Origin of the sequence: Sphingobacterium griseoflavum (assembly GCF_014653155.1) — a bacterium.
Taxonomy (GTDB): Bacteria; Bacteroidota; Bacteroidia; order Sphingobacteriales; family Sphingobacteriaceae; genus Sphingobacterium; species Sphingobacterium griseoflavum.
On the sequence record NZ_BNAF01000008.1, the window covers coordinates 115,344 to 230,686 of the forward strand.

A 115,343-nucleotide genomic window follows, 5' to 3' on the forward strand; every position below is an offset into this window, starting at 1 on the left:
GGTGCCGTTTAGTGTCAAGTAGTTGTCTACCAGGCTCTGCAGCGGCGCATAGGCGTTGAGTCGTGCGCCAGCCGATAAGGGTGCCGCATCATACAGTTTGCCCCACATTTTTAGGGACGGTACATAGGCATAGTCTAAGATCACCTCCTCATTATACTCGTTGGCTGCTTCGAAAAGGCCACTGTAACTTGGGAATAGCGCATAGTTGCCATAGGTTCCCTGTGCATTCATCAGACTGTCGCAGTAGTCGACCGTTTTTTGCCAGTTGCTTTCATAGAGGTAAGCGCGTGCTTGAAAAGCCATGGCCGCACCTTTGGTAATCCGACCACGATCTGCATTAGCCAGTTCGTCGCGACTGGGGAGCATACTGCTGATCGCAGAAAGCTCTGCGTGGATAAATGCCAAAATCGTTGCTTTTGGTGTGCGCGCAATTTGTTCCGATTCTTCCAACGTAATATCTTCGGTAAAGAACGGCACATCGCCGTAGAAGTTGACTAGCCGGAAATAGATCAACGCACGGATAAAGCGCATTTCGGCTATTTTCCTCTGCTTCCAAGCATCGGTCGCATCAGGCACGCGGTCTACATTTTCTAAAAATACGTGAACCGTCTTCAGGCCACCATACGCATCGCTCCACTCGGAGGCAAAACGCCCTAAAGTGGGCATGGGCATACCATTTCGAATGGATCGCTGATCGGTATTGGATCGTCCTTCAAAAATATTATCGCTCAGCGCTTCATCGTTAAACATCTTATCGGCCGAGTACATTTGATTGTAGGCCATGTTGACCATCTGCTCGGCATTTTCCACCGACTGCCAAAACGTAGCATCGGTAAATTCGTCTGTCGGGAGCGGATCCATCGTATTGCAGGAATACAAGCTTAGCAGCAAGAGACCGCCGCTATATAAAAAGTGAATAATTCGTTTCATTGTCATGCTATTAAAACTGTATATCTAAGCCCAGCCCATAGTATTTCAAGGTAGGGTAATTCCGTGCACTGTTGGCGCTACCGCTCATGTTGCCATCAAATTCCGACGACTCGGGGTCTATCCAAGAGTTCATGCTAAGCGTCAGCAAATTTTGCGCATTGGCGAAGATGCGCGCACGCTGTAAGTGCAGGCGATTGGCCCAGCCTTGCGGTAAGGAATAGCCCACCTGCAGATTCTTTAAGCGTGCATAGCGTCCGTTGAATAGGTAGATATCCGATTCCATCTGGTAATTGTTGCTTGTGGATGACGATCCCGCCGCGGTAAGTCTCGGCCATGCAGCATCGGTATTCGTAGGCGTCCAATAGTCGAGCTGATGCTGGTAGATAGCAAAGGAGTAGTTTTCGTGGAAAGGCTCCACCAATTCGCCGCGCACCATCATATCGCGCTTACCGACACCCTGCCAAAACATGCTGAAATCAAAATTCTTGAATTTCACGTCGTAGGTAAAGCCGAAAGTAAGGCGTGGGAAAGCATGCCCCAGTACAAAGCGGTCTTTAGAGTCGATGACCCCGTCGTTGTTGCGGTCGATATAGCGCACGTCGCCGGGCTGCAAATCCGAAGAACTGGTGCCCACCGGCAGGGCTGCCGTTTCGATCTCTTGCATATTCTGGAAGTACCCCTGTACCTTATACCCATAATAAGCGTTGACCGGCAGGCCTTCACGGATAATCTTGCGTATGCGGTCTGCTTCCGAGAACTGTTCTTTTCCTTCAAAATAGGTTACTTCGTTATAGGTATCACCAACATTTGCCGAGAAGCTGTGCTGTGCTTCGCCCGTCTGCATATTATAGGCTAGGACCAATTCCCAACCTTGGTTGTTCATTTTACCGATATTCATTTTATTTAATATCGTTCCGAAAGTCGCAGGGATTCTTGGTGTCAACAAGATTTCTGAAGTGTGTTTATGGAAATAGTCGAAGCTGGCCGTTAAACGGTTTTGGAGAAAAGAAGCATCTACACCGATGTTGAAATTGTTTGTCCGTTCCCATTGTAGATCTTCTGTTCCTAATCGGAAACCTGCACCGCTCACCGCACTGTTATTGAAACCATAACTGTTGTTGAAAGGCTCATAACGCGTTAAAAATTGGTAAGGATCCATATCCTGATTCCCCAATACACCATAAGAAGCCCTTAATTTCAGATCGCCTACACGCTCGCTATAGGCTTGCATAAAAGATTCTTCAGAAAGCCGCCAACCCGCAGATACTGAAGGAAAGAAGCCCCAGCGATATGCTTGGGCAAAGCGCGATGAACCGTCGTAACGAAAAGTAGCTTCCAAAAAGTAACGTTGTGCATAGGCGTAATTTAAGCGGCCAATTAAAGAACTGATATTTATTTCCCGAGTTCCTTCCAATGACGACCGACTGGTCGGATCAAACTCCGTACCGGTGGTTGGTGTGCCTAGGATAGGATCCGTAAATCGGTATTTGATTTCGTTGATGCGACTTGTTTCAGATTCGTTGGTTGCGCCAAAAAGTCCTTTGAATTCATGGTCGCCAAAGGTCTTGTTATAGTCCAATAGCAATTGGTAATTTAGCAGCGTTCTTTTCTCGTTGAAATCCTCCGTATTGCGGGTCGAGTTTACATTAACAGCCGGTCTTTCTGCGTCGGCACTGGCGTATAATGGTACTTGAATACGTCGGATAAAGCGGTGGTCGGCATTTATGTCTGCCCCAAAAACGCCTCGGAGCTTCAGCCCATCCATCAGCCGCACATCAAGGGCTATGTTAGCGTTGAAGAAATCGTTGTCGCTTTTGATGTATCCTCCATCCCGCAATTCCGCCAAGGGATTTTGATCCGTTAACGCATTGTTGATCAGGTAGCGTCCATTATCTGCCTGCATGCGATAATAGTAATAGGGCGGTATGCGCGACGAATTGATGATGGCGTTACTTGCCGTGCTGCTCAAGCCGTTGTTGCGCGCGTAAGATACGATGGTGTTTAGTTTGAAGATCCCATATTCAGTAGACATATTGCTGCGTAGGTTGTAGCGTTTGATGCCGTAATCGCTATTGCCCACGAAATTACTTCCCTGATCCAGGAATCCACCAGAGAATAGGTAGGTTGATTGCTCGCCACCACCCGATACGGTGACATTATGATTTTGCTGCCAGGCCGCCTGCATGATTTGGTCGTAGTTCCACTGTTCTATACCGCGGTTATCATAAAGATCTTGAATCTGGTCAGGCGTAAACTCGGGGTCTTTGCCCACGTTGGTCAAGGCCAAGTTCTTGAGCGTCGCATTTTGATAGCCCTGCACGGGGCTAAACAAGATCTGCGGATCTTGCGCGCCGACGAGCGACGAGAGGCTTACTCGTGGCCGCTGGTTACGTTTTCCACTTTTTGTGGTCACCAAAACAACACCATTGGCCGAGCGCGATCCATAAATTGCCGCTGTACCTGCATCTTTTAACACCGACACATTCTCGATGTCCATCGGATTGAGCTTGTTGAGGGCAGCCACGTCGGTGATGAGCCCATCGATCACGACCAGTGGTCCGTTGCTGTTCAGTGTTGATATACCACGGATATTGATATTCATGGTATTGCTGTTGGGATCCATGCTGCGCTGCTGTATGTTGAGGCTGGGCGATGCGCCCTGCAAGGCTTGCATAGTATTGGCGACTGGGCGGTTTTCAATAGCTTTGGCATTGATTTGATCGACAGCCCCCACCACCGATCGGCGTGTGGTCGTACCGTAGCCCACGACAATGACCTCATCCAAAGACTGGTTGTTGTCGGAAAGTGTTACGGTCATTTCTTCGCCATCTACACGGCGCATAACGTCTTGATAGCCTAGAAATGTTATGCGTACGTTATCGCCTAGTTTGGCGTTTAGCGTGAAGGCTCCCTCACTATCAGTCACCGCCGAGCTGGAGCTGCCGACAACGAGGATTGTGGCCCCTTGTATGGGGCTACCGCGTTCATCAACGACCTTTCCGCGCACCGACAGCTGTACTTCCATGTGGCGCGACAAAAAAGTGCCGACACCCGCCTGTGCCGGGTAGTGCCCAAACAACAAGGCCCCCGCAACAAGAAATAATTTCGACTTTTTGATCATATGAATAATGGTTTATATCGTGACTTGCGCCTGTTAGCAAAACCGGGTTAGCTTAACACCTAAACCGGTTTAACAAAAGTAAAGATAAAATTTGCAATTCCTAGCATTCACGTAAATTTTTTCGAAGACAAGCTGATGAACGAAATTTCTAGGATAGAAAATATCTTTTGTGGTTGCACAAAGAGCCAAGCGGGGCCTCTAAACAAACTGCGGCGCTGAGCGAGGAGGTATCGCTCAGCGCCGCAGTGTGAGGGAAGGTATGCCGCGTTGGTTTCGGTCGCTGCAGCTACTGCAGTGTCTCCTTCATGCTTTCCAAGGCCCTGCCTTTTGTTTCGGGCAAGAGCAAAATAAATACAAAGGAAAGGACGACCATCAGGGCGTAGAAAAGGAATATATAGAAACCGCCCTGTTCGAAACCTTCCACCACCACGGGAAACAGCCAGGAGATAATGGCGGCAAAAACCCAATGTGTGGTACTGCCCAACGAGGAACCTTTTGCGCGTACTTCATTGGGGAAGATCTCGGCCAAAAACACCCATATAACTGCTCCCTGCGACAGCGCAAAACAACCGATAAAGCCTATAATATAGTACAGCAGGAAGGGTGAGTGCTCGCCTTTCAGTCCAAATGCCGTTAGCAATAAAAAGAAGAACATGCCAATAGCGCCTAACAGGAGTAGCTTTTTTCGTCCTACGCGATCGATGATGCTCATGCCCAATAAGGTAAACAACACATTGGTGCCACCAATAAAAATGGGCTGCAAATAGGCGAGCTGGGCCTCAAATCCTGCCATCTCAAAGATACGCGGTGCGTAATACAGGATTGCGTTAATCCCCGTCATTTGGTTGAAGAAGGCTAGCATGACGGCGAAGAAAATAGGTTTGCTGTATTGCTTTTGCCATAGTGCGGTTGCCGGCTGTCGTTTGGTCGGTTCCATCTCTGCTGTGGAGGTCGGCTGTCCCAAACGCGCAAAAACGACGTTGGCGGCCGCAGTGCCCTTGTGTATCGCCAGCCAGCGTGGGCTTTCGGGAAGTATCCGCAGTAATGCGTAGAACAGGACCGCCGGCAAGGCCATGATGCCCAGCATATAGCGCCATGCCTGCTCGCCCAAGCCAGCAAAAAGGAAATTGGTTAGGTAGGCTACAAATATGCCTGTTACAATCATGATTTGGAATAAGCCCGTCAGTTTGCCGCGATCCTTTGCGGGCGCAATTTCCGAAATGTAGACAGGGCCCACGACCGAGCTAACGCCTACCGCCAGCCCGCCCAGAAATCGGAATAATAGAAACAATGACCAGATAGGTGACAGTCCGCAGCCGACTGCTGAAAAGAGGTAGAGGAGCGCGATTGCGCCCAAGACGGATTTACGCCCATATTTTTCGGCATACCCGCCGGCAAACAACGCGCCCAAAATTGTTCCGATCAAGGAGATGGACACCGTTAAACCATGCCAGAACGCATCCAGGTGCCATAATTTTTGAATAATCTGCTCTGCGCCAGAGATCACGGCTGTTTCGAAGCCGAACAAGAAACCGCCCAAAGAGGCGATCAGCGCATATTTCCATACGTTTTTCATTGTTGATAAGAAGTTGCAAGGCCATAAAATAGATTCCACTCCTGAAAAGAAGCAACATAGCAGCGAAGCTGTAACTTTTTCTCCACTGCCGGCAAAAACCAGGGATGTGCTTTCGCAATATTTCCGCCCAGGATAATGCCATCGGGCTGCAGGGGTAGGATATGCTGCTTGAGAAAATCCTGCAGCGCATCGCCAAGGTAGGTAAATGCTTCACCACGTTCGGTCTCCAATTCGTCGGTGTCCAGCAGTGCTTTTACATGGGCTAGGTGCTTTACGCCCCGTTGCTGCAGGAACGTGAGGATGCCGCGCGTCGAAATATAGTCTTCGGCAATGCCTTGCCGGAACGCGGCAGAGCCGTAATTTAGATCCTTTACTGTGCCGTTGTCGTATAACGCAGAGCCCAATCCGGTTCCCAGCGTGAGTCCGACGATACGCTGTCCGTGTAGCCGATAATGGTAGAGTTCGCCCCAGAGGAAGGCCTCGGCATCGTTCACAAAGCGTACGGCATCTGCTGGTACGTCGTAGGTTGCACTTAAATAAGATCGGACGTCCATGTGCAGGAGCGCTTGGTATTTATGCATACCATCCATGAGGCATATACCGCGGACATAGTCGAAGGGTCCGGGCATGGCGACAAGCAGAGCGGCAATTTCGTGTTGCTGCGGATCCCATACTTGGCGGATCACGGCGTCCCATTGGGCGAGAATGCACGTACGGCTTTCCATACTATTGACATCTCCTCGGGCTTCCCGCAAGGCGGTGTATTGTCCGTTACGGATCTGCAAGGAAGCCGTAGCGATGTGCGAGCCCCCGACATCTAGACAGATAACAATCGGCATTTTCATAGGCTGGCGCAGCGGCCGGTACGGCACGCATAATGGTTCAAAAAAGTGTTTGTAAACATGATTTATAAAGGTTATACAAATAGCAAAACCGGTTTTGCTATTTGTAAAGCTAGAAGAATTCGGGAGAATCTCCAAATATTTTTATAAAGAACTTTCGCGGATCTGTATTTTGGATTTGATAATCTTCTCTGTTGCAGGCTTATCTTTATCAAGGAGTTGCTCCATGAGCATTTGCACGGCAGCTTGGGCTATTTTTTCAAGAGGCTGCCGGATGCAGGAAATTTGAGGACGGATTAGTTCCAGCACTTCGAGATCATCGAAGGTAATTACCCCTAGCGCGTGCTCTTGACCTAGCTTACGGATGGCTTTGAGGCCAGCTATGCAGACGTAGTTGGTGCTGAAAAACAAGGCGTCGATGTGCGGGTTCTTTTTTAGCCATTTGGTCATTTCTTTGGCGGGGTCATGGGTTTTGTCGAGAAACGATGTGTAAAGGACCTGTTCCTTGCAATCATGCTCTGCAAGCACGTCGCGGTAAGCACGCAAGCGGTCCTGCATCTGCGGCTGCTGCGAGTCGATCGTTACCATGCCGATCTTTTTGTAGCCCCGCTCCAGTAGATGTTCCACAGCCAGTCTACTGGCTTCATAATTGTTCGTGCCGACATAGTTGGTTTGCAAATTAGGAATTTTACGGTCAAACAATATGAGTGGGATCTTGCTCTTTAGCATCCGTTCCACTTCGTCATGCATGGCATCGGTGGGTGCCAATATGATGCCTTCCACCTGCTTGTCGAGCATAGTCTGCACGATTTCCGCCGCTAGCTTGTTGTCCCCCATTGTGCTACTGTACAACACTTGGTACTCATGCTTGCGTAGATACTCCTCAATATGTAGGGCAATAGGTCCAAAAAAAGAATCTCCGATATTCTCTACAATAAGACCAATGGTGCGCGACTTTCCCGTAGCCAAGCTCTTGGCCAGCGCATTGGGTTTGTAGCCGATCTCTTCAATATAGTCACGGATTCGCTGCGCCGATGCTTTGCTGATGCGGCCTTCCTCGGCTTTTCCATTTATTACCAGCGAGACGGTCGACTTTGATACTTTCAGATGCTTTGCAATTTCACTAATGGACATGCTCATTTTTTCTTGCTAGCAAATTACGATTTTTTTTGATTTTTCGTATAAAGATCATTTGGTCGCGACGTGTTGCGGAATTTTCTTCTCTATAACCCATAAGGTTTCTAAACCAAAACGTTAGAATTTTTTTTATCTTGCATTTACGCTATGCAATACAAAAAAATACTGGTAACAGGAGCCGCAGGTTTTATCGGTTTCCATGTCTGTAAGCTTTTATTGGAACGAGGGTTGTCCGTTGTCGGCCTTGATAATATCAATTCATACTATGCTGTTCAGCTGAAATATGCCAGATTGGAAGAGCTGGGCGTTGCACGAGACGATGCGCAGCAATGGGGCAGACAGAGCATCTCGACGGTAAATAGCAGCTTTAGCTTTGTAAGGATGAACATCGAGGACCGGGAACAGCTGCCCGTTTTTTTTGCATCGGAAAAATTCGATGCCGTGATCCACTTGGCAGCGCAAGCTGGGGTACGGCACAGCATGACGCATCCGGAAGCTTATGTGGATAGCAACGTGGTGGGGTTTCTTAACATATTGGAGGGATGCAGAAAGGAGCGGGTTGCACATTTGCTATATGCGTCGAGTTCTTCTGTATATGGGGAGAACAGCAAGATACCGTTTGCGGAGGATGATTGTGTGGACTATCCGGTGAGTGTCTATGCGGCTACGAAAAAGGCAAACGAGCTGATGGCCCATAGTTACAGCCACCTTTTTCAGCTACCGACCACAGGCTTGCGCTTTTTTACCGTCTATGGCCCTTGGGGACGCCCGGATATGGCGCCCATGTTATTCGCCTCGGCAATTGCAGCGGAACGCGAGATCAAGCTGTTCAACCATGGCGAAATGTCGCGCGATTTTACCTACGTTGACGACATTTGCCAAGGTGTATACGTCGCACTTCAGCATCCGAATCGGGCCGAAAAGCCGTATCAGGTCTTTAATGTGGGGAACGGGAAACCGGTGCAGTTGACGGATTTTGTAGCAGCCTTGGAAAGGGCCACAGGCAAGACTGCCCGACAAAAAATGCTGCCGATGCAGCTGGGCGAGGTGCCACGCACTTGGGCGGATATAAGTAAGCTGCAGGCTTTGGGGTATGAAAGTAAAACAAACTTACAGGAAGGTGTAAAGAAGTTTGTCGCATGGTTCCAGACCTGTCGGTTCGACATTACTTAAAAGGTTAGGTTTATCGTTCAGTTAAACAGCGGGAATTTGCGTGCGTTATTTTTTCAATGTTTAACTATGGTTGATCCCGCGCGCGATGGGTATTGGCATGTTTAACAGGTAGATTTAACGCACTTCCATAAATCGAATGTTCTTGTATACTTGTATTCCTCACGGAAATGAACTAGAACAGGTTATTTTTGTATTAAAAGATTCGACTGCGGTAGCTTTTTTAATAAAGAATATGAAAATTCTGTATATTAGTGGCATAAAAACATCAGCCATTAAAACGAAAAAGAAGGTTGATAAGCGGAGAGATCTTCAGCTCTTATGAAATGCTGCTTTTAACGTTCAAATATTATTTAAATCTTGATTCAGAAAAACATGAAAATCGGAATTACTTTCTCTGCATTTGATCTCCTACATGCGGGACATATAAAAATGCTCGAAGATGCAAAGGAACAGTGTGATTTTTTGATCTGTGGCTTGCAAACAGATCCCACGTTGGATCGGCCGGAGAAAAATAAGCCTACACAGACCGTTGTGGAGCGCTACATCCAACTGAAAGGTTGTAAATACGTGGACCAGATAGTTCCCTACGCGACGGAGGAGGATTTGGAGGATATCTTGCGTTCTTTTAAAATTGATGTTCGTATCTTGGGCGACGAATACAAGGAAAAAACCTTTACCGGTCGCCAATATTGCGAGGAAAAAGGAATAGAGCTGTATTTCAACAGTCGCGACCATCGGTTTTCGAGCTCTGGGTTGCGCCGCACCGTAGCAGAAAAGGAGCGAGAAAAAAATGGAACGGTAGTGGCGATGGGCGAAGATGGAAAGAAAAAGTCACGGGGATAGTGGAAAAGACGACCCTGCGCGCGAGAGACACCTTTTTTAATATAAAATAGAGCATGTATGCAACGGATGGTATCACTTAGGGTACACGGGGTGAGCAAATTGCTCCGCTCGCTATGTTCCATCCACGCCAGGTGCTATTAATAACAAAACGATGAGAATAGGAATTACATTTGGGGTTTTCGACCTGCTCCATGCTGGCCATATCATGATGTTGGAAGAAGCCAAAAGAAACTGCGACTACTTGATCGTTGGCCTAAATACCGATCCGTCGGAAGTGGACCCAACGAAGAACAAACCCACACAGACTGTTGTAGAACGTTATATACAGCTGGAAGGCTGCCACTACGTTGATGAAATTATTCCCTATGAAACCGAGCAAGATTTGGCAGATATGCTGCAGGCTCTGCATGTTCAAGTTCGCTTTATAGGGGAGGAATACCGTGATAAAGATTTTACCGGACGAAAATACTGTGTGGAAGAGGGTATTGAGATCTACTACAACAAGCGCACACATCGGTTTTCTAGCCATGGTTTGCGCAAGGTAGTGGCGGATAAGGAAGCGGAAAAGATTTTGAAGGGATAGGGATTAATGGTAGGGAGGTGAATGTTTAGCGCGTATGTCGCGTACCAAAACATCACCATTATTCATTATACAAATAACACATGAGTGACATTGTACACGTAATATTGTCGGGTGGCGTGGGGAGCCGCCTGTGGCCATTATCCCGGAAAAGTAATCCGAAACAGTACCTAAATCTATTTAAGGAGGGATCCTTGTTTGGTATGACGGTACTTCGCAATCGCAGCCTGTGCAATAAAGTTATGGTTGTCGGGAATTGCGACAATTACCAATTGAGTAAAGAGGTGCTAGACAGCCAAGGCGTAGAATATGTGGATATCGTCGAGGCAACACCTAGAAATACTGCCGCTGCAATTGCCTTTGCTGCTTTTGCCGCTTCGCCGGATGATATCTTGGTCGTAACGCCGTCTGATCACGTAATTGTGGGAGAGGACGATTACAATACGGCTATCAAGATGGGGATTGAGAAGGCTAGGGAAGGTTACATCATTACCTTTGGAATCAAGCCTACCCGGCCAGAAACAGGCTATGGTTATATCGAGTATGAGGGCGACAAGGTGCTTTCCTTTCGCGAGAAGCCGAATCAGGATACAGCGGAAGACTTTATTGAACGGGGCAATTTTCTATGGAACTCCGGGATGTTCTGCTTCCGAGCGGATACTTTTTTGACCGAGCTGCAGCAATTTGAGCCGAAGGTATATGCCACAGCACTGGCTGCTTGGCAACACCAAAAAGCTGGTCGTCTAGATGAAGCCCTTTCGAAGAAGATTCCTTCCATCAGTGTGGATTACGCGGTGATGGAGCGATCAAAAAAAATACGTGTCGTCGCGACGCAATTTCAGTGGTCTGACTTGGGATCTTTTGAGTCGTTGTATGACTACTTACGTTCCACAGGGTACACGGTGGACGAAAATGGAAATATGATCATCGGGTCGGATATATACACGGCCTTTGTAGGGTTAAAGAACACGATCGTTGTCTATACCGATGATGCGCTGCTGTTTGTGCAGAAGGAAAAATCGCAGGACGTCAAAAAGGTATATAATACTTTGGAAAAGCATCAGTCCAAATTGATCGATTAGTTGCGGGCGGGCATGACACGTTCGTCCTGCCACCCGCTCCGCTTACAACGGCTTTTCATTTGCCAAAAGCCTAAGCTTTCGCTACCGCATCATTTATAAAGTATGTACATTTTACAGAACGAGCACTTGCTTATCGAAATTGCGCCGCAAGGAGCGGAACTCCGATCGCTGGTTTCTAAACAGGATGGGCGGAACTATATTTGGCAACGTGATGCGTCTTATTGGCCGAAATCTTCGCCGATATTGTTTCCCATTGTTGGCGAACTGAAGCATGGCAGCTATGTCTATGACGGGCAATCGTATAGCCTTCCGAAACATGGTTTCGCCCGCGATCGTACTTTTGCTTTGCTCGAGGAAAGACCAAACGAGGTAGCGTTTGTGCTTACAGCGGACAACGAGTCAAAAGCAATGTATCCGTTTGACTTTCAGCTGATCCTACGCTATGTACTGCAGGAGCGCTCCCTCTTATGCAGCTATGAATTGCAGAACAAGGGTGATAAAACCATGTATTTTTCGCTCGGGGGGCATCCTGCATTCCAGTTGGATCTTTCGAAAGGAAAGCATATGTCAGACTATTATTTGGTATTTCCGAATGACCACGCGCTTACGCGCTATTTTATCAAGAATGGTTTGTTGGATACACAAGCGGAATGGCAGCCTCTGGAAGGTATTCGTTTGCCACTGTATACGCAGATGTTCGAGAAAGACGCTTGGGTGTTGAAAGATCTTCGTTCCAGCAATGTGCTATTGCAGAATAGACAAGGGGATTACCGTCTTGATATCCATTTTCCCGGCTTTCCCTATTTTGGCTTGTGGGCGCCAGTAGGTGCTCCATTTATTTGTTTGGAGCCTTGGTGCGGTGTGAACGACGTCAGCCAACATCATGGCGAACTGTCGCAAAAAGAGGGCATCGTGGCGTTGGACAGTAGTGATCGTTGGAAGCGTAGCTGGTGTGTGAAGGTAGGCATGTAATTGCTAACTCGGTTTTTCCATACCTTTAAAGCGGCTCTAAAAAGCATGTTTGTGCTTTCTTCCATCCTGGGTAAGATGTTTAAATCGACTGTTTAGGGAAAAACTGCTGCACTGCGAAATGTTCACCTAGGTATGAACCCTCTATTTTGCATGCGTGACGGGGCCATTTTATTACCATATTTACAACGTTTTAGCCGCTATGCTAAAAGGATTTAAATTCCGCTCCGTTTTTTGTTAAACAATTTTTGTTGTAAAAATTATTCCGTTACTTAGCACGGATTTAAAAAGCAACCGATTGCATTCTTCTGTAGAATGGAATTATGCAACCCGTTGCAAAGAAACACGTTAACAGGTATTATTCTAATTTTACAAACACACAGTATGTGGAAAGCTGACAAACTTAAATGGTGTGTGGGCAGGGCTTGGGTGATCCCGATGGCTTTGTTCGCAACAAGTTATGGTCAAGTACACGCCCGTCCTAATTCTTCCGTGGAAGTATTGGATGTGACGGTACATAACCAACAAACTATCCGAGGAACGATTGTTGATGCAACATCAAAACAGCCAATCGTTGGGGTAACGGTAGGCGTAAAGGGTACAAGCGCGGGCACGCAGACAGATGCGGATGGGCGCTTTTCGTTGCAGGCAAGCAAAGGGCAAGTACTCGTCGTAAGCTTCATAGGCTATCAAGGACAGGAAATCACTGTAGGCGACAACACGACGCTGTCGATTTCGCTCGTAAACGCCGACAACCAGCTGGAAGACGTCGTGGTAACAGCATTGGGTATTAAGCGCGAAAAAAAGTCGTTGGGGTATTCCACGACAACCGTACAGGGCGATGAGTTCACACAATCACGGGACGCAAACCTTGGTAATGCGCTATCGGGTAAGGTCGCCGGCGTTAGTGTGGCGGGAAATGCTACTGGAGTAGGCGGCAGTAGCCGCGTTGTTATCCGTGGGGCAGCGTCCATGACAGGGAACAACCAACCGTTATATGTGGTTGATGGGATTCCGCTGAACAACCAAAATCAAGGATCTGCAGGCCAATGGGGCGGTATGGACATGGGCGATGGCATGAATGCCATCAATGCGGATGATATCGAGAGTATCCAAGTCTTAAAAGGCGCTGCCGCATCGGCATTATATGGTTTTCGCGGTGGTAACGGCGTAATCATGATCACCACAAAGTCTGGAAAGGGACAACAAGGCTTGGGAATCGAGGTGAACAACAATTTTACCGTGAACGGCATCTACGACTACCGTGATTTTCAAAGCACTTACGGGCAGGGGCTACAAGGTGTAAAACCGGGCAGCAGCGAAGCTGCTTTCGACACGTACAACCAAAGTTGGGGAGCTCGTTTGGATGGGAGCAACGCCGTAAACCGCTTGGGAGAAAACTATGCTTATTCTCCTGTGGATAATTGGCAAAACTTTTACCGAAACGGATTGACGAACCAAACATCGGTTGCGGTGAGTGGAAGCGATGAAAAATCGACCTTCCGTCTGGGATTGAATAACATTCACGAAACACCTATTCTTCCTAACTCAAGTTCTAACCAACGTGGGGCCAACTTGAACACGACGTATAAAATTACACCTAAGGTAACATTAGGTTTGAACGTAAACTATATGTTTGAGTTCGTGAAAAACAGACCGAACCTCTCTGATGGTAACGGCAATACCAATGCAACCCTTCTGTATTTGGCGAACGGTTATGACGTTCGTTGGTTGGACGCTGCTGTGGATGCTGCGGGTAAAGAACTGCAACCTGGTAACAGCGTGTTTTTCAACAATCCTTATTTCTTGCAGTACAATAAGTCAAATAATTCGACTAGAAAGCGTTTGACAGGCGGTTTTAACCTACGCTATGATATCACCGACTGGTTATATGTACAAGGTGCCGCGACGCGCGATGGCTTCAACTTAGCCTTCAAACAAATCCAACCGAAAGGCGCTGCAGCCGATCCAAATGGTTTCATCAACGAATACAACAAGGAGTTTGAAGAGACCAATTTCAATTATTTGATCGGCGCAAAGAAGAATGTGGGTGATTTCTCTATTTCTGCAACGGTAGGTGGGAATGCGTTGAAATCCAAGGAAGAGACTTGGGGTACGGATGGGGGCATTCGTCCGTTCATTGTTGATGGTGTGTATAATACCGGAAACGTGGCGGCAGGCACACGAACCTTCAAGAAAATATTCGAGGAATATGCGGTAAACTCTGTTTATGGAACGGCTGATTTTGGCTTTCGCGACTTCCTGTTCTTGAACCTGTCTGCGCGTAACGATTGGTATTCGACGCTCGACCCCGCAAACAATGGCTATGTATATCCAGCGGCGAGTTTGAGTTATGTCTTCAGCGATCACTTAAACCTTCCTGAATGGATCAATATGGGTAAATTGCGTTTATCACGCGCGGCAGCTTCCAATGGAACAGATCCTTACCAACGTTTGTTGACTTACCGAACCTTATCTTATGAAATTTTAGAGCGTCCGGTAGGAACGATAAACAACGAAACTATTCCTAATAGAGACCTGAAACCTGTTCGCATTTCTGAGTGGGAAGCTGGTTTGAACATGGAATTCTTCAACAATCGTTTTGGTTTGGATTTGGCTGTTTACAAGAAAAATACAACCGACGATATCGTTCGCGTGACGACGAGCTCGGCTTCTGGTTATTCAACGGCCATAAAAAATATTGGTGAGTTGCAGAATAGAGGTATCGAAGCTTTGGTATATGGCGATATCGTTCGTAAAGAAAACTTCAAATGGAGGGGGTCTATCAATTTCGGATTTAACGATAGTGAGGTGCAAAACTTGGGTGGTCAAACCAATCTCATTGTGGAAGGCGGTCAGTCCAACGGCGGGAATGCATCGATCCAACAGATTGTTGGCCTCAATTATGGTCAGATTGTGGGCTATAAATACAAGACTGATGCAAACGGTAATCGTATATTCGACAGCAATGGTTTGCCTGTTCGTTCCGATAGAGTAGAGATCCTCGGTAACGGTGTATATCGCTTTACTGGTGGTTTCCGCAATGATTTTAGCTACAAGAACTTTTCTCTAGGGGCGTTGTTGGATGTTAAACTCGGTGCGAAGATCTATTCGGGCACGAACTACAATCTTTATGGCACGGGCTTGCACAAAGCAACCTTGGAAGGCCGTGAGGGGGGGATTATCGGGCAAGGTGTGACGGCAAATGGCGAGGTTAATACGAAATCGATCGACGCGCAAACCTACTGGAAGCATGTCGTGAGCCAAAATATCACGGAGGAATTCGTGTATGATGCTGGGTTTGTGAAATTGCGCGAGATATCGTTCGGTTATTCGCTTCCGATATCCATGCTATCGAAGACACCATTTAGAGGCGCATCTTTAGCTTTAGTGGGGCGTAACTTGTGGACTATCCACAAAAACACACCAAACATTGATCCGGAATCGGCTTATAACAATGGCAACGCGCAAGGTTTGGAGTTGAATGGTAACCCCTACACAAGAAATGTAGGTTTTAACCTTAATCTGAAATTTTAGAAAGGATGTTTTGGGTCGCGCATGTGGAAACGCGTCGCTTTCCAAACAAAGTAAAATTGAAAAAAATGAAAAGGAAACTATTATATATCCTCGCTGCCTGTGGCTTAGGCTTTACCGCTTGTAGCGACTTTGGTGATCTAAACGTCGATCCGGAAGTGATCGATGCCGAAAGAATGGATTTTAAACTGATGTTTACCAATGTGCAACAGTACGCTTATGGAACAGAATATGAAGCGTGGCGTAATGGATTAATCTACATCAGTACGATGATCCAGCACACGGCTTCCGTAGAAAGCTATTGGAATGGCGACAAGTATTTATATAACCCAGATTACAATGCCGCTTTTTGGGATAGAATGTATCCCAATGGTATTCGCGATGCCGTCGATCTACTGGAAAACTGGAAGGATGATCCGGCCTATGCTACTGAACTGCAGATGGCGCGTATTTTGAAAGTATTTTTGTTTCATCGCATGACTGATCTGTACGGGGATGTGCCTTATTTCGAAGCAGGGAAAGGATTTCATGAGTTGAACGGCTACCCGAAATATGATACGCAACAAGCGATTTATACGGATATGCTGAAGGAATTGCAAGAGTCGGCCGAAAATTTGAAAGACAAGACCTCGATCATTGGTGATGCGGATATCATCTATCGAGGCGATGTGGTGCTTTGGCAGAAATTTGCGTATTCGTTGATGTTGCGTTTGGGTATGCGCCTGTCGAAGGTCGATCAGACTGAAGCCAGAACTTGGGTAAATGCTGCCGTTACAGGTGGTCTTTTTGCCAGCAACGCCGAAAGCGCACTTATCAAACATACCGGTGGAGTAACGGCAAACAATAGTGCAGAGCCTTTTGGAAAAGTGTATGTACACGAAGATCCAAATGCGTATCGGATGAGCGAGTCATTTATCAACCTGCTAAAAAACACGAAGGATCCGCGGTTGTCGTTTTTGGCTACGGTTGTAGAAGATCCGCGAATTAAGGTAGATGAGGCTGCATTTTCGAGAGGCGACACCACCGCAAGTAAGCAGATTGGTTTGCCGAACGGTTATGACCAACTTGAAGGAGCTACAGATATTGATCGATATCCGCTTTACCCAGGTTCGATGAACAGTTACTCGGTGGCCAATCGATACACGTATGCGAAGTTAAATGCCCCAACGTTCTTGGTGACCTATGCGGAAAACCAGCTCCTGCTCGCAGAAGCTGCACAACGTGGCTGGATCACAGGCTCTGCCAAAAGTTATTACGATGCGGGGGTGACAGCCGCTATGAAGCAGTTTACGCAGTTTGATATTGCGGGCATTAGCGATGCTGCAATCCAAGCCTATTTGGTCGCCAATCCTTTTAACGAGGCAACTGCATTGCAACAGATCAATACCCAGTACTACATCAATACCTTTTCCGATGAGTACGAATCTTTTGCTAACTGGAGACGTTCAGGGTTTCCCGTGCTAACACCGGTCAGTTATATTGGGAACGTGACAAATGGCACAATTCCAAGACGCTTCACCTATCCAGTAGCCGAATCCACGGTCAATACAGCAAACTACCAAGAGGCTGTTGGCCGCTCAAGCAATGGCGACGCTATGACATCCCGCGTATGGTGGGACGTCGCGAACTAAGGTAGAAACGCTAAACACGGAACGTTCATTAAAATCTGTGTTCCGTACAAATAAAAGGGGATTAACCGAGTCGGTAATCCCCTTTTAGCTATTTGTAAGCACGGTTGATTGGAAAAGTGAAAGGCCTAACAGCTTACTTGCTGTTAGGCCTTTGCTCTACCTATCTATTTGCTGCGATGAAGCAGCATGCGGCAGAGTTGTTGCGGTTGTTGTTCGATAACCGTGGTTCGGATTAAAAACTGAAAGCGATGCTGCCTAGGATGTTGCGTGGTGTCTGCGGATTGACGGTCGACCAGCCCCTATAGTATTTCCTGTCTGTCAAGTTATTACCTTTTACTGCAAAGTCGAATTGGCGGTAGCTATAGGATATGCTTGCATGCAACAAGGTGTATGCAGGTACAGTAAATGTTCCGGTCGTACGGGTATTGGTAATGAGATTTTCGCTTGCATGGTTTATACCCATACCAAAACCTAGGCCTTGCAAGATACTGCGCTGTAAGCGATAGTTGACCCACGTATTGAACAAGTGTTTTGGACCAGCCTCTGTAGGACGAAGGTTATTGACATCGGGTGCGGCTTTGATCATCTTGCTGCTATTTCGGCTGTAGCTCATAATCAGGCTCAATCCTTCTAGAGGCGCTGCGGTCAAATCAAATTCCACGCCGCGGCTTAAACGGGAACCGTCCTGCACGGTAATATTGTATACCTGGCCATCGCGTTCAATACTTTCGCCCCGTGTGGTGTTGCTCACTTCGATATGATAGTAGCTTGCCGTTAGCCCCAAACGGTTGTGTAGCATATTCAGCTTCACACCACCTTCCCACTGATTCGCCTGTTGGGGTTTGAAGTCGCCGGAAATATCGGGCAATGGCTGTACAACGGGCGCTACATTTTTAAACCCATTTTGGTAGTTGGCAAAAAGCGAAACTTGGTCTTTCACGGGTTGGTAAACTAAGCCTACTCGCGGTGAGAAGGCCAACTGGTTAAAAGCTCCGGTGGTGGTATCGCGATCAAAATTGTAGGTACCTTTATTATCAAAGTAGTCCATGCGCAGTCCAAGCATCACGTGAAACGTAGGCGTGACGTCTAATACATTGGAGACATAGGCTCCAAGGGCCTGCGTGCGGCTGCGATTGTTGGTCTCTGCAGCAGATGATAACGCAATAGCAGCATCGATGCTATCGGCATTGAATTGATAATAATTTGGATCGTCATATGACGTGTTGATCTGATCGATCTGTACGTAGGGGGAATTGTGCGTTTCTGCTTTTTGGGATAGAAAATCGACACCAAGTAGTAAGCGGTTTCGCATCCGGCCAACACGGAAGTCGCCCACAAAATTTTGTTGCGCATTTACCGTTTGTGCAACATAGTCCTGCTTGCCGGCCAAGCGATTGATCAGCGTGTCGCTGGCACCTAGATACATGACGTATTGGAAATAGCCCTCCGATTTACGGTTGTTGTACACCAAGGTGCTATTCGATGTCCACTGCTCGTTGATGCGGTAGGACGCATTCCCGCGAAGGTTTGTCGTGGGGTTGCGAAAGGTGACGTCATTGGCCGTATAGGACTTGTTAAAGTCAAACTGCAGTTCATCGGGTGTCCGCGCCTGCAATTGACGTCCACGGTTCAAGAATACCATAAGTGGATTGGTGCCCTCACTTTTATAGATTTCCGCATCCAACTGAATATCCAGATTTTCATGTGGTTTATAGCGTAGGGATGGAGCGATAAAAATCGATTGCTTGAACCCGGCATCTTGGAAAGTGCCATTGTGTGTGCGTGCGGCATTAAGACGTCCTAGCAGCTTTTTGTTGGGCAGGAGAGGTCCATAAATATCGGCCGTCAGCCGATGCTCGTCGAAACTGCCGCCGATGTAATTGATGCGTGCACCTAAGGTGTCTACTGGTCTTTTGGTAACATTGTTTATCAACCCGCCGAAGCCAATTGCAGCGCCGCCATATAGCGACCCAGAAGGCCCTTTGATAACTTCAATGGTTTCGATGTTTGCGGGATCGGGACTTGTGCTGGCAATGCTTACCACGCCATTCACCATGGCCGCTTGCGTGGAGAAACCCCGTAACGTATAATACGACACCCCATCACCCGGACGTCCGGTGGAAGACCAAAGCCTATCGATACCGGATACATTGGATAGTGCATCGTCAAAATTGGTATTCACTTGGCTTTGCAGTAACTCTTTTGTAACAACCGCGTAAGATTGTGGATTTTCGAGATTTTTAAGGGGCATTTTCGCTACATAGGGGCTGGTTTTCCGCGTGTATTTATTTGCCACGCCGTTCACGACAATCTCATCGAGTGTGGCGCGATCCTGCGCCAGGTAAATGTTCCCTATTTCCATAGCGGTGCCTGTAACTTCTACTGATCGCGTTTGTGATAGCAAGCCTACGGAGCTGATGCTGAGGGTATATGTTCCGACCGAAACATTTTTGAATGTATAAATCCCTTTGCTGTTGGTCAATGCCGTTAATGGCTGTGGACTCAACGTTACGGTAATTCCTTCCGCTGGCAAACCATCGGAGGTCAATACTTTTCCGACGATTTCGGCCTTTTGCTGCGCCAAAAGTAGGATTGGTGCGATGCAAAAGATGACCAAAGCGATTTTTCTCATAGTAGTGAACAATTGTTTGATTTTATTTGGACTTATTTTAAATAATCGCAAATGTAGAGTTCTTGTTCATGAAAACAAAGCGAAACGGCAAAATTTTTGGTTTTTGGGGATGAAAGGTGGGAGGCAAATGTTCGTGCGGTAATACGTGATTCCATTTGTGTATCATCATCCTACAGCTTTCCAGCAGTGGGTTGCGTATTGGTCATCGCCGCATACAGCCGATGTCGGCGCGGAAGTCTACTGTTGGGTTAGTAAACGCATACGAGTTTTGTGTCGCTGACTTTTAAGATGTTGCTCATATGCTACCGAATAAAAAATAGCCTTTCCAATTTTTTTGGAAAGGCGATAGCGGTTTTAACGGGTATATTTCTGCTTATTTCCCAACAGAAATCCATAGCCTAGGCCAATATATACATTTCTGGCAACCTGGCGTCTGCTGTAGCGCTGCTCTTCGACCTGTACGTTATCGATCTCCTTGATGATACTTGCAGTTGCAGGCTGCAGTGGTTGTTGGTATTTTGTGTGTACGGTAAAGAAGCTTTTGGGCGAAATGAAATAGTTGGCGGATAGACCAGCCGTCGCTATAACGAAGGAAGCATCCTGCTGGTAAGTCACGCGTACCGATTGTCTGTCATCATTAGTGTGGCTACGGCTACTTTGGCGCTTGGCAGCGTAAGTGGCATGACCGATGCCAATGCTGGGATACATGCTCCAACGGCGGCCTTCTATACGATACATTAAGCCTGCATCTACCGAGGGCTTCACCGAGCTTATCGGTCGGAACGTTTCTGCAAATATACCTTCCAGCAGGTCGCTTATGACGCCGGCGTCATAAAGCTGCGTTTGTTTTTCGTCGTAGAAATCCAGCCGCAAACTCGTGTATGCGCCGAGCTTTGAAGAGAAGAGATAGCTCGCTTTGAATTGGAAAGAAGGTGCCGTCTTTGGCCTGCTGCTCAGCAATCCCGCATGTTCTGGTTGCCTTGATGGTGGAAAATCGATGTTCGGGCCGACACTAAGATCAAATTTGAAATAGCTATCTGCTCGGCTCGTCGAGATATCTTCTTGAGCAAATAGCAGATGGGGCAGGACGAAAAGTCCTAGGATGGCCATGTAAATGTGCGACATAGTTATTACTTTTTGTTATATAAGAAATGGTACAATGAATTGTTGGGAACCAGAGAAGATGCCAAATACTGCTATATAGCTTTCAAAGAGGCGGTCATGGCTCTGCTATTGTTTCTTTCGAAAGGTTGGCATAGCAAGGAGGATCAAAATCCGGACACAAACAGCTTAATATGCTCTTAGAGCTATAAGGTAAACACATGTAATACGATTTGGTATACCGATATAACGAAATACGTTCGATTTTTGCGACAATTGATAACAAAAGAATCTATATCACATGCGCAACAACCTTACTAGCGATGGTTCGCTGTCAAAATGACCAATGCGACGTATCCGGGCATGTTGGAAGCCATGCTGCATACGATTGATCCCGATTGGTACAGCTAGATAAGTGAAATACTTGGATTCCGAAAACAAGCAACAGTATGCTGGCATGGTGGAAAGAAGGGTCTAGCTTTTTTTCTTACATCGATATAAATATATCTGACGTTTCGATTGCAGGCCATCTTGATTTGTTTTAATGGACACCACTCGCTCGAGGTCACTGCCTATGTACTTTTTCAACAACTCATACAAACGTCCCGATTCCAATTTTAGGTTATGGTCTCGCTCGAAATCGGCAATCATCTGAGCAATGGTTCTCGGCGTGGAAAAGTATTCGGTCTGTTTAACAATGTAGGCGATATATTCGCGTTCCCTCTTATGCCCTTTGCTTTTTGGTTTGGCAATGAAAGCGTCCTTTTCTTCCTTAAAATATCCCATTTTTTTGGGAAAGAATTCCGCTTTAAATTCGTTCAGCGTCTTTAACTCTTCTTCGGAAAGATGGATGGGCTTTTTAAAGTCGAAGAAAAGTGCCAGTGAAATCGAAAATGGAACACAAAGTTTGTTTACGGTCTCTACCGATATGGGAAGTGTCCTGCTGTGGTAGCTCCTGATGGCTTTCTCGCCAACCGCTGTGAGATTGGCCAAGCCAATAAGCGTCAAGCCCGTAAGATTGAGTATTTCGTCTATACGGCCCGAAATTAATTTTGCCAATTGTTTGTTTACTGCTTTGCCCAATGGTTTTGTGTATGTGTATTTTTTTAAAAACTTTTTTCTTTTCTTACAATTATTTTATATCTTTGAATCAGAGCTAAGGGAAAGGCGTTATAATGTGGGAAAAATGACGATGTTGAATTGCCGTTGACAAAGTCGCCATGTTTATCTGATGATCCGTTCCATTTTTAGCATCAACGATTCGTTCGAAACAGTTGAAGACAGACGAATCCTTATGAAAAGGGCGTAACCAAAGACATACTATTATGACCAGAAAAGCTTGGATTACAAAAGGCAAAAAACGTAGCGTTGCAGATGCAAGCAACAAGATCGTCTTGTTCCCAAAAGATCGTAATTTACCGCCCTAACTGTTCATAACGAAAATAGACAGAAGAGGAAGTGCTTCGCCAAATACGGGTGCACCGTTTTTCGTTGGTTGAGGCGAGTCTCCAGCGATGATTTCGCACCTTGGTCTGTACTACCGATCTGTCTTCCGGTCCCCAAAAATAAAGAACGTTCCCGTGGCAAGTCTGGAATTGGCCAGCTAATACTCAAATTCTACACACCTAAATTAGCAACAATTCTTACTATTCCCAAGAACAATCGATATTTGTTTAGATCTTTTATTTCTAAAGGGGATCGGTTTTTTTTATATATCTTCCTTTTTTTGCGTTCGCCGATAGTTTTCGGTTATCGCACATGTTCTTGAGTGTTTCGTTTCACTGTGTTTCTAAGACTGGCACTTTGTGCATGGCTCGCGTTCGCGCGGGCCCACAGTCGTTTCTATCCCGATCGACGGTTCGCAGCTACTCCAATGCTTTTAAAAGCCAGCAATTTTGAAAAATTATCTCCTATCGGTCATCTTCCTCGCAAAATAATTCTTTAAGCGCCCCCATATCCTACTTCAGCACGCATAATCTTCACATGTATCAAGCATTGCTCCGGGTATGGCGAGATCCATAATCCGGGCTTTTTTAGTTGATATGCAAACGTTTGCGCATTTTACGCAAACGTTTTCTTGCGGCTAGCATAGTGCAAATGCAAAACATATATTTAATATTTGTCATGGTGACACGGAAAAACAGTCCCGTCTTACCAAATAAAATAAGCGTGGATTTCATAATTCACTATTTATTGATCAACTAACTTGTATTTGACCAAATAGAGATTCATTTTTAGATAATTTGTTGTGACGAACGTTCGTCTATAACAATTAATGCTGTGCCTTTTGCAACTAATCAACCGCAGTACTTAAAAATGGACTCCTATCTGATTAAATCGACCTAATTCTAAAAATAATGAAAAAACTTTGGTGTTTTTTGTGTATAATGCCGCTGTTTGGGCAGGTTGTAGCCAGCACGAATATACGTTGGCAAGATACGGTGCAGGACCAAGCGGTGCATGAGATTTTGCTGAAAAGTAGATTCCAAACATTGTACAATAAGCAGGGTGTAAAAGACTCCGTACGGTTGGCGGAGATTGAAAATCTACCTTTCTTGAGCCCCGTACATTACACCAAAGGACAGGTTGCGGGATTATACGTTCAAGAGGCTAACGGAGAGCCGGGTACACCCAAGAATATGACAATACGGGGACTTGGTACGCCGATTTTCAGCCAAAAAGATGCGGTGCAAACACAGCCCACGATCTATGTCAATGGCGTACCCATCGCTCGGGAGAATAACTTTACCTATGCGATACAACAATATCAATTTAACAGATTGGGACCCGCGGCAGATAATTTTGCGGGTATAGACCTCTCCACCGTTGCTTCGATCGAGGTCATCAAAGATCCAGTTCGGTTAGCCAAATTGGGGCCTTTAGCGGCGAATGGAGCGATTTGGATATTGACAAAAGCAGGAAAAGAAGGGCGGCGCGAGATCTCTTTCAACTCTTATTTTGGGATTTCTACTCCGCCAAGCGTCACCCCAGTCAACGCACAATACGAAAACTATTTCCGTCAGCAGTTTTACAGCAAGTATGGATCGCTGAGTGATAGGCTCACCTATCCAGGGTATCTAAACGACTCCACCAACATCAATTACTATGGTCCTGCCAATTGGAACCAATCCTACTACCAAAATCAGCCGCTGTACAATGCCAACCTAGGTATTCGGGGCGGCAGCGAGCGTGCTAATTTTGCTTTTTACGGGGGCTATACAAACAATGGATCCACAGCAGACGAAACCAGGTTCAGGCGCTATCACGCACTATTCAATGTGAACATGGCACCGTTTGAGTGGTTCAATATGGGTGCCGTAGTGAATGCAAATCGTAACACGCGCGATCGCAACCGTAGCCTGCGCGATCGTTTCGGCGAAGCTGCTTATGTACCCGATCTGTCTGTGCCCATGTCGCCGAACAGGAACGTTTATGAGCAGTATCTTGACGTGTACAATCAAGCGATTGATGATAATATCGTGAACTCGGGACAGGCATTGCTGACGTTTGACGTTTATTTTCTGCGTAATTTGAAATACAACACAAGTCTCGGTATTGATTACTCGGAGGGTTATCGGGACGTTTTTTTTCCGTCTTCTCTCATGGAACGGAATAACTATATGTCGAATTATTTCGGATACAGTCAACGCTACCTATATAGTAACAAACTGACTTGGGACTACGATACACCATCAGCATATCAAGTTAACCTCTCTTTGGGTTCTATCTATCAAGAAGATCTTTACCGTTACTCATATGCAAGAGCTTACGATGGTCCAAATGATTTTGTGAAAATCAACGTCGTGGAGGGGAACAGTAATGAATCCGGTTATTTGCAACCTGTTGGCGGTCTTTATGTCAGCCGCTGGAGCAACCGAGAAGACTATCGTATGCACTCGGTTTATCTATCTGGTGCATTCCGGTATAAAAACCGCCTAGAGGTGGACGCGTTGTTACGCTACGATGGATCCTCCACCGTGCAGCCTGACAGCCGTTGGCTATTTACGCCTGCTGTTTCGGCCAAGTACGACATGATCGAAAAAGAGTCGATGACCCATGGACTACTGAGTCAATTTACCATTGGCGCCGGGTGGGCACGGATAGGTAAACCTACGATGACGAGCCGCTATGCTATCGGCCCAAATTATGTGGCCGACCTGGCTTGGGGATCCGAATCAGGGCTGGTGTCCTATAATGGGTTTGCCGTTGCATCACGCCCCTATTCTGAAGGGTGGATAGGATATGGGATGGATTGGCCCTATACGGAGCATGCATCGGTAGATCTCGATGCTGGTTTTCTTGCCAATAGGCTGAATGCACGCCTAAGTGGATATCTGAAAAAAGATCAAAATCAGGTTGTACCTATACCGGTACCTGCAGAATATGGCTATGATAGCCAGCTGTTGAATGGATTGTCCGTGCAAAACAGTGGATTAGAGCTTACGCTCGCAGCACAAATTTTAACCGCCGAGAAAGGTTTGAAGTGGAACTCCTCACTCAACTTTAATTGGAATAGGAACAAGTTGACCGCTCTGCCCAACGGATTGCAGGAGTTGGCGGTAGGACAACGTAAGCTTCAAGTCGGTCATGCAATTGATCAGTTTTGGCTCTTCGAGAATAAGGGAACGTATGTAGATCAGGTAGACATTCCGGTTCAGAACGGTGAAAGGCTGCAGTTTGAAGGCGTGCCTTTCGAAGTGGGAGATCCCGTATGGAAAGATCAAAACGGAGATTTTAAAATTGATCAGGACGATCGGGTTATGCGCGGCCATGCCATGCCTAAATTAGTTGGAGCTTTTCAGCATAATTTCTCCTATCAGAATTTTGACCTGGCTTTTCAGTTCTACTTTGCTTTAGGCCATCAAGCGCTGAATCAGCGTGCCTCATCCAAGTATGATTTTGTCAACAACGAAGCCAGTAATTCATTGGCTGGGATACGGGAGGTTTTCCACTGGCAACAAGATGTGGATATCCGTAAATACCCGATATACAATCCATGGAGCGCTGTTGTTCCTTATCGTGTAGAACAAGATCTATTCTTGGAAGATGCCTCCTTTCTGAAGTTGCGTTCGGTATCGTTGAGCTACGATTTGGCTAAATTAAGTACGGTACAGAACCGATTCAAATCGCTTCGGAAGGCAGCATTGTTTATCACGGGAACCAATTTACTGACCTGGACCAAATTTTCGGGAGGTGACCCTGAATTGATTGATTTTGATGGCTATTACTCCGGGTATGGTCTGCCTATGGCTCCCGTCACAACAATTGGTGTAAAAATAGAACTATAGCATTTATTATGGAAAAGACACTAAAAAAAATGAGAATAAGTAAAGCCATCTTTACATGGATACATGTCATAGCCATGCTATGTTGTACAAGTTCTTGCAACAATAAGTTGGATATCGTATCCTCGAATGCGGGTGCCGAGCAGCTGCAGTGGCAGTCTATATCGGATACGAGGGCAGCTCTAATGGGAATCTACGGATTACTACGCTCGGCCATGGTGGATAATTATGCCCATTGGGTGTATGGGGAGGTTCGATTCGGTGATTTTGTTCCTTACTCGCGTGCCGATCTGGGAGCCGTATCAAAAAATACCTTAAACGCATCGTATCCCATTGTCCAAGATTTATCCAACTGGCGCCGTTTCTATGCAGTAGTTAACGCGGCATCCCTGTTTATCGAGCGTGCCCCTAATGTGCTACGCATAGATAGCCGCTACACCGAGCGGGATCTTAAATACGATGTCGCACAGGCACGTACTTTGCGCGCTTTTGCCTATTTCTACATGGTGCGGATATGGGGCGATGTCCCGTTGTTGACACGTTCGTATGATGACGGTCTTTTTGCCGAGGTGGCCCGCACACCCGAAAATACCGTGCTTGCTTTTGCAGAACAAGAACTTTTGGCAGCAGCGCAGGATTTGCCCTACGTGTACGCATCGGGTTCGCAACAATACTATGGCGAAGGGTATAGCACGTGGGCCGGGGTATTGGTCAATAAAATCTCAGCTTATGCCCTTCTTGCCCATGTTGCAGCTTGGCAGGGTAAGTATCTGAATGCTGAAATATACGCCCGTTTTGCGTTGGAAAATGCGAGTAGCTCCGCTATTGTTGCCTATTCCGTACCTAATCTTTTGAACAGCACAACAGGTCTGTTTGCTCCTAGCGACAAAAATCAGATTTTGGCGCTACGCGCATCGTATGTGCTCGGGGAAGCGACATCCACGGGACATATCGAATCATTGACGCTTGCCTATCCGCTCGTGACACGTGCCAACCCTGATATCTACGTGCCCAAAGATACCATTAATAAAATATTCGTGGAATCTACCGATACACGCTTTGGCATAGACACGGTATCCGGGTTGATCCGTACCAATTATTTCACGGACTTCAACGGCGATATTCCAATCTTTAGCAAGATCCGCGTCATTCGGGACGGTTCGGGAGATGCTGACTTCTCGATCTTCGGATCAAATGTGGTTTTTTCTCGACTGGAAGAGATGCAACTTCTTTATGCAGAGATCAACGCCGTGCTGGGCAATAATGACGAAGCGATCAAATACCTCAACTATGTGAAATTTAACCGCGGAATATCCCCATTCATTGCGGGTTTCGGTGGCGACCTAATAGACGAAATTTTTCTAGAACGCCGCAGGGAATTGATGGGCGAGGGTTGGCGATGGTATGATCAGGTTCGCTATGCGCGTATCAAGAAAAATAATCCGATACTGAATAAGCTGATCGCAGACGACGGTATATTTTGGCCTATAGCAGCAGATGTGCTGAAACGGAACAGCAAGCTTATTCAAAACGATTATTGGCGATAACAAATTGATGACGGAGTGTAGAAAGACCTCATCGCGTTGGCCTTGCTCTCTAAATAACAAATACCAATGAAAAGAACGAAACAATTATTTGCCCTGATGCTTGCCGTCTTCAGCTTCTTTGGTTGCGAAAAAGGTAACAACCATTATGAAGATTACATATTGGGTGAAGTGCAGTATCCCGGAACGACGCTGGCATTTTTGGAAGCGCAAGTGGGCCTGTACGATTCCCTGTTGCTGGTGCTGGATCGTGTACCAGCATTGCGGGTAGAACTCATGCAAACGGAAACGCCGGTAACCCTTTTTGCCATAACCAATAACAGTTTTAGCAATGCCTTGGAGGGATTGAACAGCGTGCGCAGGGTAAATGGTCGACCTCCCTTGTATATCGAAGATCTGCCACAAGCATTATTGGACTCCACCGTCCATCACTATGCTTTCAAAAGAGCGATTGCAACGGATGACCTTAAACCATACGTTGAAGGCATAGAGATGCGTAGCGCCAATAACTACCGCATGCATTTACAGTATCAAGTGACTTCATCTTCCGGGTATGTCGGCGGTGGACAACAGCAAATTAAGCTAAGCGATATGAACAATTCTATTTTTTACCGCTATTGGCAAGAGAGCTTCACTTCCGTGGTCAATGTAAAAACAACCAACGGCTACGTGCATCAATTGACTCCAAGTCACAATTTCGGATTTAGTAAACTAACAGCTCAACTAGCGACCTATCAATGATGAAGAACCATACATGGAAAATACTAGCGACATGTTTGCTCGCGCTATCGGTCATGTGCTCCTGTACAAAAAATCTCCCCGACGACATGGATTCCCTGGGGCAAGACGTGTCCTACAATGTGAAAGAATTTACACCTGTAATTGGAAGAAATACGTTTTATACCAATATCCTATCCATCGGGCAAAATACGTCGCAGCCGCTATCGTTCAAGATCGTCAATATAAAAGATGCGGATGGCCAGCTCGTGCCAACCCTATTTACGGACAAATTTCCGGTGAAGGTATGGGCGGAGATGTACGACGGGACAGAATCTTCTATCGCTGCGATAGAAGGAAAACGCAAAACAGAATATCGGCCAATTTTGGAGATTTTGGAACATTCCGGGAACATCAACTTTTGGGGTGCCGGCAGCTCCGCATTTATACGCGCCCAGCCTGACTCCGGTTATACATTCGACGTTGAACTTACCAATTCAGGAGGAAGGCGCTACTTGCGGGATTTCAAATTAAAGCCTTTCCGAGAAAGACCCTATGAACCCAGTGTTGTGGATCCGGTTACCGGATTGGCATTGCTGCCTTATTCGTTTGCAAATTATGCGATAAATATGGTTGGTGCTCGTACCAGAACAGCAATAGGGTCGTCTGCCATCCGCGTGTATTTCAATAAAGACGAAGAAGCGCCCAAAGATGGGACAAAAACCTTAACAATAAGTTTCTTGGATTCACTTAATAAACCTATTGATCCCAATAGGTTTAATGACACGAAGTGGGATGAACTGGTGCACGGCTTCAACCACAGGATCGAAAATAATAAGGTGATCTATGACGTGTCATATCCAATTCCGCTGACCAATATCGAAACGCCGTATACCATTGTGGGAGGACAATACGCCAAGCTGGATTTCGGATATCGGCGAATGAATGATTTTGGGTTTATAGAGCGTGCTTCCTTCGGACTGAACTTTGCCATTTACGAAGAAGGGCATTGGGAGATTCAATTCCGGTTTTCCGGAGAGACACCGCTATTTAATTAAAAAAGGTACGAACTGACTCTAGCTTAAAAATATGAAATTGAAGATAGTTTTTTGCATCCTGGTATTTCTTGGCCTTTTCGGATATCCGATTGTGCAAGGCCAGACGATGCTGGTCAAAGGTACGGTGAAAGCTGGCGATAATACCCCATTGGCAAACGTTACGGTGTCTCTTGAGTCGCCAAAACGCGATCTTGGAAAAACAGGCGATGACGGTAGGTTCGTCGTGTCCGCACCAACAAACGGAGTTTTGCTGTTTAAATTGCAAGGGTACGGAACCGTTAAGCAAACGGTCGCAGCGGGAAAAGCAACGTATGAGATTCAAATGACATCCACCTTCCAGGAGCTGGAAGAGACCGTAGTAGTGGGTTATCAGCAGCGCAAGCGCGAAACTTTAACCGGTTCTGTCGTAACCATTAGTGGGAAAGATATACAGGATATACCCGCGGGAAATTTTGTAGAACTGTTACAGGGTAAAGTTGCAGGTCTGAATATACAAAATAATACCGGTAGTCCCGGGATGCGTGGCACGATGGCCATTCGCGGGATATCAAACATCAATGTCTCGGGAAGCGGAGACAACTCCTTTCTTACGCCTACTTCCCCGCTGTTTGTCATCGACGGTGTTCCGGTGGACGATAATACGGGATACGAATATGGGTTTCAGACCGCTGGCCCCGGCATATCGCCGATCTCGATGATCCCTCCCGAAGATATTCAGGATATCACGGTGCTAAAAGACGCTCAGGCGACAGCGCTGTATGGATCTAGAGGGGCGTACGGTGTGATTCTGGTCACGACGAAACGTGGTAACTCCAAAGTTCCGATTATACAATACACAGGACAGATGTTCTTCAATGCGGTGCCAAGCTTGAGACAGACCATTGGTGGTAAGCAAGAGCGTTGGATGCGTATTGATCAGATCATGCAATACGACACAACCTTTGCTGCAGCAATCAGACGAATCAACGATAATCCAATCTTAGCCGATAGCTTGAATCCATATTTCAACAATTCCACCGATTGGCAATCGTATTTCTACAGAAACACGATCAACCACTCCCATAATTTAAATGTGTCTGGTGGGGATGTGGCCTTCAATTACAAGGTCAATATGGGCTATTTTGATGAACGTGGAATCATCGAAAATACAGGATTCAAGCGATACACCATTCAGTCCAACATGCAGTACATGCCGAATGATCGGTTTCGTCTCCTCGCCAATGTAAATACCAATATGGCAAAGAATAGTTTAGGAAGTGGTAATGCCATGATGCAGACCGGCGTTGGGGAATCGGTGAACACGAGCTCGCTTTTTCCCGCTCCGTCCATCTATTCGGGGAGTATGGGAGCCCTGTCTGCACTCCGTGTATTGGACGATAATAAGACCGGAAACTTTGTGTCGCAGGTGGAGCTGCAATATGAGCCTTTCCCAGGTTTAAGAGCGACGAGCACGGTCAATTTCAATTATTCATCCGCAACAAAAGATCGCTTTACCCCAGAACTGCTGAATGGAAACAGCTCGGAGGTGTACAGCTATAATGAACGTCGGAATAAGTTGTACAATAGAAATATGTTGTCTTACGTGAAAAGTTGGATGGATGGAAAGCATACCGTGAATGTCTATGGATTTTCTGAAATGGAAATGTCGGACTTCCGCTCCGACTTGAATCGGGTATTCGGCACAGCAAATGATCAGTTTACCACGGGGATAAGTTACAACACGAGGCTATCACTTGGAGGAACACTCAATAACCTGACAAATTTTAGATCCATTGCCTATGCCGGAAGCGTATCGTATAATTATGATTCTAAATATATCGTAGAGGGAACCTACCGGATTGATGGAACGTCGACAACGGGGGGAGCGTCACCTTGGTCGTACAACCCTTCTGTCGGTCTGCGGTGGAATTTCAAGAGAGAAAGCTTTCTGGAAGACGTATCGTGGCTTGATGTCGGGTTCGTTCGCGGGACATACGGACGGAATATCACACCCACCGGCTCGCTGTCCGACCTTTATGGATGGTACCGTATCGATCCACAGACCTACAACAACCGACCCACCACATCCTTGGATTTAACCAATGCGCCGAACATCGATTTGATGCCACAATCATCCACGCAGTGGTCTGGTGGACTTGACCTTGGTTTTTTTGATAGTATGTTTTACTTGACGTACGAGACCTATTACAGGCAGGTGGATCAGATACTACGCTCCAAGGCCATCGCAAATCATAATGCTTTCGCGAATGTCTTGACAAATGAGACCAGTTTGGTAAACTATGGACATGAATTCATTTTAAGTTATCGACCGAAAATTGGAAATCCAGACTGGAAGTTCACGTTCAGTGCCAATGGCGCGATCAACCGAGATGTCACAGCATCCCTTCCTGATGGCGTTCGGCAGCTGCTGCAGGCGGATAATTCGGGATACGATTTGCCGCAGTTCTACCGTTTGGGACGGAATACCATGACCTTTGTACTGTATAATTACGAAGGGGTATTCATGTCTGATGATGAGGTGCCGGTAAATCCATTGACGGGGCTGCGTTACCGGGCAGGCGGGACACTGTCTGAAGGACGTTTTTTCCGTGCCGGCGATCCGAAGTTTACCGACATGAACGGTGACTATATTTTGGATGAAAATGACTTGGTTTACGTTGGTAATTCGCAACCGATGATCACGGGCGGCTTTAATACCTTCGCACAATATAAGAATTGGTCGCTGACCACACAGTTCTCCTTTACTTTGAAGCGCGATATTTTGAATACCGCCTTGGCGGATCGATTCCGAAACTATTCCGATCCGACCGGAGCAAATGCCATTGGAAATGGCAATAACCCCGGAGCCTATGTGCCGCTGGACGCATACAATGTTTGGCGACAACAGGGCGATAACGCGGACTATCCCAATGTGTCTGACTTTACGCGTTTGTCGCTATACAACCCCTACCGATATAATTCCACCATGTTTTTGGAGGATGGATCCTATCTGAAATTTAACTCGGCAACATTAAGCTACAACTTCGATCGGAAATGGTCGCAACGCTTGGGCGTAAGCTCTGCACGGGTGTATGTTACGGCATTCAATATCTATAATTTCAACCGGTACTCGGGTCCCGATCCAGAACTGGTAACCGCGGTGGGGCGAGATGCCTCATCAGGTTATCCGAATAAACGTAGTTACACATTTGGCATGAACATTCAGTTTTAAAGAGATGAAAAGAAAATTGATATATATAGGTTTGAGCTTTTGCAGCTTGCTCCTGTTATCCTGCGGTAAGAACTTCTTGGATATTACACAGATAGATAAACTTACTGGAAATAACTATTGGACTTCGAAAAATGATGTGGAACAGTACTTGGGCGGTATCTACGGGAGCTTCCGCGCCGCCACGATGAGTAATATTTTTTTTCCGGCAAGCGGAGATCTTCGCTGCGCGCCTATTGTTCGTACTAGCGCGACATCAGGCCCGGGAAGGGACTACTTGTCTTTTTTACGGTCCAATAATTTAAACGCTATCTTCGCGCGGTCTAGCGAATTCTCGTATTTCGGTTTTGAACAGATCACCAGATGGAATACGTTTTACAAGATGGTACAGAATGCGAATATCTTGTATTACGAGCTTGAAAATAGGGAAATGCCATTTCTTTCCGATGCCGATGTTAGCCGTTACAAAGCCGAAGCTGTTTTTCTTCGATCGCTGGCTTATTTCTTTATGGTACGCCTCTACGGTGACGTCCCATTTTATACTACAGTCAACACGGATCCGCTTCCGCGAACCAACATGCTGACTGTACTGCAAAATATTTCGACCGACTTGGATGCACATGATCAGGATCTACCCTGGACTTTTGATGATCCGTCTATCGTTGCTGTTCGCGCTATGCGCGGAAGTGCTATTGCGCTTAATATGCACATCAATATGTGGATTGCTGGATTTACTACGGCCGATAAATCTATGAATTATAGAAAAGTCGCGGAATTGGGACGTGAGATTATGGAAGATAACAATGGTGCTTACGAGCTCTTGCCGCTATCCCGAACCCGCGAGATATTCAAGGGTAGGACCAAGGAAGGGCTATTTGAAATTGTGCAGAACTATAATTTTGGAGAGACGTTCCACCTCTCGGCATCCTTTTCCGATTATGTTTTACGTGCACCCAACAAAGTGACGCCAAATTCATATATCTACTATGAATCTCGGTTTTTTGAAAAACTGTATCCCGCTGCCCAACAAGATTTGCGGAAAGTATACTGGTTCGACGAATACATCTACAATACGACAGGACTATTCCAATGCTTGAAATTTTTGAATGTATTTATGGAGGAAGGAGAGGACGCCAATCCCGACGATAATCAGATGGTCTTTCGATACGTGGATGCCATTTTATTGCGTGCCGAGGCTTTGGCCGAACTGAATAACGATGTAGAGGCTCGCGATGTGGTCAACGTGGTGCGTCGACGAGCGCAGGCCTCCACGATCACCGAGGAAGGCGATGATCTCAAGGACGCGATATGGTGGGAGCGTGCAAGAGAGCTATTCGGTGAAGGGAATTTTTACTATGATTTGGTTCGCACGGGTAAGGTTATCAACTCGGAATATACCAGTGCTCCAATGAGTGTAGCTTCTTATAGAAGTGGTGGATGGACTTGGCCGATCGATGCGGCTGCATTGGCCAATAATCCTTTTATGCAATTAAATAATTTTTGGACAAACTAATGCGATCTGTGATGAAATGTTTTGTTAATAGCTGTTGTTTGGTGTTATTTGGGCTGCTGCTCTTCTCGGCTTGCCAAAAGGAATATTACGATGAGTCTGGGACACACGATGCCCATTTTGGAGGTTCCATATGGGAATATCTAGAAACGAGGCCCGAGCTTTTTGATACGTTGCAAGTCGCCCTGCAAGTTGCTGGGCTGGATCAAGTGTTGCACAGTGAGCATGTAACCTTCTTCGCCCCGACCGATCAATGTGTGCTCAAATCGGTATGGGCGTTGAATGCTTACCTCTACGAACGTGGACAGGATACAATTACTTCCCTGAAGCAGGTTGACCCCAGCGTGTGGCGGAAATTTTTCAGCCGGTACATCCTCAAAGGAACATACCTTGCGAAAGACTTTCCACAATTGGATACGTTGAACCTCTCCGCATTTCCGGGGCAGGGATATGTGACCTATGGGAATGAAGATATGAACATCGGCGTGCTCTACAATGATGTAGTGACCAAAAACTCAGATGGTACCGATCAAGTGATAAAATATGCAGGCTATCGCCAGCTGTATCTCAACTACCCCTTTTCAAGTGGAAACAATACAGGGGTAAGCTATATACCATTTGTTACAGCTCCCGTTGCGACTTCCGATATTCAGCCGGCCAATGGTGCTTTGCATGTGCTTCAGTTTTCCAAGCACGCTTTCGGATTTCTCTCGTATCTATTCGTTCAGGAGGCATTGGCCAAAGGAATCACAACAAATTAAACACCCATGATTATGAAATTACTTAATGTAAAGATCGTTTGTTTGCCCATTCTTTTTCTCCTTTTGACGGCCTGCAGTAAAGACCTGGTCGTGGGAGAAGATCCATATGCCGGAGGTAAGGGATCTTTGGGGATAGGTTTTGTCAGCAATTACCCAAGTCCTGAAGTAGCCAAGCCAGGGGAGTTGGTGGAATTCCAGGTAAAGGGACTGCTCCCCTATATTGGTCAGTTGAATTTTTTTGTCAATAATACTCCTGTGGAGGTAATTTCTGCAGAAGATTCGCTCGTGATCGTTCGTGTACCGACGCAGATTTCATCCGGCGACGCAAAAATAGTTGTGGAAAATCAGGTTTTTTATGGCCCACGCTTACAGATCCAGGGCAATGTATCCTTTGATGCCAACTACGGAATTGTCAATGGATTTAACGGCTTTGTGAGTGACTTTATTCCCAATGCCGGCGGATATATTGTTGTTGGGGCTTTCACCAATTTTGAAGACGAGGCGAATAATGAAACGACCTTCATTCGTGGCATACACTTTATTGATGCGAATGGGCGGAGTTCGTCCTCCATGAATTTTGGTAAGGGAGCCTATAATATCAATTCCATCGCGCGGATGAGTAGCGGTGCCTTCGTGGTGGGCGGTGCAATATCCTCGTTCAATGATCGTGAAGTGTATGGCATTGCGAAGCTTTTGCCTTCAGGTCGTCTGGATACGATGGTTGTCGACGTGATCAATACCACAGAGTTTCCGCAAAACAGCCTGGACACCGTTTCTTCGTTTAACGGTGGCGTCACGGGCGGATCGGTACTGAAAGTTTTTGGCGTTGCCGATGATAAGGTTATTGCTGTGGGCAACTTTACTCGGCACTTAAAAATCGACTATACGTATTCCTCCCGCGAGACGCGCCGGCCAATTCTTACCTCCGCAAGAAATATCGTCCGCTTAAAGTCTGACGGAACGCTGGATTCCACATATAGCTATAACCATGAGGGGGCCAATGGTGCCATTGCCGATGCCGTGCAAATGCCGGATGATAAAATCGTGTTGGTAGGTACATTCTCGCGGTTCAATGGGAAGGCGGCGCCTGGAATTGTGCGCTTGCATGCCGATGGGACGGTAGATGAAAGTTTTGCGATTGGAACAGGAGCCGCTCGTATACAATCAATAAGCTATAATCCGCAAGTAAAGAAGTTTGTCGTTACCGGAAGCTTCACAACGTTTAACGGTACGACGGCAAATGGTGTTGCCGTGTTGAACGAAACGGGTTCTAAAGATGGAGGATTTGTGCTTGGCGATATAGGGGCTGGTGTGCCCACTTATGGGTATGTGCTGAACAATGGAAAAGTACTTTTGGATGGCACCTTTGAAACGTATAACGGCGTACCCCGATCCAACCTACTTGTTTTGGAGGCGAATGGCTCCATGCTGCAGCTTTATAATTCTTTTTCTCCTTTTTCGGGAGCACTTTACAAGGTCGTGGAAACCACATCCTCCTTGGGAAATCCTGCTTTGCTGCTCGGAGGGGCAATTTTCGGATTTGATGGCCATAGAGCAGGAAGACTGATCCGGGTAGAAATTAAAAACTAAGCATTAAAACGAATTGACCATGGTAAAATTTAATAGATATTTTAGTGTCATTTTAGTAGGTACGATCCTAATGTTGGCGCTGCATAGCTGTAACAAGGAATTTCCAAACTTACTGGAAGAATATGGAGAAGCACAGGATCCGGCACCGGTGAAAGATAAGGTGCTGCTCCTTGTTGTAGAAAGCCTGAGTGGCCCTGCCGTGCAACGTCTAGAACCCACGAATCTCACATTGATGGCGCGTAATGCCTTGGTAACCTATGGTGGCTTGACCGATGCGTCTACCAATTATGAAGTCACGAGCGAATCGGTATGGGCATCCTTGCTTACCGGTGTTACGGGAGCTAAAAATGGCGTGACGGGTACCGATATCGGTATGTTGAATAAGGCGATGTATCCGACGATTATCTCAAGGCTAGCAAACCTCACTGATGCGCGATCTTCCACCTTTTATACAAGCTCCCAACAATATGCAGCGGTGCTTGGCGAAGATGCAGACCATATCGTGACAGAAGCTGGTGATGAGCAATTGGTATCCAAAGCGGCGGTAGGCTTAACGAGCGACAGTGCGGATCTGCAGGTGTTGCAGTTGTCTGCGCTAGCGCAGCTCAGTCAAAATGCCACGTCGGAAGCGTATGCCGAAGCATTAGGGAAAATAGATCTGCAAATAAAGACCTTAGTGGATGCCGTGAAAGCACGCACAACCTATAGAAATGAAAATTGGTTGATCGTTGTAACCTCTTCCAAGGGCGGTGTATATGAAAAAGATGAGGTCGACTACACGGCCTTTGGGGATCCTGAGCGGGAAACGTACTGCATGTTTTACTCGCCGCGTTTTTCAACCAAAGTCACGCCTAGGCCAAGTGCAAACGACATCCCCTTCGCGGGCAATGCTGTTCGCTATACCTATGGGGGCGGTAACCAAGTAGTTGGTAAACTAAGCGACGTTTCGAAAATCAATATGGGCGCGACGGAAGACTGGACGATCAACCTGTTTTTGCGCTACAACACCGCCGGAGCCAATTATTATTATCCTTCGTTTTTCTCAAAACGTGCACAGGGTTTTTCCGGTCCGGGATGGAACATGTTCTTGGAGGGTAATTATTGGGGATTCAACAGTTCGATAGCCGGACAGGTTTTTGGAAAAGTCATAAACGATGGACAATGGCACGCATTGACCGTAGTAATTCGTCGTAGCGGGACGATGGATTCGGTATTCACTTATACGGATGGTTTGGCCGAGTCCTCTCGGGCTGTCAGCGCAAGCGTGAATGCCAATTCGTTGAACAATGATGCACCACTTACGCTAGGATATATTGCTGGTGATGGGAATACATCCTGCGATTTATCTATTGCCAATGTACAGATCTATAATCGTGCCTTCACGCCTGCCGAGGTGCGACAGTATACCGGGATTGTTGAAGTCGGCGAAAGCCATCCTTTTTGGTCAGACTTAAGAGGTTATTGGCCCTGTTATCCCGATGTGAATACAACGACCTTGACCGATAAAACGGCTAACGCGGGCAACTTCCGTCTGCAAGGGCCAGCAAGTTGGATTAGCTTTAATGAGCTAGTCGCTTTCTTTCAGCCTCCAATTTCCCCCTCCTTCTACCGGATGGTGCCCAATGCCGTGGATATCCCATTTATTATTTACCAATGGTTGGGTGTCAGCGTAGAGCAGTCTTGGGGTATGGATGGTAGGAGCTGGAGCCCCAATTACAGTCAAGTTCGAAATTAACGATTTAACGAAAGGTTATGAAAAGATATCAAATGCTGGTGGGTGGATACGTTGCTGCGGTTTTACTGTGCGCCTCCTGTGGTAAATATAATTTTGATTTTAAAGACGGCTACCAGGAAGGAGATTCGCTTGCATCCGAAATCCTGACCGATACGACCATGTTTGTTGCCGATAAAAGTATGTATACGAAGGCAAGGATCTATCCAGGGTTAGTAGGCGATGCTGTGGTCCGATTGAAGCAGGATACTACCATTACGCTGAACTTACCCGATCTCTATATCCCTGCAGATGACTATAAGGTGCAAAGTACGCCCGTACCTTGTTACAGTACAGGATTGTATGCGCCTGCAGGTGAGGTTATTCGCATCACCGTACCCATGGGGGTGACGGGTCTTACCGTTCAATTGGGAGCGCATACGGACAATATAACCGGTAAAGATGCGCCCCGCCGTGAGGCGATAATCTACACAAGAAAAGAACTTTTTCCGGGTGTAAACTATGTAAAGAACCTTTTTGGCGGAACGATCTGGATATACAACAGTGTCGCAAAGACCGAAGCGGTGTCCCTCGCATTTGCGGGAGCTGTAAGGACCTCTGATTTTGTGCTTGGCAAATCAAATCTTGCTGAATGGCAGCGTGACGTGTTGGCTAATGATGTGCCATGGTTGGAACTACGAGCCCACCGCACGGTGTTTACCGTGCCGCGCTCGCTTATCGTTCGCTTTATTCAGCAGGGACGTGCAAACGGTGTCGAGGAGGCTTTACAGCTTTGGGACAAAACTTACGAGGACGATTACTACAAGTGGATGGGACTCACAGCAACGGCTTCCCAACCTTTTAATGCTTATCCACAGCTTCCCGAGCGCGCGGTTATGGATATACACCCCTCAGCGGGCTACGCCCATTCCGGAAACCCTTGGGTCATGCAGGAGGATGAATATTGGTTGGACGAACTGATCAATCCAGAAACCGTCAGAAGAGGGACCTCTTGGGGTACCTATCATGAAGTGGGACATAACTACCAACAGGTACGCTCGTGGAGTTGGTCAGATCTCGGAGAGACAACGAACAATCTATTCGTATTCAATGCTGCGCGCAACCGAGGAGTGACCCAACGTGCGGCTTTCCATCCGGCATTGGCCGAAATGATTCCTGCAGCACTCGTCTTCGCCAATAGCTCTGGTGCAAAGAATTTTTCAGCTCTTCCAACAGCAGTGGCCGATGGGGCACCATTTTTCCGGCTAACGCCATTTTTACAGATTTTCGACAAAGTGAAAGGGAAAAATGGAGAATCTGGATGGGATTTTATGCCCTACATCTATACACGTTCTAGAAATGAGGGTATTACCTTAGCGCTGGACCAAGCCAAAAAAGATTATTTCTACAGACAGCTATGTCATTTTTCTGGACGTGATTACCAACGGTTTTTTACGGCTTGGGGTATTGCTATATCGGGTTCTGCCAAACGTGAGATACGAAACCTTTACCCCCCGATGGAAACAGCCGTTTGGCAATACAACCCCTTGACATTTTCGGGTGGTGATGGTGCCGTCGCGCCAAAATACGACATTCCTGGAGGTACATTTGAATTTACTGCAAACGCAGCGACAGCTACCGGGGAAAGTATCGGGTCCTTCGCGGCCTTGATCGATGGCAATCCCGCAACCTACTGGCATACGTGCTACAGTGGCTGCTCGCCAACGACAACGCTACCTGTCCACATCATGATGGATATGAAGGATGTGACTGCTTTTAAAGGTTTCTACATACAAAACAGACAAGGAAATACCTATCAGCCTAAGGTCAACGTCTACATCAGTAACGACAAGGCAAATTGGACGAAAATGGGTGAGTACGAGCTGGCAAAGAGCAGCGAGTCCGCTGCACAGCGCAACGCGAGACGGGAATTTGCTTTTCCAAATATAGTTGAATCCCGCTATGTCCGTTTTGAATTTGCACAGACAAATTTAGGTGGGGAAGTACACGTCGCCTTAGCTGAGCTTGGCGTATTTTATGATATTTAATGCGAAAAGATGATGAAAATAAAAATCTTAGGTAGATCCTGCCTGACAGCAGTGTTGCTGGTCGTTTTAGGACAAGTGGCCTGTACAAAATACGAGAACCCTCCCGCGATATTTGAAGATCAGGAGGACGGGCGAGCGTTGGAAACGCGGCGCAAGGTTCTTTTTATCTCTGTAGACGGCGCGGTGGGTGCGGTGGTAAAAGATGTGATGCCAGCCAACATCGCGGCTATGCTTCCCAGCAGTAAATATACGTTTGATGCGTTGGCCGACGAAAATACGGGTGACGCTGCCAGCTGGATGACGATGATGAGTGGTGTTTCTTCCAATGCCCATCATATCGAAGATGATTCCTTCATCCCAAAACCCGATGAGCATGACCATCATGCCAATGCTGCCGGTTATCCCTCCTTGCTGTATCGCATGGCTACTTTGGCTCCTAGCTTGCGATCCTATGTCGTGGCACGGAATGCAGGTATTAGTAACCGGCTACTCGTTAGTGCCAGTGAGAGCTATCATGCAACGTCAGACGAAGAGACAAAAGACGTGGCGGTCGAGCTTCTAAAAAGTAAGATATCGGACGTTCTGCTGTTGCAGTTTACCGATGTGCTGGATGCCGGAAAATCGGGTGGATTTTCTGCTGAAAACAGCGGTTATGTGGATGCTTTGAATCGTGTGGATGGTTATATAGGTGAGGTGATGGCGGCTTTGAAAGCACGTGAAAATTTTGAGTTTGAAGATTGGTTGATCATTATTACGTCAAACCATGGCGGGTTGGGAGATTCGTACGGTGGAGATAGTGCCGAAGAACGTAATATTTTTGCTGTTTTTCAAAATCCTAGGTTTAAAGGTTTGGAGCTCTTTGCTGATAAGATGGAGGCACTACGCTTCTTCGGTTTTTACGATCCTCTTCAAGCTAACTATGCGCACTACGGCCCATCTGCATTTAGAGGTAGAAATAACCCCGTCGATCTGGCAGCAGAAAAGATCTATGATGCAGCCAATACAGGAGAATTGACGGTAGAGGCAAAGATAAAAATGAATGCTGTACAGGGGGGCTATGCTTATGCACTCAATACGCCTTTCTTGGGCAAGAATGCCCAGCGCACTGGTTCGACACCGGGATGGGCATTTTTCAAGAGCGGCGCCAGCCTGACATTTTATGCCGCGGATGGCGCCACGAAGATCGAGAGCGGGATGGGCGCGGTGTCCTCAGCAGGAGAGTGGGCACATATCACCGCTGTTTTGCTCAAGGTAAACAATGTTCCCACCGCGAAGCTATACGTTAATGGTGCCTTGGTCGCTTCGCCTTCGAATAGCAGCTTGAATATGAGCAATGTAGCGTCGTCCACCGGACTGACTTTCGGATATTTTCCCTACATCTTTAGCGGCCTGCCGATCGATGTACAGCTGTGTGATGTCCATATTTGGAATAGCGCGTTGTCGGACAGTGAGGTGGCTGCCCATGCAAACCGAATCGGGTTGCCAGATAATGCGCTACAAGACAGTCGTTTGGTGGGATACTGGCCCATGGACCAGTTAGTCAATAATACATTTGCAAACAAGCTGTCCGGAAAGCCGGCTGTGGCGGCACAAGGATCCACCAGAAAAATCATTTCTGCCAATGACATGCCTTTTGCTGATCCCAATGCGGTGCTGTTCCAATCGACCGATGTCTTTACGCAGATTTTTTATTGGATGCAATTGCAAGCCCAAGACACGTGGAATTTGGAAGGACAGGTGTTCCTTAACAGGTTTGAAGCAGAATTCTTAGTTGAATAATATGAATTGATCATGATAAAATCCAAATTAAAAGAAAGCAATGTGTTGGTGCTATTGATCTTGATGGTTTTTAGCATAACTTCTTGTAAAGAAGAAGCGCTTATTTTTCCACCGATACAACAGGGTGAGGCGATTGTTGCGGAAGCCCGTCCCGCGGCGAGGCCTTCTAATCTGACCGTCATATCAGCGTTTAATAAACAGATTGAAATTTATTGGCCACAGATTAGTGATCGCGTACGTCGTGCTATGGTTACCTATCAGGAAGCGGGCCAGCTCAAATCGGTGCATGTTGATTCGTTTGATAAAGCGACCATTATTCCCGTTCAGGAGATTGCGACCTATTCGTTTGATGTCGTGTATTACACGGAAGACAATACCGCATCGAAGGTAACAAGCTTCCAAGTGCAGAGCCGGCCTTTCGAGACTGATTTCAAAGTTCAGCAGATGATTGTAAGCGAAATTGAAGGAGGTGTCAGGTTTGTGTTTCCCGATACGGATACGGACAAAGAATTTGTCTATACCGTAGGCTACACGATGGATGGCGAAGAGCGAACTGTGGAAAGCCGTAGCCGTGGAGGGGCCACGGTGGAAGTTGCAGGACTGCTTGACGAAACCGTCGCCGTTGATTTTGCTATACAAGTCGCTGATATAGCGATTGATCGCATAGCAATCACCAAGAAAAGTAGCAAACCAGGGGTGCTACAATTTAAGCGATTACTGCCATCTTTCAAGTATTATTTAAGGGGGCAAACGGGTAATGTACAGTGGACAAACGATATAAACGAGCCCGTAACGGTAAAAATCGATTATATCGTGGGCGGCGAAGAAAGATCGATAGTGGTGGAAAATACAGATCGGTCTGAGGTGCTTTCCTTCCATGTTGCTGGCGAAATGACGCCCGTAAAAATGTCCATCACTGGAAAAGAAGGTTACTCCCTCGTCGTGCAGGAGACTATCGCAACCGAGATGCCTAAAAGCGCGTGGACAGCACAGGTATCGTCTGTAGAGACCGCAGAAGGGGCAGCTAACGGCCGAGCGATCTCTTTGATCGATGATAACATCAACACCTTTTGGCATTCAACGTGGTCAAGTGGCAACAATCCTGTTTTTCCGCATTGGTTCAGTATTGACTTTGGAAGCGAGAAAGTGCTGTCACAGATAGGGATGATTCGAAGGCATAACAATACAGGTGGTGGCTTCAGCACCTTTCATATCGAGATATCAAACAATGGATCCGACTGGATTGCGGTTGAGCAGAATTTGACGTTTATATCGAACGACAGTCCCGCAGCATGGCAGGACTATGCTATCGTTCCCGTGAAAACGAGATTCGTGCGTATCATGATCGTCGCTCCTCGGGTAAGTACGGTGACCAATACGCATTTGGCAGAGTTTAGGGCGTTTGGGTATTAAACTCGCCACACAGACAAGTTTGGATACGTCGTGGCGATGTATCCAAACCTATAGAAAGCGTGCTTAAATTGATGGATTGCTTGTCTTTTTTACCTGCGGACGATGCTTAGATGCTACCGTTTGGTCCAATCATCTTTGCGTCGTCTCCCCATGATGCGGGCCATAATCCAAATGACGGCGACACTGATCAAGATCACGGCTATAACGCCAGACCAGGCGCCGGTGTGAAAAACTACTTCTGCTACTTGACAACTGTTCATCATCGCCATCGTGAAAATAACTAGGGCACTTTGGGAAAATCTTCGCATAACTAATTTTTTTATCTTGAACAACGTAATGTGTCAAAGTGTTGGAAAAAAATGAAAATACGGACAGTTCATTCGTGTTTGCAGACATTGGCATATGCAGATTCGCATGCATAGTGCATGAGCAAACAAACGTATATTATACTGCAGTATCAAGGATCCGCACTTACTCGTGTTCGCACATTAGGAGTCTTTGATCAAGATTTTTTCCACAACTTCTTTAAAGCGCTTTTGCGTATTGGCACAATTCAGATCCAAACCTAATAGTTTTGCGCCTTCGACCCGGGAGTTAATCGCAATAAATGTCATTCCGGCTGCCAATAACGCATAGCATACAGGATCCATATTTTCCTCAAGCTTTTTATTTTTTTGAAGAATTTCGATAACCACTGCTAGCGTAGCTGTGTGCTGCTGTACTAGGGGCGATACTTGACTGTTTTTGGCGGACAGCCCCCAGTGAAGCAAGCCCTTCCATTCCGGATCTTGCATGATTTCGTCGAAATGCGTTTCCAACAAAGAAAAGATGTCTTCATCCAGAACCTGTTCCGGTATAGCCGACATGTGCTTGGCAAGGGTTCGTGCGTTCGCCTTCTGTGTTTCTTTTCGTCTAAGAAACGCGTCTATAAGTCCTTCAAAATTCTCAAAATATAAATAGATAAGCTTCGGATTTAGATTCGCTATGTTCCTGACCGTACCCATGTTCAAGTCTGCATATGACATGCGTCCCAATATTTCACCAATGCTATCGATAAGTTTCTCTTGGGAACGTGTTTTGTTACGAATGCCTCCCTTAAAGCTTTTTTTCTTTTCTGTCATCATAATTCATTGTTAAGTAGCCATTTTCTGTTTCGGTATTCTGATTCAAATCTTTTATTATCAGCGTTTTGAGTTTTGAATATGTGCCGTTTTTAATAGAGCATTTTCCTCGAAAATATACTATGGTGTTTATCATGATTGGCCTTTCCATGCTGTTTGTGGACAGTAAAGAAAGGGTTATAATGGTTTCTGTCTATGTTTCTTTTTCAAATATAGAAAATATGTTTTTTATATGCGGATAATGTTTTTAAATATATTCGATTATTTAATTTAAGAAACTTTTTGGAGGGGTGTTATTTTTTGTATTCTATTTATTAGTGTTATTGTGACATTTTTTTAATCTTAATTTTTCATTCATGTTTTTTGTTGTTGGTTTTTCTTTGTTTGAAATATTGTTTTATATAGCTTTGTGCAGCGGCGCCGTTGCGGGCATTGTTGAGAAAGAGAAGTTCTGCCACTGCTGATTGGATGCTTGCTCATTTGCTTGTTTTGAATCAATGCTGGGTGTAAGTTCGACAGTACAGGACGGTTTTTCTTTTTTGGCGCCTTATCTTTAAACCATCATGCAAAATGCTGTTAACCCATGACGATATTTAAAACCTTAGGACAATTTATAATAGAGAAACAGGCGGATTTCCCGTATGCCAAAGGGGAGCTTTCGCGTTTGTTACGTGATATCGGTATCGCTGCGAAGGTGGTGAACCGTGAGGTCAATAAGGCTGGCTTGGTGGATATACTTGGAGATGCCGGGCAAGTAAATGTGCAGGGGGAAGGGCAAAAAAAGCTGGATGTATATGCGGATGAGCAATTTATAAAAGCCCTGCAGAACGGAGGCGAATGTTGCGTGGTAGCTTCTGAGGAGCATGAGTTTCCCATTGATATCGACTCGGAAATTTCCAAAAACGCGAAATATATTGTTTGCATCGATCCGCTCGACGGATCGAGCAATATTGATGTCAACGTTTCGGTGGGCACTATCTTTTCTATATATCGACGAGATTCTATTGGGGGCAGGCCGACTATGGGGGATATTTTGCAAAAGGGCTCTAAGCAGGTGGCGGCTGGATATGTCGTCTACGGCTCTTCCACCATGCTTGTTTATACAACCGGTAAAGGTGTCAACGGTTTTACACTAGACCCGAGCATAGGCGAATTTTGTTTGTCGCACCCTTCCATCAAAGTGCCAGCAAGAGGAACGATTTACTCCATTAATGAAGGCAACTATCGAAAGTTTTCCAGTGGGGTAAAGAAGTATATCAAATACTGCGAAGAAGAGGATGCCGCAACCAACAGGCCTTATACTTCCAGGTACATCGGCTCGCTGGTAGCCGACATTCACCGTAACTTGCTTTTAGGAGGGATCTTTATTTATCCGGCTACACTTACCCATCCAAATGGGAAATTACGCTTGATGTACGAATGTAACCCCATTGCTTTTATTATTGAACAGGCCGGTGGAAAAGCAACTGATGGCAGGCAGCGTATCTTGGATATGGAGCCTACTGCTCTTCACCAGCGTTCAGCATGCTTTATGGGCAGTTCGGAAATGGTCGATAAAGTCGAGCAATTTCTACGGTCAGAAGATGATCGATGAAGCTGCTAGTGGCCAGCACGCATGCTTTCCGCGATCTTCGAAATAAACTCCCGGCCATTCAGCGGTTTTTTCAAGATCCCATCAAATGTATGCCCCCCCCTAGGGCGCTCTTCGCTATCTATCATGTCACCCGTGGATAGGAATACTTTGACGTTCTTTTTTCTTTTTTTGATATGGTGTAAGACGTCCCATCCATCTAGTTCGGGCATCCGAAGGTCGGTCACAACGATATCGACCTTGTTTTCATCAATGAAGGTCAACGCTTTTTCCGGATTTTGGAAAAAAAAGGCCTGTGCAGCGATCTCCTTTGCGAAATTTGATAGATACATCAGATTGATTCTGCTGTCATCGATAAAAACTAGGGTTATACCCGGCGGTATGCGCGGAAAATCGTAGGGTTTGCTGCAGCCATCCGCTAGCCGTAATTTTTCAATGGGAACGGACAACGAAAAGCTGGATCCTGCGGCGGGCTGGCTTTCCAAGCTAATCCTGCCGCCAAGCTGTTTAGCGAGCAGGCTGGAGATATAAAGCCCAAGTCCGAACCCGCCGATTTTAGAAGCATCGCCCATATAATATTTTCGAAAAACGTGTTCCTGTTCTTCTTTGGGAATCCCGATACCCGTGTCGCTTACGGTGACCAGCAACTTATGCTTTTTGGTCTCCGCCGTCAATAATACCCTGCCTTTTGCCGTATATTTGATGGCATTGGAAAGCAAGTTGGATGTGATTTGCTTCAGCCGAACAGCGCTGCTGTAAATCTCTAGCCCCTCGTCAAATGCGATCTGCTTTTTCAACTGCAATCCTTTCTTTTGGGCTTGGTGGCGATGCAGGTTGAGTGTTTCTGTTAAAATCTGCAGTGGTGAGAAATATTCGTATTGAACGTCGAGTTTGCCGACTTCGAGTTTGCTGAGGTTCAGAATGTCGTTGATTTGGCTATTGACCAGCTTGATTTCCTGGATTGCCGAATCTAGATCGTCTTGTTGCAAGACCTGAGCGTTATTGTTCCTCTTCAGCATGTCGATAATGCCTAATAAAGAAGATACAGGTGTACGTACCTCATGGCTGATGTTTGCCAGAATACTTGTTTTTTCCTCGGCAACATGGGCTGCATATGCTTTCTCTTCACGCAGTCTTCTTTCGTACCGTGCTGCGTTAGATTGGTAAAAGAGAATAAGTGCAATCATAAAGAACATGAGCAGAAGAGATGCGGTAATCTGCTTTTCAAACCTATTTGTGCTATTTTGATAGGCAACCATGTCGTTTCTTTGCTGCGTTCTGTTTTTTGTCAACTCTTGCTCTTCAAGGTCGTGTATGCCGTTTCTCAGATTGGTCAAGAGCTGATAGTTGGATTGCACAATTTCTCTTTCCTGCTGTAGCATGGCCTTGAATTTGTTTTTGAGCTGCACCGATTTGCGGACATATAATTGTTGCTGTTGGTCATTGGAATGCTTAATATGGCGATAGATGGCATCGATATGACTGCTGTTAAGGTGCTGGGTCATGGTGTTGGAGATGACCATGTCGGCCTTAGCCTTGAAAATGCGCGTAAACAGATTCTGTTTTTTTGCTAGAATGGTGTCCGTTACTAGCTCCTGCATCGCCGTATCTGTCAGTATACGGCTTACGATCGAGTCGGTGCTGCTGTGCTTGGCAAGCGGGATGTGCCACTGTTCGTCGTTTTGCAGCGCCAAGAGGGAATCCCGGGATAACATTACCAAATCACGTATTGTTTTCCGCAATACGCTAAAAGAATGTTCCATATATTTCTTTTCTCCAATAAGGGGTATTTTGTTTAGCATCCCATGATATACATCAGGAAACTGGGACAAGGAGTCAATATGCTTCCCTATTTCTTCCAGGCTATTGTTGTAGGCGCGGTAAGTATCCTTATCGAAATTGATCGTGTATAACCGAAATAGGTTTTCGGCTTCGGTGTAGCTGGATAGTAATCGGTATACGCTTGTTGATGGGCTATGGACAGCGTTGCTAGATTCGAGCAGGCGTTTGTTGAGCTTTCTGAAAGCGACATACTGTTGCACAAAAAGCATACTGAGGTAAATGAAAGATGTTATTAATGCACCTATAACGGCAATGCGTAATCGGTAGAGTGGTTTTTTGTTGCTTAACACGCTGAATTTTTTTCAAAAGTAGCCAATAAACGCGGTTAATGGCTAGCTGTGCATAGAACGAGCCGGCAATGCACTGCTTTCGCTGTTTTTTTTAAAATTTTGTAGAACTATCGCTACACATGGTCGTTGACGGTTCTATGCGCTGAAATCACTAGGCAAGGTGGGGGTATTCGCGGCATGTGGGTCGCTGATATGTCAAACAGGTATCGGTTGCACGTCGTTTGGCTTTGACTTTTTTATGAAAGCTAGATGGCTTCAGTTTTCATCATTCGGGAGCCCAGCGGTCTTGGTTCTAAAAAGCAGCATATTCCGCTGTTCCATGTTACAAGAGAATTTTTCTTGTCGGCTATATGCTACAGATTTTATTTTTGTTGTCACAAAATTACGCTAGCCTTTTCGACTTTGGCTTGTGCGTATTTCCTTTTCTGTTAAGCAAGTATTCTGTGCAAATGTGCCCTGTTTCTGCACTTCTCCAGTAGCGTTACTTTTTTGGTGATGACGGTATGCAATCGATTGTTTTTCTACTTTTTATCCAAAATAGGCCCTGTTATTTCATTTAATTATGAAGAATATTATTTTGCATGTTTGCTGCGAAATATGTTTTAGGTATACGGTTCTTTTCTAGCCTAATTCTGCTGTATTGCTTTAAGTGTTTGACTGACATTTTATTGCTTTTTGGGATAGCCTTGTATTAGCTTTGCGGCAAACTACGGATTTTTTTAGTAGGTATAAACTATTTTTTATAGAAAAGTTAAGTCGTTAGCAGTTATGTGTGAGAAATTGGAATATATGCCACCGGTAATACAGTTGGAGATCATTGATTTGGAAGAAGGATTCGCTGCTGGCTCTGCGATTGTTAGGCCGGTCGATAACAACGGCCATGTTACGGTCGAATGGGAAACAGATAGCGATGAATCAAAAACAATCAACTGGTAATAGCGTAATCATATCACGTAAAAATGAATAGGAAAGACATCATGAGACATGCGGTGTATGGCTTGGCAGGCTGGCTTGCCGTGCTATCGCTTTACAGCTGTAGCAAAACTGCTGACAGCGGAACAACCATCGGAGAAGCACGTGTAACGGTGCGGGTTGCTGGCGTAGAACTGGGAGATGACGGAGAGTTGGGCCCCGACGGGTCAGGTGCGCAAGCGCAGGCTCGAAAAGCGAACGCTGGTAAGCTGGTGCAACATGCCGACATGTCCTTGGCAGATTATTCGGATGATGGTGAATTGGTAGCCGTTGTGCCGTTTAGCGACGATTTAATGATTTTCGCATCATTGAAAGAGGAGGGGACTGTCAGTAAGCAACGGCAGGCTGTCGCTCGGTCGGGCAACAAGGCAAATGTGGTTTCTACGCCTTTGCAGCCTGGTGTGCGATACCGCATGGTGATATTCGATGCTACAGGAGCGTATGTCGATCAGCGCGAGTACATACATGGGCAAGAAGACTCTGCTCCGGCATTGCTCCTCGATGCGGGAAATACATATACCTTTGTGGCCTATTCTTTCAATAACAGTACAGCTATTGCTCCTTTTCCAACAAACAGGACACTCGCTACCGCGGGCCTAAGTGCGCTCTCGGGTCAATTTCTGTACTATAAACAGGCTGTAGAACTGGTCTACGGAACAAATAACTTAGGGATTGTGCTCAAGCACATGTTTAGTCAGATTAGTACGGTATTGACATTGGGAAATTCCACACAGGGAAATATTGAAGGTATTTCGGGTTCCGTCTTACGTCCCACGCGCGCCAGTGCTTCCATAGCCTTTGGGAACAGTAGCATGGCCTACGGCGCAACGGTCTCCAACGGAGCGCCCGTGACGTTCCCTAGTGTAGGTGGCGGCGTACGAACGGTCAATGGCGAGCCTGTCATGCTGATCGCGCCAACCACGACAAATGGCACCTTCCAATTTGAAATGCTGACGATCGATCGATATACCCGCCGAGACATTACGATCCCGGGTATCAAAATCAATCCCGGAAAGCGGTATACCTTGACTTTAAGAGTAGATATCTGTGTTAATCGGACCGCTGTTGCGCTTAATAGCGACGGGGGTGCCGTACGGACATACTCTGCGAACAATGCCAATCAGGGATTTATAGCCGATTTTACAGAGCTGGATAATTCCTTTCGTTTTCAGGTAAACGGAAATGATGTGATCCGAAACGCTAACGATGGCGAACTCCAATTTTCCAATTCGAGCACACATCCGCGCAACATACAGTTCACGGATGGTACGCAATATGGAGTAGAGCATACGCATATCTGGTATGTGCAGGGTACAGCGACAAATCCAGCCATTCGTCTAGTGATAGACCCCAACGGCCAAGTTGCGCTTTTTGGCAGCAAGGAGAGCGGCGGTGCTTTGTTTCCGCTGGTTCCTATGGCGGGCTTCCGATTCGCGACCCCTGCAGAGCTAGGATTTAATCCGAATGGGAACAATAGCATCCGGATCTCGCAGCAGATTTTGGGTCCAACGATTATGCGTGGAACCGTAGGGTCAAGGAGGCGCTGCACAAGCTAAACCCGAGTAGCGCTTTGGAGAAGGGAGGAAATAGCACGTGATTTTGAAAATAGTGCCAAGAACTCTTTTCTCCTGAAGATAACTTTTCTTTGCTTTTTTTGGAGGTTTTATTATCTTCGTGTACGTTACCGATCCTACTCTGCAGGGTCGGTTAAGCAAAAAGCATACATGGGTTTAACTAAAAAAATTATTGTTAATGGACGCATCATAACGCCTGCTGGGATCGTTGAGGGGCATACCCTGTACATCGAGGGAAAGCGGATAGCCGCATTGGGTACAGCTGACTATGGGGATGATAAGGTCGAAAGAATTGATGCGAAAGGAATGTATGTGAGCCCCGGTTTCATCGATTTACATGTACACGGTGGAGGTGGAGCCGACTTTATGGATGGAACCGTGGAAGCTTTCTTACGCGTGGCGGAAACGCATGTGCGGTTTGGAACTACGGCATTAAGTCCCACGACGTTGACCAGTGAGCTTGTCGATCTCTACCGCATCTTGGATGCCTATCGGGAAGCGGACATCCAAAATACCAAAGGAGCACAGTTTATTGGCGTACATCTGGAGGGCCCCTACTTCGCCTTAGAGCAGCGGGGAGCACAGGATCCCGCCTACATTCGGCATCCCGATCCGGAAGAGTACACGAAAGTATTGGCCTACTCCGATGATATTGCGCGTTGGAGCGCTGCGCCGGAACTGCCGGGAGCATTGGAGTTCGGCCGCTATGTTAAGTCATGCGGGAAGATGCTTGCGCTAGCACATACAGACGCGACCTATGATGAAGTCTTAGCCGGTTTCCAAGTCGGATATAACCTTGCTACACATTTTTATTCAGCAATGTCTACCGTCACCCGGAAAAATGCACTTCGGATTGCCGGTGCTATCGAAGCCTGTTATTTGATCGATGAAATGGATGTCGAGATCATTGCCGATGGGGTGCATGTACCAGCACCGTTGCTTAAACTTATCTATAAAATCAAAGGCCCTGATCGTATTGCGCTGGTAACAGATGCCATGCGGGCAGCAGGTACCGACGTGCGAGAAAGTGTGTTGGGTAATAAAAATCGTGGACTCCGAGTCTTGGTGGAAGATGGTGTTGCCAAGTTGCCAGATCGTACCGCATTTGCAGGCAGTGTAGCGACCGCCGACCGCTTGCTGCGCACCATGATGCAGGAGGGGGAAGTACCCTTGCTTGAAGCGGTGAAAATGATGACAGCCACACCTGCACGCATCGCCGGATTATTGGATAGCAAAGGAACGCTGGAGCCGGGCAAAGATGCCGATATCGTGCTGTTTGACGAGGAAATAAATGTAACACTATCCATCGTTAATGGGGATGTGCGATATATGAGTAAGAATTTCAATTAAAAAACGGGGTAAGATGCAAGAAGAACAGGAAAAGAACGGAACAGGAGTGAAAGAAATCGCACGAAGGGCAGGGGTTTCCATCGCTACCGTAGACCGGGTTTTGCACAATAGAACAGGTGTTTCGCCTGCAACAAAGGCGAAGATTTTAACGATCATTAAAGAGCTGGATTATCAGCCGAATATTTTTGCGCGCCGCCTGTCCTCCAATAAAACCATGTCGATTGCCGTGCTCATCCCGAGCGCCTCGGCCGAGTCGGCCTTTTGGGATCTCCCACGCCAAGGAATAAACAAAGCGGCAGCGGAAATTGCAGCATACGGCGTTGCTATCCACGAATTTTTATTCGATCAGGACGAGGTGAACACTTTCGAAGAACAGGTCTGTAAGGTGCTAGGCGGCGATTATGCTGCTGTTGTTCTAGCGCCGATGTTTGTGGATCGGGCGCAACAGTTTCTCGATGCCTGTGATCGAAAGAAGATACCGTGTGTGCTGATCAATTCGGACTTGCCAGCACATGATAACCGTTGGTATTATGGCCCTGACCTTTTTCAAAGTGGGAAAATGGGTGGACATCTATTACGTTACCTGTTGCCTAAGGGGAATATATTATTGGTCAATATTTCGAAGGAATTGGACACACATCATCATCTCCTGCGGAAAGAAGAAGGGTTGCGGGCCTACCTATCCGCGAATGGATTGAAACAGGAGTTGTATAAAATCGATATTCGCCATACCAACTATTCTGCAATAGCAAAAGCGCTCGATGCAAAGCGAGAAGAAATGCCGCCGGTGGATGCTGTTTTCGTCACAAACTCGCGTGTTGCGTCGGTGGCACGCTATATGGAAGAACAGCAGCTCGCGGAAAAGATATTGATAGGCTACGATTTTATTCCCGAGAATATCAATTACCTCGAGCGTGGAACCATAGACTTTTTGATTTGTCAGAAACCATTTGAACAAGGTTATCGTGCAATAAAAGGACTGTGCAGCAAGCTGATCTATGACGTTGATATGGATCGGGTAAATTTTATGCCGATCGATTTGGTCACCAAAGAAAACTTGAAGTCTTACGGAAAATAGGATCGCTAAAGACTGTGGCTCGGTAGCCCAATTTTTAATTTTTTTTGTATACAAATAGCTTTTTTACTATATTCGTTAACGTTACCGAATCGATGAAGGTGCATAGTTGCCTTCTTTTTTTGCAAGATTAACGGTAACGTTACCGTAAGCTAACTGGATTGACCTGTGACATATCGAGGGGGTATATTACCGGGATCAATAAAAGATAATAAATAATGAAATCGAACAAATTAATGCCATTCGTTTTAATGCTGTGTACGATGACGCTTCTTATGCAGCGAACAGCCCTGTCGAAAGATTTGCCTCCGCAAGATTTTTTGGTAAAAGGCTTTCATTTGGACCTGCGCATTCAAGTGATGCCGATAGAAGGTCTGAAGTCGTTTGCAAAAAAATTGGCCCAAAGCGGCATCAATACATTGATCATGGAGTGGGAAGGAACCTATCCTTTTGAAAAGCATCCCCTAATTGCCAATCGCTTTGCCTATAATAAACAGGAAATAGCGGATTTTGTACGCTACTGCGAGACCTTGAAATTGGACGTCATACCCTTGCAGCAGAGCTTTGGGCATGTCGAATATATTCTTCGCCATATCAGGTACAAGGAGCTGCGTGAAGATCAGAAAGATTATTCACAAATCAACCCCTTGAAAGAAGAGCTTGCCAAAGAACTGTTCACAGATTTGTACAGCGATTTGGTGTCTACCCATCAATCAGACTATATTCATATCGGAGGTGACGAAACCTATCTCCTAGGGCATTCAGAAGCCTCCAAAAAGAAAGTGGAAGCCGTGGGCAAAGGTCGGTTATATGGCGACTACATCAAGCTGCTATGCGATATCGTGGTGAGCTTGGGCAAAAGGCCTGTCCTATGGGCGGATATAGCTATGAAGTACCCCGAGGCTTTGAAAGGGCTGCCCAAGCAAACGGTATTTGTAGATTGGAATTATGGTTGGGACGTTAACATGTTTGGCAAACATGATAACCTGTTGAAGAGCGGATTCGAGATTTGGGGTGCCCCTTCCATTCGGAGCCATCCGGACAACTATTTTCTGACGCAGTGGGAAAAACACTTTGCGAACATTCGGGATTTTTTGCCTTTGGCCCGCCAATTCGGTTATAAGGGAATGGTGATGACCTCGTGGTCCACTTCTGGACTTTACTCGCCGGTGTGGGAAACTACGCGTGATATCGTAGACCTGTATGCCATCCGCCGCGTATATCCCATCGCTGGCTTCAACATGCTTATTGCGGCATACGTAGAGGCTTTGAAAGAAGCCGAGCCGATCGATATCGAGCAGTTTGTGTTCCGCTATGCCGACAACACCTATGGGTTGCCTCGCTCGGAAGCAACTATTTTTTGGAGCGCATTAAAGGCCATTCCTTATGAGATCAATCAAGGTACAATCAGTAGTTCCAATGTTTCGCTCGATGTTCTGCTCGATAGTGCCGAATGGATATCCGCTACCTTGAGCCAGATTAAGCCAAAGAAAAATAAAGAGGAATTTGAGCACTACCGGTTGATGGCTGATATCCGCCTGCAATATCTCCGGCACGCGGCTATAGAACGAGACGTAAATGCGCTGAGCTTTGCCAGTAAGGATATCCCGGCCGTCTTGAAAAAGCTGGAACGCTTGGATACGGCAAGTCTGGACAAACGCTTTGTGCAGTTAAATCGTAAAGTCTTGTATCCGGCCGAATTGCAGCAGGAGAATGAATTAAGGAATAGCAAGATTAGAATTTTACACGCACGTCTATCCAGAAATAAAGAGAGAAAATGAATAAGCCCATGAAAGTGATCTGTTTTTTTATTGCATGGATGTCGCTTGTGCAGTATGGATTTTGTCAGCAGCCCGATACGTTAGCACTTGAAGTCAGCTGGCAACCTTTGGAAAATAATTATCTGGGAAAGGAGCAGGCGTTGTCGATCTTGCAGATCAAGAACAAGAGTGCCCTTACCTTAAAAGGTGATTGGGGGATCTATTTTAATTTCATACGGATAATAACAGGCAAAGAAAAGGAGAAAAACATCAAGGTGACGCATCGCAATGGCGATCTGTTCACGCTGCAGCCCCAAGGAAAGCAGCGGACGCTGAAACCTGGTGATAGTATCCGGTATGAAATGCTTTCTGCGTCTTGGTTGGTCAACGCCAATGATGCGCCGCAAGGCTTTTACATCAAGTTTGCCGATGGACGCACCCAGCCATTGCCGGCGGTTAAAATCTTGCCTCCAGCGGATGACCGTAAGTTTTTTCGTGTGGGCGGCGATGTGGAAATGTCTCCCCAGAGGCTATTTGCCAAAAACAGCAGCATCCCGTTCAACACCGATTCAGTCTTTCCAACGGTCTTTCCATCCCCTAGCCAATATCAGGTAGCAGAAGGAGCATACCAGTTCCAACACACCTCCATTCTCTTCGACCCCATTTTCGCCGCTGAGGCCCAGCTGTTGGATACCTTATTTCAGACTTTGCTGGGGCAGCGGTTTCCTCTTTTCTCGGGTGTCAAAGAGGTTCCGAAGCATGCCGTTGTGTTCTACAAGCAGGACGATTTGGCCGATGAAGCGTATCGACTCGAGGTGAAACCGGATCAGATTAATATTTATGCCGCAGGCAATAGCGGCGCTTTTTATGCTGTGCAGAGCCTAAGATCTATGCTTTATGCCCAGAAAATCAATGGGCTCCCCAAATCCCTTCCTGCCGTATCCATCGCTGATGTACCTCGTTTTGGTAGAAGAGCTTTGATGCTTGATGTGGCGCGGAATTTCCAGTCCAAGCAACAAATTAAGAAAGTCTTGGATGTCATGGCACTCTACAAACTAAATACGCTGCATTTTCATTTAAACGACGATGAAGGTTGGCGGTTAGAGATTCCCGCCTTACCGGAATTGACCGAGGTGGGCGGGAGACGTGGAGACCTCGCCAACGACCAGAGTGCACATTTGCCGCCATCTTACGGATCTGGGCCCATCGTGGATGCACTTCCCGGATCGGGATATTATTCGAAAGACGATTTTATAGAGCTGTTGCGGTATGCTGCGGCACGTCATATTAAGATTATCCCAGAAGTGGAGACCCCGGGACATGCACGCGCAGCTATACAGGCCATGGAAAGGCGCTATCGAAGATTAGCGGAACAAGGAAAACTGGAGGAGGCTGCAAAGTATCTGCTTCGTGATGCGGGTGATCGTTCCGTTTACCGCTCGGTGCAAAAATGGAATGACAATGTGATGGACGTGTCTATGCCCTCGGTTTATTCTTTTATAGCAGTAGTGGTCGATGAACTATTGGCGATGTACGACGAAGCCGGTGTGCCGCTGGAAACAGTGCATCTTGGTGGAGACGAAGTGCCCCAAGGTGTTTGGGAAAAATCACCCGCCTTTGAACGATTGAAGCGCGCGGATGCAAGCATGCACAACGCCGACGACCTTTGGGACTATTATTTTGGCAAAGTGCACGAGATTCTGGCCGCGCGCAACCTTTATATGTCCGGTTGGGAAGAAGTCGGATTGCGGAAAGTCTCGGACGCACAGGGCAAGAAGAAATGGATTCCCAATGATCGTTTTAAAAGCCACAACATACACCTCAATGTTTGGAACAATTTGTTGGGGAATGAAGATTTGGCCTACAGATTGGCCAATGCCGGATATAAAGTAGTCCTTTCTTTCGTCAGCAATTTTTATATGGACATGGCGTATTACAAAAAATTTGATGAACCGGGTTTTTATTGGGGCGGTTTCATCGGTTTGGAAAAACCCTACAGCTTTATTCCGTATAATTACCTCAAGAATCAACAGCTAAATTATTTGGATCGTCCTTTAAGCCAGGCAACGCTTCAAGGGGCAGCGCAATTGACGGAAGAAGGCAAGCGCAATATTGTCGGCCTACAGGCGCTATTGTGGTCCGAAACCGTCAAAAGCCCCGCGCAAATGGAATATCTTCTTTTTCCAAGGTTATTGGCCTTTGCGGAGAAAGCTTGGGCGCAGGAAGCTGTTTGGGAAACGGAGGCAGACACCGGACGGTATAAGCTGCTGTTTGCCAAATCCCTCGGTAATTTCTATCAGGTAGTGGGCAAGCAAGAACTTCCTAAACTTGATTTCGTTGCAGGAGGCTTCCAATACCGCATCCCTTCTGTGGGCGTAAAGGTTATGGACGGATTGGTGCATGCAAATTGTGAACTGCCGGGCTTTGTCATTCGGTATGCAACAAACGGCGCAGCGCCCTCGGCAGATAGTCCGGCATACGAGCGGCCTCTTTCTAATCAAAAAGGGCTGGTGTTCGCTGCGTTTAACAGCTTGGGCAGATCAGGCGCCTTAACTGTGGTCGATCAAATCAAGGAGTAATGGGTATGAAAAAACAAATAGCTGTATCCGCGGCCTCTTTAACCAAAAGGGAGGCGCTCGTTTCCATTGCCCTTATCGGTTTGTTATTCTTTATTTTTGGTTTCGTCACTTGGATCAATGCCATACTTATTCCGTACTTCAAGATCGCCTGCGAGCTCAATCATTTTGAATCCTATCTTGTTGCATTTGCGTTTTACATCGCCTATTTAGTGATGTCGCTTCCGGCAGGCTACCTCCTGAAACGAATTGGATTCAAGCGCGGTATGATGTATGGGTTTTGGATCATGGCGTTCGGAGCCGCACTATTTGTGCCTGCCGGTTTTGGCCGTGTCTACGGGCTGTTTCTTGCTGGGCTTTTTACGCTAGGTATAGGATTGGCTATTCTGCAGACAGCGGCAAACCCCTATATCACCGTATTGGGAGATAAGGAGCGCGCCGCACAACGCTTTAGCATCATGGGTATATGCAATAAATTTGCAGGTATCGTGGCTCCGTTGCTTTTTGCAGCGGTCATACTGAAGCCCACGGACAATGCCTTGTTCGAACAACTAAAGACAATGGAAGGGCTGGCTAAAGAAAATGCGTTGGATGCTCTTATCGCACGGGTTATATTACCGTACAGCATCGTGGCGATAGTTTTGTTGCTACTAGGGATCTTTATTCGGTACTCTCCGCTGCCAGAGATTGATACCGATGTGGAGGACGAAGGACTTTCCTTATCCAACGCACATAAAAAGACGATCATGGACTTTCCCCATCTTGTTTTGGGAAGTATAGCTATCTTCTTCCATGTAGGCTCACAGGTCATCGCTGTGGATAGTATCATCAACTATGTATCCGCTACCGGCATACCGTTTTTGGAAGCAAAGGTTTTTCCTTCGTACACACTTACCGCCACGATTGTCGGTTACCTGTTAGGTATTTGGTGTGTCCCGCGATTTATTAGCCAACTATCAGCGTTGAAACTGTGCACCTTGGCAGGGCTCTGTTTCAGTTTTTTGGTGCTGTTTTCGGATGGAAGCGTCCATATTTTAGGGCACGAGACCTCGCCGTCCGTTTGGTTTGTTGTGCTGCTAGGTTTTGCAAATTCCATGATTTGGGCCGGCGTCTGGCCTTTGGCGCTATCCAATTTAGGCCGCTTCCTGAAAATTGGTGCGGCTTTGCTCATCATGGCGTTATGCGGAAATGCCATCATGCCGCTGCTCTATGGTTATTTGGCGGATATCTACGGACTTAAACAGGCTTACTGGGTTCTTGTGCCTTGCTACATGTACCTCATCTTCTATGCTTTCCGTGGACATAAGATCACGCATTGGAAAAGGGCGAGATAGATCGGAGATAAGGCTGCAACGATCAATGACGTTTCTCCGCAGTCGATTCGCGTACGATAAGTTCGGTTTTCAGGGTAATAACCTGATAATCGATCACATCGATTTCATCTTCTTCAATGTGTTGGATGAGTAGCCTCCCTGTTGCTTCACCCATTTGGAAAGCCCGATCATTGATGGTTGTGATGTGGGGCTCTACGATGGTGGCTATAGGGTAATTACTGAAACCGACGACCGCAACTTCTTCCGGGATGGCTGTGTGCCGTTTGTTCAACGTCTGTATAACAGCAGCTGCGGTGTAGTCGTTCGCGCAGAAAACTCCATCAGGACGGATGGACGAATCAAGTATCTTGCAGGCGCAGTCAACGCCTTCTTGGTAGCTTAAATGTTGCGCCTCCAAAATCAAATCCTCGTAAACCACAAGTCCATTTTTTTCGATGGCCGCCTTAAAACCTTCCAGCCGCTTTTTGAAGATGCCAGTCGTTTGGTTGCCGGCTATGTGTGCCAAACGGGTTTTTCCCTGCTGGATAAGGTGCTCTGTAGCGAGGTATGCCGATTCGAAGTCATTGATCATGACCTTGTTTGTTTCAAAGCTATCGGGTGTACGGTCATAGAAGACCAGCGGCACTTTCGATTTTAGCAATTTTTTGAAATGGTCATAGTTTTTGGTTTCCATGGCCAAACAGACAATAATGCCCTCCACCATTTTGGTCTGTAAAATCTTGACGATCTCTTTCTCCCGCTTGTAAGAGTCCTGTGATTGAAAGATGGTGACGTGGTACCCACTTTTATACGCAAACGCCTCGATGCCACTGATCACCCGCGAGTGGAAGTCGATATCGATGCGTGGTACAATCACGCCGATGGCTTTTGTTTTTCTGCTGCGAAAGCTCGACGCGATAGAATTCGGCGCAAAACCAAGCCTATCGGCGACCCCATTTACCAGTTCTTTCGTCTGATCGCTGATTCCTGGATGATTCGCCAATGCCCTGGAGATGGTCGACGTAGACAAATTTAATTCCTGCGCCAAGTCCTTTATGGTAATGCGTGTCGCCTTTTTATGCTTCATTTTTCCCTCAAAAATAAATTGTTGCTTAGCCGTGCCTGCTCTTGGTAGCCATACGTATACCGTGCAATGCATCGCTAATATAGGGTAAATCTTTGATTTATCTTTTACGATATTCTTGGCATTTAGCGTATCCCCTCATATTGCTTATGGTTGAGGTGTTATAAAGGTATCATCGCTCAACTTTTTAACAAACGTTTGCATAAAAATTGCATTTTTTAAGTTATTTTAATCGTATTGGTAATATCGTTTTTATAGCTTTATATTCTCAAATAGCTCGTATATTGCTAATTATAAATGGATATTACTGATTTATTTTTAAAAATATATTATGCAATCATTTGCATAATATATTGCAATAGATTACATTTGATGTATAAAATACTACGGATTACAAAACCTGAAATCTTTTACATTATGAATGTACCTACTAGCCGAGTTTACCCTATTTCTAGACGAAATCGGTTTTTGGAAAGCCTTTGCGTCTTTCTTGTTTTCAATCTCTTGTTTTTTCACGATGTTTCTGCGCAAACCCGGACGGTTACGGGGCAAATAACGGATGCCGACAATGGGCAGCCCCTGTTGGGGGCGAATGTTTTTGTCCAGGGAACCAATCGCGGGACAAGCACAGGCGAGGGGGGGCGTTTCTCGTTGCCCGGTGTGCAAGCCGGAGACGTGATTCGTGTTGCCATGATTGGTTATGTCGCTCAGACCGTAACGATCAACCAGCAACAATCCGTGACCATGATGTTAAAGCCTTCCACCAATGTGCTGGAGGAAATGGTCGTCGTCGGGTACGGGCAGCAGAAAAAGCGGAACTTGACCGGTTCCGTCGTGTCGGTTGGTTCCGAAGAAATCGAAAAGACGACCCTGCAAGATCCCATTTCTATCCTGCAAGGGCGTGCCGCCGGTGTGCAGGTGACATCCAACTCGGGTGCGCCGGGCGGTGAGATGACGATCCGGGTGCGCGGAAACTCCTCGCTCAACGCTGGGAACAATCCGCTTTTTGTCGTGGATGGTATACCCATAGAGTCCAACTCGATCTCTTCGCTGAACGGTTCCGAAAATTTTGGGTTGAACCCATTGGCGGACCTCAATCCCACGGACATTGCTTCGATAGAGATCTTGAAAGATGCGGCGTCTACAGCGATCTATGGTTCGCGCGCGGCAAACGGCGTGGTCATGATCACCACGAAACGTGGTGCCGAGGGCAAGGCTGAAGTAAATCTGAACGTTACATCTGGAGTGAGCGCGATTACGCGTAAGCTGAGTGTGCTGAATGCAAGTCAGTATCGGCAGCTTATATTGGATTCCTACACCAATTTGGGTACAACCGAGGAGCCCTACTATACGATCATTGATTCCCTCAATCCGATGAATAACGGTGATGTCGATTGGCAGGAAGAGCTCATGCGTCCTGCGGGGCAATATAAGGTGGATCTTTCCGTCCGCGGCGGCAACAAAAGCACGCGGTACGCTTGGAGCTCTTCTTACATGGATCAAGATGGGATCATTTTGAACTCCAATTATAAGCGTATTACGTCCCGCCTAAACGTTGACTTCGATATTTCGGAGAAGCTGACCGTTGGACAAAGTATCTCCTTCACCAATGCGACCAACAACCGGATCAACGCTGGGGGCGTAGGAAACCTAAGCGTTATTCGTGAATTGCTTGTCCGTCCGCCGATTATGTCGATGTATCTACCCGATGGATCATTGAATGGCTACTCGCTTGGACGTCGTAACCCGGTTGGGATTGCGCTGTATGCTACACATCTCAATAAGAGCAATCGCTTGATCGGTAGCCAATACTTGGAATACAAGATTATTCCAGGGCTTAAATTCCGCAGTAACCTTAATTTTGACTATACATCGATGAAGGAAGATGAGTTTATGCCTTCTACGCTAGACTACCGCGAAGGGTACAATACCGGTGCCGTTCGGTCCACCGGAAACTTGACTTGGGGCAACGAAAGCTACTTCAGCTACAACAGGCAGTTGGGTGATGGGCATAATTTCGGCGCGGTGGCGGGAATGAGTTTTCAGCAATGGCGTTACGATCGGACAGGGCTGGACGGCATGTTCTTTCCGAGCGATAACATCCGGACGTTAAATGCTGCCGGTGTAATTTCCAATCAGGGGGTCAACGTGGCGTCGGAGCATGCCATGCTATCTTACTTTGGGCGGGTTTCCTACGATTATATGTCCAAGTATTTAGCCGAGGTGAATTTGCGGGCGGATGGTTCTTCCCGTTTCGGGCGCGACCAGCGATTTGGTTACTTTCCATCGGCTTCGGTAGGCTGGCGCTTTTCCGAAGAAGCGGGAGTCAAGAATCTCACTTTCCTAAATGATGGAAAGCTGCGGTTCAGCGCAGGGATGACCGGAAACGAGGCCATTGGCGATTATACCTCGCAAGGCGAATTCAGTCTTGCAGGAAATTACCTGGATTTTGCCGGTGCTGTTCCGACGGTAATGCCCAATGCCGGACTGACCTGGGAAACTACCACGCAATACAACGCGGGGGTCGATTTGGCCTTCCTCGCAAACCGACTGATCTTCAACGCAGATTTTTACGTGAAAAACACGAAAGACCTGTTGTATAATGTGCCTATACCAAACACGACGGGATTTAGTTACATCACACAAAATATAGGCTCTATTCAGAATAGGGGCGCAGAGTTTGTGCTGAGCAGTAAAAATCTGCAAGGAAACTTTAGATGGGGCACAAACCTGAACATCAGCTTGAATAGAAATAAGGTAACGTCACTTCCTGAAAACCTGCTGACAAATGGCTATATCCAAAATGGTACGTACCACATCTTGAAAGAAGGCCTCCCGATCGGTGTGTTTTACGGCTGGCGTTTCGACGGCGTCTATGCGTCTGATGCGGATAATGTTAACGGCGTTACCCACGGTGCGTCGGGTCCGGCTTTCCAAGGGGGCGATCCTATATGGCATGACTTGAATGGTGATAACATCATCAATCAGGACGATCGGCAAATCATTGGGTATGCAGAGCCGAAGTTTTTCGGCGGTATATCGAACGATTTCAGTTACAAGAATTTTTCCTTGAATGTGTTCTTCCAGTTTGCGACGGGCAACGATATCTATAGCGAAATAAACCATCAACGCAATTCCGTTATTCGCTATAACAACCTTTCTACAGATGCGCTAAACAGATGGCGGCAACAGGGCGATGTGACCAATTTTCCGAAACCCGTTCGGGACGATCCGCGACAGTCGGACAGTCGTGTGCAGAGCCGCTGGGTGGAAGACGGTTCCTATGTCAAGCTAAAGAACGTGAACTTCCGGTATACTTTTTCACCTTCTTTGGTCCAGCGCATTGGGTTACGAAAAGTAGACGCATTTGTGACAGCCACAAACCTGATCACTTGGACACGCTATACGGGATTTGATCCAGATGTAAATTCCTACTCAGGACTCCGCGTTGGTGTAGACGAAGGATCGTACCCCCAGAGCCGCACCTTTATTTTCGGATTAAATATTGGTCTCTAAAAAGCGATTGAACATGAAAACTATCAAGAGTAACAAAAACAAGCGATCAATGGCAGCTATTGGGCTCTTTGCTGCTAGATACTACTTAAAAGACATCAAGATGAAAACATTAGCGATACGTATTATCGGCAGTATAGGGATAGCGATGCTGGGTTCCTGCGCCGATTCGATATTAAATAAAGATCCGATCAGCAGTTTTTCTGCAGACGGTTTTTACAAAACAGCCAGCGATGCGCAGGCCGGCGTTTACGGTATCTATAGCGGCGTGCAATCCGCTTTTAGGCTCAATTTTGCCTATTGGGGTGAAGGAAGGGCCGATGCGGTGCAGACCAACCACGCGGGAGATCCATTTGCCCTCCAGCAAAATCTACTGACGCCTATTATCACATCGGCCAGATGGGACAACTTATACGTTATCATCAGTCGCGCTAATTATGCCATAAAATACATCCCGACGGTATTCGAAAGCGAAGATAGCGCCTTGCGTAATCAATTGCTGGGGCAGTCGCGTGCACTCCGCGCGCTAGCCTATTTCTACCTGGTGCGGGTGTGGGGAGATGTGCCGTTGGTACTGGAGCCGTATGAAAGCATAAACCAAGAGCTTTTCGTGTCAAAAACCAGTAGCGGAGCCGTTTTGGATCAAATCGAGGAGGATCTCCTATTTGCTTCCGCAAACTGTGCGGCAAGCTACGGAGGCGAGCGCAATCGGGTGTTGATTACTAAAGGTGGCGCGGATGCCCTGCTAACCCAAGTATACATGTGGCGAAAGAAGTATGCAGAAGCGGTGGAATCTGCCGACCGGGTATTGGACAACTCCCTGTATGCGCTGGTCGCCATGAGTGCCTGGAACGATATTTTCGCAGGCGGCCTTAGTACGGAGAGTATTTTTGAGGTTGGTTACAACGAGGTGCAGACGAACGCGCTTCGGGTCCTGTATGCATTAGGTTCCGATGCGGATTATTTCCCGAGCGAATCGTTTCGCAACTCGTTTGAAGACGGAGATCTCCGCAGAACGCGAATATGGGACAACACGCAAGCGCAGCCCCGCAAAATCTGGAAGTTTTTTGGCGAAGGCTTCAACGACGAAAGTGCAGACCCTTCGGCCAACAACATTGTAATGCTGCGGTTGGCTGATATTATGCTGTTGAAAGCAGAAGCACACGCCAACCTAAATCAGGCGGATCTGGCACTGCCCCTGCTCAATACCATTCGTCGTCGCGCAGGATTGGAAGCCTTGGATGTAGCAAGTGCCACTAGTTTGTACGGTGATTTGGTATCGGCTATTTTGCATGAGCGGTCAATAGAGCTGTGTTTCGAAGGCCATCGTTGGTTCGATCTTGTCCGTACCGGGCGCGCCATAGAGACCATGCAGCCGATCAATGGGCTTTCCAGTGCGGAGAATATCTTTTGGCCGATACATGAAGATGCGATCAATAGGAATCCGAATATTGAACAAAACGATTTTTACAAATAAGCGAAGCACTGGCTTTGTTTGCTAAATTTTATGATGATGCAACATTTAAAAAATATAATACAATTGATTTCTCCCTGCTTCGTCCTGCTGTTTTTGATGGGAGGGTGCGAGATCCAGGAAGATTTTAGCTACCAACCTTCGGGGGTCGACGGAAAGCTAGGCGTTTCGGCATGGGAATATGTGCAGCGTAATGATTCGCTGAGCATCTTGCGGGAAGCCATAACTTACGCTGGATTGCAGGATTTGTATAGCGGTACGGATGCGCGGACTTTCGTCATGCCCAACAATAGAGCCCTGCGCACATATCTACGGGAAAACGCCTACGCCGGCGTGCAGGATGTGCCGCTCCCTATTTTGCGTAATCTCCTACGCTATCATGTGGTCAACGCACGGGTCATCTTTACCGATCCGGATCTGATGCCGGCGAATCGACCGATCGCCTACCCAACAGCGAATGGCCAGGTGATGTACTTATCCCACACCAGTACATTTATCGGGCTGATTAATGAAGGAACAAGTGTGCAGTGGCAAATAACAACCTCGAATTTAGAACCCACCAATGGCGTTATCCATGTCGTCAATGCGGTGGTGTACTATGCCGTGCCGACAGGCGATACAAATGCGCCCAATCCTGACCTCGTCCAAGATACTATTTATCCGATTGCGGATGCATTTGTGAATGGTGGATTTGAGTCCGATCTTAATTTTGGAAGCAATCCTTTGCTGCGCGTAAAGCATATCACCGGAAGCGGCGATTACGACCGAAAGGCCTTTTTGATGTTCAATTTGGACGACTTCTCCAAAGATGGCGTGGTAACCGATATGAAATTGCAGCTGGCTGTATCGTTTACGCATGCTAAGGGCGTGCCGTTAGATCTGTACGAAACACCGAGTACAACGTGGACAGAAGCCGGCCTTAAATTCAGCAATGCGGTTTTTCCACAAGGAAGTCCTTTGGCGCGTATCATCACCAGCAAAGTGTCGACCTTTAACTTCGATATAACGGATTACTATAAAGCGCGTAATGCCGCTGGTCGGGTGTCTTTTATGCTCGAGGGCGCGGCAGGGGCCGATGAGACTAATGATATAGCATCCAAGGAACACCCTACGCTAAATCCACCTATGTTGATTGCTACGCTTGCTTCGGGACTAAGCAACTTGGAGATCGTGACGCAAAATGATATCACGGTAAGCAGTGGCGGTGTGTTTGTTTTCAGCGAGGAGTTGCTCAAAATCGATGGTGCTGCTGCCAGTGATATTATTTACACCATAGAACAAGTTCCCCAGAGCGGATGGCTTATCCGCGGTGCGAGCACGCTGCGCGCTGGCGCACGCTTTACACAGGCTGATATCGATTTGAACAACCTGTTGTTCATACATGATGGCGAGCAGGCTGGTACAGATCGTTTGGTGCTGTCCGCACGTGATCGTGCCGGTGCGCTATTGGAAGATATTCAAATAAACATTTATGCGCAATAAGACGGTAGGGATGAAGAAAATGCTTTCAAACTGGATCAAAGCAGGCAGCATATTGGCCTTGATTTGTGCTTGTTCTGCCTCGACCGCATTGGATGAGGAAGAGTTGCCGAAGCCTACGGATCGCGTCATCAGCTTTTCTGGATTCGAATGGTTGGTGCGCAAAACGGGAACAACCAAGGAGGGACCCGGACCCAATTTATTTTCTGATTCGGAAGATAACGTTTGGGTGGATGCGCAGGGGCGTTTGCACCTCAAGATTGTGCAGAAAGGCGGGCTGTGGTATTGTTCAGGCGTTGTCTTGCGCCAAAGCCTAAGCTACGGCAAATATATTTTTTATGTCGCAAGTGATGTCAGTAAGCTGGATCAGCATGTGGTAGGAGGCCTTTTTACCTATCGCACCGATGAGGAGGAGATCGATATCGAGTTTTCCAAGTGGTCTGATCCAAACAACATGGATGCCCAATTTGCCGTACAGCCCTCAGAACGTGCCGGCAACAAAGTGCGGTACAATCTGCAGCTGGAAGGGCTCCAGTCGACACATGCGTTTGATTGGCAGCCCAGCTACATCGATTTCTTTAGTGTGCAGGGACACTCGGCGGTAGTCACAACGGATAATCTTATTCAGGCATGGCGTTACACCGGTACGAATATCCCGCCCGATACCGACGAGCGGCTCCGGATAAACCTTTGGCTGTTTCGCGGGCAGACACCTTCCGACAAGAAAGAACAGGAAATGATCATTGAAAAGGTTGAATACATCAAATAGAAAAATAAAATATGTCAGTAATGAATGATAACATCCATGTTTCCGGGACAGCAGAGGAAGCTGGCGTGGCTGCAGGGCGAGCTGTTGAGGAATACCTCGTCTCGTTGCAGGCGCAAAAAGATGAAATACGGATGATCTTTGCGGCTGCACCCTCACAGGATTTTTTGTTGGGCTATCTGGCAAAATCGGAAAAGATCTTGTGGGACAAGGTGGTGGCATTTAATATGGATGAGTATATCGGCCTTCCGTCCGGAAGCCCGCAGCTGTTTGCTACTTACCTCGAGGAGAGGCTTTTTTCCAAGGTGACGCTTCGCTCGAAGCATACGATAAGCACCGTAGGCAGTATCCCCGATGAAATGAAACGCATAACCAAGCTGATCGGTTCGGCGCCTATCGATATCGTGTGTCTAGGCATCGGGGAGAATGGGCACTTGGCGTTCAATGATCCACCGGTGGCTGATTTTGAAGATGAAAAGCTGGTAAAGGTTGTCGAACTCGATTTGGTCTGTCGGCAACAGCAAGTGAATGATGGCTGTTTTAAACAGTTGGATGATGTGCCTGAAACAGCACTGACCTTAACCATTCCCACGCTGCTTCGAGCGGATGCCCTCTTCTGCGTCGTTGTAGGCAAACACAAGCGGGAAGCGGTAAGGCAGGCCATCCATGGCGCGATAAGCGCCGAATGGCCTGCTACCATTTTGCGGACACATGAAAGCTGCCAATACTTCTTCGATAAAGAGGCCTTCATGGAATAAAATTCTCGCCGACGCGTAAGACCGCAATAGCTGGACAATTAAAGCTATTGCGGTTTCTCGCAAACTGCTGTCGATGCAGTCTTATCGTACGGCTGACGGGACGGCTATCTGCTCTCCGATGGTAACATCGTTGAATACGATGTTCGCCGTGTGGCTGAAGCTGAGGGCGGCTTTGCATGAATCGATTTTTATGTCGGAGAATTGTACATTCGTAACTTTTTTTGAAGGAAAGCCTTGGATAACCAGCCCGGCATTGCTTGCGCTTTTGCAGTAGAAGTTTCGTACAAAGATATCGCGGATGTCGGTGGCATGGCCTTCGCCCTCGCCGTGATAGAAGGAGGTAATGAAAAGAGCGTCTTCCACCTGCTGAAAGCGGACATTGTCTACGTATATGTTTCGAATAAACCCACCCCTGTCCGGATTGGACTTCAGGTAGATGCCGCGTTTGCAGTAGCTGGAAGCTTCACAGTTTTCGACATATACATGCTCTACCCCGGCAGACATCTCACTGCCAATTACAATCCCGTGTAAGCCTTTGAAGCGGCAGTTGCGGATAACAATGTTTTCCGACGTGATGCCGAGCTTTCTGCCCTCATGGTCCCGACCCGCCTTGATAGCGACATTGTCGTCGGCATTGTCAAAATCAATGTCCTCAATCAATATATTCTTGGAATATTCGGCATCAAAACCATCGTTGTTTTTGTTGTAGGCATGGAATTTCACCTTCCGGGCAATAATGTTTTCCGATTGCAAAAAGTGCACACACCAAAACGGGGAATTTTCTATCGTGACCCCCTCCACCAGTATATTTTTGCACCCATAGAATTGTATGAGCTGCGGCCGTAGGAAGTGCCCATTGCCGAATATCCTTTGCTCCATCGGTACATCCTTTCTGTTCATTTGTCTGCTTCGTTCCTGAGCGGGCTTTTGTCGATCGTACCAGCCGCTGAATCCATTCCTGCCGTTTCCATCAATGGTGCCTTCTCCCGTGATGGCTACATTTTTTGCTTGATAGGCGTAGATCAATGGGCTGTAGTTGTAAAGCAGTGTGCCTTCCCAACTGGTCGCCACAACAGGGAGATAGTCATCAGCATCTGTTCCAAAGCATATTTTAGCGCCTTTTTGTAGGTCAAGACAGCTGTTGTCAACCAGGTGTATCGGCCCATTTACCAGATAAACCCCGGGCGGAACGATTATTCGTCCACCTCCGTTTTCCAAACAATATTGCATCACCTTGTCGAAGGCAGGCTTGTTGTCCGTGGCAGAGTCGCCAGAACCGCCAAAGTCCGTTAACTTCCGGGCCGTTTCCGCGATGCGTATATGCCCAATCCCTTGGATTATGTCGGCGGTTGATTTTTTTGTAGGCGATGGATCGCTCTCGATCTGATGCTGGCAACCGCACAAAAACAGGAAGGAGGCGACGATGGATAAAATTTTTGTACGCATGATAGGTCGTTTTTTTATCCCAAAAAAATAGCTTTTAATTGATGTATATCCAAATTTTATGAGCAAATTTCTCGGATCTATACCTGTCGATAAACTTTAAATTGTGAGTGTAGGTTGCGATCGCTACCTGCTGTAAAACTAAATAAAAAAGAAATCAAATATTGAATTACGATTCTATCTGTATCTTCAGAAAATCTAGCTAATGCACAGGTAATTTTAATATATATATACTTTTTATTATTATTGCAAGGTAATAATATTTTCCAATTATAAATGTTTTTATAACCCTTAATATTTAATCATGCTCATCAAGAAAAAACAACGCAAGGAAGTTAGCGGCCCCCGGCGTAATAAAGCGCGAACAATAGAGCGACTGCTGACGGGTATCGGAACAATATTAGAAGAAGAAACTTTTACGGGGTTGTCGGTAACAGCCATCTACAAGAAGTTGCGCGTGAACCCCAAACTTGTCTACTTATATTTCGATAGTTTTGACAAGTTGGTGAGCGCTTTCGTTCAGCGCAAGCTCGATGCTTGGGAACTGGAAGTACGTATGCAGCAAAGAAAGTTCGCTGCAGAGGCGCGCAGTGAGGTATTGGATCTGATGATCGTACAGCTAGAAAAATTCCAGCAGGATGGTGCATTGCAAAAGTTGATACATTGGAGTCTAGTGGAAAAGCAGCACAAGTTACTGAAGACTTTGCAGTATAGTTTTGTCCATTATTTTAGAACGCTACTCCGGCTTTTTACGCGGAAATTGTCGACGGTCGAAAGAAAGCGCGTAGCGGCGGCGCTCGATATCATGCTCTCCGGAGTCTTGTTTCTGTCTTTCTACAATAGCGATGGCCGACTGTTCTGCGGTGTTCAAATGGTCACCGATGCAGATCGAAAGCGCATCTACGATACATTTAGGCGGATTATTTTGGGAGAGATTCAGGCAGAGGCTGCCATGAAGTTAAAACCACAGGGCAGGCCTATTCCGAAAACGTGATGGAAAGAAGATTGTTCTTCTTCGAAGAAACGGGGGGAGGCGTTGGGATATCAAGTAGTTTTCGTGTATCTTCACTGCTGCAGTTGGAATGGATTATTTCCGAGTTGTGGCCATAATAACCAGGTTGCTCATGAAAAACTTACATATTTTACTCGCGTTCGTTACATTTTTATTTTCCAGTGGGCTGCGTGCGCAGGTACTGGATACGAATCAGACTGCTTTATCGTCGATGCAGGCGACTCAACAGCACCTAGAGCAAACCAACAAGCAATTGGAGGTATTGAAAGGATCGTATGAACAACTGAAATTACAGTCCGAAAAATTACTTCGAGCGAACGATAGCATTCGGCATTTGATGTCCGAATCGCAAGAACTCTCGTTGCAAGAGCAGAAGCAGCTTTACGAGACCAATTACGGTATACTAACACGGTCTTTCCAAGATATCTCCCTATTGAAGCAGCAGATGAAGGGTTATGGTCGCTTGCTCGACGTAACCTATGCGGGCACGCTCATCAGCCAACTGAATAACCCCACGAATGTGGAGCTGGGGACGAGCTTTTCCAAGGTATTGCTCGATAACGCCGAAGCTATCCTGAGTCGCAATTTAAAAGGGAGCGTCAAGAGTAAGTTTTCGGAAACGATAAAGCGTGTCGTCAGCATTCCTTTAGTCGGCACGATCGTCGAATCGAATCCCATCAGCGCCTTGGTAAAAGGCGTATATGACCAAGCGCTATCGTTCAGCGACAACGCCATTAAAGACCAAGATCTACGGGATTTTCTAAGCAGCATAAAACCTTATACCGACTTTTATTACACGCTCGATCAAACCACGTCCGGATTCAAGCAAGAACTGCTCGGGTACCGGCGCGAGCTTGCAACTTTTGATAGAACCCTTCTGCGGCACGAAGAAAGATTATTGGCAGCAATGCAAGCCAGCCCGAACAACAAGCAGGCGTCCATCGATGGGCTGTTCCGATATGCGGATCGACAACGCCTGACCTTATCGGAGATCAAGCGCATCAATGAGTCCCTGCCGGTCTCCAAAACGATCCGCTTGATCAACGCATCACCGGAGTTGGCGCTCGATCAAACTTCTTTTGAAGAGTCGTTCAATAACTACATAGACCAAGTGATTGCTGTGTTGGAGCGTGCATCAAAAAATGATCGATTACAATTTGATGCCAGCACCATCGATAAATTGATCCGCAACCTGCGCAATACACGTATCCGACCATAAAGATTGTCCTCTTGCACCTGCTCAAACAGCCGGCACAAGCAAGCTTTTCTACAGCAGAGGGCGGCCGCTCTATTCCATGCCTCCCATTAGGGGGTCTGTTCTGCTTGGCTTTCCGTTTTCTACGTGGCCGGCATATTGATAGGCCAAACGCGGATCAGCACTATCGGAGACTTCGATGTCATACCAACCGTGGGATTTTTCCAGGTCCATTTTCCATTTGAAGCTGTGCGCTCGGAATGCCCTGCTCCCTTGTTTGTAGGACAGATCCTTGACCGTGATTTCGTGTTGGTTTTGCGTTGTCTCGACCGTTATGGCACTTGTTGTTGGCCGTTGTGCGATGTGAAACGTAGCACCTTTTGAAAGCTTGCTGCCTTTAAAAGAACGGTAGAAACCATTCGGCCCGTAAATGCGGATGTGGTAGACTTCATCCGCAAATTGGTCAAGAGGCCAGTAATAGGTGAGGGGCTCGTTTTGATGCACGGCAAAATTCCACGTTCTTCCCGGTAGTGCTTCCCCCTCGTAGGGCACCGCCGCCATGGCGAAAAATGGAACACCGATTTCTTTGGTTTTTGGGAGCTCCTTACCGACAGCGAATGTCACCGCAAGGGCATTCCTGCCTTGATCGATGTGAGCGTTCACGCATAGGTCGTACGGAATAGCACAGGCCTGCTTTGTGCCTTTCTCTTGGGGTGAATTCCACCATTCGTTCAAACTCTTTCCTGCGATGACACGGTCTGCATCGAGTAGCGTGAAGCCCGACGGCAGCGCTTTACCTCTAGCGGAGTGGATGCGTTCAACGTGTTCGTCTCTGTCCACTGCGGCTATTTCCACGTTATCGGCCGTTCGTATCGGTTCAAACACCGATGTGAGGTTTCCGCAGACCAATCGACGCCACGCGCTTAAGTTGTCTTCCGTTACGGTCTTGTTATACTTCTTTTGCAGAAAGTATTCCAAAAACTGTAACGGAGAGGTCAGGTCGAAGACCTCCGAATTCACGCGGCCCCCTTTGCTCCAGGGCGACGCCACAACCAGCGGAACGCGAAAACCTAGACCAATTGGGCTATCTATCGTGCTTTCCGAATGGCCGGTACGCTTTCGCTCCTGCTCCAATGTCACGTATTCATTCGCCGTGCACATCCCCGTGGGCACCGCGCCGCTTTCAGGGCGTGCACTATGGGGAGGAACAAAAGGAGGGATGTGGTCAAAGTAGCCATCGTTTTCATCGTAAGTTAGGATAAAGATTGTTTTTTTCCATACTTCTGGGTTAGCGGTCAGGATATCCAACGCTTCGGAAACATACCAAGCGCCATACCAGGGCGATCCCGGATGATCCGAAAATCGGCATGGTGCCACCAGCCAAGAAACAGTAGGTAAGTTTCCCGTTTGGACGTCTTGCCTAAATTGATGGAAGATATCGCCTTTCGGAACCTGTACTTGATGTTCAGTTTTTCCGTCTTTATAGCGGATAGTTTGCAGCTTATGGTAATCTGGATCACCCGTGTTGGTTGTAAAGGCTTTTTTATGGATAGCCTGGTCGAAGGGATCCAGTTTTTGGAAGGCCTCCGCGCTAAAATCGTGGATATCTGTACGGAGTTGCTGCGCCTCCTGCTGCAAAGCTCGGCGTTCAGCCGATGTCTTTTGCTGGGCGCTCTGCAAGGCAGCTTCAATCTGCTGCAATTGGCGTCGCATATGCGCGTGGTGTGCCGGATGAAACCGCACATGATATTGTTTGTGAAATTCCAGGTTGTTGTCGGTGAAGTTTGCGAGCCAATCTTCCTCTTCGCCTTCAAATCCTACAGGTAGGCTCAGCTCGTTTTGGTATACCCGCCAGGAAACCTCCGCTTCTTCCAGCCGCTCCGGATAGGTCTTCCAAGATACGTTCTTATAATTTATTTGACTATTGTCGACGTGCGCGGTGGATGTGGCGTTGTGCGGTTGCTCGCGTATGCTGGCCGACCAAAAATAGGATCGGTTGGCGCTGGTACCGGTCAGGCTAGAACAAAAATGCTGGTCGCAGACCGTAAACGCATCAGCCAACGCATAGTAGAAAGGGATGTCTTCGCGGTTGTGGAAACCCATGGTCAGTGGAAGCTGCTTATAGGCGGGGTTTCCCGCTTTTTTGGCTTCCAGCCAGGTGTTCATTTTCCCCTCATTGCGCGCCTGCACCATATCTTTCCAGCTATGCGGTAGGGAGCCCATCCAACTGGTTTTGCTGTTTTCCAAATCTAAACGGAATGGCGTGGCAACATGTTTATCGGCATCCTGCTGTAGCCATACCGGTAAGCCGTTTGGCTGTATAATGGCTCTAGGGTCATTGAAGCCTCTTACGCCTTTCAACGTCCCGTAGCAATGATCAAAAGAACGGTTTTCCTGCATGAGGAAAACAATATGTTCTGCATCAAGGAAAGTCGATCCTTGTGCTGCGTCAATGGCCAATGCCCGTTGGATGGAGGAGGGGATAAGTTGGCTAGCACCTGTTGCCCCGGCCAAGAGTGCGGCCTTTTTTAAAAATGATCGTCTGTTTTCCATGTTATTTCTATTCAAATCTAGCAAAAAGATGCCGGTATATGTGATGGCAAAACAAGCAATCTTATGTGACCTTATGGTTAGCTCCAAGATAATCTTTAGTCAACAAACGTATGGTTGCGGGCTGTAAGAAAGCATCAGCCACGCTGCTGCTTTCAGGATGTCCGTCGAAGCAAGATCATGTTGCGCGTGTAAACCACCGATCCCAAAAGGTGCCCACAAAATAACACGACATCTTCCCGCAGTATGGCATACAGCAAAATCAATAGCGACCCCATTAGGCTGATTGCCCAAAAGCCAAACGGTAGTAGTGATTCTTTTTTGGACTCCGAATAGAGCCATTGATAAATGAAGCGGCAGGTGAAAAGTATTTGCGAGCTAATACCGAGCAGCAGCAGCGGGCGTGGAATATGCTCGTCGGCCAACAACTTATCAAGGTCGTACATATCATGCCGATAACCATAAACAATCAACATGACCGGGAAAGTAAGAATAAACAGGCGAAAAAACCGGTGGATCTTTCTCCATTCCTGTTGCAGGTGCATGTTTCGGATATATATGTAATAGGTGAACGTTTGCCCCAACATAATAGCAAAATCGTGCCGAAGGTACCCGTAGCAAAACAACAAAAACGATGCAAGCAAACTCAATTCCCAAAAGAGCACGGGCGTCAGGACCTTCCGGTTTTTTTCCGAAGAGATCCATTGCACGATCAGCCGGCTGGAGAATAGTAATTGTGCTATCGCACCGATAGCGATTACTATCCACTTATTTACTTCCATCTTCGGATATCTTATAATTGATATATTTCTTCCGCATCCAAAGATAGGCGAAACAATCCTGCAGCGGGCCTAGGAGTCTATTCCATAGCGTAAATTTCGATTTCCCGGCCATTCGCGGATAGTGCCTCACCGTCACTTGTTGCACGCGCCCCTCTTGCAATAATATCATGGCGGGCAGAAAACGGTGCAAGCCCGAAAACATGGGGATGCGCTTGGCGTATTCCGTACGTATGATCTTCAGCGGGCAGCCCGTATCGTCCATGCCGTCATGGGTAAAAAAACGTCTGATCTTATTGGCCAACTTGGATGATAGTCTTTTCGTAAAGGAATCTTTTCGTTGGCGCCTCGCACCAGTTACGAGATCAAAATCCGCTGCCTGTTCGAACAGGAGGTTGAAATCCCTCGGATCGGTCTGTAGATCAGCATCAATATAGCCTGTCCAAGGCGTATACACATAGTCGAATCCGGCTTTGATCGCGGCGCTAAGACCATAATTTCGGTCAAAGGAAAGGTATTTGAACGCAGGATTGTTTGCACAGTGCTCCCGGATCATGGCTAAGCTTTCATCTTTCGACCCATCGTTCACAAGGAGCACGATGCTGCTTTTGTGTGCGGTATTGATATATTCCTGCATCTTCTGAAAAAGACGAGGCAAGCTTTCGGCTTCGTTGTACACAGGGATAATAATTGTGAAATCAGCTTGCATAAAGTTTTTCTTGTTTTGCGTTTTATTGTGAAAGTAAAATGGCGGCATACTTGCCGACCTCTATTTTTTTAAAGCGGCCCAAGTAGTTGTTCAGTGCGGGCTGTTGTATCAGCTTTTCCCGATCAACAAATAGCACGCCGCCACGATATGCTCCGTTAAGTAGGTTTTCTTGGCTGATTTCCATCACCGGTGCCGAGAGGTATACGTCCATGTTTTCTGGTCGCCGGATTTCCCAACTAAAATAGGCAGGCGCAGCGCTTTCTGCTGCGAGTGTCTTCCCCGCAGCCGCCATATTTCCGTAGCCGATCAGACTGTTGAATTGCGAGATGCTCAATCCTGCTATACATATAGTTGCCAAAAGACCAAATCCCAACGTTCGAATGGTTAGTGTATAGTGTCGCTTACGTGCGAGGAGGTACAGACTGTAGCTCCCTGCGGCCGTTAGGGGCAGGATCGCTCCGATCAGCCACGGCGAACGCAGTTCTAGCGCCGGGATGCTATCTCTTAACATTAACACAGCGGGCAATGCCAACATAAAAATGAGCGCAGGACATGCCAAGGTTATTCGCGTAAAGATATTTTCATTGAGCTTGCTTTGCACCAGAAAGCTATAGTAGACAGCAAATGGAAAGACAGGAAGCAGGTAGATCACGATTTTAGAGCTCACCATCGATAGGAACAACAACGTAGAAAGGCTGCTTAAGCCAAAGAATACGGCCAGATTGCTAGGGCGTTCTTTAGCGCGCAAACGCGCAACGATAACGGATAGCATAAAAAGGGACCAAGGCGCCAAGGCATACCAAATACTGATGCCGTAGTAGTAGAAGGGCGCTTTATGATGGAACGAGTCGACTGCACGATCGACTGTTTGGTGCACCAGCAGACCATAGAGATAGCTTTTGCCTCCTTCCAGCCATACCCCCAAAAACCAAGCGCCGCAAAGAACCAATAAAATCAAGATGGCACGCCAGTGCCAATATTTTCCGATATCACGCAGCTTTCCCGTGGCTAGCAAAAAAGAAATACTGCTGATTAAAGGTACGATGATGCCCATCGGACCTTTCGTGAATACAGCAAGAAAAATGCTGAGACCAAAAAGTACCTGCCCTTTTTTGGGCGCAATATCTTTCGTGTACATCCTGTAAAAGATATACAAGGCATAGGTAATAAACAGGCACATCAACATATCCATGCGGAGTACGATGCTGCTGCCGATAAAAAAGACGGCCGTAAATAATGCTAATCCTGCCGTCGCCCGATCGGCTACTGAAAGCTCGCGTTTGGTCCATTGATCCATTATTTGAATGATCAGGAGGCTTGGTAACACCGAAAAAATGGAAAGCGCTACCAAACTATGCCTTCCGAAAATCGATTTACAAAGCATAACCAACCAAAGGTAAAGCGGAGGTTTATCGGAGTAATACTCCCCATGATGCATAAAAGCAAAGAAACGGCCTAATCCCAAGTTCTCATCGGCAATACTTAAATACCGAAGCTCATTATCAGGCGTGAAATCGCGCAGCAAAAACTGTGGAAGCAAGCTGATGAAGAAAAGAACATAATGGACGGGCTTCATAGCGGAATGATTGTTTTATGAGTTTGCCATGCTTGCGAGGCTTGCTGTTGTATAAAATCTTTCGTTCTATGCATTTGTAGTTTTTTTGAAATTGCGCTTATGGTAAACGTTTGTCTTCCCTGCCTAAATATCTGAATCTTAATTTGATTTGTCAATATCTGCGTGTGAAGTATTTGCCCTGTGTTTCTTTGTCTCAACAGGCATGAACAGCAACTGGACCCTCCAGGCGGCAGCATAATACAATAAAGTAAGAAGCCTGCGGGGTAGAATCTATGGTCACAATATTATAAATGTATTTTTTACATTTATAATATTGTGCTATCTTTATCCTTAGCTTAACCGATGCTTGGTAGGGATGTTTCCACATCGAATAAGAAAAGGAAAGCAAAAGATTTTCCGTGATCGATGGATGCCAAGTCATGTTGACGATGTTATTTTTAAATTTTAACAGGAAATTATGAACACTATGAAACGGGTGCTCTGCAGTCTTTTGGTTTTGTGGTCTTTTTCGGTTGCCTTTGGGCAGGAAGTGGCCAAGATCAGTAGCCCAAATGGTAAGCTGCAGGTTCAACTATTTTTGGAGCTGGGCAAACCGTGTTACACGGTTCGCTTGGGGGACAAGATGATGCTAGAGAAATCGCCCTTGGGTATCCGTGGTAGCGAAAGCGACCTGTCTGCCCTGTTGCAGCTAGTAGCGCATGAGCAGCGGCAGATCGATGAAGTTTATCAGGAAGCGAAAATCAAAGCCAGTCATGTGCACTACCAAGCTAATGAGCTGTCCTGCACATTCATGAATAGCAAGGAGCAGCATTTGGTGATTGTTTTTCGCGTTAGCAACAATGATGTCGCTTTTCGCTACCATATTCCCCAAGTTGGCGAATCTGCCAATCTGATTATTGAAGAAGAGCTGAGCGGATTCAAGTTTCCGACGTTCACGACAACATTTTTGACGCCGCAAGCACCGCCGATGAGTGGCTGGATGAAAACGAAACCGAGCTATGAAGAAGAGTATGTAGCCGATGAAGTATTAGGTACACCGTCCAAATATGGGATTGGATATACTTTTCCAGCCCTGTTCCACGTGGGCGATCGTGGCTGGGTACTGCTGTCGGAAACCGGCGTCAACGCGCTCTATTGCGGATCGAAATTGAGTGAAGGCACGCGCGACGGCCTGTATCGGGTTGCCTTTCCCGAGGCTGGCGAAAACAATGGCATCGGCCGGCCGAACCCGACTATAGCACTGCCCGGGTACACCCCATGGCGCACCATAACGGTAGGCGAATCCTTAAAGCCTATCGTCGAAACAACCGTTCCTTTCGACCTTGTGACGCCGCAATACAAAGCGTCTAAAGATTACCGGTTTGGGCGTGCCACTTGGAGTTGGTTGGAATGGCAAGATGGCAGTATTAATATGGAAGATCAAAAGAAATTTATCGATCTATCCGCTACGATGGGCTATGAATTTACACTAATCGACAACTGGTGGGATGCAAAGATCGGGCACGACAAGATCGAGGATCTCGTGCAATACGGTAAAAATAAAGGTGTCGGTATCTGTTTGTGGTACAACTCCAACGGCTTTTGGAACGACGCGCCGCAAAGTCCCAAAAATAGGATGAGCACGGCTCCAGCACGAAAAAAAGAAATGGAATGGATGCAGCGTATCGGTGTTAAAGGCATTAAGGTCGACTTCTTCGGTGGCGATAAGCAAGAGACAATGAAGCTTTACGAAGATATCCTCGCTGACGCCAACGACCATGGATTGGCTGTTATTTTCCATGGCTGTACGCTACCACGGGGTTGGGAGCGCATGTACCCTAATTTTGCGGGCAGTGAGGCGGTTCTAGCTTCCGAAAACCTTATCTTTACACAACATGCCAACGATACAGAAGCGTACAACGCCACGCTGCATCCCTTCATCCGCAACACCGTCGCCTCTATGGATTTTGGTCCTGTTCTGCTGAATAAGCGACATAACAGGGGTAACAACGCAGGCACGGAACGCAAGACGACAGAAACGTTTCAAGCAGCGACAGCTGTCGTATTCCAAACGCCTTTGCAGAACTTTGGCATTACACCCAATAATTTAACGGATGCTACCCCGCATATCGTCGAATTCATGAAAGAAGTCCCCACCACTTGGGATGAAACGGTGCTGTTGGATGGCTATCCGGGTAAATATGTGGTGCTCGCTCGACGTCACGCCGCCACGTGGTATATCGCTGCGATCAATGCGGAAGCAGCTGCAAAAGAAATCCAAATCACCTTACCGATGTTAAAGGATAAGTCTGTTCGCCTGTATAGCGATAATAAGGCACGCGTAGCTGAAAAGAAGAACGTTTTTTTGCTAAACAATAATCAAGTCAAGCTGACTATACCGTCTGGAGGAGCTGCCGTAATCGTCGGGCAATAAAGAACAGATTGAACCAGTGCCTATGGCTTGAAAGGCTGTCGCAAAAAAAAGCACATAATTATTGTTATATTGAATACACTTAACTTAAACCCTATATGAAGAAAAAAGAACTGCTCTACGTGAGACACCTGCTCCTCGCCTTTTTTGCTACGGTCTTCGTCCATCCCCTTTTTGCGCAAGATTACAAATTTGGCCCAGCAGAAAAGGACTATGTTGGTTATCTATTTGCTTACTTCAAAGGCAATGCGGTGGAAGATGAGGCGATTTGCTATGCCATTAGCACGGACGGCTACCACTACCGCGCACTGAACGGTAACAAGCCTGTACTGGATTCCAAGCAGATCAGTACGACCGGTGGGGTGCGCGATCCGCACATCCTTCGCGGTGAGGACGGAAAGTCTTTCTACATGGTCGTTACCGATATGACCTCTTCCAAGGGCTGGGACTCCAATCGTGCTATGATCCTCCTGAAATCCAATGATTTGATTCACTGGACACATACGGTCATCCATATACAACAGCGCTATACGGGACACGATGACCTAAAACGTGTTTGGGCACCACAGACCATCTTTGATCCCGCGGTCGGCAAGTACATGGTCTATTGGTCCATGCAGCATGGTACCGGCCCCGATATCATCTACTATGCATATGCCAATGATGACTTTACAGACTTGGTAGGCGAACCTCAGGTGTTGTTTTTGCCTAAAAATGGCAAGTCGTGTATCGACGGCGATATCATCAATAAAAATGGTCTGTTTTATCTGTTTTATAAAACCGAAGGAGACGGCAATGGCCTGCGCTTGGCCCTCACAGATTCGCTTACCGCCGGCAAGTGGATCGAGCAGCCGGGCTATAAGCAGCAAACACGTGATGCCGTGGAAGGCTCATCGGTGTTTAAACTTAACCAATCAGACAAGTATATCCTGATGTACGATGTCTACGGAAAAGGCAAATACCAATTTTGCGAGAGTGTGGACCTCGATCGTTTTCGGGTGATCGACGAGGAGGTGAACATGGATTTTCACCCCCGCCACGGCTCTATTATTCCGTTATCGCGCACCGAGCTCAAAGCTTTAACCGATAAGTGGGGCATTCCACAAGGGATGGAGATCTCCTTTAGGAAAAACCCGATTTTGGATGGCTTCTATGCCGATCCGGATGTGCTTTACTCCAACAAGACAAAAAAATACTACATCTATCCCACCAGCGATGGTTTTGACGGTTGGGGTGGTTACTATTTCAAGACCTTTTCGTCCGATGATCTAAAGACTTGGAAAGACGAGGGTGTAATCTTGGATCTTAAAAAAGATGTGCCCTGGGGGCCACGCCACGCTTGGGCGCCAACCATCACCGAAAAGATGGTAAAGGGGGATTATAAATACTACTATTATTTTACCGCTGCGCAAAAGATCGGTGCTGCGGTCTCCGATTCGCCGACCGGGCCGTTCAAGGATTCGGGAAAACCGTTGATCGATTTTAAACCCGAAGGCGTAAAGGGTGGACAGGAGATTGATCCTGCTGTTTTTAACGACCCGAAAAGTGGAAAAAGCTACCTGTACTGGGGCAATGGCTATCTCGCCGTGGCCGAGCTGAACAAGGATATGCTGTCCATCAAAAAGAACACGGTGAAGGTCATGACGCCCGACAACACCTTTCGGGAAGGGGTGTATGTGATCTACCGGAAGGGCACCTACTATTTTTTATGGTCGGAAGACGATACCCGCAGCGAAAACTACCGCGTGCGGTATGGTACATCCAGGTCTCCAATGGGGCCCATCGAAATTCCGGAAAATAACTTGATTTTGCAGAAAGACCCATCGAAAGGCATCTACGGCACTGGTCACAATTCGGTGTTGCAGATCCCGGGGAAAGACGAGTGGTACATTGTCTATCATCGGTTCAATTATCCCGACGGAATCAAAATGGGCGATCCGGCAGGCTTTAACCGGGAGGTCTGTATCGATCCCCTACACTTTGATGAGGAAGGGAATATCCTCCCCGTCGTGGTGAGCCACTAGTTCGGAGGGCCTTCTGGCTCCCAAAAATAAAATCAGTTAAAATTGGAGAAGCTTAGGGTATTATCCTACAGAAAGGAATTGCCATAGCGTTTATCTTTATGGTACCCTAACCTTATTCTTGTATACAGCATAGCTATGAAAAACATGTTAAAATATGCGCTTGTTGGATTGGCGGCAACGTTATTCCAAACAGAGGCGCTGTGGGCGCAGCCCGGCTTCGGCAAAGCCGAAAAAATCAATGCCGACTGGCGTTTCCACTTGGGCGATACCAACGGTCAGATCGGCAGAACCAATAATGACCGCTCCTGGCGATCGGTACAACTGCCGCACGACTGGAGTGTAAAGCAGCCGCTGAGCCCAACGCTGGCTAGTGCCACCGGCTTTCTGCCGGGCGGTATCGGCTGGTATCAGAAAAAAATCACTGTTCCAGCAGAAGATCAGGGAAAGAAGCTGTACATCTATTTCGAAGGGGTGTACAACCGCAGTGAAGTCTTTGTCAACGGGCAATCCGTTGGCAAGCGTCCAAATGGTTATATCTCCTTCGGTTACGACATTAGCCCCTATGTAGCATACGGAAAAGAGAATGTGATATCCGTGAAGGTTGATCACAGCCAAAGTGCAGACTCCCGTTGGTATACCGGGTCGGGTATCTACCGCGATGTCTGGTTGGTGCGTGCTAATCCCGTTCATCTCGATCAATGGGGTGTTTATGCCTACCCGGAAGTGAGCAAAGGCAAAGGAACGCTTCAGGTACAGGTATCGCTGACCAACGCCTCCGAGCGGGATGCAAAGCTGGATGTGGTGCAGGAACTCGTGGATGAAAAGGGATCTATCGTGGCGAAGCAACGTACAAAGGCCAGCCTTGCCGCCGGAAAGCAGCAAGAGCTGAAAACAAGTTTGAGCTTGAACAATCCGAAGTTGTGGAGTTTGAGCCAACCAAATCAATATACCTTGCGTACCACTGTTTTGCAGGAGGGCGAGGAAATCGATAAGTCGGAAGTCAAAACGGGTTTCCGTACTTTCACCTTTGATCCGAACAAAGGTTTCGCCCTCAATGGCGAATGGATGAAGGTGAAGGGGGTTTGTTTGCACCATGATGCCGGTGTCTTGGGTGCAGAAGTGTATCCCGAGGTGTGGAGGCGTCGATTGTTAACCTTAAAAGAGCTGGGTGTAAACGCTATCCGTACGAGTCACAACCCGCAAGCCTCTTCCCTGTATGATCTTTGCGACGAACTGGGCTTATTGGTGATGGATGAGGCGTTTGACGAATGGGAATTTCCGAAACGAAAATGGCTGGAAGGATGGAATGTAGGCACGCCGGGCTTTCAGGGTACGTTCGACTTTTTTGAAGAATGGGGTGAGCGCGATCTCGCCGATATGGTGAAGCGCGACCGTAACCACCTGTCTATCTTCGCGTGGAGCATCGGCAACGAAGTCGACTACCCCAACGATCCGTATTCACATCCTATATTGGGCGGCGAAAAGAAAGAAGGCGGCTTTACACAGGCTTCTTATGGAGGCTATAAGAAAGATGCTCCCGATGCGATGCGCCTCGGCGATATCGCTAAAAAGCTGGCCGCCGTGGTAAAAAAATACGATAGCAGCCGCCCCGTCACGGCTGGGCTTGCCGGGGTCGCGATGTCTAACGAAACGGCTTATCCCGGCGCATTGGATATAGCAGGCTATAACTACACTGAAAGTCGTTATCAGCAAGATCACGAGCGCTTTCCAGATCGCGTGATCTTCGGCAGCGAAAACCGCCATGATTTTGCTGCTTGGAAAGCGGTGCGCGATAACGAACATATCTTCGGACAGTTTCTGTGGACCGGCATCGACTATTTGGGCGAATCCGGGCGTTGGCCCTCGCGAGGCTTTTACTCGGGCTTGGTAGATTTTGCTGGATTTAAAAAGCCTCGTGGCTACTTCCGTCAGTCTTTGTGGGCCGAAAAGCCGATGGCTTACCTCGGCAGTTACCCCTTGCAGGGTGGAAGCTCGGCTACCGATGTTTGGTCTGCGCTGGAAGCCGAGCAAGGGCAGCGCAGCAATGAGGCGCCATCCATGGATGCGTGGCCCATCTGGAACTATCAAAATGGCCAATTGATTCGCGTAGTCTGCTACACCAATACGGCAAAGGCAAGTCTCGAACTCAATGGAAAATCCGTGGGTGAGGAGAAACCATACGATCAGGAGCAGGGGATTATCTACTGGGATATTCCCTATGCCGAAGGTAAACTGGAGGTCATCGGCCTAGACGCCCAGGGAAAGGAAGCCACCCGTTACGCCATCCAGTCGAGCAAACGCCCTGCAGCGATCCGGATATTGCAGGGCGACACTTGGTCTGCCGCTGCAAAAGATGCGGTGCTGCAGATTGAGCTACAGATTGTCGATGCGGACGGTATACCCGTATTGCTCTCGGAGGACGAAATTACCTGTACTATTGCGGGCAATGCGCGGCTCTTGGGACTAGAAGCGGGCAACAATGCCGATATGGGCGACTACCGCGATAATAAACAGCGGGCGTACCATGGAAAGATGATCGCCTATATCCAAACCAATGGCTCGCCAAACGAACAGGTGGCTGTCAGGTTTAGTGCGCCTTGGCTGCAGGCGGCCAAAGTAAATATTTCGTTGAAGTAAGCACGCAGTCTACTACCGTTGCCTTCAACGGTAGTAGACTGTCCTTTTATACAGCATGCCCCGCTGTTGCTGCACAATTCGCGCTGCCAGTGGTCGCTAGACGAATCCCGCTATAGCACGCACGAGAAATCTTTTTTATACAGACTTAGGATATATGTCGACGCGACAACAAAAAAATGGCCGAATCTCTCCGGCCATTCATGCTTATGAAAATATCTCTCGGGGAGAGAGATGCACAAAAGTAAAACAAAATTTTCTGAAAACGCATGTTAAAACCTTCGTTTGCCGTGTCAAAAAATACCATATATGCATTTCTTTTTAAGGTGTCCGAAAACTTAGTGCGGTTTTGCCGGTTTGTTTCTTGAGGAAGCGGCGGAAGTTGCTTTCGTCGGTAAAACCGAGCTCAAATGCAATTTGCGAGATGGATAAGGTGCTGCTTTGAATGAAGTTGACCGCTCGTTTGCCTAGTGTTTCCAAGATGATTTCCTTGGCCGTCTGCTCGTACGTCGCTTGACACGCTCTTGACAACTTCCTTGGGGTGACATGCAAGGCGTTCGCATAGAAGTGCACGGTATGTTCTTTTTTGTAACATCGGTGTAGCATGACAATAAAACTGTTGACGAGATTCCGGTCCGAGAGCTGGTCGGTGGGGTAAGCATCGGGCACTTCGGGCAAGCCAAGTAGCCCCTCCAGCAATAAGGACTCAATATGGTTCTTCATTGCGGCATCATAAAGCGCTTTGCTTTTGCGTGCAAACAAAGGGGCTCGTACATCCAGCACGTGCCGCACCTCCTCGGGTGGTCTGATCGCATTGACGACCTGCATTTTCGTGTTGTAGTCAAAGAAAAGCCGGGAATACAGGATCTCCGCATCTTTGCTAGACCGGTCAAAGAAGCTATCAGGAAAGGTGATGCGATAGCCGGCTTCCGAAGTGGCTTGGATCACTTTGATGGCGATACCGGGTCCGATAAACAACAGTTTATTCGCCGGTATGCTGTAATGTACCGAACCAACCACCAGATCTAGGGGTGCCAAGGTGCGTATAATCGTGAACAGATCAACCGATCCGTCAACAAGTATCTCTTCGCTATCCGACCGTAGTAGCAGGAGCGAAATAATACTTTCGTTGTGGGGTATTACTTCCATGGCATTAGCATCAGGATGATGCATTTAATTTACGAAAAAAAATAATTTTAGCCGCGTCCTCTGCTCATTTTCTTTATGCTAAGCTGATTGGGCTTCTATTTTTGCCTTTACCCGGCAAAGTGTTTCTACCTTCATATTGAGGTAGGATGCCATGTATTTCAGGGTGACACGGCCCAGTAAATTGCCGCGTGTAGCGGCAAAGCGACGATAACGTTTCTCTGCCGATGGCAGGCGGCAAAGAAAGGCGCGCTCATCCGCATCCCGGTAGTAGCGCTCTAAAAGCTTCCGACCGATGATATTGGCTTCGTAAAAAAGTTCGTACATCTCTTGCAGAGCCTGTTGGCTGATGCCGATGAGCTTACTGTCCTCGAGCGCTTGGATATACTCTTGTGTCTCGATGTCCAGTCCTAGATTACGCACAGTGCCGACCATATTGCCTTCCGCATTCAGCCATGTCGTGATTTCTTGCCCCTCTTCTTTGATGAATCCACGTATAAGTCCCTTTACGATAAAGTAAACGGTTTCTGTATGATCGATCGGACTGCGTAAAAACTTTCCTTTTTTTACTTGTACATAACTGCAGTGCGCGATCAAATGTCTGCCTGCTTCGGTGGAGATGGGGTGGATGCCCCCCAAAAATTCGGTGATCTCTTTAAAATCTAATGTCGGTTCAGCCATGCTGTTTAGGTGCGTTGTGTTAATAGATGGTGGCACAAAAATAAATAGTTGTCATGATATACATCCATGTTAGGCCCATTTTATTTTCGTGTTCTTCCAGTACTGTCTAGCCCACGACTTGACCATGCTCCCGCGCAAAAAGCCATTGACATTTGTCAATGGCTCTTTTATTTCCTTGCCAACCTGTTTCTTTTCTGTTATGTTTGTGCAACAGTTTGGAAACAACATGTTTTAGCCAGTGCCTTAATAGATAAAAGCGATGTTGACTCCGTTGCATGAATCACACGAGATGTACGATCTCTCCTAGATGATATTATTATTTTTAACCTAAACCCCGGGGGGGCGGCCTAGCTACGGTTAGGCCATTTTTTCGTAACCAACTTTTTGTCGCTCGCTTGAAATTTAAGGGTATCCGGACCGCCTCAAGCCTAATAAATGTTAAAATAAAATGAAACGTGATTTAATCTATTTTTTTTGATTATTTTTAAGCGCTTATTCGATCTGCTGTTGCTTATGAGAAAGGATACCGTTTATAGATGTTGTTTTCTTTTTTTATATAGGTTGAACACGGCGCGAACAATTTCTTTGTTTTTTTTGTTAATTCTTTACGGATGGATGAAAAATGGTTTCAAACGCAGTATGTAAATAGCGCAATCAAATGCCGAGTAGTGACGGCCCGTTTACGATGGGCATGGCACCTATGCTACGCGGTAGCGCTGTTCCTGCTCGTTGCCTGCCATCATTCCCCGTCTACTGCCGATCAGGCTGCAGCATCCGATAGTGCATTTCAGGACGTTCATCCCGCTGCTGCGACCGATATGCTGAGCCAATATTGGGTTGGTTACGATTTTCAGGATGACAGCAATAGGCAGGATCCAGAAAAAGGGGAGCAGGCTTTGGTAGACTTTATCAGCCTGTTCGGTCAGGCGGATAACCAAACGGTTTCTTCGGCTATTAAACGAATGCTTGCTGCCGCACGGCAAAGCCCCAAGGCATACGACTTTTTTGTCGCACAGTACGAAAAATACTTGTACAACCCCAATTCGCCCATGCGCAATGATGCGTATTATGAGCCGGTACTCGAATTTAAGCTCGATTCGACCCAGTTGGATAGCATGGAACGAATAAAAACGGCAACGCTGCTGCGGCTGTTGCGGCAGAATAAGCCCGGTACCCGGGCCGCAGATTTTTCCTTCCAACTTGCAACAGGCGAATCTGCTCGTTTATCGGAGCTGTCGTTCCCGCTCACGGTCTTGTTTTTCTATGAGCCCGGCTGCTCCCATTGTGAAGAAGCCATTGCCATGCTCCGTGCATATGAACCGCTCAACCGGCGGATACAGCAAAAGACACTGGGTTTTTTAGCCGTTTATCCGTTTGGCGACAAAGCGGCTTGGAAGGCCTATCAACAGCAGATTCCGGACAATTGGCTACAGGCTTTTGACGAGCGGCAGGAGGTTGTCAAAAAAGGTAAATATGATTTGAAAGCAACGCCGACAATCTTTCTGTTGGATGAAAATAAAAATGTTATACGCAAAGATGTGGATGTGCGCGTGCTCATGGATGAACTCCGTTGATGAAGATTTGGTTGGGCAGTGCTTTGCCCCCCGTATTCAGGCTGCCGTCGACCACATCGTGTAACCCAAAAAGAGATGAAGATATTGATCGTTATTGTTCCGTTTATTATAGCTATCGCACTCGGGCGTATGATTATCCCGTATATTCTTTTTGTATCCTACAAGAAGCGTTTGTTTGATCCATTGGATCCACGCAAGTTCCATCAACAGATAATCCCGCGTTTGGGTGGCGTGTCCTTTGCTCCTGTTCAAAGCTGTTTGTTCATTTTATCGGTCGTTATCCTTTACAAGGTCAATTTTGTCCCCTTGGGAATCAACACGGCCGAGATTTTCCCGATGTTTACGCTGCTGCTCTGCGGGATGGTTATCTTATTCTTGATTGGTTTGGCCGACGATCTGGTCAGTGTCAACCATCGATGGAAATTCTATGCACAGATCGCCGTGGCTTCCTTTTTTCCGCTCTCCGGATTGTGGATCAACGACTTGTATGGTATCCTGTTCATCACCTATGTCCCCGCTTGGGCGGGTGTGCCGCTGACCATTTTTGCCGTAGTGCTGATCATCAATGCGGTCAATCTCATCGATGGCATCGACGGTCTGTGTTCTGGACTCATTATGGTGGGCTGTATTTTTCTGGGCGTGCTCTTTACCTACTATGGCGCTTGGCTACATGCTATCTTCGCCTTTATTACCGCCGGTGTGTTGGTGTCCTTCTTCTATTTCAACGTGTTTGGCGCATCGAAACGTAAACGGCGTATCTTCATGGGAGATACGGGAAGCCTTACTTTGGGCTATTCCATAGCTTTTCTGTCGATCAGTTTTGCGATGAACAACGACGATATCAAGCCCTTTTCGGAGGGAGCGATTGTTACGGCTTTTTCTACCTTGATCGTTCCCGTGTTTGATGTAAGCAGAGTATTGCTTGTCCGTTGGCGAGAGAAGCAACCGCTCTTCAAGCCGGATCGCAACCATTTACACCATAAATTCTTGCGATCGGGGATGTCCCACCATCAGGCGATGGTTTCCATATTGCTGTTGGCGCTCTTTTTCTGCGTCTTCAATTTATTGGCCGTGCACTACATCAGCAACAATATTGTCGTGCTGTGCGACATCCTATTCTGGTTGGGCTTTATTGGCGTTTGGAACCTTGTCGAGAGTAAAAAGAGGAAAGTGCGATCCCAAAAGATGCAGTTTATGCAAGATTAGACCCCGTAGCTGTCGCATAATGGCTACAAATGCAATTTCTTTATAAAAAAACATTTTCCCCGAAATAAAAAGATAAAAATCCTAGCATTCCCACTATTAATCGCCTTTTACGCTTGTTTTAGGGACTTTTTTACAGGATTTCCAATGAAAAGCCACGCCCGGCATTCACAGCTGAATATTGACATATATCAATGAAAATCCCCGTTTAATAAGGAATTAAGCTATTTGTAGCGATTGCGCTACAAGCGGGTTTTTCATTGTTTAAACAATGGTATACCTTTGTATCGCAATGAAAAACAGCGGACATGATGCAAGGCAGGCCAGATCTTTGCCTTGCGCTATCGTAAGCGAACAGCAATCGAAAAATAACCCATAGGTTAAATTTATTTTGCAGCTCAAGTTTTGACTGTCTCGACAAAAAGAGGTCAGCGTGTATTCGTTTTGCCCTTTCGATCGAGTTTTATTGATCAGCCTTACACACATGAAAACAGAGAACAATATGATACCCGTTGAGAAGCTGCCTTACCTGGCGCCCATGGTGGACGTTATCCAACTAGAGCTGGAGTGTTCCATTGTTACCGGATCCGCTACGGTGAAGCCGCAGGATTATCACCAGGATGTGTACGAGCAATGGGATGTCGACGTGGACGACAACCGCAGTATTAATTTTTAATGATTCGCAACAGATGAAAGCATATATCCTATTTCGGAACCTACTGATCACAACATGTATAGCCTGTTTTGCGGCATCTTGTTCGAAAGACGAGAGCGTGCAGGCGACTGGCGAAGCCCGGGTAAACGTCGTCCTGGGTGCTGTGCAAGAGCAGCAATCTACGATGAAAATGGCCTCCGCAGCTGGTACGACCTTGAGTCAGGTCCAGCAAACAACCGTGCCGTTCACTGACGCCTACACCTTGGTGGCAACGCTGGCTTCTACATCTTCTGCTACACTGAGCCAGAAGGTCAGCACGGCTGGTGGCAATACCGCTGCGGCCACCACCACCACAACCATATTGGAGCAGGGCGTGCAATACCGGGTCGTGGTTTACGATGCAGCGGGCAACTACCTGTCCAATCAGGTGTTCACGGTGGGAAACACCACCAATGCGGCCATGGCATTTAATGCCGGTCAACGCTACACGTTTATCGCCTATTCTATAAATAGCAAAACATCCGTGCCGGATGTTGATCCCCAGCAAAACCTGGCCGCAGCTACCCTTTCCAGTCTCTCTGGAAGTACTGATCTCCTGTATTTCCGGTCAGATATAACCTTGAACGGTGGCGATAACAACCTGAATGTTGTGCTAAAGCATCTCTTCAGCCAGATTACCACAACGATCAACGCCGCGGCTATCGGTACGATCGAAAGTTGCTCTGCTTCGATAGCCCCACATTACCTGACCGTGGGCGTGAAGCTAGGCAACGCGCAGATCAGCTATACGGGCAATACAGGGTCGGCATCGCTAGCTTTTACCGGCTTCCAAACTAGCCAGATCAGCAGCGCGGCAACCATCCTGAACCACCCGTCAACGGCTGCCGGTGTGTTGACGATCGCTTCTATAAAGGCAGGCGGCATAACCCGTACTGGTCTCAAGCTGGAAAACCTTTCGATCACGCCAGGCGTGAAGTATACCTTGAATTTGGAGCTGAAACCAAACTTTGGTATCAGTTTGGGCGGCTACACTTGGGCGCCCGGAAACCTGGTCTACAACAATGGCAATTATGGTTTTGCGGAAGACCAAGGTAAGTACGGCGACCAGTGGCAGGTTAATGCGTTATTGCCGATTGATAGAGGCGCGGGCAGTGAAGGGCAGCAGGCCTACGATGCTGCAAAAGACCCATGCAGGATGGTTACCTCGCATGGCGGCAACTGGCGTACCCCAACAGTAACGCACTTGCAGGCCGCCACCGGCGCCAACCGCAATGAAAAACCGATCTTCCACGTGCGGTATGATTTGCCTGGCCAGCCTCGCGCAAGTTATCGGGGTGTCGCCGGATTATTTGTCGGAACAACAACACAGCCCGCAGAAGCCGATGTCGATAAATACCTATTCTTGCCCTATGCCGGAGAGCGCAATTGGGGACAGGGATCGATGGGTACCTATTGGACTGTAACGCCATCGAGCGCAAACAACGAGCGTTTCCAGTTTAATACAGGAGATGTCACCTGGCCATACAGCAGCCAGTACTATAATGCCGGTGGCAGTATCCGCTGTGTCAAGGCGCAGTAAACGGGTGCCGTACACCGCAAAAAAAAGCGAGGATCGACAGGCTCAATATGCCTAGATCCTCGCTTTTTTGCTCCAACTGCGCGGCTTAATGCAATCGTTGCGTAAAAAATTTGTGCGAAATGCAATGGGTGATCTGTAGCGCTTTAGCTACACCGAGAAACTACACGTAGCGCGATGTTAAGCAGCTGTAGCGGGAGCGCTACAGAATCAATTAAATGCCCGTAAATACTGGTCTAGATTAATATTTGAGCGTATTTTTGGGACATAATCATCGGCAGGGATGGTATCCGTGCTGATGACGATAATAGATAAAAAATACAACCATGAGAACGTTACTAATAATTGTGCCATTTTTTATAGCTCTTTACTTGGGTCGAATAATTTTACCCTACGTATTCCTGGTTTGTTTCAAAAAAAGGCTTTTCGATCCGGTCGATAAGAGGAAGGTGCATACCCAGCGGATTCCTCGCTTGGGCGGTGTGGCGTTTGCGCCCGTGCAGTGCTTTTTGATGACCTTGGCCGTCGTGGTTTTCTATAAATACAACTTTGTCGATCTAAGCATCAATACCGAAGAAGTGCTGCCGATGTTCTTGTTGTTGATCTGTGGTTTGGTGATGCTTTTCTTGGTGGGTATCGGCGATGACTTGGTCGGGATAAGCTATAAATGGAAATTTGGTGTGCAGCTTTTTGTAGCTACGCTTTTTCCGCTTTCGGGCTTGTGGATCAACGATCTCTATGGCGTTTTCTTCATCACTTGCATCCCCGCTTATGTGGGTATGCCCTTAACGGTTCTGGTTGTGATATTGATCATCAATGCCGTTAACTTAATCGATGGTTTGGATGGTCTTTGCTCGGGATTGATTGCTGTGGGCTGCCTGGTCTTGGGTGTCATGTTCCTTTTGCAGCACGCTTACCTCCATGCGATGTTCGCCTTTATCACGGCCGGCGTATTGATTCCGTTTTTCTATTTCAATGTCTTCGGTATCAATAAGCGGAGGCACCGGATCTTTATGGGAGACACTGGCAGCCTCACCCTCGGCTTGTCCATTGCCTTTCTGGCCATCAGTTTTGCCATGAACAATGCTGCCATCAAGCCATTCTACGAAGGCGCCATTGTTGCCGCATTTTCCGTTTTGATCGTTCCTGTGATGGATGTGCTGCGCGTCATGTTTGTGCGTTACCGTACTGGTAAGCCTCTTTTTATGCCGGATAGAAGCCATATACACCACAAATTGCTGGATCTAGGGCTGTCGCATCATGCCAGCATGTTGTCCATCGTTGGATTTGCTGCTTTCTTCGCCATCTTCAATAGCATCATGGTCAACTACATCAGCAACAACATCGTGCTGCTTTGGGATGTCGCGCTGTGGGGCGGCTTGCACTTGGCCTTGAATAAGGTGGAAAGTATGCGCGCAGCAAAACGTATGCACGAATTGCTGAGAGCCCAAAACAAAATGAAAAATATTGAGAATAAAAAGCTAAATTTACAGGATATGACATTAAAGAATCTCCAGTTGGAGAATGTTCGTTAATCCTATAATTAACTGCTTCTTATGAAAGTGACCATTATTGGCGGATCAGGATTTGTGGGTACGCGTTTGATCGAAAACTTACGGGCTACGCAAGGGCTGGATATCCGCAATGTAGATAAAGTACAGAGTGACACACATCCTGCCCTGACGGAAATCGGAGACGTCACCAATTTAGCGGATATGCGGTTGGCACTGCAAGGCTCTGATGCTGTCGTGTTGCTTGCCGCCGAACACCGGGATGATGTTTATCCCGTTGTGCGCTATTTTGATGTCAATGTGCAGGGGTTGCGCAACATCTTGCAGGCTATGGAGGAAAATAATGTGAAACATATTATTTTTACCAGCTCGGTGGCCGTATACGGTTTGGATAAAGACAATCCCGACGAAACGCTGGCTCCCGATCCTTTCAACCATTACGGTAAAAGCAAATGGCAGGCCGAGCAGACGTTGAAATGGTGGTTTACAGAACATAGCGACTGGACCATTTCCATTGTGCGGCCTACTGTTATTTTTGGCGAAGGCAACCGCGGCAACGTATGGAATCTGCTCAACCAAATCGCGTCCGGCAAATTTATGATGATCGGACCCGGAACGAATCGCAAGTCCATGGCTTACGTCGGCAATGTGGTGGCCTTCCTGCAATTTTTGATACAAAACAAAAGCATCGGTTACGAGGTCTATAACTATGTGGATAAACCCGATTTTACAACCAATGATCTCGTATACCATACCGGTAAGGTGCTGGACAAGAAAATACCTACTCGCCGCATTCCCTACTGGCTAGGCATGCTGGGCGGATATGGTTTTGATGTGCTGGCTTGGGTAACCCGCAAAAAGTTGCCCATCAGTTCGGTGCGCGTGAAGAAGTTTTGCGCCGTTACGCAGTTCGATTCCGCCAAGGCCATGGACTCGGGCTTTAAACCCCCTTTTACCATGGAAGAAGGATTGCGTAGAACATTGAAATCGGAGTTTGGTAAATAAAGCATGTGCTTAACAGCTTAATCCTCTATTATGTCGCTTAAACAGCAGGCTTTTACGGGCGTGGTTTGGACATTTGCTGAACAGTTTGGCTCGCAGATCGTTGGCTTTTTGACCAGTCTCGTCTTGGCGCGTTTACTGCTCCCTGCAGATTTTGGAACTATAGCGCTCTTTGGAGTTGTGATGGCTATCGCCAAAGTGTTTTTGGATAGCGGTCTGGCTGGTAGTCTAATACGCACGGCTGAGGCTGATGAGCGAGATTACTCTACCGTTTTTTGGTTTAACTTGGCTGCAGGGCTTATTTTGTACATTCTTGTATTTTTTATAGCTCCTTTGGTCTCAAAGTTTTATGACCTGCCCTTGCTTTCCCCTCTTATTCGAGTATATGCATTGATATTGCTTATAGACTCCTTCGTAACTGTACAGAGCGTGCAGTTTGTAAAAAGACTGGATTTTAAAACCAATTTTAAAATTCAGTTACCATCCATTATTTTAGGGGGTATTGCTGGTGTATCTTTTGCTTATTTAGGATTTGGAGCTTGGTCTTTAGTTTATGCCTCGCTCGTCCAAAATGGGATCTTTACTTTGCAATATTGGCTTTATAGCGATTGGCGTCCGTCGTTTGTATTTGATAAGGCCAAATTCAAATATCATTTTAACTACGGTTCCGGCCTGATGCTATCTGGCCTGCTGGATGTTACATTTAATAATATTTATACGATCCTAATCGGTAAGAAGTACTCCACTGTCGAACTTGGTTTTTATAACCGCGCCGACTCGCTTAAGCAGCTGCCTGTAAATAATATTTCGAACGCTTTAAACAAAGTGTCCTTTCCGCTTTTTGCGAAAATTAGCCATGACGATGCTTTGTTGAAAGATGCTTACAAAAAGATTTTATCCATCGTTATCTTTGTCATTGCGCCCATAATTGCCTTTATGGTAATATCCGCCGAGCCTCTAATTCGTTTTTTGTTGACTGACAAATGGCTGGCCGCGGTTCCATATTTCCAAATTTTAGCTATCGCTGGAGTTTTGTACCCCATCCACGCCTACAACCTCAATGTGCTGAAGGTGAAAGGACGATCGGATTTGTTTCTTCGACTGGAGATCTTTAAGAAAATTTTGGTCGTTATCGTGGTGCTAGCTTCTCTACCTTTTGGTATTTTTGGCTTGCTGTGGGGGCAGGTCATTACTTCTGTATTGGCACTTTTTATTAATACCCATTATACGGGTAAATTTTTAAAATACAGCGTTTTTTCGCAAATTAGGGATTTGATGCCCAGCTTGCTGCTGGCATCGCTTTGTGCGCTGGCCGTCTATTTTTTAGATAAGTGGTATTTCGCTGGTCTTTCAGACTTATATAGGCTCTGTGTCTTAGTCCTATTGTATGCGAGCCTTTATTTGGGCATTGGCCTATTGACGAAAGGAAAGGAGATAGGCATGTTGAAAGAATTAATTTTTAAGAGATGATACCTGTAACAAAACCTTTTCTCCCGCCACGGGAAGTATATGATAAATTTGTCGATGGCATTTGGCATCGACAATGGTTGACCAATATGGGGCCGTTGGCCAGCCAATTAGAAATGGATCTCAAGGATTTTTTACATGTTAGTCACTTACTTTTTGTGACCAATGGAACGGTTGCGCTGCAAATGGCGTTAAAAGCATTCGCCGTTAGTGGGGAGGTCATCACGACACCATTCTCCTTTGTGGCCACTACATCCAGTATAGTTTGGGAAGGTTGCCAACCCGTGTTTGTTGATATAGATCCACAAAGCCTCAATATTGATCCTGCAAAAATTGAAGCCGCTATTACGGATAAAACATCTGCGATCTTAGCTACCCACGTCTATGGCAATCCTTGTGATGTGGAAGCCATAGAGCGTATAGCCAAAAAATATAAACTAAAGGTTATCTACGATGGTGCGCATGCTTTTGGTGTCAAGGTAAACGGTCGATCCGTCTTTGAATACGGCGATGTCAGCATTTGTTCTTTGCACGCTACTAAGCTGTATCATTCTATCGAGGGCGGATTGATAATCACCAGAGATCCTGACCTGCTAAAGAAGTTGGCGTCGATGCGTAACTTTGGTATTTCGGGCTTTGAAAGCTTTGCCGACTTGGGCATCAACGGAAAAAACTCGGAGTTCCACGCTGCTATGGGCTTGGCCAATCTCGAATTGGTAGCCGGTATTATCGAAAAAAGAGTAGCGCTAATCCATCGCTACGAATCCAAATTAAAAACCTTTAAAGCTTTTCGACCAAAATGGCACGATAAGTCCGCGAATAATGGCGCATACCTTCCATATGTATTGGAATCCGAAGAATTGCTTTTGAAGATAAAGAAAGAGTTAGATGGCCATGAGATATTTACAAGGCGCTATTTTTATCCTAGCCTAGCGAAGGCTTTGCCATATCTCAATCCGGTGGAAATGCCTGTTACAGATAGTATTGCTAAACGGGTATTATGCCTGCCACTCTTTTACGAATTGACCTTCGAAGAGGTCGATATCATTTGTCGGATTATTTTACGTATGCAAAATAATTAATGTGATGCAGATTATTAATGTATTAGTTTTTCCTTGTGGTTCGGAGATAGCATTGGAACTCATGAGATCCGTTAAGTTTTCTCGACATATCAAATTATTTGGTGCGAGTAGTGTGGAAGATCATGGTAGTTTTGAATATGAGAACTATATAGGCGGAATGCCATTCATCGATTCAATTAATTTTATTGAGGACCTCAATAAAATTATTGAAAAATACCAAATAGATGCCATTTATCCCGCAATGGATTCCGTAATAGCTTTGCTGTCAGCAAATAAGCATTTGTTGAGATGCAAACTGATAGGATCCTCTGATTACGTTAATCAAATTTGTTTATCTAAATTGAAAACATACGAAGCATTAAATTCGGTAGTGCATTGCCCCGCAGTTTACAAGCGGAATGAGGTAGATGAGGAATTATTTCCACTCTTTTTGAAGCCAGACGTTGGTTATGGATCACGAGGTGTTTTAAAAGTTGATAACTTCGTTTCCCTAGATAACCACTTAGCTCTCCATCAAGATTGCCTTATTCTGGAATATTTGCCAGGTGAGGAAATTACCGTAGATTGTTTTTCTGATAAGGAGGGAGTACTTAGATTTTATGGACCTAGGAGACGAGGTAGAGTGGCAAACGGTATCAGTGTTGGAACAGAGATTGTTGTTAGAGATTTGGAACAGATCAAAGATATTGCGATAGCTATCAATGAGAAATTGCACTTTAGAGGAGCATGGTTTTTTCAGATGAAATATGACGTGAACTCTGAATTATGCTTGCTTGAGGTTGCGGCTCGATTCGGAGGTTCGTCGTCTTTAAATCGGTGTAGAGGAGTAAATTTTGGATTGCTCTCAATCTTCGATGCATTTAATTTTGATGTGGATATTGTAGTCAACTCTTATAATATTGTATTAGATCGCGCGCTCGATAATAAATATAAAATTGCCCTTAATTATAGATTTGTGTATTGTGATTTTGATGATTGTCTCGTGATCGAGGGAAAAGTCAATACACAGCTATTGCGGTTTTTATATCAATGTCTGAACGACAGGAAAATATTGATTTTAATTACAAAACATGTTCATGATATCGATGTATCACTCAAAAAGTATCGTTTGAATAATCTATTCGACGAAGTTATACATTTAGATCGAGAGGATTCGAAGTCTAATTTTATCAATAATGAAAATTCTATATTTATAGATGATTCATTTATGGAACGGCAACAAGTCTTTGTAAGCAGGGGTATCCCAGTTTTTTCTCCGGATATGATTGAATCATTAATTCATTAAAATATATGGATTCTTTCGAAGTAAGTATAGTCGTCATTACATATGGTCATGAAAAGTTCATAGGTGAAGCTTTAAATGGAATATTGGCTCAAAATTTTAGCGGTCTTGTCGAGGTAGTTATCTCAAATGACCATTCTCCTGATAAAACGGATAAGGTATGTAAAGATTTCATATCTAGAAGTGACATTCCTGCCAATATCATTTTTAAATATACTTGCCATGATAGTAATATAGGTAGTATGCAAAATTTTATGTGGGCATTGAAACAGTGTAACGGAAAGTATATTGCCATTTGTGATGGAGATGATTATTGGACTGACCCAGGGAAATTACAGAGACAAGTCAATTATTTAAATTTAAATCGAAACTGCGCTATCCATAGCAGTAAAGCACAGACGCTTAACCATAATGGCAAAGGAGAGATTATTGGAGATCCATCTTTTAAAGCTAAATATTATTTTTCTGACTTTTTTACTAAAAATAATCTAGTTACTTGTACTGTAATGTTTAGAAACCACTATATAGACAATAGCGTTTTTGAAGGAGTCTCTTTTGGTGATTGGATGCTTTATGCTTATCTGTTATCTAAAGGTTCTAATAGTTACGCATTTGTTTCGGATCACGTTGTTGCCGCCTACCGAGTGCATTCTGATGGGGTGATGGACACCTTGCGGAAAACTAATGGTTTAGCAGAGAAACATGCAATTCACTTATATCATTTATATAGTAACTTTAAGATCAGTTATTCTGAAGATGATATACAGAATTTAAATATGTACTTTATCGAGTCGATTAAATTAGCATTTAAAAATAAGTTTTTTAAAAAAGTTGTGTATTTGAATTTACTTTATTTAAAAATTGAACCGATCCGAGCCTTATGTACAAAGTTGAAAACATCTTTTAAGTTCTAAATTGGATGCCAGCACCGCTAATATCAATTGTAGTCCCTTGTTACAATCAATCTCAATATTTAGATGAATGTTTGAATTCGGTATTAAATCAGACTTATGAAAGTTGGGAGTGTATAATAGTCAATGATGGATCTCCTGACAATACCGAAGATATAGCAAAACTATGGCTGGCAAAAGATGCCAGATTCAGCTATATAGAAAAAGAGAACGGAGGATTGTCTTCGGCAAGAAATGCTGGATTGGAATCAGCGAAAGGAAACTGGATTCAATTTCTCGATTGTGATGATATCTTGGAAACGAATAAGCTGAAGACTAATTCTTCTTATTTAAAAGATGGAGTAGATGTTATTGTATCTGGCTATCGTTATTTTGAATCAGATGAAGGACCAGACAAACAAAGAATTTATGGAAGAGACATGTTTTTACCCGAGGTTTGCATAAATAGCGATGATAACGTAGACCTGAAATTTCTATTTAAAAATAAAAACCCCTTTGTCATTAGCGCTCCGCTTTACAGTAAAGATGTATTTAAACGAGTGGGAAAGTTTAATGAAAATCTAAAATCATTAGAGGATTGGGAATTTAATATTCGTTGTGCTCTCGATAATTGTACGTTTCAACACGTTGGATATGGCTTTAAAGATAAGGTGCTCATCAGATTACATAATAACAGTATGATGAGGTCTAAAAGTAATATGGAGCACAATCATAAGATTTTAGTTAATGCCCTGAACGACAATCCCAATTATTTAAAATTCTTCGGACGAAACAATGATTTTAATCCTTCAGTTTTTTCCGTCAAATGGTTTAGGAACATTTTTGTACTGTTAACGCCTCCAATTTTTTTATTGTTATTTAAGAGAATTTGGCGGAGATAGATATTAATAAATTAAAATGAGTAAACTGAAAACTATAGCATTTTATCTTCCTCAATTTCATCCTATCCCGGAAAATGACAGTTGGTGGGGGAAGGGATTTACCGAATGGACGAACGTTGCGAAGGCGAAGCCCATGTTTCCGGGGCACTATCAACCTCATGTACCTGCAGATTTAGGGTTTTATGATCTCCGACTCCCGGAAGCGAGGAAGGCGCAGGCCGACTTAGCTCGCGAATATGGAATTTCCGCCTTCTGTTATTGGCATTATTGGTTCGGAAATGGTAGGCGTATTTTGGAACGACCCTTTGATGAAGTATTGAAGAGTGGAGAACCTGATTTTCCATTCTGCTTGGCATGGGCAAATGAATCATGGAGCGGGATATGGCATGGCAATCCCAAAACGGTTTTGATGGAACAAGTTTACCCAGGTGTAGACGATTATATAGCGCATTTCGAACTTCTGCTGCCTGCTTTTAAAGATGATCGTTATTTTAAAGTGCAGGGCAAGCCACTTTTTATGGTGTACAAGCCTATGGATATTCCTGATCTAAAAGTTTTCGTGCACACTTTTCGCGATTTGGCTGCTAAGCATAATTTAGAGGGGATACATCTAGTGGCCACCAATGTTATGCCGGATTGGGATGCAGCAAAGCATGGCTTTGATGCCTTAACACCAGCTAGCCATGTAAAAGATGAGTATCTTCGATCTACTAGCAAATGGGTTGACTTTTCAAGACGATTGAAAACAAGCCGACTTTCACCTTATTACAAAAAAGTTTTTAAGCGACCCACCCGTATTTATCGTTATGAGGACGCCATACAAGAGTTCGATGAGTTCGCGGGCGATAACATCTATTACCCGACCGTTATACCTAATTGGGATAATACACCACGCAGCGGAATAAATGGCTTTGTACTCAAAGAATCTACACCGGCACTTTTTGGTAAAGCATTAAAGAACGCAAAGCGATTAGCTGAGAAATATGATGAGGAAAATCAAATTATTTTTATCAAATCTTGGAATGAATGGGCGGAGGGAAACCACTTGGAACCTGACTTAAAATTCGGGCATCAGTATTTAGCCGAATTACGAAAAGTGTTGTATGAAATATAAGGTATGGTGGACAGCAGTACCAAGATGCTAACGGGGCAGGTATGAATGCAAAGATAGAGTCTTTACAGATCATTAGAGCGGTTGCTGCCATCTTAGTTGTTATTTGCCATATTTGGAATGATGGTTGGCTTGGCGCCGAGATTGTAGCGTTGGGGGGCTATGGTGTAGACTTATTTTTTATTCTAAGTGGATTCATTATGTGCCTTACAGTCAAATTGAATTCGAAATCGAAATCGGCCAATGCCTTCTATTTTTTATCAAAGCGCATAGTTAGGATTTTTCCGATATATATCATTTGTGCAGTACCACTTTTACTATTTAATATCAAGGCGGAGGGGCCAAAAGATATGTTTTTTTACGTAGGTAACTTCTTTCTCTTACCTTCGTTCAATGCAAACTTGGATTACAGGCTGGTTTTGGGGCCAGGTTGGACATTGGTATACGAGATGATATTTTATTACATTTTCTCGTTGCTTATGTTGCTTACGCTAAGCAAAAGAAGTTTATTGCAATTTATTATTGGAAGTATGCTCTGTATCGTTTCGATATATCGTCTTTTTAATTTACAAGGCCCTCAAGGTGGATGGGTAAATATAAGTTATATTTTAGGAGATACACTTCTAATCAACTTTGTTTTGGGCATCGTCTGCTTCTATATTTATGAAGCATTAAAAGGGAAAGTAAAAATTAAAATCTCTTATGGACTTATCTTCTTATTAATCATGACCGTATTTGCCGCATATCTATATAGCGAAAAAGGTCTACCACGACTTATCGCTTACGGATTGCCGGCATTTTTTAGTGTAAGCTTTTTGACATTGACAAATCACATCTCGCTTGAAAATAAGGGTCTAAAAAGTTTGGTTGCTATAGGAAACGCTTCGTATAGTATTTATTTGACGCATTATTACTTTGCTTTTTTTAAACCGAAATTTGTGAGCAGATCGCAATATTTTAATATGGATTTCACGATGTTTCTCAATCTGCTGGATATACTATTGGTCCTTAGCGCAGTGGGCGGGGGGATGTTGTTTTATCGTTGGGTCGAACAACCTATTATTAAATATTCTTCAAAAAGATTGTGGTTGAATAAAAAAACGACAGCATAAAAAAAATTGTATGGATTTACAAACATGGAGGAATAGTGATCGGATGGATTATTTTCCTCCGCTATCAAAGGGAGCTATCGTGGATTGGCTTTTACAATCGGAGCAATACTGGTTACGTTGTTTTATGAAGTCACTGCGTGCAGAAGAATACTATAGCTTCTATAGGCCCAACAAGGTCTTAAGATATTTCTATGCTCGGCGTAAAAATCGGTTGGGTCGGAAGTTGGGCTTCTTTATTCCGGCGGGTTGTTTTGCTGAAGGTCTTAAAATTTACCATTACGGTTCGATTCTTGTCAATCCGAAAACGCGTATTGGTAAAAACTGCACGATTCACGGAAATTGCTGTTTAGGAAGTAAGGGTATTTATCCAGATGATTCACCGATCATTGGCAATAACGTGGATATTGGGCAAGGCGCTCAAGTGCTGGGCGGGATTATAATTGCGGATGGTGTAAAGATAGGCGCGGGAGCGATTGTGACGAAGTCTGTCTTAGAACCAAATGTCACGGTTATAGGAATTCCTGCTAGAATCGTCATGAAATAATAGCCGGTTATGTCTATTTACGATTATATAGTCTTGACTTTGCTTTGTCAAAAACAGCATCTAGCCTTGGTTTTAACAAAGGGCTAGGTAGAGATAGATTCTTTTTGTAGAAAAGAAAATAGTATTTATTCAAACGCATAACCATAGGTCTAAAATGAAAGTACTACACATTGTAACAAGAATTGATTCAGGAGGCATAAGCACTTTTTTGTACAATTATTATCAGTTTTTAGACCGCTCGTCGGTACAATTCGATATTGTAGCAATAGATACAGGGACTCGCCAAGCGTACCACGATATCTTTGAATCGTTAGGCGTCCGTGTGTTTTATATGCCTGATCCAATTGTTCAAAGATTGGTTTTTTTGGCAAAGCTGATACGTTCACATCGGTACGATATTGTACATGCCCATATCGAACTGCAATCATCCGTATACTTGGCAGTTGCTGCCCTTTTTGGGGTTAGGGGGCGTGTCGCTCATGCACATTTGTCGATGGCTCGTTCGGGATTGAAAAATAGATTGCTACGAACTTTAATGAACCTAGTAGTATCTGCAAGAGTAGGGGCGAGTGACTTATCTATACATGCTGTTTTCGGCAAGCGCTATGCAAAAAAGGCAATAATCCTCTACAATGCGGTTAATTTGGATAAATTCGGATTTAGAAAACCCATTAGAGATACACAGCGAGAAAAGCTAAAGTTGATGGATAAGTTCGTTTTGGGCTTTGTCGGTCGTCTTTCCATACAAAAGAATGTCTTTTTCCTTTTGGATGTCTTTGCGCTAGTTTTAAAGCAAAAAAGTGATACAATTTTATTGCTGGTAGGGGACGGAGAATTAAGAACGGAAATGGAACTGCGTATAAATCAGATGGATATAAGTGAAAATGTAATTTTTTTGTCTAATCGAGACGATATCCCTGAATTGATGATGGCTATGGACGTGCTGCTACTGCCCTCGTTTTACGAAGGTTTGCCACTCGTATTGGTGGAGGCTCAGGCTGCGGCATTGAAAAGTTTAGTATCCAACAATGTGACAAAACTCGTAGGTATTACGGAATTTATCCAATACGAAGCGATAGATAATGCTCAATTGTGGTGTGATATTATTTTGAGTGAATTCGTAGATTATCCAAGGTATTCTGTGGAAAATATAATAACGGCTAATCGTTTTAATATCCGCGAAGAAGCAAATAGATTAAGTGATTTCTATAATGGATTAATAAATAGGTGATGATAAAACTGTCAGAAGCAGAGAATAATATAATAATCCCTTTGGTTATTGCCTTTACACCGAACTATTTTGTGCCGGTCGCTACATGCATATCCTCGGTCTTACGGAATGCTGCCAAAGATTCACGGTTTCATTTCATCTGTTTGTTGACAGAAGCATTGCCAAACCGTATGCAAGAGCTTCTTTACGAGTTGGTGGGTGACTGCGGTCGATTTACCTTTATGGACTTAACGGGCGCCATAAGCGCTGATATCTACGTAGACCCCAAATACACCATAGCGGCTTCTTATCGTTTATTGCTGCCCGATCTATTGCCGCAATATGATAAAGTTTTATATATCGATTGCGACATGATTTTCCGAAACGATTTGGCGCTACTATATCGTACAATAGATTTGCAAGATCATTATATGGCGGGCGTTTTTGAAGCCACGCTGGATGTGCAGCAGGCGCATATGCAAGCTATTGGATGCGCGCCGGGCACTTATATAAACAGTGGGTTGTTATTGATGAACCTGAAGCAGCTTCGGGCCGATGGAATGGTGGCTAAATTCTTGGAAGCGGCGAAAGAAGAAGGATTGGAGTTTCCGGATCAGGATGTCATTAACCAACTGTGTAAGGGACGCATTATGGGTCTTCCTCCATTTTGGAACAGCATCCGTACATTCTTATTACCACGATATAAAGCTGATTTCTTAAAATTTTACACCGAGCAAGACTGGCAAACCGTGCAACGCATTGGGAATGTGCATTACACAGGGCCAAAACCCTGGAAGACCTTTACGGTTGCTTTTGATCTATGGTGGTCTTACTACAATGTACTTTCCGGAGAGACAAAGCGCTTATTACACGTTGATCCTAAATTAGCGATTTTTGCAAAGATTTATCAACAACCATGGGGAAGATCATTGGTGGATACGTTGCAGAAGCTGTATCGAAAAGGAAAGGGGGGCTGGTGATAAAACATGCTTACCTGATTTTGGCCCATAATGAGTTTGAGGTTTTGCAAACGTTGATTTCGCTAATTGATGATCCAAGAAACGATATTTACGTACATATAGATAGGAAGGTGAAGGACTTACCGGTGCTTTCCGTATTGCAATCGCAATTGTGTATATTAGAGCATAGGGTCGATGTACGTTGGGGATCAGTTTCTCAAATTAAGGCTGAGTATAAGCTGTTTGAAGCTGCCGTTTTGGAAGGTAAGGGATATGATCGCTATCATTTAATTTCAGGGACACATTTGCCACTAAAGTCACAAGATGATATGCACGATTTTTTTAGAAAGAGGACTGGACAGGAAGTGTTGAACTTCTTGTATACGAATGCTTACGAAATTAATATGAAACTCGCCCGCTACCACTTTTTTCTTGATTATTTTCAATACGGTGAAAGATGGCAAAAAGTGATGGCTAATTTTTGCTGGCACGTATTGCTGAAATTGCAATATATTTTGCGTATACAGAAGGATGTGCCTAAGGTCTCCATAAAAGCGAATAATTGGGTAAGTCTGACCGATCGTGCCGTGCAGCATATTTTAAGGCACAAGGAAGATGTTTTGACAAAATTTCGCTGGAGCCTGTGCGGCGACGAATTTTTTGTGCCGTATTTGCTGACCGGGAAAAATAAGCTTTTCGATATCGTTGATGCTCGCAATCTCTTGTATAATGATTTTCAGGGAAGCAACGCTCGCGTGCTGACATCAGACGATGAGGCGTTGCTGTTGCATTCAGATTATTTGTTTGCAAGGAAGTTTAGTAAATCGGCCACGCCTATTGTGGATCGCATTGTTCAACATCTGAGAGACAAACCATGAAGCACGCTTACCTCATATTGGCCCATAATCAGTTTGAAATACTGGAACAATTGCTGGTGTTGATAGATGACCCGCGTAATGATATCTTTATCCACATCGATAAAAAGGTTGTGGATCTTCCGGTATTGCAAACGGAGTTGGCTAACTTATGGATATTGGAGGATCGAATCGATGTGCGCTGGGGTGATGTCAGCGTGGTGGAAGCTGAATTATTACTATTTCAACAGGCCTATCAACACGGACCCTACGGGCATTATCACCTGCTTTCCGGGGTCGATTTGCCCTTGCACGGGCAGGACTATATCCATGCCTTTTGCCAGGTCAACAGCGGAAAGCAGTTTATCGGCTACTCGTCCGGCGATCAGTCGCTTCATATCGAGCGGAAGGTGCAACGTTGGCACTTATTTCCGCGTCATTTCCGGTCGTCTGGATCTTTGGCGGACAATCTTCGGCGAGCTATTCGATTTATAGGTATGCGCGTCCAGCTCGTTTTTGGCATAAGGAGAAACCGGGCAATTCAATTTAAGAAAGGGACCCAATGGGTCAGCTTAACACACGATTTCGTAGCTTTTATGCTGCAGCATACACAACGCCTTTTGGATACCTATCGGTACACGTTCTGCGCCGATGAAATCTTTGTGCAGACTTTGTGCTGGAATTCCAACTTTCGAGATAGCATCTATAACTTAGCCGATGAAGCCGAGGGAAGTCAGCGTCTGATTCGTTGGAAAGATAACCGACTGTACGATTGGGGAGATCAGGATTTTGGGTTGTTGCATGGCTCGGCATTGCTCTTTGCACGAAAATTCAATACACAGCATATGAAAGTTGTGGCGCAAATAGTGTCTACAATCACCACCGCTAATGGAAAAGCAACATGATGGATGCCCCTATCGTATCGGTTATTATACCTGTTTACAATGCAGAGAAAACACTTCCGTTTTGTTTGGCTTCGTTGTCTAAACTGACCTATCCCTACCTACAATTTATATTTGTAGACGACTGCAGTACAGACGGCAGCCTTGCCTGCATAGAAGCCTTTGCAGAAGGGCCACAGCAAGGGGTTCATTGGGATGTTAAAGTCATTCGGCAGGCCGTAAACCGTGGTGTGGCTGCCGCCCGCAATACCGGTTTGGATCATGCCACGGGCACCTATATTTATTATGTGGACGCCGATGATCAGATAGATCCGGAAACCATTGCAGAAGCGGTCGAGAAGGCGCAGCAATTGGATGCGGATATCGTGGGCTTTAATTGGTACCTGGCCTTCGACAAAAATAAGCGCAAAATGAACCAACCTGCTTTCCATACAGCATGGGAAGCTGTAGAGATGATGTTACGCGGAACCATGCGCTGGAATCTTTGGCTATTTTTGGTCAGGCGCTCGCTTTACGAAGAGCATCAGATCCGTTTCCTCCCCGGCATGAATATGGGGGAAGATATGATGGTGATGACCAAACTATTTGCGCATGCCGAGCGTGTGGCGTATATGGACAAGGCTTTTTACCACTACCGGCAATCCAACGAGACATCTTTGACCAAGACCTATAGCGAGCAGCATATGGCACAGGTGGCCGCCAATATACAAGAACTGGAAGGTTTTTTGGCAGCGAGTAAATACGCGTCTCGCATTGGCGACCTGATTGGCTTTTTGAAACTGAACAATAAACTCCCCTTTTTAATCAGCCCAAAAGTGAGCCAATACAAGCGTTGGTTGAGTTGGTTTCCCGAAGCTAATCGTTTGGTGTTAAAAAACACTAGCTTGCCTTGGCGCACCCGACTGCTTCAATATGCGGCGGTCAAAAAACAATTTTGGCTATTAAAAGGATATTATTATTTTGTCATTCGTTTTATCTACGGCATAATTTATCGGTAATCGGATGTTCAAACTGCTACAATACCTATTTTTAACAATTCTGGTCAGTTTTTACTACTTTCCAATAGGTCTGTCTATACTGCCCAGTAGCTTAAACACCAAAAATGTATTGGCATTAGCCGGCATAGTATTGCTGCTGTACAGCAGTATGCGGAGTAAACGTTACGCCATTTCATTGGACCTGATTGGTGCCATCGGCCTTGCCGTGTTTTTTTCCATGGTCTGTCTCTACGCGACCGATGTAAACCATACAGTAGATTATGCCTATGCCAACTATTACATTTCCTTTGCCGTATGGCTTTTTGGTGCCTATGCGGTATGTACGGCTATTCGTCTTGTGCATGGCGAAGCGAATTTTAAATTGATTACCCTGTACTTAACGGCGGTTTGCTTTGGGCAATGTGTTTCGGCGATCCTGATCGATCGGATTCCATCTTTCCAGATCCTCGTCGATACCTACGTTAGCCAAGGCCAGGAGTTCTTTGAGGAGGTAGACCGTTTGTATGGCATCGGGGCGGCGTTGGATACGGCGGGGGTACGTTTCTCCCTCGTGCTGGTGATGCTTTCGGCATTATTGGTTCAGGATGCCGCTATCCGGAAACATGCCGGAAAAGTGACGCTGCTCCTGCTGGCTTTCTTTACCATAACCTTAATCGGCAATATGATGGCGCGCACCACCATTTTAGGCTTTGCGATGGCTTTAGCCTATTTGGGAATAGCCACTGGCGTATGGAGGATGGTTATTCAACAACGTTTTTTTACATTCTTCCTGATCTTCCTATTGATCCTCGTACTGGGTATCAGTATCTCCGTATACCTCTACCAAACGGATGAGGCTTTTCATGATAATATGCGCTTTGCCTTCGAAGGTTTCTTCAATTGGGTAGAAAAAGGCGAATGGCGCACCGATTCGACGGATAAGTTGAATCGGGAGATGTGGGTTTGGCCAACGGACACCAAAACCTGGATTATCGGTTCGGGACTATTTGACAATTTTGTGTATAGCACGGATATAGGCTATTGCCGTTTTATCCTGTATTGCGGGCTAACAGGCTTTTCTGTTTTCGCACTTTTTTTCGTGTACAACTCCTACGTTTTTGCACAAAGAAACCAGCGCTATGCATTGATGTTTTTCTTTTTTCTAGCCATCACCTTCGTCATATGGGTTAAGGTGGCTACCGATATTTTCGTCATCTACGCGCTCTTCTATTGCTTGGACGGTATTGAAACGAACCCTTTTCGTCGTCAGGTGCCCGCCCAAACTCCATTATCACCAGCCACATGAAGATCGTCTACTGCATAGCGGCAACGAGTAACTCCGGCGGAATGGAGCGGGTGCTCGCCAATAAGGCAAACTATTTCGCGCGAATGGGTTTCGAGGTGCATATCGTGACGACCGATCAAGCAGGAAAGCCCAATTTCTTTCCCTTAGATCCCCGGGTGCAGCAACACGATCTGGGTATCAACTACGTGCACAACAACGGACGCAGCTTGCTGTACAAGGTGCTCAGTTATGGGCAGAAGCAAAAGCTGCACCGAAAACGCCTAACAGTGCTCTTGCAAAACCTAAAAGCCGATATCAGCATCTCCATGTTTGACCATGAGGTTTCTTTTTTGCAGCGTATTCCGGATGGCAGTATAAAAATACTGGAAATACATTTTTCCCGCTTTAAACGTTTGCAATATGGTCGTGCGGGTATTTGGGCACTGGTTAACCAATACCGCAGCAAACAAGACCTGAGGTATGCGCAGCAGTATGCGCGCTTCGTGGTGCTAACACATGAAGACCGCGGTTACTGGGGCGATCTGCCCAATATCCGGGTCATTCCCAATGCAAATAGCTTTCGGCCCACTACAGTTTCAGATCGGAAGGAGCATAAGGTGATGGCCGTGGGGCGGTATGATGATCAAAAATGCTTTGCCGACCTGATAGCGGCATGGGCAACAATCAGGCAGGTGCAGCCCGGGTGGGCCTTGCATATCTATGGACAAGGGCCGCTGCAGGGAAAGTTACAGGCGCAAATAGTGCAGTTGGGCCTAACAGGAGTGGTGCGCCTAGAGGCGCCCGTCAAAGATATCGAATCGGCTTATCGACAACATGCGATGTTGGCCATGACCTCGCGCTACGAGGGCCTTCCCATGGCGCTGCTTGAGGCGCAAGCTTGTGGCTTGCCCTTGGTGGCCTACGCATGCAAATGCGGGCCGCGTGATATTATCCGGGACGGTGAGAATGGTTTTTTAGTGCCTGAAGGTGATAAAGCTACATTGACCGAGCGCCTGTTGCGGTTAATGGAGGATGAAGTGCTGCGCCAACAGATGGGGCAGGCTGCCGAGCGTCGATCGTTGGATTTTACGGAAGATGTCGTTATGGAACAATGGTTAAACCTATTTTCGGAATTGCAAACAGCACATGGAAAACAGAGATAGCAGCAGTCCGCGTAAAACTATTGTGGTTTCGGCGGTCAACTTGAACCGGGGTGGTACCCTGCGGATATTGCGGGAATGCCTGGGTTATTTGTCGGTCTTCGCTGCCGAGTCGGGGTGTCGCGTGGTAGCTATTGTCTATAAAAAAGAGCTTGCAGATTTCCCGCATATCGAGTACATCGAAACACAATGGCCCAAAAAGCGTTGGATAAACAGGCTTTGGTATGAATATGTATCGCTGCGCAAAGTAGCCCAGCAGCTGCAACCCATCACCCTTTGGCTTTCGCTGCATGATACCACACCTTCGGTGCAGGCCGAGCGCCGGGCAGTATATTGCCACAATTCCTTTCCGTTTTTGAAATGGGATCACAGGGACTTGTTTTTTGCGCCCCAAATTGTGGCCTTTGCCTTATTCTCCCGTTTTTTCTACCAAAAAAATATCCGGCAGAATGACTACTTGGTGGTGCAGCAGGAGTGGTTTCGCGAGGCTTTTGTCCGGATGTTCCGCTTGCCTTTCGAAAAGATTATTGTCGCGCCACCGCAGCAGGAAGAACCTGCTGTTGCTGATACAACGAGCCGAGCGGATCCGGAGAAATATGTGTTTATTTACCCGGCCATCGGAGATAGCCATAAAAATATCGAATGTGTATGCGCTGCGGCAGAAATCCTTTGGAAAAAGGGCATACAGCATTTTGAGCTGCTGCTAACGATCAGCGGAACCGAAAATAGGTATACGAAATGGCTGCACCAACGTTGGGGCAAAGGCGTGCCCGCGCTTCGCTTCCTAGGGTATCTGGAAAGGGAAACGCTATACCAGTATTACCAACAAGCCGACTGCCTGCTTTTTCCGTCCAAAGTGGAAACTTGGGGCCTGCCGATCTCGGAATTCGCCGCGTTTAAGAAGCCTATGCTGCTGGCCGATTTACCTTACGCGCGCGAAACGGCAAAAGGAAACAGCGAAGTGGCCTTCTTCCCGACAGACAAGCCGCAGATTTTGGCCGAGCAGATGCAGGCAATTATAGCGGGCAACCGCGCTTTTTTGCAGGCCGCGGAGCGGGAGGATTTGAAAGAGCCGGTGGTGCACGCTTGGAAAGCGCTATTTGAAAAATTGTTGGAACAGTAAAAAACAGAGGGATGAAGGTATTGCAACTTGGTAAATTTTACCCCATTCGGGGTGGTGTGGAGAAGGTGATGTATGATCTGATGCTGGGGCTATCGGAGGCCGGTGTTCCGTGTGATATGCTTTGCGCTTCTACCGAAGACCAGCCCGGGGAAACCATTCATATCAACCCCCTAGCGCGCGTTTTCGTGATGCCGACGCAGATCAGTGCGGCTGCGACCAAACTGGCGCCTAGCCTGATCACGACGTTGCGTCGCATCGCAAAAAATTATGATATCATCCACGTGCACCATCCCGATCCGATGGCCTGCTTGGCCTTGTACCTCGCTGGGTACAAGGGTAAAGTACTGCTGCATTGGCATAGCGATATATTAAAGCAAAAGCTATTGTTGAAAGTCTATGCTCCTCTCCAAAGCTGGTTGATCAAGCGTGCCGACCATATCGTGGGCACCACGCCCAAATATGTGGCCGAGTCGCCATTTCTTCGAAAGGTGCAGCATAAAACAAGTTATATCCCGATCGGGGTAGAGCCCTTACACCCTGATCCGGCGCTTGTTGCGCAGCTTCAAGCGCGCTACGCCGGTAAAAAGATCGTCTTGTCCCTCGGACGCCTCGTAGCCTATAAAGGCTATGCCCATCTGATTGAGGCAGCGAGCAACCTACCCGACGATTACCATATCCTTATTGGTGGAAAAGGGCCGTTACGGGAAGAACTGCAGGCGCTTATTGTCGAACGAAATCTACAAAAAAAAGTATCCTTGTTGGGCTATGTTGCAGATGAGGAAATTCCGGCGTATTTTGCGGCATGCCATCTGTTTTGCTTGCCTTCAGTCTTAAAAACGGAAGCATTCGCGATTGTACAGATCGAAGCCATGTCTTGTGGAAAGCCAATCGTGTCTACGGATATACCCGAATCGGGTGTAAGTTGGGTAAACCAAGACGGTGTCTCGGGGCTTGTGGTGCCCATTGCGGATGCGCTGCAATTGGCACGTAAAATTCAAGAGATTGGGGAAAACCCCCGCTTGTACGAGCAGCTATCGGCCGGTGCAAAGGCTAGGTTTGCCTCGCTTTTTACGCGAGGGCATATGGTGGAGGTAGCCCTAACGGTGTACCGCCAATTGCTGGAAAGCAAGATAAAATAGGCAGGTTGTAAATACGCATATTTTAAATTGTTGGCTTTTTGCTAGACAAATTGCGAAACCTTTACGTATTTTAATTGCTTTATTATTCAACAAGGCGAGATGATAGACAGGCCACGAAAAGTAGTGATCAACAATCGGCTGTTCTTTGACGAGATCGAACCCTACTTGGTCGAAGGGCGTGAAGTGGTGTTTTTCGTGAAAGGCGGAAGCATGCGTCCGTTCTTGCGCGAGGGAGACAGAGTCGTCATTAGGAAGCCCACGGCCTACCGTTGGAAACGCGGTGAGGTGCTGCTGGCCAAGTGGAAACAGCAATATGTGCTGCACCGCTTGGTGAAAAGGGACGGCGCATTGTTGGGTTTGGCAGGCGATGCCAATTTCGCGCAGGTCGAATGGGTGAAAAAAGAGGATGTAATGGCCGTTGTGCTTTCTGCCCATCGTGGCGATCGGCAGATTTGGAATGCAGAGGCGCACATATCCCGTCTATTTGGCTTGTGTTGGTATTATTTGCGACCTCTAAGACGAGTGGTTGCTAAAGTGAAAAAGATAAACACTGCACGATGATTTTAAGAGAAGATTTAATGCTCAGACATGTGGGAGACGATTACATCATTGTAGAACCGGGACAGGATCAAATAGATATGTCACGCGTGTATACCTTGAACGAAACAGCGGCTTGGCTATGGGAGCAGTTGCAAGGCAAAGATTTCAATTCGGATGATGTTACGGCACTATTGCTCGAGCGCTACGAGGTCGATAGGCAAACTGCTGCGCAGGATGCCGATGCATTAATCGCATTGTTCCAATCGCAGGGTCTGGTTAAAAAATAATGGATGGGCGAAGAACGGATACAGCATGCTTTTTTTTGTTTATTGCGGTTGGGTCTTTGGGAGGCCAGGCAGGAACATCCTGCAGCCTGTTTTCCCCTAGAAACCTTGCAATGGGAAAGGCTTTACCAGCTGGCCATAAACCATACCGTAGAGGGTGTTTTATTTGATGGGCTGCAGAAACTGCCAACCGAATTTCTCCCGGACAAAACGTTGCGCTTACGCTGGACCGTAAGGGTAGACGCCATTGAACGGCGCAATCTGTGGATGAACAAAATCATTGCTGCGCAAACCCGGGTCTTTAAGCAACAACAGATACAGCCTGTCTTGCTGAAGGGGCAAGGGCTGGCACAATGTTACCCCAATCCAAACCGCCGTATCTGCGGCGATATTGACTGGTATATTGCCGACAAAGCATCTTACACACGTCTTTATGCCTTGTTCCGTTCTCGCAACCTCAATCCGGAGAAGCAAGCAGGATTTAGCTTCAGCGTGCTATGGAACAAGTGCGATACCGAGTTGCACGCGCGTCTCCTCGATATACATAACCCCTTTCTAAACCGCTACTTAAAGCGGTTGGAAAAGCAGGAGCAGCCACATCGGCAAGCCATGGTGCTGGATGGCGAAACGATCGTTCTGCCTTCGGCGGCATTGACACTCGTTCAAGTAAACGCGCATATTCTGAAGCACTTGCTTTCTTTCGGCATTGGCATACGTCAACTTTGCGATTCGGCCAGGGTTTGTTGGCAATATGGGCCAGCGCTGGATGGCCAGCGGCTGAAAAGGCTGTATGAAAAACTGGGTATCCGGAAGTGGATAGACCTCCTGCACCTCGTATTGGTAAAATATATGGGACTGGACGCCAGGTTGTTGCCCTTTCCTTTGCCGGAGGGACTGGAAGCCGATTGGATGATGCAGGAAATCTTGACGGCGGGAAATTTCGGATTCCACGATGAGCGGGTTGATTTGGCGCGAGAAGAAGCGACGAACGGACGCGTGGACAGTTTCAAGAGATGGCGGCGCAATTTTAGGCTGTACGTGCGGTACGCCCCCTACGAGACCTGCTTTTTCCCTTTTGTGCAATATTATTCCCGTTTCTTAAAATAAGCTGATGCGTGCACACTCGTTGACATATCAATTGCGTTGGGCTTGGTCGCTCACGCGTGGTTACCGAAAACCGCTCCTCGGCTATTTCCTCTTGGAACTATGGGCTATCGGCCTCTCTTTACTCTTTGTATTCTTTTCGAAACGGGCCATCGATTTGGCTATCCACGCGGTGTCGGGCAACCTGCGGATGACATTGGCTGCCCTGGTGGCAACCGTACTTTGCGGTTTATTGGTAAAGGCCATTTCTACCAGGTGGAATCAGGCGACTGGATTGCAAATGGAACTAGGGTTGCAGCGCATGCTTTTAGGCGGACAGATGCGGGCTGTGTGGAAATTCGCCAAAGATTGGCATACGGGCGACTTGATGCTCCGCTTGCAGGGAGACAGTGTCGAGGTGTCGCAGATGCTAAGCCAAGGTGCGCTTTCTTTCTTGCTGGTCCTGCTGCGGTTGGGGGCTTCCTTTGGTTTCCTTTGGTTGATGGACCCGATGTTGGCGCTGGTTATTGTAGGTATTTCGCCACTTTTTTTGTTTTCTAAACTCTATTTCCGGAAAATGCGCCGCCTCAATGCAGCAGTCAAACAGGCAGAAAGTAACTTTGGAAATGTGCTGCAGGAAAATCTGCGCTTTCGCTTGCTCATTCGTGCGTTGGGGTTAATCCCTGCGCGAGAAAAAAAGCTTAAAGATGGTCAAGACCACGTGTTCAAGCTTAAAATGGCGCAGCAGAATTTTGCCGTGGGCAGTCAGACGATTATGAAATTTACGATAAACGGAGGGTACTTGTTGACTTTTATCTGGGGTATTTATCGCTTAAATGCGGGCGAGATATCGTTTGGCACCATGGCGGCGTTTCTGCAACTGGTAGGGCGCATACAGACGCCTATCTTACAGGCCATGTCTTTCGTTCCTCAGTTTATTCGCTTTCGTACCGCCACGGATCGCTTGCTGGAACTGCACCATGATGAAAAAGAAGCTGCCGTACAACCCGAGCGCTTAACCGACCCCCAACGTATTATCTTCGAGAAGGTAGGGTTCCGTTACGAAGATAGCCTCGTCATCGCGGATTTCTCCGCGGAAATAAAGCGCGGCCGTCCTGTCGCCCTGGTTGGCGCGAGCGGACGTGGGAAAACTACATTGATCCGCTTATTGCTGGCCCTCATCAAAACGCACCAAGGCGCCATCCGTATCGAACAAAATGGTCAATCTGTTGTTTTATCCAATGTACACCGCGGGAATTTTGCTTATGTTCCGCAAGGAAACTCTTTGTTTAGCGGGCGTATACTAGACAATTTAGTTTATGGGACGAGCATCGATGCTGACCGAATCAAGCAGGCTATCTACTTGGCCAATGCGGAGTTTGTTTATTCCTTGCCGCAAGGACTCGAAACCGTTGTTGGCGAATCGGGCTTTGGGTTGTCGGAA

At 46.4% G+C, this 115,343-nt stretch carries 83 protein-coding genes (2 of these 83 cut by a window edge); 64 read left to right on the top strand and 19 right to left on the bottom strand.

Annotation, left to right across the window (positions count from 1 at the left end):
- From IE165_RS11815 to IE165_RS11835, 5 genes are all read right to left on the bottom strand, one after another.
- Window positions 1-930, bottom strand: partial view of a RagB/SusD family nutrient uptake outer membrane protein gene (locus tag IE165_RS11815; RefSeq protein ID WP_229826523.1) — the 5' portion only. 705 nt of this gene lie to the left of the window's left edge; 930 of the gene's 1,635 nt are visible here — the first part of the coding sequence; it begins with the start codon at window positions 928-930; its stop codon lies beyond the left edge, outside the window.
- A 10-nt stretch (window positions 931-940) separates the two neighbouring features.
- The gene (locus tag IE165_RS11820) at window positions 941-4,051 is read right to left on the bottom strand and encodes a SusC/RagA family TonB-linked outer membrane protein (RefSeq protein WP_189626834.1); all 3,111 of its coding nucleotides are present in this window, start codon (window positions 4,049-4,051) and stop codon (window positions 941-943) included.
- Window positions 4,052-4,337: 286 nt separating this feature from the next.
- Window positions 4,338-5,627 (bottom strand): sugar porter family MFS transporter, encoded by a 1,290-nt coding sequence (locus IE165_RS11825; protein ID WP_189626835.1) that lies wholly within the window; start codon window positions 5,625-5,627, stop codon window positions 4,338-4,340.
- A complete protein-coding gene (locus IE165_RS11830; protein WP_189626836.1) occupies window positions 5,624-6,472 on the bottom strand; it encodes an ROK family protein in 849 nt (282 codons plus the stop codon). Before IE165_RS11830 ends, IE165_RS11825 begins: the two co-directional genes overlap by 4 nt.
- A 141-nt stretch (window positions 6,473-6,613) precedes the next feature.
- Complete coding sequence (locus tag IE165_RS11835; protein WP_189626837.1) at window positions 6,614-7,603, bottom strand: LacI family DNA-binding transcriptional regulator; 990 nt, start codon at window positions 7,601-7,603, stop codon at window positions 6,614-6,616.
- Between the two features lie 150 nt (window positions 7,604-7,753).
- Between IE165_RS11835 and IE165_RS11840 the strand changes: the two genes are divergently transcribed.
- The 7 genes from IE165_RS11840 to IE165_RS11870 all read left to right on the top strand — a co-directional run bounded on the left by IE165_RS11840 (window position 7,754) and on the right by IE165_RS11870 (window position 17,418).
- Window positions 7,754-8,779 carry an NAD-dependent epimerase gene (locus tag IE165_RS11840; RefSeq protein ID WP_189626838.1) on the top strand — a complete coding sequence of 342 codons (1,026 nt, stop codon included), beginning with the start codon at window positions 7,754-7,756 and terminating at the stop codon, window positions 8,777-8,779.
- A 372-nt stretch (window positions 8,780-9,151) separates the two neighbouring features.
- Complete coding sequence (locus IE165_RS11845) at window positions 9,152-9,622, top strand: adenylyltransferase/cytidyltransferase family protein (protein ID WP_189626839.1); 471 nt, start codon at window positions 9,152-9,154, stop codon at window positions 9,620-9,622.
- A gap of 151 nt (window positions 9,623-9,773) precedes the next feature.
- Window positions 9,774-10,205, top strand: a complete 432-nt coding sequence (locus tag IE165_RS11850; RefSeq protein WP_189626840.1) for an adenylyltransferase/cytidyltransferase family protein — start codon at window positions 9,774-9,776, stop codon at window positions 10,203-10,205.
- Window positions 10,206-10,285: 80 nt separating this feature from the next.
- Window positions 10,286-11,284 (top strand): mannose-1-phosphate guanylyltransferase, encoded by a 999-nt coding sequence (locus IE165_RS11855; RefSeq protein ID WP_189626841.1) that lies wholly within the window; start codon window positions 10,286-10,288, stop codon window positions 11,282-11,284.
- A 102-nt stretch (window positions 11,285-11,386) separates the two neighbouring features.
- Window positions 11,387-12,256 (top strand): aldose 1-epimerase family protein, encoded by an 870-nt coding sequence (locus tag IE165_RS11860; RefSeq protein WP_189626842.1) that lies wholly within the window; start codon window positions 11,387-11,389, stop codon window positions 12,254-12,256.
- A 381-nt stretch (window positions 12,257-12,637) separates the two neighbouring features.
- Window positions 12,638-15,790 carry a SusC/RagA family TonB-linked outer membrane protein gene (locus IE165_RS11865; RefSeq protein ID WP_189626843.1) on the top strand — a complete coding sequence of 1,051 codons (3,153 nt, stop codon included), beginning with the start codon at window positions 12,638-12,640 and terminating at the stop codon, window positions 15,788-15,790.
- A gap of 65 nt (window positions 15,791-15,855) precedes the next feature.
- Window positions 15,856-17,418 (top strand): SusD/RagB family nutrient-binding outer membrane lipoprotein, encoded by a 1,563-nt coding sequence (locus IE165_RS11870; protein WP_189626844.1) that lies wholly within the window; start codon window positions 15,856-15,858, stop codon window positions 17,416-17,418.
- Between the two features lie 232 nt (window positions 17,419-17,650).
- Here IE165_RS11870 and IE165_RS11875 read toward each other — a convergent pair whose 3' ends face one another.
- The 3 genes from IE165_RS11875 to IE165_RS11885 all read right to left on the bottom strand — a co-directional run bounded on the left by IE165_RS11875 (window position 17,651) and on the right by IE165_RS11885 (window position 22,210).
- Window positions 17,651-20,050: a TonB-dependent receptor gene (locus IE165_RS11875; protein WP_189626845.1), complete on the bottom strand. Its 2,400-nt coding sequence runs from the start codon at window positions 20,048-20,050 to the stop codon at window positions 17,651-17,653.
- A gap of 354 nt (window positions 20,051-20,404) precedes the next feature.
- Window positions 20,405-21,175: a hypothetical protein gene (locus IE165_RS11880; protein ID WP_189626846.1), complete on the bottom strand. Its 771-nt coding sequence runs from the start codon at window positions 21,173-21,175 to the stop codon at window positions 20,405-20,407.
- Window positions 21,176-21,625: 450 nt separating this feature from the next.
- Window positions 21,626-22,210: a hypothetical protein gene (locus tag IE165_RS11885; protein ID WP_189626847.1), complete on the bottom strand. Its 585-nt coding sequence runs from the start codon at window positions 22,208-22,210 to the stop codon at window positions 21,626-21,628.
- Window positions 22,211-23,508: 1,298 nt separating this feature from the next.
- On the opposite strand from IE165_RS11885, the gene IE165_RS11890 reads away from it, so the two are divergent.
- From IE165_RS11890 to IE165_RS11945, 12 genes are all read left to right on the top strand, one after another.
- Window positions 23,509-26,439 (top strand): SusC/RagA family TonB-linked outer membrane protein, encoded by a 2,931-nt coding sequence (locus tag IE165_RS11890; protein WP_229826524.1) that lies wholly within the window; start codon window positions 23,509-23,511, stop codon window positions 26,437-26,439.
- A gap of 29 nt (window positions 26,440-26,468) precedes the next feature.
- Entirely contained in the window at window positions 26,469-27,983 is a 1,515-nt protein-coding gene (locus IE165_RS11895; RefSeq protein ID WP_229826525.1) for a RagB/SusD family nutrient uptake outer membrane protein, read from the top strand.
- Window positions 27,984-28,049: 66 nt separating this feature from the next.
- Window positions 28,050-28,721, top strand: coding sequence for a hypothetical protein (locus tag IE165_RS11900; RefSeq protein WP_189626849.1), 672 nt, complete (start codon window positions 28,050-28,052; stop codon window positions 28,719-28,721).
- Window positions 28,718-29,755 (top strand): DUF5007 domain-containing protein, encoded by a 1,038-nt coding sequence (locus tag IE165_RS11905; RefSeq protein ID WP_189626850.1) that lies wholly within the window; start codon window positions 28,718-28,720, stop codon window positions 29,753-29,755. Before IE165_RS11900 ends, IE165_RS11905 begins: the two co-directional genes overlap by 4 nt.
- Window positions 29,756-29,786: 31 nt before the next feature.
- Window positions 29,787-32,966, top strand: a complete 3,180-nt coding sequence (locus IE165_RS11910) for a SusC/RagA family TonB-linked outer membrane protein (protein ID WP_189626851.1) — start codon at window positions 29,787-29,789, stop codon at window positions 32,964-32,966.
- Between the two features lie 4 nt (window positions 32,967-32,970).
- Entirely contained in the window at window positions 32,971-34,476 is a 1,506-nt protein-coding gene (locus IE165_RS11915; RefSeq protein WP_189626852.1) for a RagB/SusD family nutrient uptake outer membrane protein, read from the top strand.
- An 11-nt stretch (window positions 34,477-34,487) separates the two neighbouring features.
- Complete coding sequence (locus IE165_RS18525; protein ID WP_229826526.1) at window positions 34,488-35,234, top strand: fasciclin domain-containing protein; 747 nt, start codon at window positions 34,488-34,490, stop codon at window positions 35,232-35,234.
- Window positions 35,235-35,246: 12 nt separating this feature from the next.
- Window positions 35,247-36,824 carry a DUF5008 domain-containing protein gene (locus IE165_RS11925; RefSeq protein WP_189626853.1) on the top strand — a complete coding sequence of 526 codons (1,578 nt, stop codon included), beginning with the start codon at window positions 35,247-35,249 and terminating at the stop codon, window positions 36,822-36,824.
- 19 nt (window positions 36,825-36,843) lie between these two features.
- Window positions 36,844-38,559: a LamG-like jellyroll fold domain-containing protein gene (locus IE165_RS11930; protein ID WP_189626854.1), complete on the top strand. Its 1,716-nt coding sequence runs from the start codon at window positions 36,844-36,846 to the stop codon at window positions 38,557-38,559.
- Between the two features lie 17 nt (window positions 38,560-38,576).
- The gene (locus tag IE165_RS11935; protein WP_189626855.1) at window positions 38,577-40,583 is read left to right on the top strand and encodes a M60 family metallopeptidase; all 2,007 of its coding nucleotides are present in this window, start codon (window positions 38,577-38,579) and stop codon (window positions 40,581-40,583) included.
- 9 nt (window positions 40,584-40,592) lie between these two features.
- The gene (locus IE165_RS11940; protein WP_189626856.1) at window positions 40,593-42,362 is read left to right on the top strand and encodes a LamG-like jellyroll fold domain-containing protein; all 1,770 of its coding nucleotides are present in this window, start codon (window positions 40,593-40,595) and stop codon (window positions 42,360-42,362) included.
- A gap of 12 nt (window positions 42,363-42,374) precedes the next feature.
- Window positions 42,375-43,775: a discoidin domain-containing protein gene (locus IE165_RS11945; RefSeq protein WP_189626857.1), complete on the top strand. Its 1,401-nt coding sequence runs from the start codon at window positions 42,375-42,377 to the stop codon at window positions 43,773-43,775.
- Window positions 43,776-43,888: 113 nt separating this feature from the next.
- On the opposite strand, the gene IE165_RS11950 is transcribed toward IE165_RS11945, so the two are convergent.
- Window positions 43,889-44,083: a hypothetical protein gene (locus tag IE165_RS11950; protein WP_189626858.1), complete on the bottom strand. Its 195-nt coding sequence runs from the start codon at window positions 44,081-44,083 to the stop codon at window positions 43,889-43,891.
- A gap of 180 nt (window positions 44,084-44,263) precedes the next feature.
- Window positions 44,264-44,899 carry a TetR/AcrR family transcriptional regulator gene (locus IE165_RS11955; protein ID WP_189626859.1) on the bottom strand — a complete coding sequence of 212 codons (636 nt, stop codon included), beginning with the start codon at window positions 44,897-44,899 and terminating at the stop codon, window positions 44,264-44,266.
- Window positions 44,900-45,479: 580 nt separating this feature from the next.
- Here IE165_RS11955 and fbp point away from each other — a divergent pair.
- The gene (fbp, locus tag IE165_RS11960; RefSeq protein WP_189626860.1) at window positions 45,480-46,490 is read left to right on the top strand and encodes a class 1 fructose-bisphosphatase; all 1,011 of its coding nucleotides are present in this window, start codon (window positions 45,480-45,482) and stop codon (window positions 46,488-46,490) included.
- Between the two features lie 5 nt (window positions 46,491-46,495).
- Here fbp and IE165_RS11965 read toward each other — a convergent pair whose 3' ends face one another.
- Entirely contained in the window at window positions 46,496-48,619 is a 2,124-nt protein-coding gene (locus IE165_RS11965) for an ATP-binding response regulator (protein WP_189626861.1), read from the bottom strand.
- 768 nt (window positions 48,620-49,387) lie between these two features.
- On the opposite strand from IE165_RS11965, the gene IE165_RS11970 reads away from it, so the two are divergent.
- The 7 genes from IE165_RS11970 (at window position 49,388) to IE165_RS12000 (ending at window position 59,260) form a co-directional block, all read left to right on the top strand.
- Complete coding sequence (locus IE165_RS11970) at window positions 49,388-49,555, top strand: hypothetical protein (RefSeq protein ID WP_189626862.1); 168 nt, start codon at window positions 49,388-49,390, stop codon at window positions 49,553-49,555.
- Between the two features lie 23 nt (window positions 49,556-49,578).
- Window positions 49,579-51,147, top strand: coding sequence for a fimbrillin family protein (locus IE165_RS11975; RefSeq protein ID WP_189626863.1), 1,569 nt, complete (start codon window positions 49,579-49,581; stop codon window positions 51,145-51,147).
- Between the two features lie 168 nt (window positions 51,148-51,315).
- Window positions 51,316-52,515, top strand: coding sequence for an N-acetylglucosamine-6-phosphate deacetylase (gene nagA, locus IE165_RS11980; RefSeq protein ID WP_189626864.1), 1,200 nt, complete (start codon window positions 51,316-51,318; stop codon window positions 52,513-52,515).
- Between the two features lie 13 nt (window positions 52,516-52,528).
- The gene (locus IE165_RS11985; protein WP_189626865.1) at window positions 52,529-53,593 is read left to right on the top strand and encodes a LacI family DNA-binding transcriptional regulator; all 1,065 of its coding nucleotides are present in this window, start codon (window positions 52,529-52,531) and stop codon (window positions 53,591-53,593) included.
- Window positions 53,594-53,808: 215 nt separating this feature from the next.
- Entirely contained in the window at window positions 53,809-55,371 is a 1,563-nt protein-coding gene (locus IE165_RS11990; RefSeq protein WP_229826527.1) for a beta-N-acetylhexosaminidase, read from the top strand.
- A complete protein-coding gene (locus IE165_RS11995) occupies window positions 55,368-57,929 on the top strand; it encodes a family 20 glycosylhydrolase (protein WP_229826528.1) in 2,562 nt (853 codons plus the stop codon). The genes IE165_RS11990 and IE165_RS11995 overlap by 4 nt, the downstream gene beginning before the upstream one ends.
- 5 nt (window positions 57,930-57,934) lie before the next feature.
- Entirely contained in the window at window positions 57,935-59,260 is a 1,326-nt protein-coding gene (locus tag IE165_RS12000) for a sugar MFS transporter (protein WP_189626866.1), read from the top strand.
- Between the two features lie 22 nt (window positions 59,261-59,282).
- Here the strand turns inward: IE165_RS12000 and IE165_RS12005 are convergent, their stop codons facing one another.
- Window positions 59,283-60,326, bottom strand: a complete 1,044-nt coding sequence (locus IE165_RS12005; protein WP_189626867.1) for a LacI family DNA-binding transcriptional regulator — start codon at window positions 60,324-60,326, stop codon at window positions 59,283-59,285.
- Between the two features lie 414 nt (window positions 60,327-60,740).
- On the opposite strand from IE165_RS12005, the gene IE165_RS12010 reads away from it, so the two are divergent.
- The 5 genes from IE165_RS12010 to IE165_RS12030 are packed head-to-tail and all read left to right on the top strand — an operon-like array spanning window position 60,741 to window position 68,313.
- Window positions 60,741-63,839, top strand: a complete 3,099-nt coding sequence (locus tag IE165_RS12010; RefSeq protein ID WP_189626868.1) for a SusC/RagA family TonB-linked outer membrane protein — start codon at window positions 60,741-60,743, stop codon at window positions 63,837-63,839.
- Window positions 63,840-63,852: 13 nt separating this feature from the next.
- Window positions 63,853-65,313, top strand: a complete 1,461-nt coding sequence (locus tag IE165_RS12015; protein ID WP_229826529.1) for a RagB/SusD family nutrient uptake outer membrane protein — start codon at window positions 63,853-63,855, stop codon at window positions 65,311-65,313.
- A 30-nt stretch (window positions 65,314-65,343) separates the two neighbouring features.
- Complete coding sequence (locus IE165_RS12020) at window positions 65,344-66,792, top strand: CBM96 family carbohydrate-binding protein (protein WP_189626869.1); 1,449 nt, start codon at window positions 65,344-65,346, stop codon at window positions 66,790-66,792.
- The gene (locus tag IE165_RS12025; protein ID WP_189626870.1) at window positions 66,782-67,558 is read left to right on the top strand and encodes a glycoside hydrolase family 16 protein; all 777 of its coding nucleotides are present in this window, start codon (window positions 66,782-66,784) and stop codon (window positions 67,556-67,558) included. Before IE165_RS12020 ends, IE165_RS12025 begins: the two co-directional genes overlap by 11 nt.
- A gap of 20 nt (window positions 67,559-67,578) precedes the next feature.
- Window positions 67,579-68,313: a 6-phosphogluconolactonase gene (locus IE165_RS12030; RefSeq protein ID WP_229826530.1), complete on the top strand. Its 735-nt coding sequence runs from the start codon at window positions 67,579-67,581 to the stop codon at window positions 68,311-68,313.
- Between the two features lie 81 nt (window positions 68,314-68,394).
- On the opposite strand, the gene IE165_RS12035 is transcribed toward IE165_RS12030, so the two are convergent.
- Entirely contained in the window at window positions 68,395-69,759 is a 1,365-nt protein-coding gene (locus tag IE165_RS12035) for a glycoside hydrolase family 28 protein (RefSeq protein ID WP_189626872.1), read from the bottom strand.
- 301 nt (window positions 69,760-70,060) lie between these two features.
- Here IE165_RS12035 and IE165_RS12040 point away from each other — a divergent pair, with 301 nt between their 5' ends.
- Entirely contained in the window at window positions 70,061-70,750 is a 690-nt protein-coding gene (locus IE165_RS12040) for a TetR/AcrR family transcriptional regulator (RefSeq protein ID WP_189626873.1), read from the top strand.
- 130 nt (window positions 70,751-70,880) lie between these two features.
- Window positions 70,881-71,987: a hypothetical protein gene (locus tag IE165_RS12045; protein ID WP_189626874.1), complete on the top strand. Its 1,107-nt coding sequence runs from the start codon at window positions 70,881-70,883 to the stop codon at window positions 71,985-71,987.
- A 69-nt stretch (window positions 71,988-72,056) separates the two neighbouring features.
- Here IE165_RS12045 and IE165_RS12050 read toward each other — a convergent pair whose 3' ends face one another.
- From IE165_RS12050 to IE165_RS12065, 4 genes are all read right to left on the bottom strand, one after another.
- Window positions 72,057-74,516: a phosphocholine-specific phospholipase C gene (locus IE165_RS12050; RefSeq protein WP_189626875.1), complete on the bottom strand. Its 2,460-nt coding sequence runs from the start codon at window positions 74,514-74,516 to the stop codon at window positions 72,057-72,059.
- A gap of 152 nt (window positions 74,517-74,668) precedes the next feature.
- Complete coding sequence (locus IE165_RS12055) at window positions 74,669-75,295, bottom strand: lipid-A-disaccharide synthase N-terminal domain-containing protein (RefSeq protein WP_189626876.1); 627 nt, start codon at window positions 75,293-75,295, stop codon at window positions 74,669-74,671.
- On the bottom strand, window positions 75,282-76,001 hold the full coding sequence (locus IE165_RS12060) for a glycosyltransferase family 2 protein (protein WP_189626877.1): 720 nt from the start codon (window positions 75,999-76,001) through the stop codon (window positions 75,282-75,284). The genes IE165_RS12055 and IE165_RS12060 overlap by 14 nt, the downstream gene beginning before the upstream one ends.
- A gap of 22 nt (window positions 76,002-76,023) precedes the next feature.
- Complete coding sequence (locus tag IE165_RS12065; RefSeq protein WP_189626878.1) at window positions 76,024-77,577, bottom strand: ArnT family glycosyltransferase; 1,554 nt, start codon at window positions 77,575-77,577, stop codon at window positions 76,024-76,026.
- A gap of 457 nt (window positions 77,578-78,034) precedes the next feature.
- Here IE165_RS12065 and IE165_RS12070 point away from each other — a divergent pair, with 457 nt between their 5' ends.
- From IE165_RS12070 to IE165_RS12080, 3 genes are all read left to right on the top strand, one after another.
- Window positions 78,035-79,990: a glycoside hydrolase family 97 protein gene (locus IE165_RS12070; protein WP_229826531.1), complete on the top strand. Its 1,956-nt coding sequence runs from the start codon at window positions 78,035-78,037 to the stop codon at window positions 79,988-79,990.
- Window positions 79,991-80,085: 95 nt separating this feature from the next.
- Complete coding sequence (locus IE165_RS12075) at window positions 80,086-82,011, top strand: glycoside hydrolase family 43 protein (RefSeq protein ID WP_189626879.1); 1,926 nt, start codon at window positions 80,086-80,088, stop codon at window positions 82,009-82,011.
- Between the two features lie 135 nt (window positions 82,012-82,146).
- Entirely contained in the window at window positions 82,147-84,648 is a 2,502-nt protein-coding gene (locus IE165_RS12080) for a glycoside hydrolase family 2 TIM barrel-domain containing protein (protein ID WP_189626880.1), read from the top strand.
- A 318-nt stretch (window positions 84,649-84,966) separates the two neighbouring features.
- On the opposite strand, the gene IE165_RS12085 is transcribed toward IE165_RS12080, so the two are convergent.
- Entirely contained in the window at window positions 84,967-85,794 is an 828-nt protein-coding gene (locus tag IE165_RS12085) for a helix-turn-helix transcriptional regulator (RefSeq protein ID WP_189626881.1), read from the bottom strand.
- A 78-nt stretch (window positions 85,795-85,872) separates the two neighbouring features.
- Window positions 85,873-86,472, bottom strand: a complete 600-nt coding sequence (locus IE165_RS12090; protein WP_189626882.1) for a Crp/Fnr family transcriptional regulator — start codon at window positions 86,470-86,472, stop codon at window positions 85,873-85,875.
- A 611-nt stretch (window positions 86,473-87,083) separates the two neighbouring features.
- Here IE165_RS12090 and IE165_RS12095 point away from each other — a divergent pair.
- The 27 genes from IE165_RS12095 to IE165_RS12225 form a co-directional block, all read left to right on the top strand.
- On the top strand, window positions 87,084-88,046 hold the full coding sequence (locus IE165_RS12095; RefSeq protein WP_189626883.1) for a DUF5106 domain-containing protein: 963 nt from the start codon (window positions 87,084-87,086) through the stop codon (window positions 88,044-88,046).
- 75 nt (window positions 88,047-88,121) lie between these two features.
- Window positions 88,122-89,252, top strand: coding sequence for an MraY family glycosyltransferase (locus tag IE165_RS12100; protein WP_189626884.1), 1,131 nt, complete (start codon window positions 88,122-88,124; stop codon window positions 89,250-89,252).
- A 481-nt stretch (window positions 89,253-89,733) separates the two neighbouring features.
- Window positions 89,734-89,925 carry a hypothetical protein gene (locus IE165_RS12105; RefSeq protein ID WP_189626885.1) on the top strand — a complete coding sequence of 64 codons (192 nt, stop codon included), beginning with the start codon at window positions 89,734-89,736 and terminating at the stop codon, window positions 89,923-89,925.
- A 13-nt stretch (window positions 89,926-89,938) separates the two neighbouring features.
- Entirely contained in the window at window positions 89,939-91,483 is a 1,545-nt protein-coding gene (locus IE165_RS18530; protein WP_229826532.1) for a fimbrillin family protein, read from the top strand.
- A 323-nt stretch (window positions 91,484-91,806) separates the two neighbouring features.
- Entirely contained in the window at window positions 91,807-93,015 is a 1,209-nt protein-coding gene (locus tag IE165_RS12115) for an MraY family glycosyltransferase (protein WP_189626886.1), read from the top strand.
- A gap of 21 nt (window positions 93,016-93,036) precedes the next feature.
- On the top strand, window positions 93,037-93,996 hold the full coding sequence (locus IE165_RS12120) for an NAD-dependent epimerase/dehydratase family protein (protein ID WP_189626887.1): 960 nt from the start codon (window positions 93,037-93,039) through the stop codon (window positions 93,994-93,996).
- Window positions 93,997-94,026: 30 nt separating this feature from the next.
- Complete coding sequence (locus IE165_RS12125; RefSeq protein WP_189626888.1) at window positions 94,027-95,463, top strand: lipopolysaccharide biosynthesis protein; 1,437 nt, start codon at window positions 94,027-94,029, stop codon at window positions 95,461-95,463.
- Complete coding sequence (locus IE165_RS12130; RefSeq protein ID WP_189626889.1) at window positions 95,460-96,542, top strand: DegT/DnrJ/EryC1/StrS family aminotransferase; 1,083 nt, start codon at window positions 95,460-95,462, stop codon at window positions 96,540-96,542. Before IE165_RS12125 ends, IE165_RS12130 begins: the two co-directional genes overlap by 4 nt.
- Before the next feature lie 4 nt (window positions 96,543-96,546).
- The gene (locus IE165_RS12135; RefSeq protein WP_229826533.1) at window positions 96,547-97,827 is read left to right on the top strand and encodes an ATP-grasp domain-containing protein; all 1,281 of its coding nucleotides are present in this window, start codon (window positions 96,547-96,549) and stop codon (window positions 97,825-97,827) included.
- 5 nt (window positions 97,828-97,832) lie between these two features.
- A complete protein-coding gene (locus IE165_RS12140) occupies window positions 97,833-98,738 on the top strand; it encodes a glycosyltransferase family 2 protein (protein WP_189626890.1) in 906 nt (301 codons plus the stop codon).
- A gap of 5 nt (window positions 98,739-98,743) precedes the next feature.
- On the top strand, window positions 98,744-99,616 hold the full coding sequence (locus IE165_RS12145; RefSeq protein ID WP_189626891.1) for a glycosyltransferase family 2 protein: 873 nt from the start codon (window positions 98,744-98,746) through the stop codon (window positions 99,614-99,616).
- Between the two features lie 16 nt (window positions 99,617-99,632).
- The gene (locus IE165_RS12150; RefSeq protein ID WP_189626892.1) at window positions 99,633-100,730 is read left to right on the top strand and encodes a glycosyltransferase WbsX family protein; all 1,098 of its coding nucleotides are present in this window, start codon (window positions 99,633-99,635) and stop codon (window positions 100,728-100,730) included.
- Between the two features lie 41 nt (window positions 100,731-100,771).
- Window positions 100,772-101,839, top strand: a complete 1,068-nt coding sequence (locus tag IE165_RS12155) for an acyltransferase family protein (RefSeq protein WP_189626893.1) — start codon at window positions 100,772-100,774, stop codon at window positions 101,837-101,839.
- A 10-nt stretch (window positions 101,840-101,849) separates the two neighbouring features.
- Window positions 101,850-102,383 (top strand): serine O-acetyltransferase, encoded by a 534-nt coding sequence (locus tag IE165_RS12160; RefSeq protein WP_189626894.1) that lies wholly within the window; start codon window positions 101,850-101,852, stop codon window positions 102,381-102,383.
- Between the two features lie 154 nt (window positions 102,384-102,537).
- Window positions 102,538-103,614, top strand: a complete 1,077-nt coding sequence (locus IE165_RS12165) for a glycosyltransferase (protein ID WP_189626895.1) — start codon at window positions 102,538-102,540, stop codon at window positions 103,612-103,614.
- On the top strand, window positions 103,614-104,573 hold the full coding sequence (locus IE165_RS12170) for a glycosyltransferase family 8 protein (protein ID WP_189626896.1): 960 nt from the start codon (window positions 103,614-103,616) through the stop codon (window positions 104,571-104,573). Before IE165_RS12165 ends, IE165_RS12170 begins: the two co-directional genes overlap by 1 nt.
- Window positions 104,510-105,430 (top strand): beta-1,6-N-acetylglucosaminyltransferase, encoded by a 921-nt coding sequence (locus IE165_RS12175; RefSeq protein WP_189626897.1) that lies wholly within the window; start codon window positions 104,510-104,512, stop codon window positions 105,428-105,430. Before IE165_RS12170 ends, IE165_RS12175 begins: the two co-directional genes overlap by 64 nt.
- Window positions 105,427-106,311 carry a beta-1,6-N-acetylglucosaminyltransferase gene (locus tag IE165_RS12180; RefSeq protein WP_189626898.1) on the top strand — a complete coding sequence of 295 codons (885 nt, stop codon included), beginning with the start codon at window positions 105,427-105,429 and terminating at the stop codon, window positions 106,309-106,311. The genes IE165_RS12175 and IE165_RS12180 overlap by 4 nt, the downstream gene beginning before the upstream one ends.
- Entirely contained in the window at window positions 106,308-107,306 is a 999-nt protein-coding gene (locus IE165_RS12185; RefSeq protein ID WP_229826534.1) for a glycosyltransferase family 2 protein, read from the top strand. Before IE165_RS12180 ends, IE165_RS12185 begins: the two co-directional genes overlap by 4 nt.
- A gap of 4 nt (window positions 107,307-107,310) precedes the next feature.
- Entirely contained in the window at window positions 107,311-108,591 is a 1,281-nt protein-coding gene (locus IE165_RS12190; RefSeq protein ID WP_229826535.1) for a hypothetical protein, read from the top strand.
- A complete protein-coding gene (locus IE165_RS12195; protein WP_189626899.1) occupies window positions 108,588-109,733 on the top strand; it encodes a glycosyltransferase family 4 protein in 1,146 nt (381 codons plus the stop codon). The genes IE165_RS12190 and IE165_RS12195 overlap by 4 nt, the downstream gene beginning before the upstream one ends.
- On the top strand, window positions 109,717-110,853 hold the full coding sequence (locus tag IE165_RS12200) for a glycosyltransferase family 4 protein (RefSeq protein WP_189626900.1): 1,137 nt from the start codon (window positions 109,717-109,719) through the stop codon (window positions 110,851-110,853). The genes IE165_RS12195 and IE165_RS12200 overlap by 17 nt, the downstream gene beginning before the upstream one ends.
- An 11-nt stretch (window positions 110,854-110,864) precedes the next feature.
- Window positions 110,865-111,992 (top strand): glycosyltransferase, encoded by a 1,128-nt coding sequence (locus IE165_RS12205; protein ID WP_189626901.1) that lies wholly within the window; start codon window positions 110,865-110,867, stop codon window positions 111,990-111,992.
- A 99-nt stretch (window positions 111,993-112,091) separates the two neighbouring features.
- Window positions 112,092-112,553, top strand: a complete 462-nt coding sequence (locus tag IE165_RS12210; RefSeq protein WP_189626902.1) for a S24/S26 family peptidase — start codon at window positions 112,092-112,094, stop codon at window positions 112,551-112,553.
- The gene (locus tag IE165_RS12215; protein ID WP_189626903.1) at window positions 112,550-112,819 is read left to right on the top strand and encodes a PqqD family protein; all 270 of its coding nucleotides are present in this window, start codon (window positions 112,550-112,552) and stop codon (window positions 112,817-112,819) included. The genes IE165_RS12210 and IE165_RS12215 overlap by 4 nt, the downstream gene beginning before the upstream one ends.
- 3 nt (window positions 112,820-112,822) lie before the next feature.
- Complete coding sequence (locus IE165_RS12220; RefSeq protein WP_189626904.1) at window positions 112,823-113,923, top strand: nucleotidyltransferase family protein; 1,101 nt, start codon at window positions 112,823-112,825, stop codon at window positions 113,921-113,923.
- A gap of 4 nt (window positions 113,924-113,927) precedes the next feature.
- Window positions 113,928-115,343, top strand: partial view of an ABC transporter ATP-binding protein gene (locus tag IE165_RS12225; RefSeq protein ID WP_189626905.1) — the 5' portion only. It continues 213 nt past the right edge of the window; 1,416 of the gene's 1,629 nt are visible here — the first part of the coding sequence; it begins with the start codon at window positions 113,928-113,930; its stop codon lies off the right edge, out of view.

Bases quoted from the DNA above. Each gene is read 5' to 3' on its own strand.
- IE165_RS11820 (WP_189626834.1), bottom strand. From the start codon at position 4,051: ATGATCAAAAAGTCGAAATTATTTCTTGTTGCGGGGGCCTTGTTGTTT.
- IE165_RS11825 (WP_189626835.1), bottom strand. From the start codon at position 5,627: ATGAAAAACGTATGGAAATATGCGCTGATCGCCTCTTTGGGCGGTTTC.
- IE165_RS11830 (WP_189626836.1), bottom strand. From the start codon at position 6,472: ATGAAAATGCCGATTGTTATCTGTCTAGATGTCGGGGGCTCGCACATC.
- IE165_RS11835 (WP_189626837.1), bottom strand. From the start codon at position 7,603: ATGTCCATTAGTGAAATTGCAAAGCATCTGAAAGTATCAAAGTCGACC.
- IE165_RS11840 (WP_189626838.1), top strand. From the start codon at position 7,754: ATGCAATACAAAAAAATACTGGTAACAGGAGCCGCAGGTTTTATCGGT.
- IE165_RS11845 (WP_189626839.1), top strand. From the start codon at position 9,152: ATGAAAATCGGAATTACTTTCTCTGCATTTGATCTCCTACATGCGGGA.
- IE165_RS11850 (WP_189626840.1), top strand. From the start codon at position 9,774: ATGAGAATAGGAATTACATTTGGGGTTTTCGACCTGCTCCATGCTGGC.
- IE165_RS11855 (WP_189626841.1), top strand. From the start codon at position 10,286: ATGAGTGACATTGTACACGTAATATTGTCGGGTGGCGTGGGGAGCCGC.
- IE165_RS11860 (WP_189626842.1), top strand. From the start codon at position 11,387: ATGTACATTTTACAGAACGAGCACTTGCTTATCGAAATTGCGCCGCAA.
- IE165_RS11865 (WP_189626843.1), top strand. From the start codon at position 12,638: ATGTGGAAAGCTGACAAACTTAAATGGTGTGTGGGCAGGGCTTGGGTG.
- IE165_RS11870 (WP_189626844.1), top strand. From the start codon at position 15,856: ATGAAAAGGAAACTATTATATATCCTCGCTGCCTGTGGCTTAGGCTTT.
- IE165_RS11875 (WP_189626845.1), bottom strand. From the start codon at position 20,050: ATGAGAAAAATCGCTTTGGTCATCTTTTGCATCGCACCAATCCTACTT.
- IE165_RS11880 (WP_189626846.1), bottom strand. From the start codon at position 21,175: ATGTCGCACATTTACATGGCCATCCTAGGACTTTTCGTCCTGCCCCAT.
- IE165_RS11890 (WP_229826524.1), top strand. From the start codon at position 23,509: ATGAAAAAACTTTGGTGTTTTTTGTGTATAATGCCGCTGTTTGGGCAG.
- IE165_RS11895 (WP_229826525.1), top strand. From the start codon at position 26,469: ATGAGAATAAGTAAAGCCATCTTTACATGGATACATGTCATAGCCATG.
- IE165_RS11900 (WP_189626849.1), top strand. From the start codon at position 28,050: ATGAAAAGAACGAAACAATTATTTGCCCTGATGCTTGCCGTCTTCAGC.
- IE165_RS11905 (WP_189626850.1), top strand. From the start codon at position 28,718: ATGATGAAGAACCATACATGGAAAATACTAGCGACATGTTTGCTCGCG.
- IE165_RS11910 (WP_189626851.1), top strand. From the start codon at position 29,787: ATGAAATTGAAGATAGTTTTTTGCATCCTGGTATTTCTTGGCCTTTTC.
- IE165_RS11915 (WP_189626852.1), top strand. From the start codon at position 32,971: ATGAAAAGAAAATTGATATATATAGGTTTGAGCTTTTGCAGCTTGCTC.
- IE165_RS18525 (WP_229826526.1), top strand. From the start codon at position 34,488: ATGAAATGTTTTGTTAATAGCTGTTGTTTGGTGTTATTTGGGCTGCTG.
- IE165_RS11925 (WP_189626853.1), top strand. From the start codon at position 35,247: ATGAAATTACTTAATGTAAAGATCGTTTGTTTGCCCATTCTTTTTCTC.
- IE165_RS11930 (WP_189626854.1), top strand. From the start codon at position 36,844: ATGGTAAAATTTAATAGATATTTTAGTGTCATTTTAGTAGGTACGATC.
- IE165_RS11935 (WP_189626855.1), top strand. From the start codon at position 38,577: ATGAAAAGATATCAAATGCTGGTGGGTGGATACGTTGCTGCGGTTTTA.
- IE165_RS11940 (WP_189626856.1), top strand. From the start codon at position 40,593: ATGATGAAAATAAAAATCTTAGGTAGATCCTGCCTGACAGCAGTGTTG.
- IE165_RS11945 (WP_189626857.1), top strand. From the start codon at position 42,375: ATGATAAAATCCAAATTAAAAGAAAGCAATGTGTTGGTGCTATTGATC.
- IE165_RS11950 (WP_189626858.1), bottom strand. From the start codon at position 44,083: ATGCGAAGATTTTCCCAAAGTGCCCTAGTTATTTTCACGATGGCGATG.
- IE165_RS11955 (WP_189626859.1), bottom strand. From the start codon at position 44,899: ATGATGACAGAAAAGAAAAAAAGCTTTAAGGGAGGCATTCGTAACAAA.
- fbp (WP_189626860.1), top strand. From the start codon at position 45,480: ATGACGATATTTAAAACCTTAGGACAATTTATAATAGAGAAACAGGCG.
- IE165_RS11970 (WP_189626862.1), top strand. From the start codon at position 49,388: ATGTGTGAGAAATTGGAATATATGCCACCGGTAATACAGTTGGAGATC.
- IE165_RS11975 (WP_189626863.1), top strand. From the start codon at position 49,579: ATGAATAGGAAAGACATCATGAGACATGCGGTGTATGGCTTGGCAGGC.
- nagA (WP_189626864.1), top strand. From the start codon at position 51,316: ATGGGTTTAACTAAAAAAATTATTGTTAATGGACGCATCATAACGCCT.
- IE165_RS11985 (WP_189626865.1), top strand. From the start codon at position 52,529: ATGCAAGAAGAACAGGAAAAGAACGGAACAGGAGTGAAAGAAATCGCA.
- IE165_RS11990 (WP_229826527.1), top strand. From the start codon at position 53,809: ATGAAATCGAACAAATTAATGCCATTCGTTTTAATGCTGTGTACGATG.
- IE165_RS11995 (WP_229826528.1), top strand. From the start codon at position 55,368: ATGAATAAGCCCATGAAAGTGATCTGTTTTTTTATTGCATGGATGTCG.
- IE165_RS12000 (WP_189626866.1), top strand. From the start codon at position 57,935: ATGAAAAAACAAATAGCTGTATCCGCGGCCTCTTTAACCAAAAGGGAG.
- IE165_RS12005 (WP_189626867.1), bottom strand. From the start codon at position 60,326: ATGAAGCATAAAAAGGCGACACGCATTACCATAAAGGACTTGGCGCAG.
- IE165_RS12010 (WP_189626868.1), top strand. From the start codon at position 60,741: ATGAATGTACCTACTAGCCGAGTTTACCCTATTTCTAGACGAAATCGG.
- IE165_RS12015 (WP_229826529.1), top strand. From the start codon at position 63,853: ATGAAAACTATCAAGAGTAACAAAAACAAGCGATCAATGGCAGCTATT.
- IE165_RS12020 (WP_189626869.1), top strand. From the start codon at position 65,344: ATGATGATGCAACATTTAAAAAATATAATACAATTGATTTCTCCCTGC.
- IE165_RS12025 (WP_189626870.1), top strand. From the start codon at position 66,782: ATGCGCAATAAGACGGTAGGGATGAAGAAAATGCTTTCAAACTGGATC.
- IE165_RS12030 (WP_229826530.1), top strand. From the start codon at position 67,579: ATGAATGATAACATCCATGTTTCCGGGACAGCAGAGGAAGCTGGCGTG.
- IE165_RS12035 (WP_189626872.1), bottom strand. From the start codon at position 69,759: ATGCGTACAAAAATTTTATCCATCGTCGCCTCCTTCCTGTTTTTGTGC.
- IE165_RS12040 (WP_189626873.1), top strand. From the start codon at position 70,061: ATGCTCATCAAGAAAAAACAACGCAAGGAAGTTAGCGGCCCCCGGCGT.
- IE165_RS12045 (WP_189626874.1), top strand. From the start codon at position 70,881: ATGAAAAACTTACATATTTTACTCGCGTTCGTTACATTTTTATTTTCC.
- IE165_RS12050 (WP_189626875.1), bottom strand. From the start codon at position 74,516: ATGGAAAACAGACGATCATTTTTAAAAAAGGCCGCACTCTTGGCCGGG.
- IE165_RS12055 (WP_189626876.1), bottom strand. From the start codon at position 75,295: ATGGAAGTAAATAAGTGGATAGTAATCGCTATCGGTGCGATAGCACAA.
- IE165_RS12060 (WP_189626877.1), bottom strand. From the start codon at position 76,001: ATGCAAGCTGATTTCACAATTATTATCCCTGTGTACAACGAAGCCGAA.
- IE165_RS12065 (WP_189626878.1), bottom strand. From the start codon at position 77,577: ATGAAGCCCGTCCATTATGTTCTTTTCTTCATCAGCTTGCTTCCACAG.
- IE165_RS12070 (WP_229826531.1), top strand. From the start codon at position 78,035: ATGAACACTATGAAACGGGTGCTCTGCAGTCTTTTGGTTTTGTGGTCT.
- IE165_RS12075 (WP_189626879.1), top strand. From the start codon at position 80,086: ATGAAGAAAAAAGAACTGCTCTACGTGAGACACCTGCTCCTCGCCTTT.
- IE165_RS12080 (WP_189626880.1), top strand. From the start codon at position 82,147: ATGAAAAACATGTTAAAATATGCGCTTGTTGGATTGGCGGCAACGTTA.
- IE165_RS12085 (WP_189626881.1), bottom strand. From the start codon at position 85,794: ATGGAAGTAATACCCCACAACGAAAGTATTATTTCGCTCCTGCTACTA.
- IE165_RS12090 (WP_189626882.1), bottom strand. From the start codon at position 86,472: ATGGCTGAACCGACATTAGATTTTAAAGAGATCACCGAATTTTTGGGG.
- IE165_RS12095 (WP_189626883.1), top strand. From the start codon at position 87,084: ATGGATGAAAAATGGTTTCAAACGCAGTATGTAAATAGCGCAATCAAA.
- IE165_RS12100 (WP_189626884.1), top strand. From the start codon at position 88,122: ATGAAGATATTGATCGTTATTGTTCCGTTTATTATAGCTATCGCACTC.
- IE165_RS12105 (WP_189626885.1), top strand. From the start codon at position 89,734: ATGAAAACAGAGAACAATATGATACCCGTTGAGAAGCTGCCTTACCTG.
- IE165_RS18530 (WP_229826532.1), top strand. From the start codon at position 89,939: ATGAAAGCATATATCCTATTTCGGAACCTACTGATCACAACATGTATA.
- IE165_RS12115 (WP_189626886.1), top strand. From the start codon at position 91,807: ATGAGAACGTTACTAATAATTGTGCCATTTTTTATAGCTCTTTACTTG.
- IE165_RS12120 (WP_189626887.1), top strand. From the start codon at position 93,037: ATGAAAGTGACCATTATTGGCGGATCAGGATTTGTGGGTACGCGTTTG.
- IE165_RS12125 (WP_189626888.1), top strand. From the start codon at position 94,027: ATGTCGCTTAAACAGCAGGCTTTTACGGGCGTGGTTTGGACATTTGCT.
- IE165_RS12130 (WP_189626889.1), top strand. From the start codon at position 95,460: ATGATACCTGTAACAAAACCTTTTCTCCCGCCACGGGAAGTATATGAT.
- IE165_RS12135 (WP_229826533.1), top strand. From the start codon at position 96,547: ATGCAGATTATTAATGTATTAGTTTTTCCTTGTGGTTCGGAGATAGCA.
- IE165_RS12140 (WP_189626890.1), top strand. From the start codon at position 97,833: ATGGATTCTTTCGAAGTAAGTATAGTCGTCATTACATATGGTCATGAA.
- IE165_RS12145 (WP_189626891.1), top strand. From the start codon at position 98,744: ATGCCAGCACCGCTAATATCAATTGTAGTCCCTTGTTACAATCAATCT.
- IE165_RS12150 (WP_189626892.1), top strand. From the start codon at position 99,633: ATGAGTAAACTGAAAACTATAGCATTTTATCTTCCTCAATTTCATCCT.
- IE165_RS12155 (WP_189626893.1), top strand. From the start codon at position 100,772: ATGAATGCAAAGATAGAGTCTTTACAGATCATTAGAGCGGTTGCTGCC.
- IE165_RS12160 (WP_189626894.1), top strand. From the start codon at position 101,850: ATGGATTTACAAACATGGAGGAATAGTGATCGGATGGATTATTTTCCT.
- IE165_RS12165 (WP_189626895.1), top strand. From the start codon at position 102,538: ATGAAAGTACTACACATTGTAACAAGAATTGATTCAGGAGGCATAAGC.
- IE165_RS12170 (WP_189626896.1), top strand. From the start codon at position 103,614: ATGATAAAACTGTCAGAAGCAGAGAATAATATAATAATCCCTTTGGTT.
- IE165_RS12175 (WP_189626897.1), top strand. From the start codon at position 104,510: ATGGGGAAGATCATTGGTGGATACGTTGCAGAAGCTGTATCGAAAAGG.
- IE165_RS12180 (WP_189626898.1), top strand. From the start codon at position 105,427: ATGAAGCACGCTTACCTCATATTGGCCCATAATCAGTTTGAAATACTG.
- IE165_RS12185 (WP_229826534.1), top strand. From the start codon at position 106,308: ATGATGGATGCCCCTATCGTATCGGTTATTATACCTGTTTACAATGCA.
- IE165_RS12190 (WP_229826535.1), top strand. From the start codon at position 107,311: ATGTTCAAACTGCTACAATACCTATTTTTAACAATTCTGGTCAGTTTT.
- IE165_RS12195 (WP_189626899.1), top strand. From the start codon at position 108,588: ATGAAGATCGTCTACTGCATAGCGGCAACGAGTAACTCCGGCGGAATG.
- IE165_RS12200 (WP_189626900.1), top strand. From the start codon at position 109,717: ATGGAAAACAGAGATAGCAGCAGTCCGCGTAAAACTATTGTGGTTTCG.
- IE165_RS12205 (WP_189626901.1), top strand. From the start codon at position 110,865: ATGAAGGTATTGCAACTTGGTAAATTTTACCCCATTCGGGGTGGTGTG.
- IE165_RS12210 (WP_189626902.1), top strand. From the start codon at position 112,092: ATGATAGACAGGCCACGAAAAGTAGTGATCAACAATCGGCTGTTCTTT.
- IE165_RS12215 (WP_189626903.1), top strand. From the start codon at position 112,550: ATGATTTTAAGAGAAGATTTAATGCTCAGACATGTGGGAGACGATTAC.
- IE165_RS12220 (WP_189626904.1), top strand. From the start codon at position 112,823: ATGGGCGAAGAACGGATACAGCATGCTTTTTTTTGTTTATTGCGGTTG.